Source organism: Shewanella marisflavi (assembly GCF_023283925.1).
GTDB lineage: Bacteria > Pseudomonadota > Gammaproteobacteria > Enterobacterales > Shewanellaceae > Shewanella > Shewanella marisflavi.
In genome coordinates, this window is sequence record NZ_JAKIKX010000011.1 from 1 (window position 1) to 103,272 (window position 103,272).

At 49.7% G+C, this 103,272-nt stretch carries 95 protein-coding genes and 1 pseudogene; 40 read left to right on the forward strand and 56 right to left on the reverse strand.

Going from position 1 to position 103,272, the window contains the following annotated elements; genetic code table 11:
* The first annotated feature begins 604 nt into the window (after positions 1 to 604).
* Positions 605 to 3,097, forward strand: a complete 2,493-nt coding sequence (locus tag L2712_RS16980; protein ID WP_248978475.1) for a putative bifunctional diguanylate cyclase/phosphodiesterase — start codon at positions 605 to 607, stop codon at positions 3,095 to 3,097.
* Here the strand turns inward: L2712_RS16980 and L2712_RS16985 are convergent.
* Positions 3,086 to 4,060 carry an alpha/beta fold hydrolase gene (locus tag L2712_RS16985; RefSeq protein WP_248978476.1) on the reverse strand — a complete coding sequence of 325 codons (975 nt, stop codon included), beginning with the start codon at positions 4,058 to 4,060 and terminating at the stop codon, positions 3,086 to 3,088. The genes L2712_RS16980 and L2712_RS16985 overlap by 12 nt on opposite strands.
* A 114-nt stretch (positions 4,061 to 4,174) precedes the next feature.
* Complete coding sequence (locus L2712_RS16990) at positions 4,175 to 5,905, reverse strand: DUF885 domain-containing protein (protein ID WP_428848629.1); 1,731 nt, start codon at positions 5,903 to 5,905, stop codon at positions 4,175 to 4,177.
* 290 nt (positions 5,906 to 6,195) lie between these two features.
* Here L2712_RS16990 and add point away from each other — a divergent pair, with 290 nt between their 5' ends.
* Complete coding sequence (gene add / locus L2712_RS16995; protein ID WP_033540861.1) at positions 6,196 to 7,191, forward strand: adenosine deaminase; 996 nt, start codon at positions 6,196 to 6,198, stop codon at positions 7,189 to 7,191.
* 57 nt (positions 7,192 to 7,248) lie between these two features.
* Here add and hemN read toward each other — a convergent pair whose 3' ends face one another.
* From hemN to L2712_RS17020, 5 genes are all read right to left on the reverse strand, one after another.
* The gene (gene hemN, locus L2712_RS17000) at positions 7,249 to 8,625 is read right to left on the reverse strand and encodes an oxygen-independent coproporphyrinogen III oxidase (RefSeq protein WP_081953858.1); all 1,377 of its coding nucleotides are present in this window, start codon (positions 8,623 to 8,625) and stop codon (positions 7,249 to 7,251) included.
* A gap of 180 nt (positions 8,626 to 8,805) precedes the next feature.
* On the reverse strand, positions 8,806 to 9,273 hold the full coding sequence (locus tag L2712_RS17005; protein ID WP_033540381.1) for a DUF2489 domain-containing protein: 468 nt from the start codon (positions 9,271 to 9,273) through the stop codon (positions 8,806 to 8,808).
* 81 nt (positions 9,274 to 9,354) lie between these two features.
* Positions 9,355 to 9,888 (reverse strand): Der GTPase-activating protein YihI, encoded by a 534-nt coding sequence (gene yihI / locus L2712_RS17010; protein WP_248978478.1) that lies wholly within the window; start codon positions 9,886 to 9,888, stop codon positions 9,355 to 9,357.
* A gap of 48 nt (positions 9,889 to 9,936) precedes the next feature.
* On the reverse strand, positions 9,937 to 10,605 hold the full coding sequence (locus tag L2712_RS17015) for a methyltransferase domain-containing protein (RefSeq protein ID WP_033540379.1): 669 nt from the start codon (positions 10,603 to 10,605) through the stop codon (positions 9,937 to 9,939).
* Positions 10,606 to 11,378: 773 nt separating this feature from the next.
* Positions 11,379 to 11,999, reverse strand: a complete 621-nt coding sequence (locus L2712_RS17020) for a c-type cytochrome (RefSeq protein WP_248978479.1) — start codon at positions 11,997 to 11,999, stop codon at positions 11,379 to 11,381.
* 168 nt (positions 12,000 to 12,167) lie between these two features.
* On the opposite strand from L2712_RS17020, the gene yihA reads away from it, so the two are divergent.
* On the forward strand, positions 12,168 to 12,824 hold the full coding sequence (gene yihA, locus L2712_RS17025) for a ribosome biogenesis GTP-binding protein YihA/YsxC (RefSeq protein WP_033540376.1): 657 nt from the start codon (positions 12,168 to 12,170) through the stop codon (positions 12,822 to 12,824).
* Between the two features lie 655 nt (positions 12,825 to 13,479).
* Here the strand turns inward: yihA and polA are convergent.
* A complete protein-coding gene (gene polA / locus L2712_RS17030; protein WP_248978480.1) occupies positions 13,480 to 16,230 on the reverse strand; it encodes a DNA polymerase I in 2,751 nt (916 codons plus the stop codon).
* Positions 16,231 to 16,617: 387 nt separating this feature from the next.
* Here polA and elbB point away from each other — a divergent pair, with 387 nt between their 5' ends.
* Complete coding sequence (elbB, locus tag L2712_RS17035) at positions 16,618 to 17,271, forward strand: isoprenoid biosynthesis glyoxalase ElbB (RefSeq protein ID WP_248978481.1); 654 nt, start codon at positions 16,618 to 16,620, stop codon at positions 17,269 to 17,271.
* Between the two features lie 61 nt (positions 17,272 to 17,332).
* Here elbB and glpG read toward each other — a convergent pair whose 3' ends face one another.
* The 5 genes from glpG to L2712_RS17060 all read right to left on the reverse strand — a co-directional run bounded on the left by glpG (position 17,333) and on the right by L2712_RS17060 (position 21,864).
* Entirely contained in the window at positions 17,333 to 18,169 is an 837-nt protein-coding gene (gene glpG / locus L2712_RS17040) for a rhomboid family intramembrane serine protease GlpG (RefSeq protein WP_248978482.1), read from the reverse strand.
* A gap of 17 nt (positions 18,170 to 18,186) precedes the next feature.
* Positions 18,187 to 18,492, reverse strand: coding sequence for a thiosulfate sulfurtransferase GlpE (glpE, locus tag L2712_RS17045; RefSeq protein WP_033540372.1), 306 nt, complete (start codon positions 18,490 to 18,492; stop codon positions 18,187 to 18,189).
* Positions 18,493 to 18,580: 88 nt separating this feature from the next.
* Positions 18,581 to 19,606 (reverse strand): L-threonine 3-dehydrogenase, encoded by a 1,026-nt coding sequence (gene tdh, locus L2712_RS17050; RefSeq protein ID WP_033540371.1) that lies wholly within the window; start codon positions 19,604 to 19,606, stop codon positions 18,581 to 18,583.
* A gap of 10 nt (positions 19,607 to 19,616) precedes the next feature.
* A complete protein-coding gene (locus tag L2712_RS17055; protein ID WP_088905756.1) occupies positions 19,617 to 20,810 on the reverse strand; it encodes a glycine C-acetyltransferase in 1,194 nt (397 codons plus the stop codon).
* Between the two features lie 400 nt (positions 20,811 to 21,210).
* A complete protein-coding gene (locus L2712_RS17060; protein ID WP_033540369.1) occupies positions 21,211 to 21,864 on the reverse strand; it encodes a TetR/AcrR family transcriptional regulator in 654 nt (217 codons plus the stop codon).
* A gap of 259 nt (positions 21,865 to 22,123) precedes the next feature.
* Between L2712_RS17060 and waaA the strand changes: the two genes are divergently transcribed.
* On the forward strand, positions 22,124 to 23,389 hold the full coding sequence (waaA, locus tag L2712_RS17065) for a lipid IV(A) 3-deoxy-D-manno-octulosonic acid transferase (RefSeq protein WP_248978483.1): 1,266 nt from the start codon (positions 22,124 to 22,126) through the stop codon (positions 23,387 to 23,389).
* 37 nt (positions 23,390 to 23,426) lie between these two features.
* On the opposite strand, the gene L2712_RS17070 is transcribed toward waaA, so the two are convergent.
* The 4 genes from L2712_RS17070 to rfbC all read right to left on the reverse strand — a co-directional run bounded on the left by L2712_RS17070 (position 23,427) and on the right by rfbC (position 26,717).
* Positions 23,427 to 24,149 carry a 3-deoxy-D-manno-octulosonic acid kinase gene (locus L2712_RS17070; protein ID WP_248978484.1) on the reverse strand — a complete coding sequence of 241 codons (723 nt, stop codon included), beginning with the start codon at positions 24,147 to 24,149 and terminating at the stop codon, positions 23,427 to 23,429.
* A 66-nt stretch (positions 24,150 to 24,215) separates the two neighbouring features.
* Entirely contained in the window at positions 24,216 to 25,094 is an 879-nt protein-coding gene (rfbD, locus tag L2712_RS17075) for a dTDP-4-dehydrorhamnose reductase (protein WP_248978485.1), read from the reverse strand.
* A complete protein-coding gene (gene rfbB, locus L2712_RS17080; RefSeq protein ID WP_248978486.1) occupies positions 25,091 to 26,164 on the reverse strand; it encodes a dTDP-glucose 4,6-dehydratase in 1,074 nt (357 codons plus the stop codon). The genes rfbD and rfbB overlap by 4 nt, the downstream gene beginning before the upstream one ends.
* A 4-nt stretch (positions 26,165 to 26,168) precedes the next feature.
* Positions 26,169 to 26,717 (reverse strand): dTDP-4-dehydrorhamnose 3,5-epimerase, encoded by a 549-nt coding sequence (gene rfbC, locus L2712_RS17085; protein WP_248978487.1) that lies wholly within the window; start codon positions 26,715 to 26,717, stop codon positions 26,169 to 26,171.
* Between the two features lie 124 nt (positions 26,718 to 26,841).
* Between rfbC and L2712_RS17090 the strand changes: the two genes are divergently transcribed.
* The 3 genes from L2712_RS17090 (at position 26,842) to L2712_RS19165 (ending at position 30,143) form a co-directional block, all read left to right on the forward strand.
* Complete coding sequence (locus tag L2712_RS17090) at positions 26,842 to 27,885, forward strand: glycosyltransferase family 9 protein (protein WP_248978488.1); 1,044 nt, start codon at positions 26,842 to 26,844, stop codon at positions 27,883 to 27,885.
* Between the two features lie 100 nt (positions 27,886 to 27,985).
* Positions 27,986 to 29,062 (forward strand): glycosyltransferase family 9 protein, encoded by a 1,077-nt coding sequence (locus tag L2712_RS17095; RefSeq protein ID WP_248978489.1) that lies wholly within the window; start codon positions 27,986 to 27,988, stop codon positions 29,060 to 29,062.
* Positions 29,052 to 30,143 (forward strand): glycosyltransferase, encoded by a 1,092-nt coding sequence (locus L2712_RS19165; RefSeq protein WP_033540362.1) that lies wholly within the window; start codon positions 29,052 to 29,054, stop codon positions 30,141 to 30,143. Before L2712_RS17095 ends, L2712_RS19165 begins: the two co-directional genes overlap by 11 nt.
* A gap of 14 nt (positions 30,144 to 30,157) precedes the next feature.
* Here the strand turns inward: L2712_RS19165 and L2712_RS17105 are convergent, their stop codons facing one another.
* The 3 genes from L2712_RS17105 to L2712_RS17115 all read right to left on the reverse strand — a co-directional run bounded on the left by L2712_RS17105 (position 30,158) and on the right by L2712_RS17115 (position 33,151).
* Complete coding sequence (locus L2712_RS17105; protein ID WP_248978490.1) at positions 30,158 to 30,952, reverse strand: glycosyltransferase family 2 protein; 795 nt, start codon at positions 30,950 to 30,952, stop codon at positions 30,158 to 30,160.
* Between the two features lie 206 nt (positions 30,953 to 31,158).
* Positions 31,159 to 32,007, reverse strand: coding sequence for a glycosyltransferase (locus tag L2712_RS17110; RefSeq protein ID WP_033540360.1), 849 nt, complete (start codon positions 32,005 to 32,007; stop codon positions 31,159 to 31,161).
* A 16-nt stretch (positions 32,008 to 32,023) separates the two neighbouring features.
* Positions 32,024 to 33,151 carry a glycosyltransferase family 9 protein gene (locus L2712_RS17115; protein WP_248978491.1) on the reverse strand — a complete coding sequence of 376 codons (1,128 nt, stop codon included), beginning with the start codon at positions 33,149 to 33,151 and terminating at the stop codon, positions 32,024 to 32,026.
* 308 nt (positions 33,152 to 33,459) lie between these two features.
* Here L2712_RS17115 and L2712_RS17120 point away from each other — a divergent pair, with 308 nt between their 5' ends.
* The 4 genes from L2712_RS17120 (at position 33,460) to L2712_RS17135 (ending at position 37,307) form a co-directional block, all read left to right on the forward strand.
* Positions 33,460 to 34,530 carry a CDP-glycerol glycerophosphotransferase family protein gene (locus L2712_RS17120; protein ID WP_248978492.1) on the forward strand — a complete coding sequence of 357 codons (1,071 nt, stop codon included), beginning with the start codon at positions 33,460 to 33,462 and terminating at the stop codon, positions 34,528 to 34,530.
* Positions 34,527 to 34,919: an FAD synthase family protein gene (locus L2712_RS17125; protein WP_033540359.1), complete on the forward strand. Its 393-nt coding sequence runs from the start codon at positions 34,527 to 34,529 to the stop codon at positions 34,917 to 34,919. The genes L2712_RS17120 and L2712_RS17125 overlap by 4 nt, the downstream gene beginning before the upstream one ends.
* A gap of 395 nt (positions 34,920 to 35,314) precedes the next feature.
* Positions 35,315 to 35,791, forward strand: a complete 477-nt coding sequence (coaD, locus tag L2712_RS17130; RefSeq protein ID WP_088905745.1) for a pantetheine-phosphate adenylyltransferase — start codon at positions 35,315 to 35,317, stop codon at positions 35,789 to 35,791.
* Between the two features lie 10 nt (positions 35,792 to 35,801).
* Entirely contained in the window at positions 35,802 to 37,307 is a 1,506-nt protein-coding gene (locus L2712_RS17135) for a capsule assembly Wzi family protein (protein WP_248978493.1), read from the forward strand.
* Positions 37,308 to 37,387: 80 nt separating this feature from the next.
* Here the strand turns inward: L2712_RS17135 and mutM are convergent, their stop codons facing one another.
* The 8 genes from mutM to L2712_RS17175 all read right to left on the reverse strand — a co-directional run bounded on the left by mutM (position 37,388) and on the right by L2712_RS17175 (position 44,413).
* A complete protein-coding gene (gene mutM, locus L2712_RS17140) occupies positions 37,388 to 38,203 on the reverse strand; it encodes a bifunctional DNA-formamidopyrimidine glycosylase/DNA-(apurinic or apyrimidinic site) lyase (protein WP_248978494.1) in 816 nt (271 codons plus the stop codon).
* A 23-nt stretch (positions 38,204 to 38,226) separates the two neighbouring features.
* Positions 38,227 to 38,679, reverse strand: coding sequence for a hypothetical protein (locus L2712_RS17145; RefSeq protein ID WP_248978495.1), 453 nt, complete (start codon positions 38,677 to 38,679; stop codon positions 38,227 to 38,229).
* A 63-nt stretch (positions 38,680 to 38,742) separates the two neighbouring features.
* A complete protein-coding gene (moaA, locus tag L2712_RS17150; RefSeq protein ID WP_033540354.1) occupies positions 38,743 to 39,729 on the reverse strand; it encodes a GTP 3',8-cyclase MoaA in 987 nt (328 codons plus the stop codon).
* 61 nt (positions 39,730 to 39,790) lie between these two features.
* Positions 39,791 to 41,590 (reverse strand): bifunctional molybdopterin-guanine dinucleotide biosynthesis adaptor protein MobB/molybdopterin molybdotransferase MoeA, encoded by a 1,800-nt coding sequence (locus L2712_RS17155; protein WP_248978496.1) that lies wholly within the window; start codon positions 41,588 to 41,590, stop codon positions 39,791 to 39,793.
* Positions 41,591 to 41,603: 13 nt separating this feature from the next.
* Entirely contained in the window at positions 41,604 to 42,194 is a 591-nt protein-coding gene (mobA, locus tag L2712_RS17160) for a molybdenum cofactor guanylyltransferase MobA (protein WP_248978497.1), read from the reverse strand.
* Complete coding sequence (locus L2712_RS17165; protein ID WP_235363950.1) at positions 42,178 to 42,900, reverse strand: ABC transporter ATP-binding protein; 723 nt, start codon at positions 42,898 to 42,900, stop codon at positions 42,178 to 42,180. Before L2712_RS17165 ends, mobA begins: the two co-directional genes overlap by 17 nt.
* Positions 42,897 to 43,604: an ABC transporter permease gene (locus tag L2712_RS17170; protein ID WP_088905738.1), complete on the reverse strand. Its 708-nt coding sequence runs from the start codon at positions 43,602 to 43,604 to the stop codon at positions 42,897 to 42,899. The genes L2712_RS17165 and L2712_RS17170 overlap by 4 nt, the downstream gene beginning before the upstream one ends.
* Positions 43,601 to 44,413 (reverse strand): ABC transporter substrate-binding protein, encoded by an 813-nt coding sequence (locus L2712_RS17175; RefSeq protein ID WP_248978498.1) that lies wholly within the window; start codon positions 44,411 to 44,413, stop codon positions 43,601 to 43,603. Before L2712_RS17175 ends, L2712_RS17170 begins: the two co-directional genes overlap by 4 nt.
* A 232-nt stretch (positions 44,414 to 44,645) precedes the next feature.
* Here L2712_RS17175 and L2712_RS17180 point away from each other — a divergent pair, with 232 nt between their 5' ends.
* On the forward strand, positions 44,646 to 46,076 hold the full coding sequence (locus L2712_RS17180) for a sigma-54-dependent transcriptional regulator (RefSeq protein ID WP_088905736.1): 1,431 nt from the start codon (positions 44,646 to 44,648) through the stop codon (positions 46,074 to 46,076).
* 2 nt (positions 46,077 to 46,078) lie between these two features.
* Positions 46,079 to 48,220, forward strand: coding sequence for a sensor histidine kinase (locus L2712_RS17185; RefSeq protein ID WP_248978499.1), 2,142 nt, complete (start codon positions 46,079 to 46,081; stop codon positions 48,218 to 48,220).
* Positions 48,221 to 48,417: 197 nt separating this feature from the next.
* Here the strand turns inward: L2712_RS17185 and L2712_RS17190 are convergent, their stop codons facing one another.
* Both L2712_RS17190 and L2712_RS17195 read right to left on the reverse strand, forming a co-directional pair.
* Positions 48,418 to 48,879 (reverse strand): GNAT family N-acetyltransferase, encoded by a 462-nt coding sequence (locus L2712_RS17190; RefSeq protein WP_248978500.1) that lies wholly within the window; start codon positions 48,877 to 48,879, stop codon positions 48,418 to 48,420.
* A gap of 80 nt (positions 48,880 to 48,959) precedes the next feature.
* Entirely contained in the window at positions 48,960 to 49,628 is a 669-nt protein-coding gene (locus tag L2712_RS17195; protein WP_088905733.1) for a 7-cyano-7-deazaguanine/7-aminomethyl-7-deazaguanine transporter, read from the reverse strand.
* Positions 49,629 to 49,869: 241 nt separating this feature from the next.
* Between L2712_RS17195 and L2712_RS17200 the strand changes: the two genes are divergently transcribed.
* Positions 49,870 to 50,625: a substrate-binding periplasmic protein gene (locus L2712_RS17200; protein WP_248978501.1), complete on the forward strand. Its 756-nt coding sequence runs from the start codon at positions 49,870 to 49,872 to the stop codon at positions 50,623 to 50,625.
* On the opposite strand, the gene L2712_RS17205 is transcribed toward L2712_RS17200, so the two are convergent.
* Complete coding sequence (locus tag L2712_RS17205) at positions 50,626 to 51,984, reverse strand: isochorismate synthase (RefSeq protein WP_088905731.1); 1,359 nt, start codon at positions 51,982 to 51,984, stop codon at positions 50,626 to 50,628. It abuts the gene before it with no gap.
* A gap of 386 nt (positions 51,985 to 52,370) precedes the next feature.
* Between L2712_RS17205 and L2712_RS17210 the strand changes: the two genes are divergently transcribed.
* The 8 genes from L2712_RS17210 (at position 52,371) to L2712_RS17245 (ending at position 59,861) form a co-directional block, all read left to right on the forward strand.
* Positions 52,371 to 54,458: a TonB-dependent receptor gene (locus tag L2712_RS17210; RefSeq protein ID WP_248978502.1), complete on the forward strand. Its 2,088-nt coding sequence runs from the start codon at positions 52,371 to 52,373 to the stop codon at positions 54,456 to 54,458.
* 10 nt (positions 54,459 to 54,468) lie between these two features.
* On the forward strand, positions 54,469 to 55,845 hold the full coding sequence (locus tag L2712_RS17215) for an ATP-binding cassette domain-containing protein (protein ID WP_248978503.1): 1,377 nt from the start codon (positions 54,469 to 54,471) through the stop codon (positions 55,843 to 55,845).
* Positions 55,846 to 55,927: 82 nt separating this feature from the next.
* Positions 55,928 to 56,518 (forward strand): CbiQ family ECF transporter T component, encoded by a 591-nt coding sequence (locus L2712_RS17220; RefSeq protein ID WP_248978504.1) that lies wholly within the window; start codon positions 55,928 to 55,930, stop codon positions 56,516 to 56,518.
* 8 nt (positions 56,519 to 56,526) lie between these two features.
* Positions 56,527 to 57,069: a core component of ECF transporter gene (locus L2712_RS17225; protein ID WP_428848628.1), complete on the forward strand. Its 543-nt coding sequence runs from the start codon at positions 56,527 to 56,529 to the stop codon at positions 57,067 to 57,069.
* 20 nt (positions 57,070 to 57,089) lie between these two features.
* Positions 57,090 to 57,827: a DNA-binding protein gene (locus tag L2712_RS17230; RefSeq protein WP_248978537.1), complete on the forward strand. Its 738-nt coding sequence runs from the start codon at positions 57,090 to 57,092 to the stop codon at positions 57,825 to 57,827.
* 23 nt (positions 57,828 to 57,850) lie between these two features.
* On the forward strand, positions 57,851 to 58,057 hold the full coding sequence (locus L2712_RS17235) for a hypothetical protein (RefSeq protein ID WP_081953856.1): 207 nt from the start codon (positions 57,851 to 57,853) through the stop codon (positions 58,055 to 58,057).
* Positions 58,058 to 58,299: 242 nt separating this feature from the next.
* A complete protein-coding gene (locus L2712_RS17240) occupies positions 58,300 to 59,472 on the forward strand; it encodes a cyclic di-GMP phosphodiesterase (protein WP_033540338.1) in 1,173 nt (390 codons plus the stop codon).
* A gap of 197 nt (positions 59,473 to 59,669) precedes the next feature.
* Positions 59,670 to 59,861 (forward strand): hypothetical protein, encoded by a 192-nt coding sequence (locus tag L2712_RS17245; protein ID WP_248978505.1) that lies wholly within the window; start codon positions 59,670 to 59,672, stop codon positions 59,859 to 59,861.
* Here L2712_RS17245 and L2712_RS17250 read toward each other — a convergent pair.
* The 5 genes from L2712_RS17250 to rimK all read right to left on the reverse strand — a co-directional run bounded on the left by L2712_RS17250 (position 59,802) and on the right by rimK (position 64,812).
* Positions 59,802 to 60,749: a YeiH family protein gene (locus tag L2712_RS17250; RefSeq protein WP_248978506.1), complete on the reverse strand. Its 948-nt coding sequence runs from the start codon at positions 60,747 to 60,749 to the stop codon at positions 59,802 to 59,804. The genes L2712_RS17245 and L2712_RS17250 overlap by 60 nt on opposite strands.
* A 148-nt stretch (positions 60,750 to 60,897) precedes the next feature.
* Positions 60,898 to 62,268 (reverse strand): magnesium transporter, encoded by a 1,371-nt coding sequence (locus L2712_RS17255; RefSeq protein ID WP_248978507.1) that lies wholly within the window; start codon positions 62,266 to 62,268, stop codon positions 60,898 to 60,900.
* 157 nt (positions 62,269 to 62,425) lie between these two features.
* Positions 62,426 to 62,851: an ATP-dependent zinc protease family protein gene (locus tag L2712_RS17260; protein WP_033540335.1), complete on the reverse strand. Its 426-nt coding sequence runs from the start codon at positions 62,849 to 62,851 to the stop codon at positions 62,426 to 62,428.
* 32 nt (positions 62,852 to 62,883) lie between these two features.
* Complete coding sequence (locus tag L2712_RS17265; protein WP_248978508.1) at positions 62,884 to 63,906, reverse strand: succinylglutamate desuccinylase/aspartoacylase family protein; 1,023 nt, start codon at positions 63,904 to 63,906, stop codon at positions 62,884 to 62,886.
* The gene (gene rimK, locus L2712_RS17270) at positions 63,907 to 64,812 is read right to left on the reverse strand and encodes a 30S ribosomal protein S6--L-glutamate ligase (RefSeq protein WP_033540333.1); all 906 of its coding nucleotides are present in this window, start codon (positions 64,810 to 64,812) and stop codon (positions 63,907 to 63,909) included.
* 455 nt (positions 64,813 to 65,267) lie between these two features.
* On the opposite strand from rimK, the gene L2712_RS17275 reads away from it, so the two are divergent.
* Positions 65,268 to 65,483 (forward strand): TIGR02450 family Trp-rich protein, encoded by a 216-nt coding sequence (locus L2712_RS17275; protein WP_248978509.1) that lies wholly within the window; start codon positions 65,268 to 65,270, stop codon positions 65,481 to 65,483.
* Positions 65,484 to 65,566: 83 nt separating this feature from the next.
* Here L2712_RS17275 and gorA read toward each other — a convergent pair whose 3' ends face one another.
* From gorA to L2712_RS17290, 3 genes are all read right to left on the reverse strand, one after another.
* A complete protein-coding gene (gene gorA, locus L2712_RS17280; protein ID WP_248978510.1) occupies positions 65,567 to 66,922 on the reverse strand; it encodes a glutathione-disulfide reductase in 1,356 nt (451 codons plus the stop codon).
* 189 nt (positions 66,923 to 67,111) lie between these two features.
* Positions 67,112 to 67,684 carry a hypothetical protein gene (locus L2712_RS17285; RefSeq protein ID WP_248978511.1) on the reverse strand — a complete coding sequence of 191 codons (573 nt, stop codon included), beginning with the start codon at positions 67,682 to 67,684 and terminating at the stop codon, positions 67,112 to 67,114.
* 105 nt (positions 67,685 to 67,789) lie between these two features.
* The gene (locus L2712_RS17290) at positions 67,790 to 68,566 is read right to left on the reverse strand and encodes a hypothetical protein (RefSeq protein WP_033540850.1); all 777 of its coding nucleotides are present in this window, start codon (positions 68,564 to 68,566) and stop codon (positions 67,790 to 67,792) included.
* 331 nt (positions 68,567 to 68,897) lie between these two features.
* Between L2712_RS17290 and prlC the strand changes: the two genes are divergently transcribed.
* A complete protein-coding gene (gene prlC, locus L2712_RS17295) occupies positions 68,898 to 70,937 on the forward strand; it encodes an oligopeptidase A (protein WP_248978512.1) in 2,040 nt (679 codons plus the stop codon).
* 87 nt (positions 70,938 to 71,024) lie between these two features.
* Here the strand turns inward: prlC and L2712_RS17300 are convergent, their stop codons facing one another.
* Positions 71,025 to 71,525: a lactoylglutathione lyase family protein gene (locus L2712_RS17300; RefSeq protein WP_033540314.1), complete on the reverse strand. Its 501-nt coding sequence runs from the start codon at positions 71,523 to 71,525 to the stop codon at positions 71,025 to 71,027.
* A 93-nt stretch (positions 71,526 to 71,618) separates the two neighbouring features.
* On the opposite strand from L2712_RS17300, the gene L2712_RS17305 reads away from it, so the two are divergent.
* Positions 71,619 to 72,491 (forward strand): LysR family transcriptional regulator, encoded by an 873-nt coding sequence (locus L2712_RS17305; protein ID WP_248978513.1) that lies wholly within the window; start codon positions 71,619 to 71,621, stop codon positions 72,489 to 72,491.
* Positions 72,492 to 72,526: 35 nt separating this feature from the next.
* Here the strand turns inward: L2712_RS17305 and L2712_RS17310 are convergent, their stop codons facing one another.
* Positions 72,527 to 74,140: an AbgT family transporter gene (locus L2712_RS17310; RefSeq protein ID WP_248978514.1), complete on the reverse strand. Its 1,614-nt coding sequence runs from the start codon at positions 74,138 to 74,140 to the stop codon at positions 72,527 to 72,529.
* Positions 74,141 to 74,937: 797 nt separating this feature from the next.
* Between L2712_RS17310 and L2712_RS17315 the strand changes: the two genes are divergently transcribed.
* Genes L2712_RS17315 through L2712_RS17330 form a run of 4 tightly spaced genes read left to right on the forward strand, consistent with a single transcriptional unit; the run spans position 74,938 to position 77,631 of the window.
* Complete coding sequence (locus L2712_RS17315; protein WP_248978515.1) at positions 74,938 to 75,507, forward strand: LemA family protein; 570 nt, start codon at positions 74,938 to 74,940, stop codon at positions 75,505 to 75,507.
* A gap of 17 nt (positions 75,508 to 75,524) precedes the next feature.
* Positions 75,525 to 76,535 (forward strand): DUF3137 domain-containing protein, encoded by a 1,011-nt coding sequence (locus L2712_RS17320; protein ID WP_033540310.1) that lies wholly within the window; start codon positions 75,525 to 75,527, stop codon positions 76,533 to 76,535.
* The gene (locus tag L2712_RS17325) at positions 76,535 to 77,263 is read left to right on the forward strand and encodes a lytic transglycosylase domain-containing protein (RefSeq protein ID WP_248978516.1); all 729 of its coding nucleotides are present in this window, start codon (positions 76,535 to 76,537) and stop codon (positions 77,261 to 77,263) included. The genes L2712_RS17320 and L2712_RS17325 overlap by 1 nt, the downstream gene beginning before the upstream one ends.
* Positions 77,264 to 77,268: 5 nt before the next feature.
* The gene (locus L2712_RS17330) at positions 77,269 to 77,631 is read left to right on the forward strand and encodes a nuclear transport factor 2 family protein (RefSeq protein WP_088905711.1); all 363 of its coding nucleotides are present in this window, start codon (positions 77,269 to 77,271) and stop codon (positions 77,629 to 77,631) included.
* A gap of 41 nt (positions 77,632 to 77,672) precedes the next feature.
* On the opposite strand, the gene L2712_RS17335 is transcribed toward L2712_RS17330, so the two are convergent.
* Positions 77,673 to 78,512: a 23S rRNA (adenine(2030)-N(6))-methyltransferase RlmJ gene (locus tag L2712_RS17335; RefSeq protein WP_248978517.1), complete on the reverse strand. Its 840-nt coding sequence runs from the start codon at positions 78,510 to 78,512 to the stop codon at positions 77,673 to 77,675.
* Positions 78,513 to 78,714: 202 nt separating this feature from the next.
* On the opposite strand from L2712_RS17335, the gene L2712_RS17340 reads away from it, so the two are divergent.
* The 4 genes from L2712_RS17340 to L2712_RS17355 all read left to right on the forward strand — a co-directional run bounded on the left by L2712_RS17340 (position 78,715) and on the right by L2712_RS17355 (position 80,971).
* Positions 78,715 to 79,464 (forward strand): class I SAM-dependent methyltransferase, encoded by a 750-nt coding sequence (locus tag L2712_RS17340; protein WP_033540306.1) that lies wholly within the window; start codon positions 78,715 to 78,717, stop codon positions 79,462 to 79,464.
* Positions 79,465 to 79,575: 111 nt separating this feature from the next.
* Entirely contained in the window at positions 79,576 to 79,791 is a 216-nt protein-coding gene (locus L2712_RS17345; protein ID WP_248978518.1) for a DUF7661 family protein, read from the forward strand.
* A 29-nt stretch (positions 79,792 to 79,820) separates the two neighbouring features.
* Positions 79,821 to 80,363 (forward strand): DUF2937 family protein, encoded by a 543-nt coding sequence (locus tag L2712_RS17350; protein ID WP_248978519.1) that lies wholly within the window; start codon positions 79,821 to 79,823, stop codon positions 80,361 to 80,363.
* Between the two features lie 134 nt (positions 80,364 to 80,497).
* Positions 80,498 to 80,971 carry a peroxiredoxin gene (locus L2712_RS17355; protein ID WP_033540299.1) on the forward strand — a complete coding sequence of 158 codons (474 nt, stop codon included), beginning with the start codon at positions 80,498 to 80,500 and terminating at the stop codon, positions 80,969 to 80,971.
* Positions 80,972 to 81,061: 90 nt separating this feature from the next.
* Here L2712_RS17355 and L2712_RS17360 read toward each other — a convergent pair whose 3' ends face one another.
* From L2712_RS17360 to ompR, 4 genes are all read right to left on the reverse strand, one after another.
* Positions 81,062 to 81,907 (reverse strand): hypothetical protein, encoded by an 846-nt coding sequence (locus tag L2712_RS17360; protein WP_248978520.1) that lies wholly within the window; start codon positions 81,905 to 81,907, stop codon positions 81,062 to 81,064.
* Positions 81,908 to 81,993: 86 nt separating this feature from the next.
* Positions 81,994 to 83,958 carry a methyl-accepting chemotaxis protein gene (locus L2712_RS17365; RefSeq protein ID WP_248978521.1) on the reverse strand — a complete coding sequence of 655 codons (1,965 nt, stop codon included), beginning with the start codon at positions 83,956 to 83,958 and terminating at the stop codon, positions 81,994 to 81,996.
* Between the two features lie 105 nt (positions 83,959 to 84,063).
* On the reverse strand, positions 84,064 to 85,374 hold the full coding sequence (gene envZ / locus L2712_RS17370) for a two-component system sensor histidine kinase EnvZ (RefSeq protein WP_248978522.1): 1,311 nt from the start codon (positions 85,372 to 85,374) through the stop codon (positions 84,064 to 84,066).
* A gap of 34 nt (positions 85,375 to 85,408) precedes the next feature.
* Positions 85,409 to 86,134 (reverse strand): osmolarity response regulator transcription factor OmpR, encoded by a 726-nt coding sequence (ompR, locus tag L2712_RS17375; RefSeq protein ID WP_011867431.1) that lies wholly within the window; start codon positions 86,132 to 86,134, stop codon positions 85,409 to 85,411.
* 385 nt (positions 86,135 to 86,519) lie between these two features.
* On the opposite strand from ompR, the pseudogene L2712_RS17380 reads away from it, so the two are divergent.
* Both L2712_RS17380 and L2712_RS17385 read left to right on the forward strand, forming a co-directional pair.
* Positions 86,520 to 86,663 (forward strand): annotated as a pseudogene (locus L2712_RS17380) (transcription elongation factor GreB); the annotation flags it as partial.
* A gap of 358 nt (positions 86,664 to 87,021) precedes the next feature.
* Positions 87,022 to 88,032 (forward strand): DUF4917 family protein, encoded by a 1,011-nt coding sequence (locus L2712_RS17385; protein ID WP_248978523.1) that lies wholly within the window; start codon positions 87,022 to 87,024, stop codon positions 88,030 to 88,032.
* A gap of 15 nt (positions 88,033 to 88,047) precedes the next feature.
* Here L2712_RS17385 and L2712_RS17390 read toward each other — a convergent pair whose 3' ends face one another.
* Together L2712_RS17390 and L2712_RS17395 are read right to left on the reverse strand one after the other, a co-directional pair.
* Positions 88,048 to 89,598 carry a hypothetical protein gene (locus tag L2712_RS17390; RefSeq protein WP_248978524.1) on the reverse strand — a complete coding sequence of 517 codons (1,551 nt, stop codon included), beginning with the start codon at positions 89,596 to 89,598 and terminating at the stop codon, positions 88,048 to 88,050.
* Between the two features lie 288 nt (positions 89,599 to 89,886).
* Positions 89,887 to 90,348 (reverse strand): 5' nucleotidase, NT5C type, encoded by a 462-nt coding sequence (locus tag L2712_RS17395; RefSeq protein WP_248978525.1) that lies wholly within the window; start codon positions 90,346 to 90,348, stop codon positions 89,887 to 89,889.
* A gap of 606 nt (positions 90,349 to 90,954) precedes the next feature.
* Here L2712_RS17395 and L2712_RS17400 point away from each other — a divergent pair.
* Together L2712_RS17400 and L2712_RS17405 are read left to right on the forward strand one after the other, a co-directional pair.
* A complete protein-coding gene (locus L2712_RS17400; RefSeq protein WP_248978526.1) occupies positions 90,955 to 91,755 on the forward strand; it encodes a hypothetical protein in 801 nt (266 codons plus the stop codon).
* A 541-nt stretch (positions 91,756 to 92,296) separates the two neighbouring features.
* Complete coding sequence (locus L2712_RS17405) at positions 92,297 to 92,755, forward strand: hypothetical protein (protein ID WP_248978527.1); 459 nt, start codon at positions 92,297 to 92,299, stop codon at positions 92,753 to 92,755.
* Between the two features lie 120 nt (positions 92,756 to 92,875).
* Here L2712_RS17405 and L2712_RS17410 read toward each other — a convergent pair whose 3' ends face one another.
* The 3 genes from L2712_RS17410 to L2712_RS17420 form a co-directional block, all read right to left on the reverse strand.
* Entirely contained in the window at positions 92,876 to 94,183 is a 1,308-nt protein-coding gene (locus tag L2712_RS17410) for a type II toxin-antitoxin system HipA family toxin (protein ID WP_248978528.1), read from the reverse strand.
* 102 nt (positions 94,184 to 94,285) lie between these two features.
* The gene (locus L2712_RS17415) at positions 94,286 to 95,701 is read right to left on the reverse strand and encodes a DEAD/DEAH box helicase (protein ID WP_248978529.1); all 1,416 of its coding nucleotides are present in this window, start codon (positions 95,699 to 95,701) and stop codon (positions 94,286 to 94,288) included.
* 5 nt (positions 95,702 to 95,706) lie between these two features.
* On the reverse strand, positions 95,707 to 96,246 hold the full coding sequence (locus L2712_RS17420; protein WP_248978530.1) for a response regulator: 540 nt from the start codon (positions 96,244 to 96,246) through the stop codon (positions 95,707 to 95,709).
* Between the two features lie 132 nt (positions 96,247 to 96,378).
* On the opposite strand from L2712_RS17420, the gene L2712_RS17425 reads away from it, so the two are divergent.
* Entirely contained in the window at positions 96,379 to 96,585 is a 207-nt protein-coding gene (locus L2712_RS17425; protein ID WP_033540323.1) for a helix-turn-helix domain-containing protein, read from the forward strand.
* 158 nt (positions 96,586 to 96,743) lie between these two features.
* Here the strand turns inward: L2712_RS17425 and L2712_RS17430 are convergent, their stop codons facing one another.
* Complete coding sequence (locus L2712_RS17430; RefSeq protein WP_248978538.1) at positions 96,744 to 97,223, reverse strand: hypothetical protein; 480 nt, start codon at positions 97,221 to 97,223, stop codon at positions 96,744 to 96,746.
* Positions 97,224 to 97,259: 36 nt separating this feature from the next.
* Entirely contained in the window at positions 97,260 to 97,493 is a 234-nt protein-coding gene (locus tag L2712_RS17435; RefSeq protein ID WP_248978531.1) for a carbon storage regulator, read from the reverse strand.
* Between the two features lie 106 nt (positions 97,494 to 97,599).
* On the opposite strand from L2712_RS17435, the gene L2712_RS17440 reads away from it, so the two are divergent.
* Entirely contained in the window at positions 97,600 to 98,730 is a 1,131-nt protein-coding gene (locus L2712_RS17440) for a hypothetical protein (protein ID WP_248978532.1), read from the forward strand.
* Positions 98,731 to 98,874: 144 nt separating this feature from the next.
* Here L2712_RS17440 and greB read toward each other — a convergent pair whose 3' ends face one another.
* Genes greB through gmtZ form a run of 3 tightly spaced genes read right to left on the reverse strand, consistent with a single transcriptional unit; the run spans position 98,875 to position 103,225 of the window.
* Positions 98,875 to 99,351 (reverse strand): transcription elongation factor GreB, encoded by a 477-nt coding sequence (greB, locus tag L2712_RS17445; protein WP_248978533.1) that lies wholly within the window; start codon positions 99,349 to 99,351, stop codon positions 98,875 to 98,877.
* A gap of 21 nt (positions 99,352 to 99,372) precedes the next feature.
* Entirely contained in the window at positions 99,373 to 99,996 is a 624-nt protein-coding gene (gene gmtX / locus L2712_RS17450; RefSeq protein WP_248978534.1) for a gamma-mobile-trio protein GmtX, read from the reverse strand.
* Position 99,997: 1 nt separating this feature from the next.
* A complete protein-coding gene (gmtZ, locus tag L2712_RS17455; RefSeq protein ID WP_248978535.1) occupies positions 99,998 to 103,225 on the reverse strand; it encodes a gamma-mobile-trio integrase GmtZ in 3,228 nt (1,075 codons plus the stop codon).
* Between the last annotated feature and the right edge of the window lie 47 nt (positions 103,226 to 103,272).

Below are 103,272 nucleotides of genomic sequence, written 5' to 3' on the forward strand. Positions count from 1 at the left end.
CCTGTCACGCCGGGGGTCGCGGGTTCGAGTCCCGTCCGCTCCGCCAACATTAAGACGAAAGCCTCTGCAGAAATGCAGAGGCTTTTTTCGTTGTGTGATAAAAACTATCGCATGCTAAGGCACATGTAGTTAAGTCTCGTCTTTCTTAGCTGTATTGGCTCTTTACGAGCGTAAGCACCTCGCTTCGCGATATGCGTCCGGTGATATTTAGGGCAAAGCCCTAGCTTCTTTTGCTCATAAGTCTTGCCTGGGCTCTTTGGTTTTGGGTTTTAGTCGCCCTCTCCTCACTCTGTCTTGCCAATTTAAAGTTAGCAAAGGATTTTAAATCATCTCTATTGGAGCTGAGCCGTATCTTAATCAAGTAGTTAGTCAGAAGTGACTTTTGCTTCCTTGTAGCGATTTGTACGGTGGGGACGGATGATTTACTAGCTGTCTTGTGCTGAACTCTGTCTCTGGTTCAAACTGGTACTTATATACATATATTCAAATGCAATAATGTTTAGCCACGAGCTAACTTAATTGTGGCATAATCGACGCGAGCACATGCAGTAGATCCTCTATTGATAAGATGTGTGATGTCTGATGACCGTTTCTTTTAGGTGTGGTGGCTTTGCTGAAATATTTCTCACGACCCTCGCTAATTATTTTTGCACCGTTAGTGTGTATCTTACTGTTTGCGATTTTTATCACCACAGCCTACTTCATCGAAAGGCAACAGGGGCGTGATCAGGTCTCTAACGCTCAGATAGTCGCCCTATCGCAACAGTTAATGAAATTGAATCATCTAGTGGGTGTGGCTGCCAAGAAACAGGATTTTTCTCGAGTCGAAGAAGAACTTGCGCTGATCGGCAGTGATATTTGGTTTTCTGTTTATACCCTGATCGATCGTGAGGGCAAGATTCGTTTTGCTAACCATGGTGTGTGGCGTGACAGTTTGGCGCAGTTGGTCATTGACGGTTATGCTACCCAGGTGCATGGTGAGAGTGTAGCCATTGGTCAGCCTAACCTTTTTTTTAACGATAAGCGCCAGTCGATACAAGCCTATTACCCTATTACTCCCGCTATTTCTCCAATGTCTGTTGAGCGTCCCGAGCTTATTTACCTTGAGTACGATATGGCACCTTTGCTCGCTGCGAGTGATGAGCAGGTGTTTGCAAGTCTGGCGCGGATAGGTGGGTTAGCTTTGTCTGCGACTCTAGTCTTGCTTAGCTTATTGTATTACTTCCTATTATTGCCAATTAGCCGGCTAAGCCGTGAAGCCGCGTCGCTTGGACAGCGTGAGGTAAAGCGCGATTCAGTGAACTCGCCGTTTATAGAGTTGGATGGCCTAGCGAGTAATTTGAGCCAGTTTAAGGATAGATTTCAACTGGGTGCTAAACAGCTTAAAGACAGCGAACAACGGTGGTTATTTGCGGTTGAGGTCTCTCGATATGGGATTTGGGATTGGAATCTCGAAGATGACAGTTTGTTTTTATCCGATCGTTGGCAGGATATGCTGGGTTATGGCCCAGAAGAGTTAGCGCCAGAACTCAGCAGCTGGGAGAGTCGCTTACACCCAGAAGATAAGACCTCAATTTTCGATAACTTGAATGATTATCTTAGGGGGGAGAGCGAGGAGTTTGAGAGTGTCCATCGCTTGCGCCATAAGCAGGGGCACTACATCTGGGTGTTAGATAGGGGGATGACGGTAGAGTGGGATGAGAAGGGGAAGCCCGTCCGCATGATAGGTACGCTCTCAGATGTTACTGAAGACATTCGCAATCAAAAGGCTGCCTTGCATCAGGCGAAACATGACCCCTTGACGGATTTGGCCAATCGCCGTGCATTAATGGACGCACTTTATAGCCAACAAGAAGACACTGGCGCGTGTGCAGCACTCTTTATGTTGGACCTGGATAACTTTAAGGTGGTCAATGATGCATTGGGCCATCATGGTGGCGATAGGTTATTAATCCAGATCGCTGCCAGACTTTCGAGTTATTTTGCATCGAACTCCCTGATAGCCCGTCTTGGGGCTGACGAGTTTGTGGTGTTAGTGAAGAAGCTTCCTGAAGATCTGCTTGGAGCACAGCGTCGGGCTCAAGCTCTGGCGAGCCAGATGCGCCAGTTGATCGCACGTAGTTTCCATATTAGTGGACATACCTTTAACTTGTCTGCGAGTGTCGGCATTGCGGTTATCGACCCCAGCGAAGGCATCTTGCCTGAGCAGCAGTTCAAACGAGTCAACATGGCGTTAGCCCAAGCCAAGGAAAGTGGAAGAGATGCCTGTGTCGTTTACTGCAGCGAAATGGATAAGCGAGCCGCTCAAAATTTAATGATCCGAACCGAGTTGGTGCATGCCGTGTCACGGCATCAATTGTCACTCTCTTATCAGCCCTTGATTAACGCTAAGGGAGATATTGCCTCTGTTGAAGCCTTGTTGCGCTGGAATCATCCGCAACACGGTGCTATTTCACCGGCTGACTTTATCCCTGTAGCCGAAGGCAGCTCGTTGATTATTGAGTTAGGTGAGTGGGTGTTGTTAGAGGCCTGTCGTTTTATTCGTGAATTGAAAGCACAGAATATTAATGCCCCTATGGTGTCGATTAATGTCAGCGCGCGTCAATTTCACCAAGATGAGTTCGCCCCTAATTTGCTTGCGCTGTTGACTGAGCAGGGAGTTAGCCCCCACCATATTGAGCTTGAGTTGACTGAACATGTATTGCTTACGGATCTGCAGCAGGTTAGGCAAACCATGAACTTGCTTAGAGAGGCGGGGATCAGTATTGCCGTGGATGATTTTGGTACCGGCTATAGTTCGCTGAGTTACTTACAAGAATTACCACTTAATCGACTTAAGCTAGATGCTAGTTTTATCAGGGACATGGGTAATGGCGAGGCGTCAGCCTCTATTGTGAAAGCCATGATCGATATGTCCCATAGCCTAGGACTGGCGTTTGTGGCAGAGGGGGTTGAGATACAGTCTCAATTCGATCAGCTGCAACGCTACCAGTGTGACCTATACCAGGGCTATCTTTTCCATCGTCCAATGCCAGGTGAGGAGTTGAGTAGACTGTTAGGTCGTCTGGCGGAGCAACGCGTTAAATCAAGCGTTTGAGTCGAGAAACTCCGCGAGATAACTGAGCGCCTGATTGCGGGCGGCATCGCATTCCATAAAAATTTCATGGCGGGCATTGGCGATCACCTTAAGCTGACATAGTCCGCCTACGGCAGCCTCTTGTGCCTGGTTTTCCACAATAGAATCTTCTTCGGCTTGCAAAATAAGCAAGGGTATTTGGCTATGCTTGGCCGCCACCACCGCTTGTTCACTGGCATCAAGGGATTCGGCTAACCAGCGATTGGTGGGTGAGCCGAGTTGCAGCTGTGGATAGGTTTCATACAGGCGGCGATATGCTTGATAGCGTATCGCACTGTGAGTCAAATCATTGGCTTCGAAGGGCTCTGGAGAGTAGTTCTTGCCGCTCAAGACATAGTTTGGCTGCCTAGTTGAGCCATTATCGAGTCGTTGAACGAGCCAGCGTACAAAGCGCTTCGGCATAGGTAGACAGATGCCGTACATGGGGGCGGATAATACAGCCGCGTTGAACACATGGGGGGCCTGCTGAAGATACAGGGTGGCAATGGTACCGCCCATGGAATGACCCACGAGGAACAGACTGTCATGATGATTGGCTTTGACTATGGTTTCGATAAATAGCGCAAAGTCTTGCACATAGTCAGAAAACTTTTCTACATGTCCCTGATGCGGGTTATCGGTTAGCCTGGATGAGAGACCTTGTCCTCTGTGGTCGATAGCGTAGACGCTATAGCCTAACTGGTAGAGGTCAAAGATGAGCTCTTGGTATTTAACATAGGCTTCCACCCGTCCACTACTGATCACTATTGCCCGGTTTGAATCTGGATGCAGCGCAGCGCAGTAGGCCAGCTTCAGATTATCGATTGTCGTCAACTCGCCCTGCTTTACTCCTTGCCAAAAGGTGTTTATCTGCTTGCTGTTGTCTTGTTGTTCGCTAGAGAAACTGAAGCTTGGGACGGAGACTGAATCGAGGGCTGTAGACATTGGACGCATAGATTAAGAAAAGAGAGCTAGAGTGTAGCACGATATTTTATCGGGATTAATGCTAGGTGCTCAAAGCGAGTCCTCTGACGCCTTCGCAGGCGCCAGAGGTGCACATTACAGCTTGGTTTGCGCCTTGATAAAGTCGTCTATCTGCTGCTCAAGTATTGCCATGGGGACAGAGCCATTAGCGAGTATGGCATCGTGAAAGGCACGGATGTCAAACTTGTCGCCTAACTCGGCTTCGGCCTTTGCCCGCAAGCGCTTAATGGTCAGCTCACCAATCTTGTAGGAGAGAGCTTGCCCAGGCCAAGAGATATACCTGTCAATCTCAGTAGTGACATTGTGCAGTGACAGCGCGGTATTGCTGGCCATAAAGTCGATCGCCTGTTGACGAGTCCAGCCCTTGGCATGCATGCCTGTATCGACCACCAGGCGGGCAGCGCGCCACATCTCATAGGTCAGGCGGCCAAAGTTGCTGTAAGGGTCTTGGTAGAAACCGCCTTCCAACCCCAGATACTCTGAGTAAAGTCCCCAACCTTCACCAAAGGCCGAGATATAGCTATAGCGACGAAATTCGGGCAGCGAGGTGAGTTCCTTATTGAGGGAGATCTGCAGGTGATGGCCCGGAACGGCTTCGTGTAGGGTGAGCGCCTCCATTTCATAGAGTGGTCGTTTGTCTAGGGCGTAGGTGTTGACCCAATAGTAACCGGCTTGATCATCACTGTTGGAGCCTGAATAACGTCCTGTAGTGTATTTAGGGGCGATCTCTGCAGGAACCTCTTGAATGCCGTAAGGCGTGCGCGGAAGTTTGCCGAAATACTTTGGCAGCATGGCGTCGGCCTTCTTGGCGATAAAGGCGGCTTCTTTCAGCAGCTCTTCTGGCGTGGTGGCGTAGAATTGAGGATCGGTACGTAGGAAATGCAAAAAGTCGGCAAAGTCACCCTGATAGCCGAGCTTGTCGATGATAGTCTGCATCTCGTCGCGGATGCGTTTGACCTCTTTAAGTCCAAGTTGATGAACCTCGTCGGCGGTCATCGGCAGAGTGGTGTAATAGCGCACGCGGTTTTCATAGAAGGCTTTGCCATCGGGGAGATCTGCCGCCGCAATGCTCTGCCTTGCACCAGGAATATATTCCTGGGTCATAAAATCATAGAAGGCTTGATAACTAGGTAGTACAAGCTGTTCAATTAAACGCTTGCCTTCGGCTTCCATCTTGCCGCGCTGTGCCGTGGTGAAGTGCTTCGGAAATTGAGTAAAGGGTTTGTAATAACCACTTTGCTCAACCGGCACAATAAAGGCGCTAATACTATCTTCGAAGCCGGTTAATACCACTTTGGCGGGAGTGATCCCCTCTGCTAATCCCTGTTTGAGCCAATAGGTTTGCTGGTCAAAATACTTAGGTAGTGCCTTAAGCTTGCTCAGGTAGTTCAGGTAATCTTCTTCGGTATTGAAATTGCCTTTGGCTATCGAGGCTATATAGGCGTGAAAGCCACTCTCAGCGGTAAGGGGCAAGTAATGGTCGTGAAAACGATAGAGATCGACACTGTTTTGCAGTTGATATTGCAGTATCTGGGCGTTGATACGGGCTTCTTGATCCAGTGTCGAGAGATCTAATGCTGTTAGGCGGGCCAAGAGGGCAAGATTAGCGGTATTCATTCGCGCCAGCGCTTCCGGAGAAAGATCTTCTAGTTTTCCCGCCGCAGTCTTATCTCCCCTTGCATAGGCCATTTCTGGACTAGACTCTACTCTAAGCTGCCAAGCATCCTTGATGATACTCTGTAGTGCTTGTTCGCTGCCTTGAGTTGCGACTTGAGGTGTATTGACGGCATCGTTAGAGGGAGCCATTTGGCAGGCACTGAGGCTAAGTATGAGTAGGCAGGGAGCTAAGGGTCTATACATAAGTGTTCCTGTTGTTGTGATTATTATTCGCCCAGGAGTGGGTGTCATGATTATGCAATATTCAATTTTAGGGATCACCCGTATTGCAGAGAAATTTTCTGCAAAACTTGTAACAAAGATCAATTGAAAGCTGAACATAAGTTATGCATGCCGCTAAAAAATGCGTGTTATAGTTGCAACAACTTCAGACCAAACAAAAAATAATATTGGCTGAAGGGTTCACATAGGGGTTAAATATGATTGATACATCCATTCCGTTGGTGGATCTGCATCGTCACCTTGATGGTAACGTCAGGGTGGAAACGATATGGGAACTTGGCCATCAACATAACATAGCGTTGCCTTCAGAGACTTTAGAAGGTTTAGCGCCTTTCGTTCAAATTCAGGGTAAAGAGTCGAGTCTGGTCGCTTTTTTGAAAAAGCTAGACTGGATGGTTGCCGTTCTTGCCGATCTTGATGCGGTTAAACGTGTTGCCTATGAAAACGTTGCCGATGCGGCGATATCTGGGCTCGATTATGCAGAGCTACGTTTCAGTCCTTACTATATGGCGATGAACCACAAATTACCGATTGAAGGTGTGGTTGAAGCCGTTATCGATGGGGTTAAAGCGGGTATCAAGGAGCATGATGTGAAGATCAACCTGATCGGCATCATGTCGCGTTCCTTTGGTCAGGCGGCCTGTATGCAAGAGCTTGAGGCCCTACTGGCCCATAGGCAGCACCTGGTGGCGATGGACTTGGCGGGGGATGAGCTAGGCTTCCCTGGTGCTCTGTTTAACGACCACTTTAAGAAAGTGCGTGATGCCGGCTTAGCCATTACTGCCCACGCCGGTGAGGCGGCGGGTGCAGAGAGTATGTGGCAGGCGATCACTGAGCTTGGTGCGACCCGCATCGGCCACGGCGTGAATGCTATCCATGATCCTAAGCTGATGGAGTACCTGGTGGCGAATAAGATCGGAATCGAGTCTTGCCCTACCAGTAACCTGCACACCTCAACTGTTACCAGCTACCAGGAGCATCCACTGCGGACCTTTATGGAGGCCGGTGTCTTGATTGGTCTAAATACCGATGATCCCGGTGTTAGTGCGATCGATATTAAGCATGAATATCGTACTGTGAAGCAGGAGATGGGCTTTAGCAACGCTGAACTGGCTCAATTGCAACGCAACGGTGTAGAGATGGCCTTTATCTCGGATAGTGAGCGTAAGGCACTCTATGCCGCTAAGGCGTAACCGAGGCATAAATAAAAAAGCCGATGAATAATCATCGGCTTTTTTGTCAGTCGGGTGTTAGATGACCCGAGAGAACTGCTGCTGACGTGCCTTATCGCGATAATAAACGTCGAAGCAGATACAGATATTACGGATAAGCAGGCGGCCCGTTTCACCAACGGTGATCTTTCTGTCGTTCACCTCAACCAACTTGTCGTCGATAAAGGTTTGGAGCAGCTTAAGATCTTCGGCAAAATACTCTTCAAACTTAATGCCTAATTGCTGATCTATCTTGGCCATATCCAGGTCGAAATGACAGATGAGCTGCTTGATCACCACGCGACGGATCTCGTCATCACGGTTGAGTTTGCAGCCTTTCCACAGCGCATGACCTTTCTCATCTACCGATTCATAGTAAGGACGAATGTCCTTTTGGTTTTGGGCGTAACAATCGCCAATCTGGCTGATTGATGACACCCCAAGGCCGAGCAAATCACACTCTTCTTGGGTGGTATAACCCTGGAAGTTACGGTGCAGGCGTCCTTCGTTTTGCAAGATAGAAAGTTCATCATCTGGCTTAGCGAAGTGATCCATACCGATATACTGGTAACCAGCGCCGGTCAGCGTCTCGATAGTTTGGTGCAACATTTCCAGCTTTTGCTGCGGACTAGGCAGATGCTCATCTTTAATCTTACGCTGTGCTGCGAAGCGTGCTGGCAGATGGGCGTAGTTAAAAACTGACAGTCTATCGGGAGACAGATCTAGTACTCGCTGCATGGTCTCTGCAAAGCTTTCAGGTGTCTGGTGCGGCAGACCGTAGATAAGGTCTATGTTAGTCGACACAAAGCCCATGGCTTTCGCCTTGGCGATCAGGTCGAAGATAAACTGTTCATCCTGCTCACGGTTAACAGCAATCTGAACCTCTTTGTTAAAGTCTTGCACGCCGACCGAGATGCGGTTGAAGCCCGCTTCTTTTAAGGTATCGAGCATGGATAGCTCTATTTCACGTGGGTCGACCTCAATAGAGTATTCCCCCTCGTCGGCAATATTGAAATGCTCTTTGAGTAGTGCCGACAGTCTGAGGATCTGCTCAGGGCTGAGGAAAGTCGGTGTACCGCCACCCCAGTGGATCTGGGTGACTTGATAGTGTTTGAACAGCGGAGCGCGCTTGACGATCTCTGCGGCAAGGTACTCGATATATTGATCCGCCTTATGCTGATGGCGGGTGATCACCTTATTACAGCCACAGTAGTAGCATAGCTTGGCGCAGAAAGGGATATGCAGATACAGCGACAGCTTATTGCTCTTACTGTTGGCAATAGAGGTGAGCAGATCTTCTTCGGTGAAAGAGTCGTCAAATTCTAATGCGGTCGGATAAGAGGTATAACGGGGACCGCTGTAATTGTATTTTTCGATCATTGACTGATCCCAACTAATTTGGGTGGGCTGCTTCAAGGCGTGTCCTCCGAAGGTGGTAAATTAGCAACTAGCGAAGTATGCAATGTTATTGAGTGAATAACATTGATCCAGGTTGCAAATTGGCACTGCAATTTATGTTAGCTGACGAATATCCTTGTTTTCGGCTTAAATGTCTTGGTTTAAAGCCGTTTTTGTGCGCCGACTCACGCCCTAATGTTAGTGGCTGAGATGGGCGTATGCTTTCACCAGGAGTTTGGCTTCTTCTGTGATTTCGACTTCAAGTGCGGCTTCTGATTTCATTCTTTCGAAGTCGAGCTTCATGCGCTGCTGTTTCTCTAACGCCTTGCGCTGTTCCATGATGGGATGAGTCTTGATGATATCAAAATGCTTAAAGAAAGCCGGATATTGGTGCTGTACCTGTTCACTCTGGCCTAAGATCTCAAACAACTTTCCAATACGCATCACCCCTTCGGACAATTCACAACGCTCTTCAAGCATGGCGGCAGCAATATAGTGAATATTGCCCAGCAACTCTTTCTCTCGCGCTTCACTGGCCGCTTGCTGTGCGGCTAATTGGGCAGCCTGCTGCTGCGTTTGCTTTTTCAGCTTAAGCAGCAGATGCAGGGCATAGCCGCCAAGACCTAGGATGATAAGGGCACCAATGATGAGTAACGTCGTGGTCATGTTGAGATCCAGGTTTGTGTTTATCTAGGTGGGATAGAGAAATGGCATCAATACTGATGCCATTTGTGTGCGTCTTTAGGGCTAATTTTTCTCTTGATAGTCTTTTAGCAGATCGGCGCCAGATTCGAACTTATCGAGGAGATCGTCGTCAGAGCGGGCAGCGGTTTGCATCACATGCTCTAAGTCATCTTCTTCTGAGATGCCTAAGCGTTCCATCAAGCGCTCGATTTCGGTGAGCTGTTTCTCTAGCCAGGCTTGATCGTCAGCATTGAGATCTCGGCCCTCTTCGATCATATCGAGAAGTTTGTTGAGTCTTGGATCTTCCTCTAGCTTCAACAGCTTCTGCTCATCACTCATCTTAGGCGCCTTCGGTTTTCTCTCGACCGCTATAGTCGCAGGTAGACTGAGCGCTACCGGCTTCTTACTGCCATGGCGTGGATCTTTGGCTTGCGCTGCACCCGATTGTTGCTGCTGGATCTGCTGCTCGTTATGTCGACTGCCCGCTTTATTACCCGACTTCCGCTTCTTACCTGTGACGACACGGTCTTCTTTCTTCGTTCTGGGTGGACGTTTTGGCGCATTCTCATTGATCTTGCGCGTTTTTTTACGGGACATAACGTTAATCTCAACTACAAAAAATCGTGAACTTATTTAACCTAGTGGTTAGATAAGTGAACTTGGGTCGCGTGTTATACCAGATCTTGTTGGTTTTTGCACCAAAATGAGATCCTTTGACGCGAATAATAGCCTAAACTCGGCCTGGCGTGCCAAATATTGAAAGGTGGCTTCCTGATAAAAGCTGACATGAGTCAGATTGTTCTTGTGGTGCCACTTAGGAAAGCCCTGTAACTCGGTGAGTAACTGGGTACTGATAGCCATCCATCCACCGGGTTTGAGTAGCGAGCAGAGCAACTGCCACTCTTTTCCCGGAAAGCGAAAGTGTTCAAATACCCGGTAGCAGCAGATAAAGTCGTATTTTAGTCGCAGCAGGGTGTGATCCGCAGCGAAGTTTGGATCGTACTGATTGAGTGTATGCCCTCTTGCCTCGATGGCATCCATGGCCTGCTGCTCCAGTAGACGCCCGAAGTTGAGTCCAAGCAGTGGCCCCTGAATCTGCTGCTCACATTGTGTGATCAGGCTGGATAAGAATTGCTGTAGCGGTTTGTGCTTACTATTGGCCGAGCGATAGCGCTTCAATTCGGCGCTTGGGGGAAGGTGGGAGCTGGCATCGGCAAACAGGAGCATGCAACGTTTACATCGATAGATAGATCTTTTTCTATCTTGATAGAAAGGAGAGGTATTGTCGCTAGTGCACAGGGGGCATCTTCGCATGGGTGAGGCATGACTCTATAAAAGTGATTCGACAGTCTTCGCTTAATTAATTTACTTTAGCCGAAGGCTAAACAGAAGCGTATTTTTGCTTAGATATAAAAAAAGGCGACAGTATGACTGTCGCCTTCCAAAAAGTACCAAAGGTACTCAATTCTGATTCCAAGTATCCTTACTTGCTATGCGACTTTCCCAGTCGGATTCCATCTTATTTTTTAATCTGCTTTCCATGCATAGTTATTTTAGTTTTCGGTCTTCCAGACGCTTTTTTTCTTTCCCTGTCGCCTTCCTGACCACAGCTTCCGTAGATGGTCTTCTTGACACATCACAATCCATATCGTCATCTTTGACGCCTAATAAACCATCCTTGTTAGGTTTACGTTTAAGTTCAGTAGTAAGCAGTTCCACTGTTTTCTGAACTGTAAGGAAAATGCTAATTAGCGCATTGGCCTTCCTAACCAATATCCTTACTAAATCATAATGACCTGACTTCAGATGCGAAGTACTTCTCTTATTATTTTTAGTGAGTGGTCCAAGTATTATTATTATTTTTGCTTAACTTTATTCTTATATCTTAAATGATTTTACATACCGAAATCTGTTCATTGTTATTAGATAGATTTTATACAAACAGTTGGGTTCACCTCGGTACGGGCACAATTAAAACGAAATCTGTGATCTATGTCAAGCACCAATTTTATACAGTTTACGTAAACGTAAAGTTGGAAGTGTAAAAAAGGGTGGAAACTTCCACCCTTTGACTATCTAGCAATAATTTACTTAATGCTTGATATATATTTAGATAATGCTTCGATGTCTTCGCTAGTAAGCTTCTTGGCAACATCCTGCATCATGCCGTTTAAGTCGTTGTTACGAGTTGTATCATGAAACTTATTCAGCTGGATCTTGATGTAGTTAGCGTGCTGACCTGCAATTGCTGGGAAGCCGGCAGCTTCAGAACCCTGGCCGCTTGGACCATGGCAGGCGATACATGCGGTTATACCACGTACGGCATCTCCACCTTTATATAGTTGTTCGCCAAGTGCAGGCACATCTTTTACTTCGCTAACGGTAAGCGTTTGCGAAGTATAGTAAGCCGCTAAATCTTCGATATCTTGATCAGACAATGCTGCCGCCATTGGGCTCATCATAGGATCGTTACGGCCTTCTTTACCGCCTGTGTGAGCAGCTTGACGTAATTCGGTTAGCTGCTTCTTCAGGTAGGTTTCTTGTTGACCCGCAAGCTTGGGGTACATGTCGATCATACTGTTACCATCAACACCGTGACAGGCAGAACAAATGATTGCTTTAGTTTTTCCCGCTTCAGCATCACCTGCTGCTAGAGCCGGAGTTGATAGAGTGGCTAACATTGATAGCGCAATAGCTAACTTTTTCATGGCGTTCCAACTTTTAGTTAAATTTTTTGTCCTGAGCTTACGAGAGTGACCTGCAAGCGTGATAAAATATGATTTATGTGATCGGGGTAATATTTTACACGAAATTGTGCAAATGTAAGCAAGTCTTCGATATTTAAACTGAAGAAATAACAATTTTTGGAGTGGGTAGTGACTGATTCTCGTATCGATTTTCGACAGGCCAAGTTTTTGATTAGTGCGCCGGATATTGCGCATTTAGATGAACACTTGCCCGGTGATGTAGGCGTCGAAATCGCCTTTGCTGGTCGCTCTAATGCTGGAAAGTCGAGCGCATTAAACCAATTGACTGAGCAGAAGAACCTGGCAAGAACCAGTAAGACACCTGGACGTACCCAGTTAATTAATGTGTTTGCACTCGATGAACACAGACGATTAGTGGATCTTCCAGGTTATGGATTTGCCCAGGTGCCATTGGCGATGAAGAAAAAATGGCAGCAGGCGTTAGGCCAATATTTGCAAGAGAGAGCCTGTTTAAGTGGGTTGGTGGTGCTGATGGACATACGCCATCCCCTCAAAGATCTCGACATGCAGATGATTGAGTGGGCGGTGGATTGCAATATTCCCGTACTGGCGCTGCTGACCAAGTGTGACAAGTTAGCCCAAAGCGCCAAGATGAAGACGGTTAACGAGGTACGTAAGGCTTTAGCCGACTTTGGTGATGGGGTTAAGGTTGAGCCTTTCTCCTCGCTAAAGGGAACGGGTAAACCTAAGGTGCTGAGCATACTCAATGAGTGGTGCCACCCAGATTGGTTGGTAGAGGCCTTGGCAGACGCTGAACAAGAGTAGTGATATCGATAGGCAAGTGAAGCGCCTCCTATTTTAGGAGGCGTTTTTTTATACCTAGTTTATTGAAGGCAAAAAAAATGCCGACGGTTACACCATCGGCAAAAAATACATTAGCTCTTTTGGGGAGAAGCTAAATTTCAACAAGACTCAAGTTCTATTAGTCGAAGACCAATAGCTCTCAATGACTATAGGATAGCCTGAATCGCCATCCATTTAAAGTATTTGCTCTAAAATAAATTTCAGACGAAAAAAAGCCCCAGCAAGTAACTTGCTGGGGCGCCAGAATTTGGCTTTCACTTAACGTGAAATAAAAAAAGGTCTGAAAGATAGAACATCTTAACCTCTGTACCCTACGCAGAGAATAATACTGCATTGGCCGTATTATGGGAAACTGTTTTTTGTAATAAACGACAATAATGTGAGCGATGTCTAAAAATGTGCTCAATAAAAGCACAGGTTTTTGATCTAAAAATTACCAAAATTACCCTTAAAAGAGATGTTTAGCTAAAAATCGCCCTTGGGTGAAAAAATATTACTAATTTTGGTGATTTTTCCAGCTCAGCCTTGAGATAGGGCTAGATTTTCGAGAAGACAGGCCTATATCCATCAAAAAGCCCCAGCAGGACTGAGGCTTTTGGTATTGAGATGGCAAAAATTAGTGAGCTTGTTCCCAGTTATCCCCTATGCCCGCCTCCGCCAGTAATTCGACATCGAGTGAGGCTGCCTGAGCCATAAGCTCACATACCTTGAGCTTAAGCGACTCGGCTTTGTCGGCGTCGACCTCAAACACTAATTCATCATGTACTTGCATAATCATAGTGATCTCCCCTTGGGTATCTTGGTCGATCCACTGAGCAATATTGATCATGGCTTTCTTGATGATATCGGCGGCGGTTCCCTGCATGGGGGCGTTAATTGCGGCGCGCTCAGCTGCTTGACGGCGCATGGCATTTCTATCCTTGATGGCCGGTAGATAGAGTCTGCGACCATAAAGGGTAGATACATAGCCCTGTTCGGCAGCGGCAGCACGCGTGTCCTCCATATACTTGAGCACGCCGGGATAGCGCTTAAAGTAGATGTCGATATATTGCTGGGCCTCGTGACGTGGAACATCGAGTTGGCGGGCTAAACCAAAGGCCGACATGCCATAGATGAGACCGAAGTTCACCGCCTTGGCGCGGCGACGCTGCTCGTTGGTGACTTCACTGAAATCGACATCAAACACCTCGGCGGCGGTGGCGCGATGAATATCCTTACCTTCAGCAAAGGCGGTAAGTAGCCCCTTGTCTTGCGACAGGTGCGCCATGATTCTGAGTTCAATCTGCGAATAGTCGGCGGCGAGGATTTTACGCCCCTCTGGCGCAACGAAGGCGTGGCGAATACGTCGTCCTTCTTCGGTGCGGATAGGAATATTCTGCAGGTTAGGCTCGCTGGATGAAAGGCGCCCCGTGGCGGCATTGGCCTGATGATAGCTGGTATGTACCCGGCCGGTTTTGCCATCGACCATGAGTGGCAACTTGTCGGTATAGGTGCTCTTTAGCTTAGACAGGCTTCTGTGCTCCAGGATGATCTTAGGCAGCGGATAGTCCAGTGCCAGCTCGACCAATACCTCTTCGGCGGTGGATGGCGCGCCTTTAGGTGTCTTTTTCAACACAGGGTAGCCAAGTTTATCGAAGAAGAGGGCTTGTAGCTGTTTGGTGGAACTTAAGTTAAATGGCTCGCCGGCTATCTCGTAGGCCTTCTGCTCAAGTTCATCGATCTTACGTGCCAGCTCTTCACTTTGCTGGCCTAGTACCATGCTATCGATCAATACCCCTTGGCGCTCAATTTGTGACAAGACGCTGACCAGAGGCAGTTCTATGTCGGTAAATACACTCGCAAGTTCTCCCGCCTTCTCTAATCTTGGCCAGAGGTGCTGGTGCAGTCTAAGAGTGATATCGGCATCTTCGGCGGCGTAAGGCGCGGCCGTCTCCAGTGAGATCTGGTTAAAGGTCAGCTGTTTTACCCCTTTACCTGCTATCTCCTCAAAGCTGATGTTCTTATGGCCTAAATACTTCAGTGCCAGGTCGTCCATATTGTGCTTAGACGCGACCGAATTGAACACATAGGATTCGAGCATGGTATCGAAGGCCACACCTCTAAGTGTGATGCCGACATTTGCCAGTATGCTCATGTCATACTTAAGGTTTTGGCCGACTTTAAGTATCTTGGCGTCTTCCAATATCGGCTTTAGCTTAGCGAGCACTTGCTCACTGTCGAGCTGTTCTGGCGCATCGGCATAATCGTGTGCCAGTGGCAGGTAAGCTGCTTTACCTGGCTCGATGGCAAAAGATAGCCCGACCAGTTTGGCCTCCATATAGTTGAGGCTGGTGGTCTCTGTATCCAGGGCAAACAACGGCGCTGTGGTCAGAGCCTTGAGCCACTCATCGAAAGCTTCCCAGGTAAGAATGGTGTCGTACTGAGTGTCCACGGTTTGAGGCGCCGGCGCTTCGTCGGCCTCATCTTGATTTTCTGGTGCTGATTTATTGTCTAACACCTCGGCTAGCCAGCGTTTAAATTCCATTTCGCCATAGCATTTGATCAGTTCGTCGCGATCGGCGTCTTGAATATTGAGTTGGTGCCAGTCCTGTTCCAGTTCGACATCACACTTAATGGTCGCCAGCTCATAGGAGAGTTGGAGCATGTCGCCATGTTCGGCGAGTTTGGCTGGCATGGTCTTGGCGCCTCTAAAGCCGAGTTCTGGCATTTTCTCTGGATTGGCGAGGATCTCCTTAATGCCGCCGACGCCATTAAGCATTGCCAGCGCTGTTTTCTCACCAACGCCCGGCAGGCCAGGAATGTTATCGGCCTTATCGCCTTGCAGCGCTAATAGGTCGATAATCAGTTCTGGGCCGACACCAAATTTCTCGCTGACTTCTTGAGGCCCAAGGATGGTGTTGGTCATGGTGTTGATTAGGGTGATCTGCTCATCTACCAATTGCGCCATGTCTTTATCGCCCGTGCTGATCAGTACGGCGCGGCCTTCTTGGCTCGCCTGTCTGGCGATGGTGCCTATGACATCATCGGCTTCAACGCCGGGAACACAGACCAAAGGCAGGCCCAGGGCGCGAATGATACGATGCAGCGGTTCGATTTGGCTGCGAAGATCGTCCGGCATCGGCGGTCTATGAGCCTTGTATTCGGCATACATCTCATTGCGGAAGGTTTTGCCTTTGGCATCGAAGACCACGGCCATCTGGGTCGGTTTATATTGTTTGAGCAGGCTGCGTAGCATGTTGATCACGCCATATACGGCCCCCGTGGCTTCACCCTTAGAGTTGGTCAAATGCGGCGGTGCATAGTAAGCGCGGTAAAGATAGGAAGAACCATCCACAAGGACGAGTGGGTTTTCAGCGATATTAGGCATAATGTTATCTATTTTTCGGTATGCGATGATGGCGCTAGCATGCCATATTAGGGCGATTTCGGCCACGCCAAATTACTCAGCAGCCTGTGGATAAGTCTGTGAGCTAAAAAAGTTTCAGCGAGTTGGGATCACGACGACGAACTTAAGCGAGTGATGTAACTTGTTGATTTTTGTTTGTATTATATTTTTTTGTGAACTAGGTATTACTTCCGAGTAAAATTTCCTAATTTGTGGATTTTTTATTTTGTCATCCATATTTATGCTCTGACTTGGCGAAATGGTTCGGCCTTGTTAGAGTCGATGAACTAACTTAGCATGAAAAATAATCAGATCAAGCCTTTTGTTATTTGATTGTTAAAACTATTCGGTCTATCAAAGGAGTTTTTAATGAAAAAATTTGCTGTTTTATTAAGCGGAGCGGGCGTGTTCGATGGCAGCGAACTTCATGAGGCGGTATTGACCCTGCTGTCGCTGACTCAGGCCGGAGTAAGCTATCAATGTTTTGCTCCCAATATCCAGCAGATGCATGTGGTAAATCATCTGACGGGGGAAGTGGCGGCCGATGAGCATCGTAATGTGCTGGTGGAGTCGGCGCGTATTGCCCGCGGCGATATTAAGGCGACTGATGAGTTGGATATCGAGGCTTTCGATGGACTGGTGATCCCTGGTGGTTTTGGCGCAGCGAAGAACCTGTGTAATTTTGCCGTAGTTGGCAGCGAGTGTGAGGTGGCACCTAGCGTTAAGGCATTTATTAACGAATTCGTTGAGGCCCATAAGCCTGTTGGCTTTATCTGTATTTCACCTGTGATGATCCCTAAGCTTTATGGCGAGAAAGCTAAAGGTACTATAGGGCACGACAGCGACACGGCTCACGCGTTTAACCTGATGGGCGGCGAGCATGTGGATGCTAATGTTGAGCAGATAGTCGTAGATGAGGCCCGCAAGTTGGTGAGTACACCTGCCTATATGTTGGCTGAGAATATTGCCCAGGCCCATATAGGTATTGAAAAGCTGGTGAAGAAGGTGATTGAGCTGGCGTAATTTCAGTAAATTGAAGAAGGGACCACATACTGTAGGTCCCTTTTTCGATCTTAGGCGGGTATTAGGTGCGTCGACGACTGTCGATAAAGCCCTGTGCTAGTCCAACTAACAGGCCGCCGATATGGGCCCCGTTGGCAATGGAGAGGCCGAACATGTCGGTGAAGCCGAAGACTAACCAGACCAACATAAAGCCTATGTAGGCAGGGGGCAGGCCTATTCCTTTCTCGGGACGTTTGACGCCCATGATCCAGGTGTAACCCACAACCGCATAGACCACACCCGACAGGCCGCCGAAGTTAGGCCCGCCTATAGCATATTGCAGCAGGTTGGGCAGGGTGCCTGCGATCAGCAGTAAGGTTAAAAGGGGAGTCACCCCTAGCTTGTTTTCAATCTTGCCCCCCAGATACCACCACCAGAGCAGGTTAAAGATGATATGCATGGCAGAGAAGTGCATCAGGCTCGGAGTAAATACTCGCCATACCTGACTGACATCGCTGCCCGAGACGGCGCCAAAGAAGGAGAGCGCCTCGAAGATAGGATTGGCAAAGCCGAAGATAAAGCCGAGATAGATTAAGGTGCAGCTGAGCATGACGCTGAGGGTCAAGGGGCCAGCACCCGATAAAAACTGAGTAACCAGCTGCAGTCCCGGTGCGCCATAATCTATCTTAGTGCCTGTGGTGCCGTTGTCCCAGGAGGCTTTAAGATACTTGTCTTCATAGGGGTTGCGAATAAAGTGGTCATACTCCTGCTTGGCTATGCCATAGTCTTGTTCTTTCATTACAGAGAGTATGACGCCTTGCTCAGCATGCTGTAGCTGGCAGTCTATGCCCTGTCCCTTAAGGTAATCGATCAATGCCTGTGCGGCACGTTCGTTGGGAAGATGACCAAGTTCCAGCATAGGATGACCTCTTGCAGTTAGTGGGCTTCTCGCCAGGCCTGAAAGCCACCGTCCAGGCTATAGACCTCATCAAAACCCTGCTCATGCAGATATTGCGCGGCATTTTGGCTACTGATGCCATGATAACAGACCACGACCAAGGGGCTATCCATATCGGCTTCGCCGATAAAGTGGGCCAGATTTTCGTTGTTGAGATTCGTTGAACCGGGGATCTGCCCCGCCTCAAAGCTGGCACCGTCGCGAATATCGACGACCTGCACATGGGTATTTTCGTCGAGCATCTGAATGAGTTGATTCACACTCAGGTGTTGGAAAGCAGACATAATCAACCTGTAATGAATAAAGAGGGATAAGTTAAGTGTGCAACATGGGGCTGTGAGAGTACAGCCCCGTATGGCTTAGGCTAAGGGATTAATCCCAGCTAAGGATAACCTTGCCCGATTGGCCCGAACGCATAGCGTCGAAACCTGCTTGGAAATCATCGACATTGTAGTGATGTGTGATAATAGGTGAGATATCCAGACCCGATTGGATCAGGCTGGCCATCTTGTACCAGGTCTCGAACATCTCACGGCCGTAGATCCCTTTGATGATGAGTCCTTTGAAGATCACCTTACTCCAGTCGATGGCCATGTCACCGCCGGGAATACCCAGCATAGCGATCTTGCCGCCGTGGTTCATGGTATCTAGCATGGAGTGGAAGGCGGCCGGAACACCTGACATCTCGAGGCCGACATCGAACCCTTCGGTCATGCCCAGCTCTTGCATCACATCTTCCAGTTTCTCCTTGGCCACGTTAACGGCGCGGGTTGCGCCCATCTTCTTGGCAAGTTCCAGACGATATTCGTTCACATCGGTGATCACCACATGGCGCGCGCCTACATGACGACAAACCGCGGCGGCCATGATGCCGATAGGGCCCGCGCCTGTGATCAGCACATCTTCGCCGACCAAGTCGAACGACAGTGCCGTGTGTACCGCGTTACCGAAAGGATCAAAGATAGAAGCCAGATCGTCAGAGATATCGTCAGGGATCTTAAAGGCGTTGAAGGCTGGGATCACCAGGTATTCCGCAAAGGCACCTTCGCGGTTAACACCGACACCAGAGGTGTTGCGGCATAGGTGAGTGCGGCCCGCACGACAGTTGCGGCAGTGACCACAGGTGATATGACCTTCGCCAGAGACGCGATCGCCAATCTGGAAACCACGTACTTCTTGGCCAATTTCGACCACTTCACCGACATATTCATGACCAACGACCATAGGCACAGGAATGGTGTTTTGCGACCACTCGTCCCAGTTGTAGATATGGACATCGGTGCCGCAGATGGCTGTCTTGCGGATCTTGATCAATAGATCGTTGTGGCCAACTTCAGGTTTTGGCGCATCAACCATCCAGATGCCTTCTTCAGGCTTGAGTTTGCTTAAGGCTTTCATCGATAGACTCCTAGATAATTCCCATCTCTTTGGCGATGCGGGTGAAGGCATCGATGGCGCGATCTAGCTGCTCGCGAGTGTGGGCGGCTGACATCTGAGTACGGATACGTGCCTGACCCTTAGGAACTACAGGGAAGGAGAAACCGATCACATAGATGTTCTCTTCCAGCAGACGGTTAGCAAAATCGCTCGCCAATTTGGCATCGCCAATCATCACTGGGATGATGGCATGATCCGCGCCGCCCAGGGTAAAGCCTGCCGCAGTCATTTTTTCGCGGAAGTAACGGCTGTTTTCCCATACGGCTTCGCGCAGTGCCTGGCCAGACTTTAGCATCTCCAGCACATGGATTGAGGCGGTGACGATAGAAGGTGCCAGCGAGTTTGAAAAGAGGTAAGGACGCGAGCGTTGACGTAACCAGTCGACGACCTCTTTCTTCGCCGAGGTAAATCCGCCTGACGCCCCGCCTAATGCCTTACCCAGGGTACCTGTGATGATGTCGACTCTGTCCATCACATCGCAATATTCGTGAGTACCACGACCGTTTTGACCGATAAAGCCCACAGCGTGAGAGTCATCGACCATGACCAGGGCGCCATACTTATCAGCTAGGTCGCAGACTCCTTTTAGGTTGGCAATCACGCCGTCCATAGAGAATACGCCGTCGGTGGCGATGAGGATATGACGGGCACCAGCTGCTTTGGCTGCTTGCAGTTGGGTCTCCAGATCGGCCATGTCGTTGTTGGCGTAGCGGAAACGCTTTGCCTTACACAGGCGCACGCCGTCGATAATTGATGCATGGTTCAGAGCGTCAGAGATAATGGCGTCTTCGGCGCCCAGCAGGGTTTCAAAAAGGCCTGCGTTGGCATCGAAACAAGAAGAGTAAAGTATGGTGTCTTCCATGCCGAGGAATTCACTCAGGCTTGCTTCCAGCTGTTTATGAATATCTTGAGTGCCACAGATAAAGCGCACCGACGCCATACCAAAACCATGGTCGTTCAGGCCTTGCTGTGCAGCGGCGATCAGCTCTGGGTGGTTCGCCAGGCCTAAATAGTTGTTGGCGCAGAAGTTCATCACTTCATGGCCGTTGACTTCGATTTCAGTCTTTTGAGGAGAGGCAATAACGCGCTCGCTCTTGTATAAGCCTTCCGCTTTCACTTCAGCCAGCTGCTGATTGATTTGATCGTAGAATGAGGTCGTTGCCACCTGTAGTCTCCTTCTTTTTTGTCTCATTTTAGTTTTTATGCTTTGCCCTGTGTCTTGGGGAATATCCAAAACTTGAGTAAAGGCGATAAGTTAGGAACCATCTGTTACGCATAAGTCAGGCTTGTCGTCGTCTGGCGTCACCTTGATCAATGACTGACTAAGTTTAGTTCAGTTTTAACCATCTTTTTGCGCTGGCATGCTTGCCAGCAGAGGCTCGGCCCTGGATACGAATAGCGCTAGGCTGGCCGAATTCTAACCTTAAACCCGGCCAGCGCCACATTTTTTTTTGCGCTATTAACTAAGCTAGTGCTAACGTAACTTTCGCATAACAATTAATAATGCGAAATGCTACAACCACCGCCTGTGAATATCGGCGGTGAAGAGGGCATGGTAAGCAGGATTAGTCTTCTTCCTGCTCCGCTTTGGCCAGTGCTTTATAATGCTGTTCTAGTCGAATAAAGGTAGGTTTGGCGGACTCGCTGGCGTAAGCCTTGAAGATCATTAATACCCTTAGCAGGCCTTCGTACAAGGAGGTTTTGGTGATCCTAGTGGTCTCTGAGTGGGTGAGTTCGTTGCTTATCCAGAAACAGGCTACCATGCGGATAGTGTCGGCCAGCGGGGTGATCTCTTCGTCGTCGATCACCAGAACACCATCTTGTTTTAACTGGGTCAGGATGCTGGTGGCCCGCTTAAGTACCTGTTCATGAGTAACCGTATATTCTTTGTTAAGCACCTCATCGCGGCTGAGAATGATCACCAGATTGGCGTACATGAAGCGGAATTGCCACAGGGTATAGAAGAGAGCATCGAAGTAGCCGATCAAGAGGTCAACATCCACCTTTTTGCCTTCGTAGGGTTGAAACCCAGACTCCAGGTGTTGTTCGTAGAGCTTGAAGATGGAGCGAATAATGTCTTCTTTATTGCGAAAGTGGTAGTAGAGATTGCCAGGGCTAATCCCTAGATGCGCGGCAATATGGTTAGTGGTGATACTGCGTTCGCCATGTTCGTTAAACAGGGCTAGGCTGGCGTGGACGATTTTGTCGCGGGTTTTCATCTTGATCCTAAATGAGGTCGGTTAATGGCCATGGAATAGAATTGAGTAAAGGCTCCAGTTGAAAGTTAACAGCCAGCGGGCAAATGTCAATCTATGGCTACTCAGACCAGTGACTAATAACACGCTGTTTTTCTGCCATTTTATATTTCGCGTAACAGTCGAGTCTCCTGGGTTCATTTGGCTTATCTGACGCTTACTTTCTGGCTTATGTTACTATTAACCCTAATGAATCCTTTGCCCTATTCAAGTACCGACTGATATGAATCGTCCTTTATATTCAGCATTATTGTATCTGCTGACCCCGTTACTGCTGGTATATCTGTCCATTCGAGCCCTTAAGAGCCCTGATTACCGAGGCCGTTGGTCGGAGCGCTTTGGCTTGTCATCCCTTGAGGCGACAGATTTGCTGATCCATTCTGTCTCTATGGGCGAGACTCTGGCCGCTATTCCCTTGATTAAGCAGATACGTGCCGCCTACCCCAAGTTGAACATTACCATTACCACCACCAGCCCTACCGGGTCGGCTGAGGTGATTAAAGCCTTTGGCGACAGCGTGCAGCATTGTTATCTCCCTTTCGATCTGCCCTTGTGTGTGGCGCGTTTTTTGGGGCAGCTACAGCCTAAGCAGTTGATCATCATGGAGACTGAGCTTTGGCCCAACCTTATTCACCAGGCTAAGAAGCGAGGCATTAAGCTGATGCTGGCCAATGCCAGGTTGTCGGAGAAGTCGGCCAGGCAATATCAGAGTCGCCCTAGATTGTCGCTGCCCATGTTGCGCTCACTGGATCTGATTGCTGCCCAGTCCCCCCAGGCGGGGCAGCGTTTTATCGACTTGGGTGTCGATGCCAAGCGGGTGAAAGTGACGGGAAGTCTTAAGTTCGATCTGACGATTCAGCCAGGACTGTTAGAGAAAGCTAAACAGCTAAGGAAACAGTGGCAGCGAATGGAGACACCCGTATGGGTGGCGGGCAGTGTGCATCCTGGTGAGTTTGATCTCATGTTGGAGGCCCATAAGAGCCTGTTAATACGATTTCCTCAAGCATTACTGGTATTGGTGCCAAGACATCCGGAGCAGTTTGAGGCCGCGGCCAGTCGGGTCAGAGCGGCTGGCTTTACACTAGCGCGGCGCAGTCACCAAGAGACGGTGGATGAACACACTCAGGTGGTGCTCGGCGATACTATGGGCGAATTACTCAGTTTCTATGGCGCGGCGGATCAGGCTTTTGTCGGTGGCACCCTGATTGAAAACGGTGGGCATAACCCCTTGGAGCCTGCTGCCATGGGCTTGCCTGTCTATGTCGGTCCTCACCACTGGGATTTCGCCGAAATCACCCAGTTGTTGCAAGAGGCTGGGGCATTACAGCTGGTGTCGTCAGCAGATGAGTTGGCTCAGCAGTTGGTGAGTCGCTTTGATGATAAGGCGGCCTATATTGTGGCCAGAGAGGCTGGGCTTAAGGTAGTAGATACTAACAAGGGCGCGTTGGCGGCGCAGCTAGCCCTTGCATGCGACTTGATCGATGCATAACGCGCCTGGTTTGGGCGCGCTTCTAACGACTTTCTTGTCACTTGGCGTAACCGATTAACAGTTGCTGCCAATTCTCCTCGGTAAAATGCAGCGAGGGTAACTTACCTTGCTCCTTCTTGAAGGAACGCAGCAGGCGATCAAGATTGGCCTGTTGCCATTTGCTGTCTGGACTGCGGATCTCACCACGGTCGAAATCAATCAGGGTAAAAGTGTCATCGGCCAGCAGTATGTTTTTGGCATTGAGATCGGCATGGTAAACGCCGCGGCGATGGAACTTGGCAATGCTTGTGCCAAGGGCTTGCCACTGAGCTTCAGACATGGGGGTTTTGCTCAGCACGGCGACAAGATCTTGAGCGCCGGGAATGCGTTTAATAATGATATCGCCGCGATAATGGATGCCACTGCGCTTTATCTGAGCCGCAACGGGTTCCGGCACGGCAAAACCTTCCTCGAAAAGCTGTTCTAACAGGGTAAATTCGGCAATCGCCCGGCAACGTTTCAGCCCGGTATAGAGATAGGCATCACGGCTGACTTTTTCCATCATGCCGCCGCGATAATAATGCCTGAGTACCCACTCTTCATTCTCTGTGCTCACCAAGGGGTGAGGCTTAACAAACCAAGTGGTGTAACGCCCTTTGGATGAACCTGTGACGGCGCCCAGCTCTTGCCAGTAATCGAAGGTGAACCAGTCTGGGGTGATCGCCTTGAGCGAGGGGTGACGAAAGGCGATATAGCCGGCATCGGTAGGTTTTAATTGCATAGATTCACTGGCTCAACGGGCTTGGATGTTTGCTAAGGGAAGATTGTACCCGATATTGGCGCCCTGTCAGCCCTCTTTCGACACTTGTTGTAGCACCTGATAGAGATTCTCTTGCCAGCTTTTGGCTTGCAAAATCGCCTGGGACTGGCTGCAGTCCAGCGCGCTGTATCGCGGACGAGGCGCCGCCGCACCATAGGCCGCAGTGCTGATGGGGGTGATGGTTGCCGCTTGGTTAAGTAGGCCTAAGGCGTTGGCGGTAGCTGAAATCTGTCGGGCAAACTCATACCAAGTTGTCACGCCAAGATCGCTACAGTGATAGATGGGCGACGGCGACGAAACCTTTGTGAGCTGCCAGATAAATTGGCTCAAGGCGATGGCCGAGGTGGGGGTGCCCCACTGATCGTCAATCACGCTAAGCGCTTTGCCTTGGCGCATCAGGGCCAGCATGGTCTTAACAAAGTTATGCCCGAAGGGAGAGTAGAGCCAAGCGGTCCGCACTATACAGGCATGACCTTCGTTGTACTTCAGCACCGCCTGCTCACCGCGCCATTTAGACTCGCCATAACGACTGATAGGACGGGGAATATCACTCGGACGGTAAGGTGTTGGCTGCCCATCGAATATTCCATTAAAAACATAGTCGCTTGAGAGGTGGATAAGTCCAATGGCATGTCTGGCGCAGTGCTCGGCTAAGTTCTCTACCGCTAGGTGATTGAGCTCGAAGGCCGCCTGGCTATCTGTCTCGGCGGCGTCGACTTGAGTATAGCCGCTGGCATTGATCACTATTCCATATTGCTTTTCTGTGATGCGCTGCCTGAGCTGGACATGATTGCAGATATCCAGTGCCTGACGGCCAAGATAGTCAACCGGGTAGTGCTCTGGCTGAGTTGCACGTAGGGCCTGGGCAAGCTGTCCATGTTTGCCGATCACTAAGATAGGTTTCATTGCGTCTGGTCCGTTACGGCCTGGCACCAATCCAGATGCTCGAGATACCAGCTGACCGTCTTTTCAAGCCCGCTGGCAAAGCTTTCACTCGGCTGCCAGCCCAAGGCGCGGCTGACTTTACTGGCATCGATGGCATAGCGGGTATCATGGCCCGGTCTGTCGCTCACGAAATGAATGAGCTGTTTGAAATCGCTAATAGTGTGAGGTTTTTCAGCGACTTTTTGATTTAGTAACTCACAGATTAGGCTGACAACATCGAGATTGGTCATCTCATTCATGCCACCTATATTATAGCTCTCTCCCTTTTCACCATTTGCGGCGACCAGGCACAGCGCCTTGGCGTGATCTTCGACATAGAGCCAGTCACGAACCTGTTGGCCATCACCATATACAGGGATAGGCTTGCCTTGCAGAGCGTTGAGCAGAGTAACCGGAATGAGCTTTTCCGGATATTGATAGTGCCCATAGTTATTGGAGCAATTAGACAGCACAACTGGTAAACCATAGGTACGATGCCAAGCCCTGACCAGATGATCTGCTGCGGCCTTGCTGGCCGAGTAGGGTGAACTGGGGGCGTAGGGGAACTGCTCGTCGAAGTATCTCGCTTGGCCCAATTCATCTAAGTCGCCCAAGTCGCCAAACACCTCGTCGGTGGAGACATGGTGCAGACGAAAGCGCGTCGCCATCTCTATCGGCAAGTTGCGGTAATAGTCTAGACATTGCAGCAGCAGCTCAAATGTGCCGACAATATTGGTGTCTATAAAGGCTCGCGGCCCCTCGATTGAGCGGTCCACATGGGTCTCAGCCGCCAGATGGATCACCAGATCAATCTGGTATTGTCTTAGGGCTTTGCCCAGTGTGTCGCCATCATTGATATCCGCCTGGATAAAATGGTAGTTGGGATCTTGCGCCACAGATTTGAGTGATAGCAGGTTACCAGCATAGGTGAGCTTGTCATAGTTCACCACCAGGCAATCGCCTAGGGCGATCAGATGACGGATCAAGGCAGAGCCGATAAAACCGGCGCCGCCAGTGACTAAGATACGGCGCCGAGCGAGAGGATTATGCATCTCTTTACTCATAATATGCGGCCTGACTAAACGAGCTGGCAGCCAGGTCTTTGGCTGACAGTATCGGCGATGGCTTGGCTAGCAAAGGCCAGGCTATGTTGAGGGCGTCATCGTCCCATTTGATGCTGTGCTCGTCATTGGGCGCATAGTAGTCGGTGCACTTATAGAGGCAGTGAGCCTGATTTGAGAGCACATAGAAACCATGGGCAAATCCCGGGGGCACCCAGAGTTGGCGCTTGTTGTCTGCGGAGAGGATATGCCCCGTCCACTGACCAAAACTTGGGCTGTTGCGGCGCAGATCGACGCAGACATCAAAGATCTCACCGTAAACCACACGCACAAGCTTGCCTTGGGGTCTGGTGAGTTGATAGTGCAGCCCACGCAGGGTGCCTTGCACCGAGTGGCTTTGATTTTCCTGCACAAAGTCGAGATCCGCTATCTGTTGCTTGAAATCGTCTTGGCGAAACGTTTCGAAAAAACAGCCACGCTCATCGCCGAATACCTGAGGTTCGAGCAGTTTGACATCTGGAATTGGCGTGTTGAGAATTTTCATCCTGTCACCCGGCCGCGAAACTGGTTTTTTTATGCCCATGGCGGCCTAATCATGGAACCTAGGGACATTCTACATTAAACTCGGTGCGGATCCTTACTCCCTTAAATCTCTCAATGGCCCCTATATGAGCTTGAATTTGCAGACTGCCCAATCTTTGTGTCTTCTACGTTTATCTGCCATCGGTGACGTGTGTCATGCGGTGGCCATGGTGCAGGCCATTCAGCGGCAATATCCACAGCTTAAGATCACTTGGGTGATTGGCAAGGTGGAGTATCAGTTGCTTAAGCATCTTCCGGGTATAGAATTTGTGATTTTCGATAAGTCCCAAGGCTGGCGCAGCTACTTTAACCTGCGCAGCGCCTTTAAAGGACGTCGTTTCGATCTGCTGCTGCATATGCAGGTGGCACTCAGGGCGACACTCGCCTCATTAGCCATCCCGGCTAAGATACGTGTGGGCTTCGACCGTGCTCGTGCCAAAGAGGGTCAGTGGCTGGTAACGAATCACAGAGTTGAACCCTTGGCGACTCCCCATGTGCTTGAGGGATTCATGGGGTTTGCCAAGGCCGTGGGTGTGACAGATATTCAGCCCAAGTGGGACATTCCCGTCCCCGCCGCAGATACCGAGTTTGCCAGAGGCTTGATCCCTGATGGCGACAAAACCTTAGTGATCTGCGCTGCAGCGAGTAAGGCCGAGCGTAACTGGTTACCAGAGCGTTACGCCCAGGTGGCTGACCATGCCTTGGCTCAGGGATATCGGGTCATACTATGCGGTGGCCCTGTCCCGATGGAGCGGGAGTTAGCCGAGACCATTCTCACACATGGCGATGCCCGCATAGAGAATCTGGTGGGCAAGACCTCGCTGACGCAACTGCTGGCGCTGCTCAAGCAGGCAAGCATAGTGTTGGCGCCAGACACTGGACCTGCACACATGGCGGTGACTCAGGGCACGCCGGTTATCGGTCTCTATGCACACTCTAATCCCGGGCGGACAGGGCCATATACCTGTTTAGATAGTGTGGTCAGCGTCTATGAAGAGGCGATTGCCCAGCAAAAAAGCGGTAGTGTGCCTTGGGGGACGCGCGCCAAGGGCGAGCATTTGATGGCGTTGATTCAGGTAGCGCCTGTGCTTGAGCAATTTGATCGTCTCTCGCAACAAGAGTCTCAATAATGGTAGACTTCAGGTTTAATTGGTCAGTTGGATCACAGTCCGCTAGATCATGCTGTCAAGGAGCATGGGCTTGCCCCATGCATTGTTAGGGATATCGTCGATGTCAGTGGCGCCAAAATTTTTGTTTGTACCTGTCTCCTGCGAACAAGGGATAGGTGAATATATGCGTTCCACCATAGTGGCCGATGAGATCAAGCGTCGTTGGCCTGAAGCCCAGATTGAGTTTGTGCTCAATAGCCATGCGCCCTACGCCAAAGATTGTCCCTATCCGACCCATCTGGTCAATGACACCCCCACCAAGCGAGTGAAAGAGGTCAATCAATTGGTCTCGCGTTTAAAACCGGATCTGGTGATCTTTGATGCCGCCGGACGTAAGGCGCAGCTCAAGCATGCTAATCGTAGCGGCGCCAAAGTGATTTTCGTTAGCCAGCATAGGCGTAAACGCGCCCGCGGCATGAAGTTGGAGCGAGCATTGGTGACCGACAGTCATTGGGTGGTGCAGCCTGAGTTTGTGATTGGCGATATCAGCCGCTTCGATCGTTTGAAGCTTAATTTGATCAACCGCGCTGAGCCTATCTTTACCGGTTCTATCTTTGCCCGGCCAGATGAGAGTTTGCAGCGTCAGTTACAGCAAAAATATGGCCTGCTGCCTAAAGAGTATCTTCTCTATAGCGCAGGCTCTGGCGGACACTATTTGGGATCAACCCTGGCGGCGGAGCGTTTTGCCGAGGTGGCCCAGGCCTGTTACCAACAGACGGGCATGCCCTGCGTCATGGTTTATGGCCCTAACTATCCCAAAAGCCTGCCTCAGCTTGACGGCGTGATAGCCATAGAGCAGCTCTCAAGCCTGGAATTTATCAATCTGCTCGATGGTGCCGCAGGGGCTGTGCTCAGCGGCGGCGATACCCTGTTACAGTCGATAGCGCTTAAGGTGCCCACTTTGACGGTGGCCGTCTCTAAGGATCAACCCAAGCGAATTCAGCGCTGCGTGCAGCGAGGCCTAGCTCTTAGCAGTGATATTGATGTACAGACTATGTCTGCTCAGGCTCAGCGCCTGCTGGAACCGCAGACAGTCGCGCAGCTCACTGCCAAAATGGACAGCGAGGCCGATGCCAAGGGGCTAGATATCTGTATGGCCGAGATCGCCAGATTATTAGGGCTGGCCGGTGAGCGCTAAGCGTATTGCCTTAGTCATAGATAGTCTAGCTGGTGGTGGTGCAGAAAAAATTGTGCTCACTTTAGCCGCCGAGCTTAAACGTCAGGGGCATGAGCCCCACCTCTTAGTGCTCATGCCTCAATATGACTATGGGTTGCCCGATGATATTCCCCTGCATGTCTGTTTCGAACCGCGCGAACGGCATATCATCTCCTGGTGGCGACTGGGTCGTTCTTCCGCACGGGTAAAGCAGTGGATCGATGGAATCGAGCAAACCTATGGTAGTTTCGATCTTATCTTGTCTAATCTGGATAAGAGTAACTTGTTGTTGACCCGCGCCGAGGTCTCGCCGCTCTATATCGTGGTACATAACTCTATCGAAGAGGAGTTAACGCGTGAGCGTAAACTTGGACCTCTGGCTTATCTCACTATGCTCAGGGCCAAGCGGGCACTGAACGGCCAAGCGTTGATCACTGTTTCTCGTGGGATAGAACAAGAGATAAGACAAAGTGGGCGTATCGCGCCCCGCAGCATGCGCACCATCTATAATCCATTCGATGTCGAAGCGATAAAGGTTAAGGCTGAAGAGCAGATCCCAGATATTCCCAAGGGGGATTATCTTATTCATGTCGGGCGCGTCGCACGTCAGAAACGCCACGACATACTGTTTAAGTCGCTGGCCAAGATGGACAAGCCCTTGCCACTGGTGCTGCTTTGCAATAACCCCAAGAAGGCGATGAAGCTCGCCAGAAAGCATGGCGTGGCCGATCGTATCATTTGCCCCGGATTTCAGGCTAATCCCTTTCCCTGGATCAAAGGGGCGAAACTGCTGGTGTTAAGTTCGGACTATGAAGGCTTGCCCACAGTTTTGATTGAGTCGCTGATTTGCTCAACGCCTGTGGTGAGCACTCTTTGTCCCCATGGCCCAGATGAGATAATGACCGGCGAGCTTGCACAGTATCTAGTGCCCCGACGGGATGCTGATGCCTTGAGTCGCAAGATTAATCAGGCGTTGGTCAGTTACCCGCCATTGGCCCAGAGTGATATCTTAGCTAAGGTCAATATCGACAAGATTGTCGCCGATTATCTTGCCCTCTGCTGACGATTCGAGTGCGGTTAAAGACTAGGCAGTTCGGCAATGCCTTGGGCACAGCGAATAGACTTGTTTTTCAAAGTGCTGTGAAATAATTGGCTATTGACCTCTAGCTGTTGGCGACAACTCTCCTTATGATGCAGATGAAAGGCGACGGCGTAGAATTTGACCCGCTTACGCCATTTGCCGTTATGAAACATCCGTAGGGCGAATTCCTTATCCTCTGGTCCCCACCCCTCGAACGCCTCGTTAAAGCCATTAATTGCTAACGCATCCTGACGCCAAAAACCAAGATTGCATCCATGTATTCCCTCAACCGAGTCTGGTTGACCCCATCCGCACCGCTGACTGAGCCATTGGCTTCTTAGCGCGAGCTTCCGTCCTCTGGTGATCCCGCGAGAAAGCAAACTTGGCTGACTCATTCCAGATAATACCGAGCTGCTGAGCTTGGGCCCCATCTTGATGCGTTTTCCCGTAACCAAGCAGTCTGGCTCGGCTATGGCTAGGTGATCGGCGACAAAGTGCGGGTGTAAAACCATATCGCCATCGATCATTATGATGTACTCGTGCTTGGCAAGGCGAATAGCGCGATTGCGACTGGTCGATAGCCTAAAGCCCTTATCCTCATGCCAGCTGTGAACCAGGGGCACGGGAAAGTTGGTTGCTAGGCGGGCGATAAGCTCTCTTGTCTCTGCCGTTGAACCATCATCGGCGATGATCACCTCATCGGGTAGGCAAGATTGTGTTTCCACACTGGCGAGCACGACATTCAGGGCTGCAGACCAGTTATAGGTGGTGATAATTAAGCTAGTGGACATAAACGTGAGTTAAGTAAAAACCTAAGTTCTGTATAACTCATTATCTATAACTATACGAATTTACTCGTTTTTATGTTGTTTTTGAGTTGAGAGTGTAATTTTTTTGTAGGGGGTGTTGAGCTTTTTTGTCGGGCGTGTGCATAAAATATGAGCAAAGGGTGAGCGTAGGGGCGACATTAATTGCCCCTACATTCTTGTGTTGGTCATTAGTATTTTTGAGAGGGGTGTATCAGACCAAATATCCAGCTAAGAAGAGGGATAGGCAGCTTGGTTTTTCGCTGTTGTTTCAGCATGTACCAGTGCCAAGCCTGCTGCTTGTATTCTAATATCTCTGACCTTGATAGGCGCTCTTTATACATGTCGCAGTAATCGGCAATATACTTGAGTTCTCTCATGGGAATCTTCCCGCGATAGCCTCTGCCTGCGTAATGTATGAAGCTTGCTTCCTGATAATTCTCAGCACCTAATAGCGGCATGCGATTAAAGCGTTTATCTACGCAAACACTTTTGATTTTATCTCTCCGAATCAAATAATTGATATAGGTTTGATCGTAAAACTTCACTTCGTTGCAGATTTTTTGCATCTCTTCTGCGCTAGCGTTATCGAACAGGCCAGCCTGCTTAGAAACCAAAATCATGCCTGAATTAAAATAGATCATTTTGCCATCGTCGATGGGCCACTCTACGTCGCCCAGCACTTGATTAATTTGAGCTGCCTGTTGAGACCTATCAATGTGCGCGCCCTCATTAAACATGTAGACGGTATCGAGTTCGGGACATTGTTCAAATATATTTTCCGCCCAAGGAGAAATCAGCATGTCGGCATCTAGATAGAGTACGCGATCATATTCTTTGAGGATTTCTTGCATATATAGCTTTTCAGACCAGGCGGGACTAGCATCAAATTTTTTATTATTTACATGGAGTTTGTAGTGAAGGCGATCTGAGATGATGAGATCGGCCGAGACCTTTTCCGCATATTGTTTGAAGCTCGAAATGGCAGCCCGATACATGGGGTTGTCGCCAATGGCGAGAGTGAAGATTGCTTTTTTCATAATTAGGCCTTGGCTGTTATGAGCTTAAAGGTAAACAAGATGCTTGAACTTGGGCGAGCGTTGCCATCACTTCATTGACGCTAATATCGCTAACATATCCCTTGCCCGTATTGGCATACAGGACTTTTGAGGTCGCGGTTTCCGGCGGTGCCCAGTAAGGTTTTTTCTGGCGCATCATGGCGATAAGCGGCCGCTGGCTGGCGGTGGCAAAGTGCATGATGGCGGTTTCGACCGTGATCACTCTATCGGCGGCGGCTATTAAGGCGGGAAGCTCGAAGAAATTGTTCTCGACGGTAAACACGGCGACGTGCGAGTTAGCCAGCTGTTTCTCTTGTGCAATAGCATCTTTGAGCGCCCCATAGTTTTCAGGCGTGCTGTTGACGATAAAGCGACTGTCGGGTGACTGCTCTGTGATGCGTGCGATCAATTCAAAGAGTTGTGATTGATGCCAGTCACGCTTCTTATTGGTCGATAGATGGTTGAGGAAATACACAGGGCCCTGGGCGCTAGCGTTAAACTGTTTCGTAAGCCAATCCTTAACCGTTTGCACAAATTCAGGGGCAATGGTTAAAGAGGGCATAAAGTCCTGCTTTTTCATTGTGAGTCCTGTAATGCGGTGCAGTAGCTGATAGTAGCGATCGGTAATGTGGTGTTGCTCGCCGAGGGCATCCACGTCGATCTTAAAGGTCTTGTCGCTGTGACGGAAAAACCATGCATCGAGCAGCCCGCCAAATTTAGACTTGGCCAGGCTTGTGACGATAAATCCCTTGGGACTGATGCGTCTGGCGAGTTGGGAGAACTGTTCACTCTTGCTACCAGAGTGAGTGATCACCAAATCATAATTTAGCGCCTTGGCGGTCTCGATTTGACTGTCTTGCATCGCCTTGCTGTCGCAGCAGCCATAGCTGCGACTGAAAGCGGGCTCGGCTGTTATCCATTGCAGCATGATCTTGCTGCGGGATAAGCGCCAGCTATCTTGATTATTTCGATTGTCATCGAGCCAAATATCTACCTCAAGATGCGGGTTCTGCCACTTAAGGGCCGCTAAAAAGGTTTTGAGATAGAGAAAGTCGCCCAGTGCCAGTGGTGATATAAAGAGGAGTCTTTTTGCCTGTGCTAATCGCTCAAGTGGTATAAGAGACATTGTGCCCTAGCCGATATAATGAGGTTGGCCTAAGGATACATGGCTTTGATGACACTGAAAACCTTGCCCTTGTTAATTGTTCTTGAGGATGGGCAAGCTGTGGGTGACAGATCACGATATCATGGGCTTTGTCATGGTTTCACGCGGCTGCGCGACAAATGGGCTGTAGTATTAATGGAATGTGTTACAATCTGCGCCAGTATGCCCATTGATAGACTTAGTGTCTGCTTGATAAGTGTTTGGTGGCGGGGTGCCGCTGCACAATCAAGCTAAACCTTAGGTTTCGATAACCAGCGAGAAGATTGATAGTGATCTGTTTTGATGTTCTGCATCCATACTACTTGCCGCAGTATTTGCCCGTTATGCAGGAGCTGAAGGCTCGGGGTGAAGCGGTGCGATTCGTTATTTATCGCAGCCAAGATCAGCAGGCAGCCCTCGATGCGCTGGTAGCGCAGCATGAGTTAGAAGTCGAGTGGGTTAACTCTGAGGAAGAGGCATTGGCCTACTACCTGACGGAGAAACCGAGCTGGGTGATCTTCGGCAACAGTTTTGATGCCGCCACTAAGCTAAAGGGCTGTTGCAAAACGGCGCTGATGCAACATGGTATCGGGCCTAAAGCCTGCTATTACACAGTGTCCGAATCAGATATGGATGTGCGCTTTGTCGAGGGTGAATATCGCCTCAAGCGTCTGCAGCAGCTCTATCCCCAAAAAAACTTTATCGATACAGGCTACGCTAAGTTAGATCCTATCGTGCAGGGCTGTGAGAAGGGACTAGACCTTGCGGCGCTTGGGCTCGATCCCGCCAAGCCAACCCTACTTTATGCGCCCACCTTCTACCCCAGCAGCATAGAGAAGATGACTAAGGACTGGCCCAGTGCCTTTAGCGAATACAACATATTACTTAAGCCACATTATTTTTCGTTGAGCAAGCCCAGCTATAAGAAGCAGAAACGTCTGCTGGAACACTGGGGTACCTTTGATAATGCGTATCTGGCGCCGGTGGAGCAAGCGAATTTATTGCCTTTCATGGCCAGTGCGGATCTCTTGATCAGTGATGCCTCATCGGCGCTGTTTGAGTTTGCGGCCCTGGATAAGCCTGTAGTCTGGTGCGATTTCTATCATCTGCGCTGGAGTTATCGTGGCATCTTAAGTTTTCGTTTTAAAAATCGCATGGATGAAGATCTTTATCGCTACGCTGGTGTGGCGGCACACGCGGCGTCCTACAAGGAGCTCAAGGCGGTAGTGGATCAACAGATCGCTGAGCCCGAATCATATGCGGCAAAGCGAGCTCAATATACCTTAGAGTTAGCCGGTCAGGTTGACGGCCACTGTAGCCAGCGAATCGTCGACTATCTTTTATCCGAAGAGGCTTCATGAGAATTATTACTTTCGGGACTTTCGATATGTTTCATATCGGGCATCTCAACATTATCGAGCGCGCCAGAGAGCTTGGTGATCACCTAACGGTGGGGGTTTCGTCGGACGCGCTGAACTTCTCCAAGAAGCAGCGATATCCCATCTGTAACGAACGTGACAGAATGCGCATCGTTAAGGCACTTGCCTGTGTTGATGAGGTGTTTTTGGAGGAGTCACTCGAGTTAAAGGCTGATTATATCAAGGCGCATAAGGCAGATTGCCTGGTGATGGGCGATGACTGGCAAGGGAAGTTTGATCATCTCAAATCATTGTGCCAAGTGGTCTATTTACCGCGAACCCCGGCCATTTCAACTACTCAACTGATTGAGGTAGTTAAGGAAATTAAATAATAAAAGCTTCTATTAGATTATCTGGGGCTTTTTGATCACACAGTGATACTTCCGTCTTATCTTGGCATTGGCTTATGGGCCGCCGCAAAGGTTAACCCGCTGTTTTCCAGCATACTTAGCCTAAGGTTAGAAGCCTCCCATACCGCGTTTAATCATAGGTATTTATCTTTTGGGAGGCTTAATGCTGCTGTGTATTGAATGACGGTTTATCCTGCCTGTCTTGGCATCGGTGACTGCTTACCAAACATTCCCTCGTGGCATTTGTACACCCTTGATACAGAATGTCGCCTTTCGCGATTTTTTCACCAATAAACAATTCGACGTCAGTGGTTCAATACCTGGGGGAAACTCGTTAAACTATGCGCCATTAGACCCTCAGATTAGGTTTTTGAAAGATGCACACCAAAGCGATTTATCCAGGAACATTTGACCCCGTCACTAACGGTCATACCGACCTTATCGAGCGCGCGGCAAAATTGTTTAAGCAGGTGGTGATCGGCATAGCGGCTAATCCTTCTAAACAGCCCAAATTTAGCCTGGACGAAAGGGTTAAACTGGTCAAAAGGGTGACTGAGCATCTGGACAACGTTGAGGTTGTGGGATTTAGTGGCCTGCTGGTGGATTTTGCCAAGGAGCAAAATGCCAGCGTGTTAGTGCGTGGCCTGCGTGCGGTATCTGATTTTGAATATGAGTTTCAGCTTGCCAATATGAACAGGCGCCTAAGCGCCGATCTGGAGAGCGTGTTTTTAACCCCGGCCGAAGAGAATTCGTTTATCTCTTCGACCCTGGTGAAAGAGGTGGCATTACATGGTGGTGATGTCAGTCAGTTTGTGCATGAAGAAGTAGCCAAAGCGCTGCAAAAAAAGGATTAATTTGCCCGTTATGATGGAAAAAGTTCGCGCTTATGTTGTTGGAGGTGTTGCGGCCTTAGGCCTGTTGCTCTCCTCTTTAGCCAATTCGGCCCCTTGGGTCGATGTTTCAGATATCTATCTTAGAGCCGATATTCAGGCGCTCGCCGATGCAGGGGTGATCACAGTTCCTGTTAATACCTATCCCTTGATGTGGTCGGGTATTGGTAGCGATCTGAGTAAGGTAGAGCCTTCCGTCCTCTCGCCAGGTCTTGCCACTGCTTTTGCCAGGGTCAATTTCTATTACCGCAATGCGGTCGAGAATCGTGGTAATGCCCGTATTAAGCTTGCTGGTGGCAACGATCCCGCTCGTTTTCAACACTTTGGCTCTGATTATCGAGAGAAAGCTGATCTGCAGGCCTCCTATGAATATTTAGGGGACAGGTTTGCCTTTAAGCTGGCCGCCTCGGCGCACTATGATCCTTTCGATGAGAAAGAGGTGCGTCTGGATGATTCCTATTTTGCGGTTGCCTTGGGCAACTGGATGGTAACCGCCGGTGCGATTGAGCAATGGTGGGGGCCAGGGTTTGATACCGCGCTTCATCGTTCCAATAATGCCCGCCCTTTGCCCAGTTTAATGTTTAGCCGTAATAACGCCGCGGCGTTCGAAACCCCTTGGCTCTCCTGGATTGGCCCTTGGACTCTGACGACAGGGATAAGTTATCTCGAAGAGGAGCGTGCCGTCGCCAATCCATTGCTGTGGAACTTTCGCGGCACCATCAGGCCGCTGCGCCAGTTAGAGCTGGGGCTTTCCTGGACCACTATGTTTTGCGGCGAGGGCGAGGAGTGCGGGCTATCTACTCTGTTAGATGCGATTGCCGGTAATACCACCTGTGTGAATGGCGAGCCGAGCTGTGATCCTGCACTGCAATCTAAGATAGGCAACCAGATGGCAGGCTTTGATATTCGCTATGCCGATACCTGGTTCGATGTGTCTGTGGGGATCTATTTAGAGCGCACCTGTGAAGATTCTAGCGGCCCTATGCCGTGGGATCTTGCCGATTGTGCCAAGCTGTTCGGCGCCGACACACGTTTCGAGTTTGATTCTCAGCAGTATAAGCTGTTCTTTGAGTATTCAGATACCATGGTGGCCTGTGGTGAAAATCAGAATGCCTTTAACTGTTTCTATGAGCACAGTACTTACCAGAGTGGTTCGCGCTATTATGGTCGCTCATTCGGCAGTACCTATGACAGTGATGCCAATGTTTATGTCTTAGGGCTTATCGGCCAGTTTGCCAACAGTCATGGCTTTACCTCCCTGCTGCGTTTCGCTCAGCTAAATAAAGACGGTAAGAACCGTGGTGGCGAGTGGGCACCTCAGCCGCGTAAAGAAGATCTCTTGATGCTGGAATTAAGCTATCGCTTGCCGATCTGGAAGGGGATGATGAGCCTGGGTGGAACTGTTTCTCAGTCAGAATTTGAGGCCGACGAAACTGATACTAATGCCACCCTATTCGGTAGTTATGAGTATCGTTTCTAAACCTGTTTGAGATAACAAAAAGGCTGACAGAGTGTCAGCCTTTTTTTATTGCCTGATTGACCTAGCGGGTCAAAAGAACGCTACATAGGCTGGCAGAGACCACAGAAGACGGTGGCGCGCTGGCCGAGTTTGATCTCGCTGAGCAGGTTGCCACACTGGGTGCAGGTTTCGCCGCCTCGGCCATAGACATGCAGCTTCTGGGCGAAATAACCGGGCTTACCGTCGGCGTTAGTAAAGTCTTTGAGTGTGGTGCCCCCCTGTTTAATCGCCTGGGCCAAGATCTGTTTTACCTCGGCGACCAGCACAGTGAGCCGCTCCATATCGATTCTGCCTGCCTCGGTTTGCGGGTGAATACCGGCGGCAAAAAGGGCTTCGTTGGCATAGATATTCCCAACACCCACCACGATATGATTGTCCATCAGGCAGAGTTTTATCGCCTTCTTCTTGCCGTCCAACGCCTTAGCCAGGTAGTCGACATTGAAGCCAGACTGCAGGGGCTCTGGTCCCAGTTTACCCAACAAGGGGTGAGCGGCTTCCGGTAGCTCGCACCATAGCCAGGCGCCGAAACGTCTGGGGTCGTTAAACCTGAGCACCTTACCGCTGGCAAGCTCGAGATCGATATGGTCATGCTTCTCCACCGGCGTCGACTTGGGCAATATGCGCAGGCTGCCCGACATGCCCAAATGGACTATGGTGGTGCCGGCATCGGTATCCAGCAGTAGGTATTTGGCGCGGCGGCGTATGCCTCTGATGGTCTGCCCGACTATCTGCTGGGCTATCTCTGGGACTGGCCAGCGTAAGGATGCGTTGCGCACGGTTAACCCTGTGACCTCTTGATCGAGCAGGTGGGGGGAGATCCCTTGACGGGTTACTTCGACTTCGGGGAGTTCGGGCATATTAATCTCTTCGTTTAGCTTGCTTAGGGATTATCGAGTTTGAGGATCGGCTCTAGCTGTGGGCGTAGGCTAGGTGGGATCTGATACCAGTTACCCGCCGGTGAACTGAGCTGGCCTGCCTCTGGGTAGATAAGCCAGAGTTGTGGCGTCTCTATGTCACGGATCTGGATCACCAGCTCATGGGCGGGTGTGGCTAAGTCTGCCGGTTTGGCGATAGGGGAGACTAAAATGCCACTCCAGGCCTCGGCCCACTGGCGACAGTTGATTATCTTAGGGTCGCACTGCCAGCCAAAGCCTTGCTGGGCCAGCCAGAGATCGTCATATTGCAGCTGAAACAGAGGAGCCTGTTTATCGAAGAGCGGCTGGGCATCGTCCGGTATCGTCTGGCGTTGACCATCTAAAAAGGTCAGTATGCCCACCATAGCGACGGAGGCGAAGATGATGATGTTATTCCATTTTCTTCGGGTCAGGGCCATCTCGAGTCAGAATCAATAAGTATAAGATGCTTTAGAGTCTATCATCGAAAATGGCCCAGAGCATCAGCCGCCGGTGGCATTCATGAAGCGGAGGATTTGGGTATCACCTTCAGGGCCAAAATGGTGTTCCTTAGGCTTGAGCTTTATTGCATCAAGAATCGTCTGTTTTAGACGCTCGATATCGCCGGGGTATTCTCTAACGATTGCCTTGAGATCTACCGAGTTTTCATTGCCCAGACAGAGGAGTAAACGACCCTCAACCGTGACCCGTACCCGGTTGCACTCGTGACAGAAGTTGTTGCTGTGGGGGGAAATGAAGCCTACATGTATCGAACTGCCGGGCATGGTGTAGTAGCGCGCTGGGCCGCCGGTGCGCTTATCGGACACACTCAGCGGGTAGCGCTGGCTGATGATCGCCTTGACCTCTTCGCTACTGCAGTGACGGCTCTTCTTGCGCTCGTCGATAATGCCTAAGGGCATCTCTTCGATAAAGGCGATATCCAGTTCCCGTTCACGGCAAAACTCGATCAGATCCAGTACCTCATCATCATTCTGACCACGCAGAATCACGGCGTTGATCTTGATGCGGTTAAAGCCTGCGGCCTTGGCGGCATCGATCCCCTGTATCACCCGCTCCAGGTTGCCGTTGCGGGTCAATTGGGTAAAGAGTTCAGGTTTCAGGGTATCCAAGCTGATGTTAAGTCGACTCAGCCCCGCCTCACGCATCTTGCCGGCAAATTTGCTCAGGCGTGAACCATTGGTGGTCATGGACAACTCTTTCAGGCCGGGCAGTTGTCCCAGCAGTTTCACCAGTTGATCGCAGTCGGTGCGCACTAAAGGTTCACCACCGGTGAGGCGGATCTTCTTTACACCGAGTTCGGTAAAGGCCTGGCCTATCCAGGCCAGTTCTTCCAGGCTAAGCACCTGCTCTCTGTCGAGAAAACAGGGATCTTCACTCATACAGTAGACGCAGCGAAAATCGCATCTGTCGGTTACCGAGAGGCGGAGATATTCCACCGTGCGGCCAAAGGTATCGACTATCAAACTCATACAGAATCACCTACTGCGGCGGACAAGATGGGCTCGTCCGCCTGGCTAATGCTATTGTCCACTATAAAAGATCGGCAAAGGGTTGAATGTAAACGGTATCGCCTGGGTTGAGCTGCTCATCTTTCTCGGCGATCACGATAAGGCAATTGCCTTTAACCATTGAGCTCAACATGCCCGAGCCCTGGGCGCCTGTGCTGGTGACATGCAGGCGACCGTCGCTGCCAAGGTGGTAGACGCCGCGGGTAAACTCGGTGCGGCCAGTGCGACTACGCAGCGTGCAGTCGGCCACAGCCGGCACTAATGTTGGCGCCCACTCCAGCTCACCTGCTAATTTACGCAGGGCCGGTTGAACAAACTGCATGAAGGAAACCATCACGGCAACAGGGTTACCTGGTAGGCCGAAGAAGAGGCTGTCGCCAATCTGACCGAAGGCTAATGGTCGGCCCGGACGCATGTTGATGCGCCAGAAGTTGATCTGACCTACCTGTGCCAATGCCAGCTTGATAAAGTCGGCATCACCGACAGAGACACCGCCGGAGCTTATCACTACATCGGCCTGCTGCGCCGCCCCTTGTAGCGCCGTGACCAAGGCATCTTGGTTATCTTCTATGATGCCAAGATCGATCACCTCACAACCTAGCTGTTTCACCATGGATTTGATGGTGAAGCGGTTGGAGTCGTAGATACAGTTGGGCTTCAAAGGCTCACCCGGTTGGCATACCTCGTCACCGGTCGAGAAGACCGCGACCTTAGGACGGCGATAGACGGGGAGGTGGCCAAAGCCCAAGGAGGCTAACATGCCCTGATGGGCGGCCTTGAGTCTGTGACCGGCGGCAAGGGCCGTATGGTCCTTGGCAATATCTTCACCGGCCTGGCGTACGTGTTGCCCCAGGCTGATATTGCCTTGGAAGCTCACGCTGTTGCCGCTGTCTTCGGCCATCTCTTTCATCTGCACGGTATCGGCGCCGTCAGGCATGGGGGCGCCTGTCATGATACGTACCGCTTCACCAGGCTTAAGCGTACCTTGATAGCTATGACCGGCCTTCACGTCACCCACCAGTTGGTAGCTGTCTAACATAGGCTCTGAGTAGGCAAATGCAAAACCATCCATCGCCGAATTGGTGTGTTGGGGGACATCGACAGGGGAGATGGCATCTTCTGCCAATACCCTGTCTGTGCTGTCGTCGATTGCCACCTCTTCTGTGGTCGAGACAGGTGTGACATAGGAGAGGATCTTATCTATCCCTTGTCTGACCGACAGCGTCTTGCTGGTATCCAATTCACAGCCGCATTCGGGGGCTAGGGGGAGTGTTGGCTTGCAAGGTTGCCAGTTGTTGGCATATTCGATGACGAAGTCGGCAATTTGGCCCACGTCGTTGATATCCAAGCGTCTGAGGTCTGTAGGCAGCTGGGTATCATCACAGCAGGCGATGGCCTGTATGTTGTCGTCATGGGTATGGATAAAAGGCTTGCCATGGGCGGCGCGGTGTAGCTCTATCTTGGGCAGCGCCAGTTTTTTGAAGCCCTCAACCAGAACGATATCGACCTTGTCGGCTTCAATTTGTGCCAGCAGGTGGGGTAATTTGGGAGCGTCTTCTACCAAATCTTCTGTCATTAAGGCCCAACGCACATGGGAAGCGACCAGCATCTGGCGAGCCCCCGCCTTGCGCATTTCAAAGCTGTCTTTACCCGGTATATCCACATCAAAGTTGTGATGAGCATGTTTGATAACGGCTAAACGTAGACCACGACGATTGAGCTCGGGGATCAGTTTTTTCAGTAGTGTCGTTTTGCCTGTGCCGCTGTAGGCACAAAATCCAAGGACAGGGATCGGCAGTGGATTGTTAAACGGTACGCTCATGTACACCTCTGTTTTAGTGGGCAATTGCCTCAGATAATTGTTGTTTTTGTTCTGGCGTGTTGACGTTCACGAAGGCATTAGGCTGATCGGAAAAGTCACACACAACGCAATGGTGTTTGGCATACCAGAAATCGATCTTACGCTCGCCGGCGTCTAAGAAGGCTTTCATCGACTCTCGTAGTGCAGGTTTCATCAGTAACACCACAGGTTGTTCCCGCTTACCATCGCTGGCCACGGCCATCTCGGCCCCTTCGGCCTGAATCGCACTTAGCATGCGCTGAACCAGGTCGGTCGGTAGCAAAGGACAGTCACAAGGCACTACCATCAGATAGTCGGCCTGGGTTTGTCCGAGGGCGGTGATCATGCCTGCTAATGGTCCCAGATAACCCGAGTCTTCATCGCTTAATACCGGATAGCCAAACTCAGCATAACGGCTTTGGTTGCGATTTGCGTTGATCAGGATCTGCTTAACTTGCGGTTTTATCCTGTCGATAGCATGTTGAATCATAGGCCGATCGTTTAACTCGACCAGTCCTTTATCGTTGCCGCCCATGCGTCTGGCCATTCCGCCGGCAAGGATCACGGCATCAATTTGCGGTGACATATCTCAGCTCCTGCTGTGATGGGATGATGGTAAGCTCATCGAGTGTCGAGGGGCTTACCTGAATAGATTGTGCCTGGATTTGCCAGGTTTGCTCACAAAGGCTGGTCAGAGAACAAGTTTGGTGACTGCTGATCAGCATGCCTGTGCCCTGCTGTTTCAGGTGACTAATCATGGTCAGTACCAGTTGCTGAGACAGTTTATCCATGTTGGAGGTGGGCTCATCTAACATCAGCAGTTGTGGGCGCATGATCCAGGCGCGGGCGATGGCCAAACGTTGGCGCTCACCACCCGAAAGGCTAGCGGCTCTCTGGTTGAGCAAGTCACCGAGTTGCGCCATGTCGATTGCGGTTTGGGTTCGCGAGGTGATCTCCTGCTTTGTCAGGTCGCACAGGGGCTGTACATAGTTGAGGTTGTAAGCCACAGTTCCATCAAATAGATAAGGATGCTGATGCAGGTAAACGGCTTTTCCGAGCAAAGGGTTACGGCGCCACCAAGGAGTGGGGGTAAAGCCCTCGGTGTAAATCTTTCCATGACTGGGGGCCTGCAGCCCTGCCAGCATCTTCATCAGAGTGGTCTTGCCGCTGCCGTTGTCACCCTGCAGGTGTATGGTTTGGTGCTGGGAAAGGCTGAGGCGTTCGAAGCGATACAATAAGCGGTTGCCGAAGCGCATCTCTATGTTATTAGCAATGATCTTGACCATGACTATAAGCTCCTCGGTTCGGCTCGGCCTCTGAGGGTGCCTAAGGTGAAATTGAGCACCAGTGACAGAATAAGCAGCACGAGTCCCAGGGCGATCGCTTGGGCGAAGTCGCCTTTACTGGTTTCCAGGGCGATAGCGGTAGGAATATTACGGGTCACATCGGCGATGTTTCCGCCCACCATCATAGAGCAGCCCACTTCGGTCAGAATACGGCTAAACGCAGCGACTATCGCCATCAACAGTGGCACCTTAAGTTCCCGGCAAACCAGCCAGACAGAACGTAGCCAGGAAGCGCCTAAGGTTCGAGAGGTTTCCCAGGCGCGTTTGTCGACACTGGTAAAGGCAGCCTGACTCATGGCGATTAATACGGGTGCACAGATCATCATCTGACCCAGTATCATGCCTTTCTGAGTAAATAGCCACTTTAGGTCTCCCAGCGGACCCATGCGGGTCAACATCAGATAGACCAATAGTCCGATCACTACGGTGGGGATAGATTGGATGGTCTGTATCAGGTTCGTGGCAAACCAGCGCCCTGGAAAACGCGCAAACGCCAGTACAAATCCCAGTACCAACGATGGGATTAGGGTGATTGCCAGCGCCGCAAAAGACACGGTAAAAGAGACGCTGACAATAGACCAAACATCGGGGTCTAATGAAAACAGCAGGCTCAACGCCTGCTGCAATAGGGCTAACCAGCCTTCACTCATTCGCTATATGTTGCCTTAAATAGTTGCTCACCTTGTACGGTGTAGCTGTTAATCATGCCTTGTGCTTCATTGCTAATCAGCCAGTCACTCAGGGCCTTAGCACCTTTGTGGTTAAGGTCTGGGTATTTTTCTGGGTTGATTAGCATGATTTGATAGGGGTTGGCCAATGCCTTACCGCCATCATAGTCGACCGCCAGATCCATTTTGGCTTTGTAAGCGACAAAGGTACCACGATCTGAGAGGGTATAGGCCTGCAGCTCGTTCGCCATCAGCAAGGTTTTACCCATGCCCTGGCCCACTGAACGATAGCCTTTAAAGTTAGGTTCTACCTTGGCACCTTTCCAGATGATCAACTCTTTCATATTGGTACCAGAGTTGTCACCGCGAGAGATGAAGCCTACGCCAGAATCGGCTATTTTAGCAAAGGCCTCTTCGGCTGTCTTACTGCCACGGATCTTAGCTGGGTCATTTTTCGGGCCCAAGATCACAAAATCGTTTTCCATGATGCCACGTGGCAAGATGCCATAGCCTTCGTTAACGAATTTGGCTTCTGCAGCGGGTGCGTGGGTCATAACCACGTCCACATCGCCTTGACGAGCGAGTTTGAGCGCCTTGCCGGTACCTGTGGCAATCACCTGAACCTTATAGCCTGACTCTTGTTCAAACTTAGGCAATAGGTGTTTCAGCAGCCCTGAGTTTTCAGTGCTGGTGGTCGTGGCGAGTTTAATCACCTCTTCACCATGGGCTGGGGTCAGGACTAAGGCGCTAGCGACAACCGCTAGGCTCAATATGGATTTTAGCTTTAACATTTTTACTCCTTGGCATGTGCTAGAACACGCGGCCTTGCCGAAACCACGCTCGTTATGAGTTATTCACGCCCCTCCATTCAGCAAGAAGGGTGCCAGCTTGGCACTTGGTAAAAAAAGCTCACAAGTTGCTACTAAAGTGTGAAGCAGATCGCAAGCTCAATAAATTGTCGGCAGACATTATGTCCCAGGGCGTGATTCTACTGGTTCAGGGTGACCAATTAGCCGATGTTTGATGCTAGAATCTGTTCAATGTGAGTCAAAATGTCCTAAAGAAGACAATATGAGCCAAGCTAATAAAGAGATGAAGCCCCTACCTTCCGCTGTATCTGTGCTGATCGTTGACGATGAGCCCGGCATGCGTAGTTTTCTTAAGAAGGCGCTATCGAAGAAGTTTGCCTTGGTGGAAACGGCGGGAAGTGTCGAAGATGCAGAGCAGCTCAGGAGTCGTTGTCACTTCGATCTGCTGATTGTGGATATTCGCCTGCCAGGTCGTTCGGGTATCGAATGGGATGAGGCCCTCAGCGATCAGGAACGGCGCTCTGACATCATCTTTATGACAGGCTATGCCGATATGGACGTGGCGATTAAGGCCCTGCGTGCCGGCGCTTCTGACTTTATCATGAAACCATTCCACCTTGAGCAGATGATGAAGGCGGTCGATCGCTGTATCGAACGCCGTCTGCTTAAACGTGAAAACCTGATGCTTCGCCGCGAAGTCTCCATTGGCCAGTCTTCCACCATTATTGGTAGCAGTGATGCCATGATGGAGGTCAAGCATGTGATTGAACGGGTGGCACCCACTAATGCGGTGATCCTGATTGAAGGCGAATCGGGCACCGGCAAGGAGCTGGTGGCTAGGCAGTTACACCTGTTAAGTGGTCGCCAAGGGCCTTTCGTGCCGGTTAACTGTGGTGCTATCGCCCCCGAATTGCTGGAGAGCGAACTTTTCGGCCATGCGGCGGGTTCCTTTACCGGCGCCAAGGGTAACCGGGAGGGTCTGTTTAGTTTTGCCTCTGGCGGTACCATCTTCCTCGATGAAATTGGCGAGATGCCGCTGAAGATGCAGACGGCCCTGCTCAGGGTGCTCGAACAGCGCACTATACGCCCTGTGGGCAGCGAGAAAGAGATCAATATTGATGTCCGAGTGCTGGCGGCCACCAACCGCAAGCTGGCGGACGAAGTCGAGGAGGGCAACTTCCGTCGGGATCTCTTCTATCGACTCAATGTGTTGGATATAGTGATCCCACCACTGCGTGAACGCCCCGAAGATGTGGTGGAGCTGACCCATCACTTTACCCGCCTGCTCGCTGCAGAGCTTGGCGTCAAAGAGGTAGTGTGGAGCCATGAAGATATGCTCAAGCTGCAACAGCATGAGTGGCCGGGTAATATTCGCGAACTGCGCAACATGATTGAGCGCTGTATCTTGTTGGGTAAACCCCCGGCAGAATATTGGAAACAGCAGCCCAAGGCCGAGGTGGCTGGCGAGTTGGGTTATCCCCTCGATTGGTCCCTCAAAGAGGTGGAAAAACACCATGTGACCTCAGTGGTGGATCTGCACCAAGGCAATAAGTCTGCCGCCGCGCGTGATCTGGGTGTCTCTCGCAAGACGCTAGATCGCAAATATAAAGAATGGTTTGATCTCAACCATCACGAGGAAGAATAACCGTGTCTTTTTTCTCGCGTATATTTGGTGTTAACTGGCAACAGCTGCAAGCTAAGGTGCGTTATCGTATCTTGATACTGACTCTGCTTCCTATTCTATTGACCTTGGTCAGCCTGGTATTTATTACCATCTACTGGAACATCAGCTACACAGGTAAGCAGCTGTTTATGAAGGTGAAGGCTGACCTGACTGTGGCCAGCAATACGCTTATCTCAGTGCAGGATAAGCAGGAAAATCAACTGGAACTGGTGCGGGCGTCCTGGGAGTTTCAAAACGATTTTCGCAGTATAGATACAGACAGCAAAGCGGCTAGGGCCAAACTCGCGGCGTTGCTTAAACAGAAACAGGTTGAACTGGATCTGGATTTTCTGCGTCTTATCAGTGTGTCGGAAGCGGCTCAGGACCCAGATCTCAGGGTCATGCTACCTAAACTCAAAGATAACCAGCCATACTCCGGCCTCATGGTGCTCCAGCCACAACGTCTTGCCCGATTGGCGCCAGGCTTAGATCAGGAAGCGGTGATCACCTTAGTGGATACGCCCAGATCGCAAAAGCCCAGTAAGGATGTGGAGAAACGCGGCATGTTGAGCCGTAGCCTACTGCCCATTTTCGGCGCCGACGGTAGCGTCGGTTGGTACCTAGATGGCGGGATCTTATTAAATCGCGATATTCGCATTGTCGACCATATTCGTGATCTCGTGTATGACAAGGGCACCCTGCCGGAGCGTTCCATTGGTACTGTGACCATCTTCCTCGACAATACCCGCATCAGTACCAATGTGCCGTTGAATTTCTTTCCCCAAGATAGTGAGAAACGTGGCCGCGCCTTAGGTAGTTTGGTGTCGGAGGAAGTTAGACAAAAGGTACTGGTTCAGGGGCAGCTCTGGGTCGATCGCGCCTTCGTCTATAACGACTGGTTTATTTCGGCCTATGCGCCACTTAGAGATATTCGTGGTGAACGTATTGGCATGATCTATACAGGTTTTTCTGAGTCGCCCTTTATTCACAACTATCTGCTGAACATCATAGAGCTGGGCACCATTCTTATGTTGGTGCTGTTGGTCTCTGGCTTGTTGGTCTATCGCGGCGCCTACAGCTTGCTACAACCTATTGAGCGTATTCACCATGTGGTGAAGGCGGTACAGTCGGGTCGTAACCTGCGTATCGGCTCACTGGGACTTGAGCGCGACAACGAGCTGGCCAATTTGGCCGAGCAGTTCGACCGCATGCTGGATCTCTTGCAGCGCCGTAACTCGCAGATCCAGGCAGCGGCCGAGCAGCTGGAAGTTAAGGTTGAGGAGCGTACCCGCAGCCTGCAGGAGAAAACGGAGGAGCTACAGCGCAACGTTGCCCTGCTGAACGAAACCCGGCAACAGCTGGTGACCAACGAGAAACTGACTGCACTGGGTGAGTTAACGGCGGGCATCGCCCATGAGATCAACAACCCGACAGCGGTGATCTTGGGGAACATGGAGCTGCTCAAGTTTGAGTTAGGGGATAAGGCTGAGGATGTCGAGGAAGAGATAGATATCGTTATCGAGCAGGTAGGGCGTATCAGCACCATTATCCGTAGCCTGTTGCAATACAGTCGTCCCGGCGAGTTTAATGCGCCGCTGGAGATGCATCAGCTGACACCTATTGTCGAGGAGATGGCGATTCTAGTGCGCCATTCCATCCGAAAGCAGGAGGTTGTACTGATCCAAGATCTCAATGCCAGCTATCCTATCGAGGTCAATCGGCCGCAGTTATTGCAGGTATTGATTAATCTGGTGGTCAACGCTGCCCATGCCATGGATGGGCAGGGGCGTATCTGGATCCGTACCTATGACTGGGTGCAAGGTGGTGAGCCCATTGGGGTGAAAATAGAGGTGGAAGATGAAGGTAAAGGGATCCCCGAGGAGCAGCTGGGGCGCATCTTCGATCCTTTCTATACCACACGTAAAGACGGCACGGGTTTGGGGCTGTCTTTAAGCTACGGCATTATCAAACGGATTGGTGGCACCATAGAGGTGAGTTCGACCGTGGGTAAGGGCACTCTGTTTACCATAGGCTTGCATCACAAGGCGATAGATGATCAATTTAACCCGCCCTATGAAGGCCTGCATTTCTCGAGTGGAATAGATAAGAAGGCACGCGAGGCTTAAAGGCTGGCAAAAAAAGAGCCGGAATAGTGATATTCCGGCCACAAAGAGTGTGTGAGCAATGTTGTGCTTGCGAACTCATCATAGAAAGCAGAGATGAAGTGCTTAATACAGACTGAGCTTTGGAACGCATCTAAATAGTAATAATTATCATTTAGGTTTGCAAGCTTTTCCTATGTAAAGATTGAAAACAACCTGCTCTAATTCAATAATTTGTTCAAAACCAATTTGTTATCATCGATATGCTGACTGGTATTTTCCAGGCCGGTAATTTTGTAACCTTGCTGGACCAACAGTTGTAGCATATTGGCGAAGCGGTTATAGGTCTTAACCGCCAAGGTATTGAAACCCTGCGTTTTGGCCCAACGCTCCTGATCTTTCATCAGTTCTTTGGCGAGTCCCAGCTGTCTGAACTCGGGCACAATGGCGCCTAACCAGCTATAAAACTCACCGTTGCTTTCGCCATAGCCAATCTTATATCCGGCCAACTCACCCTGAATGCTGATCAACTGAACCAAGAAAGTCTTGCCGTTGAGTCTGGCACGATATTCCTCTGCCTGATGACGTGCATCGAACTCAGGTACCTGTTGGCTAAGACCAATCACTGTGTCGATGAGCTCATCGCTCAATTGGGTATGGTGTTCGATACTTGTGGTGTACATCTAGGCTCTCCAAACTTGCTCGCTACCATCGCAGCATTGGTGAAAAATTGAGTGCCGCGATGATAGTACAAATCAACTGGTCAGGCCAGTTTGTTGTGCGATTTAAGCTGGTTTTCTCGCAAAATCCGCTCTTGTAACACCTTCAGTAGCACACCGTAGGCGGGCAGGAACAAACCCAGACTGACAATTAGCTTGAAACCATAGTCGACGCTGGCGATTTCCACCCAATGCTCGGCCATAAAGACATCGCTTGAGGCATAGAAAGCCACGCTGAAAAAGACCAGAGTATCGATGAGGTTACCCATCACGGTTGAGGCGGCAGGAGCTACCCACCAAGCCTTGGCCTGTCTGAGCCTTGCAAAAACGGTAATGTCCATTAATTGGCCCACCAGATAGGCGGCGAAACTGGCAAAAGCGATACGAAACACAAAGCTGTTGAACTGCATCAGCGATTCGCTGCCCTGAAAGCTGCCCTGATGAAAGAGCACACCGATCAGGTAGGAGATAAACAGCGCCGGTACCATAGCCCTTAAAATGATTTTTCGTGCCGCCTGCTGACCGAAGATCCTCACGGTGAGATCTGTTGCCAGATAGACGAAGGGAAAGCTAAAGGCGCCCCAGGTCGTATGGAAACCAAACAACTGAAAGGGGAGTTGAACCAGATAGTTACTCGCAGTAATGATGGCGATATGAAAGCTGACAAGCAGCAAGAGCGCACGCTGAATCTGCGCTTGGGATAACATTAACATCTTGTGGCCTTTTTAGTGAGTTAACGCGGGGTGAGGGAACCCGCTAAAGTGAATCTTATGGCATTAATGCCTTTGTTAATTGCCTGGCGCCAAATGTTCGGCTTGGAGACAGGGCGGCAAATTATAGTCATTAAGCCTGATTGAGCAAGGTTTTTGCGCCGATTTCTCTGCCTTGGTCGCTCTGGGTGAGTGTAAAGGGTCTACACTTGATTGATTATTACCATGATTTCTAGGAGTGTCCATGAGCGTGTGGCGTTTCATCTTGGCCTGTGTGTGTGCCTGTTGGCTACTGACGCCAAGTGTTCACGCCGAGCCCAGCCAGGCTGAGGTGATCAAAGTGGTTACTGGCAATTGGCCCGGTTATAGCACGCCAGATGGTGATGGGTATTATCTGGCACTGATGCGAAAGGTTTTTCCTACGCCACAATGGCAGTTGCAGGTAGATTATGTGCCATTTTCTCGGGCTATTCACATGGTGAAACAGCAACAGGTGGATGTTGGACTGGGCTTTTATATAGATGAAGTCAATCCAGAATACTACAGTGATCTGCCGGTAGAGGTGGATCAGGTTGACGCTGCCCTGACCCCGGAACTCGCCGCTATCTGGCAAGATATCAATAGTCTTAAAAGAAAGAAGGTGAAGGCGATGCTGGAGTATCGCTACGATACTTTTATCAAGGTGCCTATGTATTATGAGGAGGGCAGCGATCTCTTGCAGATGCTCAACCATGTCAATGCCGGGCAAATTGATGCCGTACTCGACTATAAGCGCTCACTGCAGGGACTTGCCAGCAAACTAAAACGGCCTCAGCAGTATGTGATCAAAGAAAACGTCCTCAACCCTGAGGTCTTTTTTGTTTTCCCTCAAACCGAGAAGGGTAAGCGGCTCAAGCGGAGTTTCAATCAGGCTATGTTACGTCTGCTCGCCAGCGGCGAGCTGGACAGGCTGTTTGAGGCCTATATTACCCACCGATCACGGGTGCCACTAACCCATTAATTAGACTTCGGTCAAAATGGATAATATGGTCTTGAGCTTGTTCTCTAGCTCATTCCACTCGGCATCGGCCTCTGAGCCCGACACTATCCCCGCTCCGGCAAACAGGTTAATGCGGCCCGGTTCAATTAAGGCGCTGCGAATAGCGACCGCAAATTCACTCTCATACTTGTTGAAATAGCCGCAGGCGCCAGCATACCAGCCACGGGTATAGCCTTCACGCTGGCGGATAAAGTTGATGGCCGAAGCCTTTGGCAGACCACCAACGGCTGGCGTCGGGTGCAGTGCTTGTAACAGCTGAAAGTCGTTCACACCAGGTTTTAGCTCGGCGCGTATCGCCCGGTGCAGATGTTGGATATGGCTTAACTTGAACACCTTGGCCAGCTCGTCGGCGCCCACATAGTTGCTTAGGGGTGTCAATGCGGCCACGATATGTTCGCGCACCAGCTGGTTTTCATGACTATTTTTACTGTCATCTAAGAGCTGCTGAGCCAGCATGGCATCCTCAGCCTCATTAAGGCCGCGTGTGGTGGTGCCTGCTAGCGCTTCGGTGAAAACCTCTCGCTGGCGGCGTCGGTAGAGCCGCTCTGGCGTGCAGGAGATAAAGGCACTATCCGGGCTAAATTGAAAACCGAACTGAAAACTGTTTTGGTTGCGGCCCTGCCAACTGGCGAGCAGCATCCATGGATCGACTCGCTCGTTAATCTCGAGCTGAGTCAGGCGAGACAAGACCACCTTGGGGGTGTCTTGAATAAACTTATCTTGGGTGACCTGATTAACCAGCTCATGCCAGCGACGCTTATTGGGTCTGTCGCTACGACTCAAGAGTTGGATTTTATTGGGTGGCGCCAGTGGGCTGGGTGGCACAAGCTGCTTTAGGGCATCTAATGCTTGGGCGCGCTCCTCTTCAATGCCACGATTTTCCACATTCAGATTCACCAACAGTTTATATTCGTCGCCGCTACGTCTGAGCTCTATTCTGGGCAGAATAAAGTGGGCGCGGCCATACTCGGGCCAACACTCGGTATGCCGATCGAAGGCTACGCCACCGTAGTAACGTATCTCTTGATTGGTCGAAAGGGCTCGTTGGTTCTGATAGGCCTGAGACAGTTGATTGTCGTCTACCGCATCTTCGAAAATAAAATCCTTACAGCAGCCCAGGGCGGCCACTTCCTCTTGAGTATCGCGGCCATGCCAGTAAATTCTAGGGTAGCAAGGTTGGCTGGCAAGCCAAGCGATCATAGGCATCACACAGGCCGTCACCGACAACTGAATAATCGGCTCACCATGCTGGTGTATGTCGAGTTTTTCGAGTTTTTGGGCTAGGGATTGTATGGCCTGTGGCAGCGAGGAAACGCTCAAAAAATACTCCAACCTTGTAAAAAGTATCCTGGTTTGAGGGCGGGTAAGGACTTCAAACTCTCTAAGTTGAGACTTATCTGAATTGGTAATAAGAATCTTTACCACAAACTAATGTGCCGACTGTAACCTGTCAAGTTACAGGCAGTTAAGCTGTGAGCTTGCCCAAGAAATGAGAGGTTAAGATATTTTGGGTAAGCGTTTCATTCCTGTGTATTTTTGTCTAACTAGTGCTTCTTTTACGACAAAATGTCCGCATCGCAATCAGATTTTTACGGAAGTTGTTCAAATTTGTCGATCTGGGTTTGTTTTTGGGTTTTGTTAGCTTGTTGCTAGGCCTGTAAGCCGGAAGAATGACGGCCATAGGGAAATCACACAGCGATAAAAGCATGAAAAACAAACAAGAAGTTCTTAAATATTCACTCATTGCGGCCGCCGTTGCGGCCAGTCCACAGGCGATGGCCGAACAGGTCAAGAATGAGTCGCTACTAGATGTTACCGAAGTCATAGTGGTTAAAGGTGAAAAACCGACCCCGTTACAGCAGACGACCAGTACCTGGAGCATCAGCGCCGAAGAGATCCAAGCATCGGGCGCCCAGAGTCTGGACCAGATATTGAAAAATGCCCCGGGTGTCTATGTGCGCACCGGTGGACAAGGCACGCCCAGGGTGGATATACGCGGCTTTAAATCCAGGCATGTTATCTACCTGATCAATGGTGTACCCGCCAACGGCGCCGAAGATGGTCAATTCGATCCTAGTGTGGTGCCTGCCAGTCAAATTGCATCAGTGGCTGTCTCTATGGGCCCTACCTCTGTGCTTTATGGTCCGGGCGGTGCGGGCGGTGTGATTAATATTCGCACTAAGCAAGGCGCCGATATCCCTGGTTTCTCTGGCCATCTCGAGGGCGGCGAAAATGATACCTTTAATGGCGACGTCACCCTTGCTGGATCTGGTGATCGCTGGCAGGGGCTGGTGTCGTTCTCCCGTCAGCAGAGCGATGGCTGGCCTGTGTCTGACGACCAGCCGGATACCGAATTGCAACAAGGGGATACACGGGTCAACAGCGACAAGACAGTGAATAACCTGTTTGCTCAGGGCAGTTATTGGCTGTCGGACAGTACTCAGCTGATGGCGAATTTGAGTCTGCGTAGCGGTGAGTGGGGCAAGCCTACCCTAGATGGCACCACAAGTCGCAAGGCGAAGTTTGAGCGCGTCGATGATTATGACGAACATACTCTGCAGCTTGGCGTGGCCCATAGTTTCAATGAACTGCTGACCTTGAGGGGTTTTGTTTATCAGAATCAGTCGGATGTGCTGGAAACACGCTATCTGGACGATAGCTTCGAGGCTTTGCAGCAGACGCTTGATGGTCGCTCTGTGGTGAGTGGTGGCAATATTCAGTTAATTGCCGATTTTGATAAGGGGCATCTGCTGACCGGCGCCGTGATCGCGGAGCACCAGAGCTGGGAGTCCAGCAGCAAACAGCTGGATGACAATAATGCTGATAGCGGTTCAGGGACCGGTTCAGGGACCGGTTCAGGCAAGGGTTCTGGCTCAGGTTCTGGCTCGGGTACTGGTAACGGTTCAGGTAGTGGCTCGGGTGCAGGTTCGGGTAATGGCTCAGGCGGCGTCGAGGCCTTCGATGATAGCTCCTGGCTATACACTCTGGCGGCTGAATATCAGTATCAACAGGCTCATTTTGGTGCCAGTCTGGGCGGCGGCCTACACGAGCAGCAGCGTGTGCGTGAGGATGAATCAGATTATTCGGCCCAGGCCTCGGCCTATTGGCAGGCTGCTGAGGCGACGCGCATCAATTTAGGTCTGGCCCGTAAGGTGCGTTTTCCCTCTATGCGTAACCTCTATTCGTTGTCATCGGGTAATCAGGATCTACAATCTGAGATCTCTAAGCATCTTGAGCTGAGCCTAGCACAGGGGTTGGGGCACCATACGGACCTTAGTCTGGCGGCTTACTACACCGACGCCGATAACTATATCGCCAAGGATGTCGATGGCATCTATCAGAACATGGGGCGTTATCAGTTCAAAGGGATCGATTTGCTGGTGCGTGATCAGAGCATCGACAACTTGTCGCTCAGCTTCGGCTATAGCTTCTTAGACAGCGAAGACAGAGATGGGGAGCCAGGGTTGGAGACCTTAGAGTACCGTCCGCGTCATCAGCTCAGGCTGCAGGCAGATTATGAGTTTAGCTTTGCGACCCGTATCCATTTCAACATCGAACATATCATGGGTCAGGTTTATCAGGCCCAAGAGAAGGTCGCCGGTAAGAAACTGCTGATGGAGAAGTCGCTGGATGACTATACCTTGGTTGATCTCAAGCTGAGTCACCCTATTGCTGAGGATGCATTATCGCTTTACCTCAGAGCCACCAACCTGCTCGATGAACGCTATTATCAGAGCGAGGGGCTGCCCCAAGCGGGTCGTCAGGTGTTCCTTGGTGTGAACTGGCAGCTGTAGGACGCCTGCTATGGCCTTGATGCAACTTAGTCAGGTTGATTTTCGTTTTCACTCAGCGGCGGCGCCGCTGTTTGAGGATCTTAATCTGATCTTGCAGCGCGGAGAGTGTCATCTTGTTCACGGCGCAACAGGGTGTGGTAAGTCAACCTTGCTGCGCTTACTGCTGGGGATCTTAGATCGCCCCTGGGAGGGAGAACGCCTTATCGGCCAAGGCGTGACCCTGGGCGTCGTGATGCAAGACCCCAACGTGCAACTGCTACGTCAGACCTTGGGCGCCGAGGTGGCCTTTGCGCTGGAAAATTTAGGCGTGGCCAGTGATGAGATGCTGTTGCAGGTACGTTCTGCCCTCAGACGCGTCGGCCTCTATATTAGCCTGAATACTCCCATCGCCAGTCTCTCACTGGGGCAAAGATACCGACTCATGATCGCGGCTCAGTTGGTGCTTAAGCCTGATATCTTGCTGCTGGATGAACCCTGGGCCCAGTTGGACGACCAAGGTGTGCGCGAATTATCACAGGTGCTGGCGCAGTTGCAGCGTGAAGGGCTGGCCCTGCTGATCGTTGAGCATAACAGAGGCGTCTTTGCCGAGTTGGTGACCCATAGGTGGCATCTGACTAAGAGGCAGCTGCAGCCGCTGGCCCTGTTGCAGCAAACGTTTCAAGGAGAGTCACTCTGTTGGCGTCAGACTACTGGGCCATTCCTCGGTGCGCCGGTTATCGACAGCCAAGGTTTTAGCTTGGCTTTTCATGGTGGTCAGCAACTGTTCAATGCAAAGGGGCTCTATTTGTTCCCCGGCGAGGTCGCAGCCCTGGTGGGCGACAATGGCTGTGGGAAGAGCACCCTGCTGAAGTGTCTGGCGGGTATTCAGGCCGATATCGCCACTATCGGGATCAAGGTATTGGGCGTGCGACCTAAGCTGGGACGCTATGGGGCTGATCTGGCCTTGCTGCATCAGCGGCCGAGTCGGCAGCTATTTGAAAACAGCGTGCTGCAAGAGATGCAGTTTAGCCTCAAGCGTTATGGCCTGCCTTTGGCGCGGGCCATCGAGATGCTTGGCCAGCTCGGGTTAACTACCTTGGCGGGTCATTCACCTCATACGCTTTCTTACGGTCAGCAGCATTTGATTGCCTTGGCCTCTCTGGCCTGCCTCAGGCCGAAACTCTTGTTGCTCGATGATCCCTTTGCAGGGTTAGATGCCTATTTTAGCGCCAAGATAGTGGACCTGATCCTCAAGCTTAGTCATGAGGGAACCGCTGTGGTGGTGGCCAGCCACAGGCCGATAGACGCCTTGCCTGTCGATCGCGTCTGGCAGGTGGCTGAAGGGCATCTGCAGAGCTTGGAAAACCGGGGCGCCGGTGCGATACCGGCCTTCTCCAGTGTGGGCTAGGCGGTCAGGGGCGGGAGCCCTCAAAAGCGCTCATGGTGCTGGTGAGCGATATTTTGTCATCAATGATGTCACTTGGTGCGCATTGGCGATCTTCTTGGTCTTGGCGCTGTCTGGTGGCGCGTTTTTAGTGCCTCAGGGGTGGCTGCTTTACCTTGGCCTTGCCAATGCGTTGCTTCTGCTGCAGGGGCGTTATTTTGGGGGACGGCTAAAGGGGCTAGCGGTGATCTTTATCAGTCAGTTAGTGATCACCAGCTTGCTCTATCTCCTGTTACACGGCGCCGCGCGTTTGCCCGAGGGGGTGATAGCGGTGACGCGGATCTTATTGGCCATGATCCCAGGCTGGTGGTTGTCCATCGTCTGCGCCCCACAGCGGATTGGCGAGGTGCTTAGCTTTTGTCTGCCAAGCAAATGGGCCTTCGTGCTGGGTGCCTGTTTTGGTCTCTTGCCTTATCTGGGACAAGAGACGCGGGAGATCTATCAGATGCAGGTCATGCGCGGCGCCAAGATTCAGCCTAAGGCATTGTGGCGCCGCCAGAATTGGCAAGAGCTGATCTATTGTGTGCTGTATCCCTTGTTGATCCAGCTATTAAAACTATCCAAGCAGATGGCTACCGCGGCCAAACTGCGCCAGTTTGGTCGTGCTCGCAAGCCGACCCATTGGCCCTATGAGTGAGATAAATCATGATGAATAACAGAGATTTTAACTTACATGACGCCTTGTTTATCGGCTTCTGTGCCACCTTGCTGGTGGCTCTGAAGGGAGTATTACGGCTAAAGCTTGGTTTGTCGGGTCACTCTATGTTTCTGATGAGTTTCTTCTATCTGATCTGTTACGGCGCCGTGGGTAAGCGCGGCGCCATCAGTGCCTGTGGTTTGCTGGCCGGGATGATGGCCATGACCCTGGGGGTGGGCAAAGGAGGCCCCTTGCTGTTAGTGAAGTTTGGTTTACCAGCTTTGGCCATGGATCTCTGTTTATTCTTGGTTCCTGCGCTGATGTCACTTAAGTGGCGCTGCATCATATTGGCGCTGGTGGCGACCCTGGCTTGGGCCAGCAAGGGGCTGATCGAAGGGGCATTGGTCGGACTGAGCGCTCAGGTGGTGGCGGTACAATTTGCCAAAAGCCTGCTGTTTGGCAGCTGTTTTGCTGTGCTGGCGGCGGTGTTAGTGCCAGGCGTGTTGGAGCGGCTTAGAAGCCATGATCTGTTAGATAGAGAGGAGTTTTAGTGATGGCAAGAGAAGTGGGTCTGAGATCTTGGTTGGTGTGTATCGACGATACCGATGATATAGGGACCAAAGGTACGGGGGAGATTGCCGAAGAGATAGCGGAGTTGTTAAACGACAATCATTTGAGTCGCTGCGCTTTTGTAACCCGGCATCAGCTCTACGTGCACCCGGATATTCCTTATACCTCACACAATAGTGCCATGTGTTTTCAGGTGCGCACCACTAAGACCCAAGATGAGATATTGACGATCGCCACAGCGCATCTGCGCAGTCAAAGCGCCGCGGCGTCCGATCCGGGCCTCGGCCTGTTAGATCTTCACCGCCCGCTGGATCGCGAGGCCTTGATTGCCTTTGGTGAGCAGGCCAAGGTAGAAGTGAAAACCAAGGCCCAGGCCTATGAGCTGGCCGATCGTCTCGGGGTACACCTGAGCGAACATGGCGGCACGGGACAAGGTGTGATTGGTGCCTTAGCGGGTTTAGGGCTGCGACTTCAGGGTAACGATGGTCGCATCAAGGGCCAGTTTTCCTTGCCAGGTCTTGAGGAGGGCGAGGTTGCTCTCTCGGTCGCAGAGGTGATCGAACAAACGGGGGTCGACAGGGTGTTGAGTGACTGTGGTGAGCAGCTTTGCTTCAAGACTACGCTGCTCCTGTCGGGCAAGGTGAAGGCTGTCTATCGCGATCATCAGGTTTCGCTCTTGGTCTATCGGGATCAGGGATGCTGGCGTAACGCGCGCAAGCAACAGCTGAAACGCTATTAAGGTACCTATTTAACGAGGGATATATGCAAAGAGTATTTGTTTTAAGCCAGGGGCGTTGGCTGCTGGCCATTGAGGGGGAGGATTATCGCCTCGCCCGGCAGCAGGCTAACCAGTGCGATGGTTTTATCGATGACGATGAAGATGAGCAGGTCGATGATATTGAACGTTCATGTGTCAATTGCGCCAGACGGCGCTGGTTGGTTGACGCAATAGAATGTACCTTTTTGTAGTGTTAATTTAGGCTTTGCTTACAGTCACATACATAATTACGGTCCCCAATGAGGGCATTTTTGGCCTCTCCTGAGTACACAGCTTTTCCTTCTACCTCTGGTTCTCTGGCGCCGCCAGGCATACTATGAGCTTCTCCTATAACAGTGTTTTTCTGGTTCGCTATCCCGAATGGCAGGGATTTAGACTAGGCTAAAAAGTGGCGACCGCGAGATGTAAGTGACATTTTGGGTGAGTGAGCTGTATGACCGAAAGCGTAAATGATAAAGCAGATGTAATGAAGGTGCCCGTGCCAAACCTGGCCCTGGGTATGTATGTTACGGCTATCGATCATCAGGGAAGAGTCAATATAACCAATCCAGGACAGATTAAGGATCGACAAGCCATAGACAAGTTGGTACGAAACGGTATCGAGTATGTGTGGGTCGATGTGGAACGCTCATCTCCTGAGTGCGGGCTCAAGCCCAAGCAGACACCGACGAAAACCAAGGTACTGAGCCGAACTCAGTCTCAGGACAAGGCCAAGCGCCTGATGAGTGAGGCAAAGGATCTGGTCAAGAAGGTGCTGTCGGAGACCTTTGAGGGTAAGGCGGTCGAAGTCGCACCGTTTGAGGCTATGGCGGACAAGATGCTCGAGTCTGTGATGCTCGATGCCGATGCCTTTATGTGTATCTCCGCCCTGCGCTCCAAAGATGCCTACCTGTTAGAGCACTCTATCAATGTCGCCTTCTTGCTTGTGACCTTCGGTCGTTACCTCAAACTTAAGCGCAGCGTACTCAAAGAGTTGGCGGTCGGCGGTATCTTGCATGATATCGGCAAGGTACGGGTCAATAACCGTATTTTGCATAAACCAGGACGTTTGACGCCGGAAGAGTTTGAGCACATGAAGTTGCACCAAGTCTACGCCCAGGAGATCTTGGCCGAAACGGCAGGCTTATCGCAGATCAGCCGTGATGTTTGTCTGATGCATCATGAAAAACTCGACGGCAAGGGTTATCCGGCAGGTCTTAAGGGGGAGGAGATCTCTCTCCATGGTCGCATGAGTTGTATCGTCGACATTTTCGATGCCTTGACGGCGACCCGCTGTTACAAGGAGGCGATGAGCCCAGCCGCGGCGTTTAAGATCTTGCTCAGCCTGACCCCCTTCCATCTGGATGAAAAGTTGGTGTATGAATTTATTCGCTGTGTTGGCGTCTACCCGGTTGGTTCCTTGGTGCAGCTCTCTGACGGACGGGTGGGGATTGTCTGGGAGGCCAAAGACAGGGACGCACTGCATCCGGTACTCAAGACCTTCTATTCGGTGAAACACAAGCGTTATACCGAGGTGGCTATGGTGGATCTGCTTAAATCGGATCTCTTTATCGAGCGTGGTATTTCGCCCAGCAGCTTGGACGTGGACCCAACCCCCTTCTATTGATGGCAGGCTGAGATCTGAAGGATTGAAGAGCTTACCAAATGTTTGGGACAGTAAGGTTTCTTATGCCGTCATAAGGTAGATAATTTGGTGCTTAGCCGATTCAGCTATTTGTTAGTAAAAACGGGTATTTGCTGAGACTCTGACGCCAATAAATAATAGCCACTCGATCACTTAGCCTAATTATTGAGGAGGCAAAGATGAAAAAGTGGCTTGTGCTGTTATGCTTCGCCTTCCTGTTGGCGTCTTGGTTTACCACTGGGCTGACTCGTGCCTTGGTGGAGCTGGCCGCCTTTATCGCTATTTTGGCTTTGGTATGGCGTACTGGTGGCTCAAACAAAGTTGATAATATAGAGCAAAGACCCAGCGCCGATAGCAAACCAGAGCAGTAATCCCAACACCATCGGCCGCATACCCGCCTGACGCATCTTACCTAGGGTGATCCCCGCGCCGATCAGAAAAAGACACAGCACTAATACCCGCTTGGATAAGGCAAATAGTCCGTCGTAGAACACTTGTCCCTGTGGCAGATAGTGCGCCAGCAATATCGCCAGACAGTAGAAGAGGATAAAGAAGGGCACGGCGATCTTACGGCGATTGCCGCCAAAGGCCATGGCACTAATCAGGGCTACCGGCACTATCCACAGCGCGCGAGCCAGCTTGAGCGTGGTGGCTGTCCGCAGAGCCTCATCACCATAGGCCGACGCCGCACCCACCACAGAGGAGGTGTCATGGATGGCGATGGCGCTCCATACCCCAAAGTGATATTGACTGAGCTGCAACAGATGGCCCAGCGCCGGAAACAGAAACAGGGCAACGGAGTTGAGCACGAACACCGTAGCCAGCGCAATGGCCGTATGTTGGCTGTCGGCCTTGATGGCTGGCGCCACCGCGGCGATGGCGCTGCCACCACAGATGGCGGTGCCTGAGGCGATCATATGACTCAACTTGGCGTCTATCTTGAGTAGCTTGCCCAGCACAGTGCCCAGCAGCAAGGTAAACAGGATTGAGCCCAGGATGAGCCCCATATTTTGGCTGCTGGCGCTAATGGCGGCATCGAGTTGAATGCCAAATCCCAGCCCTACGATAGAGTAGGCCAGTAACTTCTTGGTGAGTGCGCCGATATCCAGCTGCTGTGGGACTAAGCCCAGACTTGCCAGGGTGAAACCTATCACCAGTGCAATGGGCGAGGAGATCACCGGCGTCAGACAGAGGGCGCCGGCGAGAAAGAAGATCGCCTGGTTGGGATGGAACGGCCACTTTTCGAAGAATGCTTTCATCGGACTCATATCTTGTTTAACGAGGTGGCTAGTATAAGGCCCGTCAAGCGTTTATAAAATTCAATATGGCTTAGCTGTAGATTCAATTTTATTTAATTGCTGGGGCAGCGGAAAAAGCCGCCCCACAAAGGCATGATGGACCTCTCCCTTAGTTAAGCAGCAGTAGGCTACCTAGTCCAAGGAAGATGAAGAAGCCCACCACATCGGTCACAGTGGTCAGGATCACCGAGCCTGCCACCGCAGGATCGATACGCATCTGCTTGAGCACGAAAGGGATCACTGTGCCCGATGACGCTGCCGCCAGACTATTGAAGACGATCGCCACAAAGATGATGCCACCCAGCGCCCAGGAGCTAAACCACCAACTGACCACTAGGCCAATCAATGCGCCTAGCAGCACACCATTGAAGGCGGCAATCTTGAGTTCTTTGTCCAGTAGCAGAGTCAAGTTGCTGCGTTTCAAGTGGTTGAGCGCAATACCTCTAAGCGCTACCGCTAAGGTCTGACTGCCGGCGATACCGCCCATACTGGCGACGACAGGCATTAAAATGGCCAGTGCCACCACCTGTTGCAAGGCATCGCCAAACAGGCCGATCACCCAGGAGGCGAGAAAGGCCGTCAGCAAGTTGGTCGTCAGCCAGATGGCTCGCATACGCGCCGCAACCCCTACAGGGGTAAAGAGGTCTTCCTCATCCTGGGGGGTCTCAGACACCAACACCTCCAGGCTTCGTTCCTTGAGGCGGTGCATCAGGGTGGAGAGCGCGATAGCACCGATGATCTTGCCGCCTTTTTCAACCGGTACCCAGGCAAAGCCTGCCACCGGATTAAACTGCTGCGCCGCCTGAGTGATATCCAGCTCATCGCCGATGGCTTCTAGTTCGGTAATGCATTCGGCCAGCGGAGTGGCGGGATCCTCGCGATAGAGCTGCTCCAGGGTGCAGCCACCATGAAACTGTCCCTCGGCATCCACGGCGTAAACCGCTACGTATTCGCGCTGCTTCTGTCGGTTGAGACGGTCTAACACCCGGCCAACGGTTGCCGTAGGGCGTGAGCGTAAGATGTTGTTGTTAAGGTAACGACCAACCGCCTCATCCTGATAGCTCAGTGCCTGCTGCATCTGCTCTGTGGTGAGGGCTTCTTGCTGATCCAGATAATCTTCGACTATGTCGCTAGGTAGGATCTCGGCGAAGGTGAGGATATCTATCTCAGAGATACGTCTCGCCAATCCTTGGAGCTGCTCTGGGCTGAGTAGATCGAGTACGTGGCGTGCGGTTTCATAGTGCAGCAGGTGCAGTATGGGCCAGCCTCTCTCTACCGGGATCTTACGGCAGATGGGCGAACGATATTGATCGCTGACCGACTCCAGCAGGTCGGCCAGATCGGCATCGGAATAGTCGCTGATAAAGCCAAGTGAGGGCAGTTCCTCGGCCTCGGGATGACTGACAATGTCGATGACGCGGGCGAGAAGATCGTCTCTGGCCGCTTGATCTGCTTGTGGTGAGGTGTCTGGCATTGTCATAGTTGATGTCCTTGGGTGAACTTGAGGGACAGTTTAAGGCAAAGACCTTAACTAAACCATTGAAAAACTGGGTTAATCAAAGTCTGGCTGTTGCACATCGGCGTCATTGAAAGCTTACGGCAGTAAAAGTGCTTGCCTAAGGCAAGCACTTAGATGGCTAGACGTTGATCAGAAAACTCTCCGACGGGTCTACCAGAACGCGATCGCCCATCGCCTCTCTGCCCAGTAGCATCAGATAGGTCATGTCCTGACGATTACTCAGAGTTAGCTCTATGGGCCACTCATGCTCTCCCAGCTTGAGGGTGGTTTCGATCACGCAGCGCTGCTCCACTTCGCCATTGGAGGACTTGATGCGGCGTGAGTCATGTACCGGAGCCTTACAATGGACTATCTGCTCGAGATCATAAACATCCGGGTGCAGGTCGAAGGCGACATAGGGGCGACCACCTACTTTGATCCGCTTGAGATTGTCCACATGCAGGGCGGAGGTCTTGGCGCCGGTGTCGATGCGCACATGCAGATCCTTGATGCCGAGATCCGGCAGATCGCATGCCTCTAAGTTGCCTATGATGATCTTGTTCATCCGTTATTCTTCCTTTAGCGTCAGGCCGCGACCTAGATGGTCTGGGTGGTCAGCGGCATTATCTGATCGTTCATTATCTCAATATGTTCGGCCACCTCATCGGCGGCGCTGCCAAAATAGGCCACATGGAACATGGCGTCTCCCTCCAGCACTAGGGGGATGTTCTGTTTGCCGATGACAATTCCCGCCCGGTTGGATACCACGCTCTGGATCAGTTCGCCCAAGGGGCTGTTGATCTCCGCCAGTACCTCACCTTTTTCGACATGGGCCCCTAGCTTGGCAAACTCACAAACAAAGCCGCTGGCCGAGGCGCGGGTCCAGTCGCTGCGGTTGGCGATAAAGGGCTCTATCTTCTTGCGCAGGCGGCGCTTACGTACCAGCCCAAGTGATGACAGTACATTGAGAATACCGCGCTCACCCGTCTGGATCGACAGCTCGTCGAATCTGAGCGCCTGGCCCGCTTCATACAGTAGTACTCGTGTGCCCTTGTTGACGGCGGATTCCCGCAGTGAGCCGTCGCGCACATTGGCGTTGAGCAGCACTGGCACGCCGAAGGCCTGGGCCAGTGCCAGTGTCTGTTCGTCATCCAGGTTAGCGCGGATCTGCGGCAGGTTAGATCTGTGGATCGCCCCGGTATGTAGGTCGATGCCGTAGTCGCAGTGCTGCACTATGCTGTTTAAGAAGGTATGCGCCACCCTGCCAGCCAGTGAGCCCTTGGGGGAGCCCGGAAAACAGCGGTTAAGGTCGCGTCTGTCTGGCATATAACGGCTCTGGTTCAGCACCCCATAAACATTGACCATGGGGACTAAGATCAATGTTCCCTTTAGCAACTTGAGCTTGCTCTGGATCAGGCGGCGGATGATCTCAATACCATTGAGTTCATCGCCATGTACCGCGGCGCTGACAAACACCTTAGGGCCATCCTTCTTAGCCCGGATCACATGGACCGGAATCGAGACCTGAGTGTCAGTATAAAGACTGGCCACAGGTAGTTCGAGCTGCTGCTGGGTGCCGGGGAGAATGTCGACCCCGGCTATGGTTAGCGCTGAATTCATTTAGCCTTTTCCGCGAGTTCTATTGGCGTTGGGTTTCGCCTTTTTCTCAATAAATTCATAGATCAGTCCGGCCACATCTTTACTGGTCGCCTGTTCTATCCCTTCCAGACCGGGTGAAGAGTTCACTTCCATCACCACAGGACCGTTGTTAGACTGCAAAATGTCCACACCACACAGGTTGAGGCCCATCGCCTTGGCGGCGTTGAGGGCGGTTGCCCGCTCATCTTTCGACAGACGCACCAACTGGGCTATCCCTCCGCGGTGCAGGTTAGAGCGAAATTCACCTTCGGCCGCCTGACGCTTCATGGCCGCTACAACTTTATCGCCTACGACGAAGCAGCGGATATCGGCGCCGCCGGCTTCTTTGATGAACTCCTGTACCAGAATGTTGGCTTTAAGCCCCATGAAGGCTTCGATCACGCTCTCGGCCGCCTTATTGGTTTCGGCAAGCACCACGCCGATCCCCTGAGTGCCTTCTAGCAGCTTAATCACCAGCGGTGCACCGCCCACATTCTTGATCAAATCTTGGATCTTATCCGGCTTGCTGGCAAATCCGGTACGCGGCAGGCCTATGCCCTTGCGCGATAGCAACTGCAGGGATCTCAGCTTATCGCGTGAACGGCTGATGGCTACAGATTCGTTGACACAGAAGGTGCCCATCATTTCGAACTGACGCACCACGGCCGTGCCGTAGAAGGTGATTGATGAGCCGATACGAGGGATCACCGCATCATACTTAGGCAATACCTTACCCATGTAGCGCACAGTTGGGTTGCTGCTGGTGATATCCATGTAGCAGTGAAGAGTGTCTATGATGTCTACTTCATGGCCGCGCGCTTCCCCGGCCTCTTTCAGGCGCTTGGTAGAGTATAAATTTTCGTTGCGAGACAAGATTGCAATACGCATGTCTACATTCCTTAGTGGTAAAACTTTAATAATAAAAAAGTAATGCTTTCAAATTTAAGTGATTGTTGGCCTCAGGGCGAACAATCGATATCGACGGCTAAAGACGCTGCGTCAGGAGCAATTCACCCGATCGCAAAGCGGTGCCTGCGGAATAACTCAGTGGCTTAACTATAGCCATAATTAGCCGCCAGCGTGATGCGTTTGCTCGTTTTTCCTTGGTAATCATTCGATTGTCTGAGGTTTTCCATCGCCTGTTTAGGGCGCGACCTTATTGATAAACCCTACGGGAGAAAAGCTAATTTTTTTTGTCGTGACCACAAGGGATTTTATTGCAAAGGCCAAGGCGTGGTGGGAGTGTTATCTCCGCTAACGTTAAGCGTTAATGAACTTGAGTCTTGCTCTGTGCGTAACACTGAGTAGTTTTCCAAACATAGTCAGTGCGCTGCGGAGTCGAGATGAACCGAATTAACCCTGCTAAGTTACCTAATAGTAAATGGACGGCGGTAAAGCCGATGAATCGAGAAAAGCATTTCTTAGTATCAGAAATGGAGTTTGATGAAGAGGGGGCTGTTATTTTGTGCAAGTTGGAAGCCGTACTTTCAAAGAATGAGTATTTAATCGATTGGACAGAATTGAAAAGTCGAGATAAGTGGCTTCAGGGGTGGAAGTAGTTAGGCCTTTGGAAACATGAGTCACAAAAAGGCCAGACAGTTGTCTGGCCTCTAGCCGCTTTGTCAATCAAGCAACAAGCGGATTAACGCATGGTGACGAACTCTTCGGCGCCTGTGGGGTGAATGGCAACGACGGCATCGAAGTCGGCCTTGGTGGCGCCCATCTTGATGGCGACGCCGAAGCCTTGCAGTATCTCATCCATGCCGTAGCCGATGCCGTGAATGCCCACGACCTTCTCCTCTTTACCGGCGCAGACCAGCTTCATCTTACAGGCCTGGCGGTGTGCGGTAACCGCTGTGTACATAGAGGTGAAGCCTGAGGTGTAGACCTTGACGTTCTCCTCACCATATTGGGCGATCGCCTCGGGTTCGGTCAGACCCATGGTGCCTATGGCCGGGTGGCTGAATACCACGGTGGGCACCAGGCTGTAATCCATCTTGGCATCTGTCATGCCGTTAAACAGGCGTTCCGACAACAGGCGACCTGCTTTTACGGCAACCGGAGTCAGCTCTATGCCCCCTTCGATGATATCACCGACACAGTAGATGCCTGGGGCTGTGGTGTTTTGTTGGGCATCGACCACCACATACCCCTTGTCGTTAACCTTAACGTCAGTGTTTTCCAGGCCGATCTTGTCGGTGGATGGACGACGGCCGATGGCCCATATCAGGGTATCGATCTCATAGCTTTCACCATTTTCCAGCTTAAGGGTCAGCGAGCCGTCGGCGTTTTTGGTGACAGATTCTGGAATGCTGTGGGTGTGCAGACTAGGGCCGTCTGTGGCCATAGACTCCATCAGGGCTTCGCTCAGCATAGGGTCGAAGCTGCGCAGCGGTGCATGCTTACGCACAAACAGGTGAGTCTCGCTGCCTAGGGCATGAAGCACGCCTGCCAGCTCGACGGCGATATAGCCTGCGCCAACTACGGCAACGCGTTTAGGCTGCTCGTTAAGAGCGAAGAAACCGTCAGAGTCGATACCATATTCGGCGCCCGGAATGTTGGGAATGGTTGGGGTGCCGCCGGTGGCGATCAGGATATGGTCGGCGCTGTAGTGTTCGCCATTGACCTCAATGGTGTTGTTGTTGACGAATTGACCGTAGCCACGCACCAGAGTGACGCCATTGCTGTCCAGGCCTCTGTCGTAGGCGCCGTGGATGCGCTCGATGTAGGCTTCGCGACTCTCGACCAGCTTGCTCCAATCGAATTTATTCACCGATACGTCGAAACCATAGTCTTTGGCGTACAGGTGCATGGCTTCGGCGACTTGGGCGCCATACCACATGACTTTCTTCGGAACGCAGCCGACGTTAACGCAGGTGCCGCCTAGTGCCTTGGCTTCGATCAGCAGTACCTTGGCACCGCGCATGGCCGCACGGTTGGCCGAGGCGATCCCGCCGCTGCCAGCGCCTAAACAGATATAGTCAAAATGTTGAGCCATCTTTTTCTCCAAATTCGAAGGATTGCATATGGGGGTCATTGTAGGGGTAAAGCGGCAAGCAAACCAGTGGTGTGTTGCGCCCTTTAGCCGCAGACCCGACAGTAGAGCCTAGATTAGACCTGAGTGAGACAAGATGGCTTTCACTGATATCTTTACTCGGCTTCCCTCGGATTTTTACTGCGAGCAAGGTTAGCGCCGATATTGGCACTTATGGTGATCGCTTTGGTTAGGCCCCTCGGCGCCACACTTCATGCAGATCCATTCGCTTTGACGGGCGCTAAGCTCTTTATCTTGATAGCCATATTGGCGTTTCTTTTGCCGCTTGAGGCCCTTCTCCAGATGAGACATACGCTTATCGAGCCAGCGGCAGCTGGGGTTGTCGGCCACATGCTGGCGACTGGCAAGCTGCTGTTTGCGGCTTAGCTGTTTTTGACTTAGTTTCTTAGTGCGTTTCTGCTTGGGCTTTTTAGTCGATTTCTTATCGCGGCCAGGCTTGGTCTGAACCGGGCTGGGGCGATAGTTAAGGGCGCTGGTGGGCTTGTCTGGGATAGCGATAGGATTGCCGTGACTGTCCAGCGCACCGTCGACGGGTAAGGTGATCACCTCAGGTTTGACTGGTGTGTCTTTAGCTAGACTGTTGTCTTGGCTTTGGCTTTTGTCCTGGGCTTGTGCAGCGCCTGTTAGCCAAAGTGAGAGGGCTATAAAGTTAACAGCGAATAGGTGTCGGGCGATAAAGCCTAGTGAGTGGCTGCGGGCAGACATTCCGTGTCCTCCAAGTCAGGGCAGGCACTCCTTGCCTGCTGTTAATAAAGCTAGCTCATGGTGAGCCAGCTTTCAATGACCGGATTCTGTCGGGGAACCTATTACTTAGAAGCTAAAGGTGAGGTGCAGGCCCGCATAGGTGTTGTTAAGGCTAGCCGTGGCATCTGGGTTTTCCTGTTTGATATCTTCCTGAGCCAGGGTGCGGCTTAGATGGCCAGAAAGCACCAAGCGGTTGGCCAGCTGATATTGGGCCTCTAAACCAAACTGAAAATGGTTGGGGCCGTTGTGCTCTTCGGTCACATATTGGAAGTCGAATGCCTGGGTGACATAAGGGGTCAGCGTCAGCTTTTCAGAGATGGGCCATTCGCTGTGCAGGCTGACCTCGACAAAGTAACCCGCGGCCTCTGTGGAGTAGGTGTAGCTGACCGATGGGGTTAACCACTCCAGCGCCGTGTATTCAATAGTCGCGAAAAATTCGTTGTCGCCACTGCGCTCATCGCTGTAGGTCTCGATGCGTTGATAACCAATAGCGGCGCTCAGGTTATCCCTAAGTTCGAAACCATACTCTAGCCCCATGTTCCACTCGATATAATATTGGCTATCGCCACGACCGACTGTGGTAAATAGGGTGAGATCATCCAGCTGGACGGCGGCGGTTGCCCAGTAGATGCCGCCCTTATCTAAGTTGTTGCGTCCCTCTGAGATATATTTCGAGTCCCAGCCTAAATCGAGAATCACCGAGGTCTCAGGGCCTTCGCCATGGCTGATGATGTTATTGATGTGCGAGTCATCGATTGTACCTGTATTAGCCTCTTCGGCGGCGTTGACTGTGCCTGCCAGCATGAGACTGAGAATACAGGTGTGAGTGAGCAATTTGTTCATGGGTGTAACACTGAATGTTATTGGGATCGAAATGGATGATAATCGGCTAATTATTAAACATAAATGATAATTGCTCGCATTTGCGATCGGCTTGGCAATATCTGTGATGTAAGTGACAAGTATATATCGTCTTGCTCTAGATCAAGGTTTTTCCTCTAGCTCGCTGCTAGGTGTTCACTGCTAGGTTTAACTCATAACTGTCAGGCGCTGTTGCTAATTGTCACTTTGGGCGCTCATGCCCAGGAGTCTATCTAGTTTACCCAAGATGCTTGAATAGTCGCCCAGTCGCCCATATGTAACCTCAATACCCTAAGATTGACGAGGACACCAGATGAGTAACCCTTTGCTAAGCGGCAGTGAATTACCGCTATTTTCGCAAATTAAACCCGAGCATATTCAGCCAGCCGTCGAGCAGGGGATTGCCAATTGTCGCCAGAAGATCGATGAGGTGCTTGCCAGCGGCGGCCCCTACACCTGGGACAATCTGATCGCCCCGCTAGAGCAGGTAGATGACGAACTAAGCCAAATTTGGTCACCCGTATCACACATGAACTCAGTGCTTAGCACAGAGGAGTGGCGCGCCGCTCACGATGCCTGCCTGCCACTCTTGTCTGAATATGGTACCTATGTGGGGCAGCATCAGGGCCTATATCAAGCTTATAAGGCGCTCAAGGAGTCCGATGAATTTGCCAAGCTGAGCCAGGCGCAGCAAACCAGCATCACTCACAGCCTGCGTGATTTCGAGCTGTCAGGCATCGGATTGAACGATGAGGATAAACAAACTTATGGAAAATTGGTTAAACGTTTATCTGAGCTAACCAGTAGCTTCTCTAATCAGCTGTTAGATGCCACACAGGCCTGGACTAAGTTAGTAACCGATGAGCAGGAGCTGGCCGGTTTACCCGAGTCTGCTATTGCCGCAGCCAAGGCGATGGCCGAGGCTAAAGAGCAGCAAGGCTGGTTATTTACTCTGGACTTCCCCTCTTACCTACCCGTGATGACCTATAGCGATAATCGTCAGCTAAGGGAAGAATGCTACCGCGCCTTCGTGACCCGCGCATCTGATCAGGGGCCTAATGCCGGTGAGTTCGACAATGGTCCGTTGATGGATGAGATCTTAGATCTGCGTCATCAGCTCGCCAAATTGCTGGGATTCGACAGCTTTGCCCACAAGTCACTGGCGACCAAGATGGCTGAGTCGCCCAAGCAGGTGCTGGATTTCCTTAACGAATTAGCAGCCCGCTCTAAGCAGCAGGGCCAAAATGAGTTGGCTGAGCTGACCGCCTTTGCCGAGAAAGAGTTTGGCGTGAGCGAGTTGGCTCCGTGGGATCTCAGCTACTACGCCGAGAAACTTAAGCATCACAGATATGAGATCTCTCAGGAGCTGTTACGTCCATACTTCCCGGAAGATCGTGTCTTGTCTGGTCTTTTCTATACAGTGTCGCGTCTGTTTGGTCTGACGATCGAAGAGCAGGAACACTTCGACAGCTGGCACAAAGATGTACGCTTCTTCCATATTAAAGACGCAAAGGGCGAGCATAGAGGCAGCTTCTACCTGGATCTCTATGCCCGCGAAGGCAAACGCGGTGGTGCCTGGATGGACGATTGCCGCGTGCGTCGTCAAACCGCTCACGATTTGCAGAAGCCGGTGGCTTATCTCACCTGTAACTTTAACGCGCCGGTCAATGGCAAACCTGCGCTGTTCACCCACGATGAGGTAACAACCCTGTTCCACGAGTTTGGTCACGGCATTCACCATATGCTGACCAAGATAGATGTGGCGGGCGTATCTGGCATCAATGGTGTGCCTTGGGATGCCGTGGAATTACCGAGCCAATTTATGGAGAACTGGTGTTTCGAGGAGGAGGCATTAGCCGAGATCTCTGGACACTTCGAGACCCATGAGCCATTGCCTAAGGCGATGCTGGACAAGATGCTGGCGGCGAAGAATTTCCAGTCAGGCATGATGATGCTGCGTCAGCTGGAGTTTTCACTGTTCGATTTCCGTTTGCATCTGGAATATGACCCGGCAGAGGGTGCCAATATTCAGGCCAAGCTAGATGAGGTGAGAGATCAGGTTGCCGTGGTGAAAGCGGCTGACTTTAATCGCTTCCAACACAGCTTCGCGCATATCTTTGCTGGTGGTTACGCCGCAGGTTACTACAGCTACAAGTGGGCCGAGGTGTTGTCGGCCGATGCCTTCTCACGTTTTGAAGAAGAAGGGATCTTTAACGCCGATACCGGCCGCAGTTTCCTGGAAAATATCCTCGAGATGGGCGGCTGCCTGGAGCCGATGGAGCTGTTTAAGCGCTTTAGAGGTCGCGAGCCGCAGATTGATGCCCTGCTGAGACACTCAGGCATTCAAGGCTAATGCTTTGATCTGATAAGTCTATCTAGATGCGAAAAGGCCAACCCTATGATAAAGGTTGGCCTTTTTTATGAGCTGATGAATTAGCGATTAGTAAGCGCCTTCGCTATAGGTCAGTTCATAGCTATGGCTGTAAATCTCTAAGATATTGCCAAAAGGATCTTCCATATAGATCATGCGATAAGGCTTCTCGCCTGGGTAATAGTAGCGAGGCGCCTTCATGCGCTTCTTACCACCGGCGGCCACAATCTTCTCCACTAGGCCTTCTAGATCTGGATCTTGTACGCTGAAGTGGAACACCCCAGTTTTCCAATACTCAAAGTTATCCTCAGGGTTTTGCTGATTCGCAAACTGGAATAGCTCGACGCCTATCTTGTCGCCGGTTGCCAGGTGCGCGATACGAAACGAGCCCCAACCCTCACCAAAGACGTCGTTACACATCTCGCCAATTGGACTGTCGTCTTCAACAATCTCAGTGGGTTCCATTATGAGGTACCAGCCTAATACCTGAGTGTAAAACTCAACGGCAGCCTCGAGATCCGGCACCGAAATACCTATGTGAGAAAAAGTTCTTGGGTAAGCCTTGTTCATGTTGTGCTCCTGTCAATTGAATTGGGTATAGCTTACAAATTGAACTAAATTATGTAAAATTATCAAAATTTATAATTTTAAGTACAAAACGTAATGATAAATCCTGTTTGGCTACGAAGTTTCTGTACGCTGGTGGAGTTGGGGCACTTTACGCGCACCGCCGAGCGACTCTATATGACGCAATCTGGTGTGAGTCAGCATGTGCGTAAGTTAGAGGAACAGCTGGATGCCCAATTGCTGCTGCGTGAAGGTAAGCAGTTTTCCTTAACACATGCCGGTCGCCAGTTGTATCAAGAGGGACAAGAGATACTCCTGTCGCTGGCCAAGTTAGAGCAGGGGATCAAGCAAGATCCGCCCTTTGCCGGTTTGGTGCGCTTAATGTCGCCCGGTAGCGTCGGCCTTAAGCTCTATGGCGAGTTGCTGGATCTCCAATCAGCCCATCCGCAGTTGTCACTGGATTATCGCTTCGCCTCCAATGCCGGTGTAGAAACCGCAATAGCCGCCTTAGAGACGGATATAGGTTTAATGACCCGTCAGCCTAATCTTGAGGAGGTAGAGGCACAGCTGATTGCTAAGGAGCCGCTGCTCTTAGTCACTCCGGCGAGTAAGATGTCACTCACCTGGACGGCGTTGCAGGCGCTGGGATTTATCAACCATCCTGATGGTGCTCACCATGCCAAGTTACTGCTGGGGGCCAACTATCCTGAGTTTGAGCAGGGCGAGCAGTTACCAAGCAAAGGTTTTTCTAATCAGATAGGGTTGATTTTGGAGCCGGTAAGTCGCGGCTTAGGTTTCACAGTCTTGCCTGCCTATGCGGTGGAGGCCTTTGCCCATCAAGGCTTGATCTCGGCTCATGCTTTGGCGGTGGAGGTGAGTGAGCCCATCTATCTTTGCCGTCGTCGACAGTCGGTACAACCCAAGCGGGTCGACTCTGTGGTCGGGGCGATTAAAGAGCTATTAAATTAGCGAGGCCAGTGATTTCTCTGGCCCCGCATCGGGTTTTAAGGAGTGTAGTAAGTGGCGGCACCCGGGCCGACTGGCAATCCGAGGGCGAATACCCAGATAAAGAAGAAGCAGGTCCACCCGATAAAGAAGACGATGGAGTAAGGCAGCATGGTGGCAACCAGTGTGCCTATGCCGAGATTCTTCTTATATTGGGAGGCTACGGCCAGGATCAGGCCAAAATAACTCATCATAGGGGTGATCAAGTTAGTGACAGAGTCACCAATACGATAGGCGGCCTGAATGGTCTCGGGGGCATAACCCACCAACATCAACATGGGTACAAAAATCGGTGCCGTTACTGCCCACTGCGCCGAGGCGCTGCCCAGCATCAGATTGATAAAGCCACACATCATGATAAACAGCAGGAACACCAGCGGACCTGTGAGGCCGATGGCGTTGAGGGCATCTGCGCCAGTAACCGCCAGTACGGCACCCAGGTTTGTCCATTTAAAGAAAGCGACAAACTGCGAGGCGAAGAACACCAGTACGATATACATGCCCATGGTGCTCATGCTGTGGGACATGGCGTCGATGACGTCTTTATCTCGCTTCATGGTACCCACTACCTTGCCGTACACCAGGCCAGGAATGGCGAAACAGATAAAGATGAAGGCCACTATACCCTTGAGGAAGGGAGAACCGGCAACCAGCCCTGTTTCAGGATGACGCAGCGGCGCGTTTTCCGGCACCACGGAGAGCGCCAGAATACCACCAAGCACTAAGATGGAGAGCCCGGCCATCTTGAGACCCTTGACTTCGAGCGGCGTGACGTTGTCCATTTTCTGACTTTGGAGATCTATGCTGGCCTCACTGGCGTCATATTTACCCAGCTTAGGCTCGACAATCTTCTCTGTGACCAAGGCGCCGAGGAGGGTGATGACGAAGGTTGAGACAAACATAAAGTACCAGTTGACCTCAGGGCCTACCAGATACTCGGGATCGATCATCTGCGCCGCTGCTTCTGTGATGCCCGACAGCAGAGGATCTACCGTACCCAGAAGCAAGTTGGCGCTATAGCCGCCGGAGACACCGGCAAAGGCCGCGGCCAGACCCGCGAGAGGATGACGCCCGAGGGAGTGGAAGATCAGCGCGGCCATGGGAATCAGCACTACATAACCTAGCTCGGCGGCGGTATTAGAGACGATACCAGCAAAGACGATGGTCAGGGTGACCAGACGCTTTGAGGCGCCCATAACCAAGGTGCGCATAGCGGCCGATAGCAGGCCAGAACGGTCGGCAATGCCCACGCCCAGCAGTGCCACCAATACAGTGCCTAAAGGCGTAAAGCCGGTAAAGTTAGTCACTAGGTTGGAGACTATCATCCTAAGGCCTTCGGCATTCATCAGGCTGACCACATGGATCAGACCATCTTCGCCCCGTCCTGGTGCACCCACTGGGCGGGGGTCATTGACTGTCAGCTCGAAATAGCCGGCAATACCGCTGATCACTATGACGGCGGCGCAAAATAGGGCGAAGAGAGTGATGGGGTGAGGTAAAAGATTTCCTAGGCGTTCGACCACGTTGAGAAAGCGGACAAACAGGCCGTTTTTGCTTGTTGAGGGAGTCGGTGGGTGACTAGCCGCCAGACTCTCTTCTTGATTGGAGCTCATGGTTCTTCCTTCATCTTGGGCATCTTGGTACCCATTTATTTATGACCGCCACGGGGCGGTAAGATAACCGTTTATGATGAAGGCATTGCTTTAACTGAAGCTTAATTTGGCGCCAATACTCAATCTTAGTTGCGTATAGGGGTGGCTTGCAGGCAAAAAAAAAGCCCAACTTAAAGTTAAGTGGGCCAATAAAAGGATGATGATTGAAACCAAAACCCAGCTTGGGAAGATAGGGTTGCCTCTTGGTTGATTGAAATATTAGCCCAACTTGGCTGTATGAAGACTGAACAGCAGAGCAGTCTGCTTTAGGTCAGGTTTAAGGCTGATTTGAATACCCAGCTGCCTGTTGTTTAATCTCTGTGCAAGTAAATGGTAAAGACTCGTCCGGTTGAGCCAGTTGGCTCATAAATCGCCTAGCTCTGGCCTATTTTTATTCGAATACCTGTCAATGTGTTATCTATCTTAGTGTTATTCCCTTGTATTACTGGGCTTTTCATTATCCTGTAACTTTTTTCGTTATTTTATCTGTCTGTTTGATATAGATAATTAGTTTTGATGTGACACTTATTGTGACTTTTGCTCTGTATGATTGAAAAAGATACTCATTAGGCCGAAAAGCAGGCTTTTGCGGCGGATAAAGTTGCAGATTCCCCAATTTAGCTGAAAAAAGATGAATATAGCAGCAGCGAAATGGCGAAGGGAGAGCCGATAAATTGCTGGAAATTATCGCGAAAATCGGTGAAGCTGGTGCGTTAATCAAAGACAGATAACAATAACTAAAGGGAAGGAACTCAAAGATGGAAGGTTTGCTGTTAGGCCTTGGCCTAGTCGTTATCATCACCTACCTCTGGTATGTCAGCCTGATCAAGAAGCGTAACGCGGTGCGTGAAGCCTTGTCGGGTATCGATGTGCAGTTGAAGAAGCGCGCTAATTTGGTGCCCAACATTCTTAAGATCGCACAGAAATTTATGGATCATGAAAAGTCGCTGCTGACGGAGATCACCGCGCTACGTACGCAGGTCACCGCGGGTTATGATCTTAATGACGCGTCGGCGATTAAAGAGCACTTGGGATTGGCCGAGCAGCTCAATAGCAAGATGGGCCAGTTGATGGTCAGCGTCGAGAATTATCCCGAGCTTAAGTCTGATCAAACTATGGTGCAGGCGATGCGCACCTATAGCGAGGTGGAAGAGCACATCTCGGCGGCGAGACGTTTCTATAATGCTGCGGTATCAGAACTGAATACGGCGGTGGAGATCTTCCCTGGATCGATTATCGCCTCTATGGCCAAGGTCAAGGCGATGCCTTTCTATGAGGCCGAAGAGGCCGCAAGAGCCCCCGTGGACGCTGCCGATTACCTAAAATAAATCCCAGTCTTGAATAGATGAATATATTGAGTTTTATCCTCGGTGAGCCGATCAAGGCCGAGCGTCAGCCACAACGTTTGGTGGCCGACCCCGAGGAGCAGGAGCGGTTTAAGGCCTATTACGACGAGCATATTGAGCCGCTCACCCGTAAATTTGAAAATCATAGAGTTGCTAGCCTTAAGGCGCTGCGCGGTCGTCTCTATACCAGTCTGGGTATTCTCCTGGCCGTGGCAGCCTTGATTTTTATCTTTAGTGTGTCTGGTTACCTGGATATACCTTGGGTCTTCTACATTGTTTTATTTCTGCCCTTCGCCTGGTGGTGCTATCGGCCGGTGAAGCATTATAAATCCGATGTGAAGCGAGAGGTGTTTCCTAAGATCTTTCGTTATTTCGGCCATGACTTTATTTTCAGCACCAGCCATAGCATGAGCCTAACTCAGCTTAAGCGTTCCAAGTTACTGCCTGGCTATGATAATGCTAAGTTCGATGATTATGTGCAGGGCACCTACAAGGGCGTGGAGATCGCCATCAATGAGCTGTGGCTCACCAAACAGGTTAAACGCGAGAAGAGTACCGAAACAGAAACTGTTTTTCGTGGTGTTATGGTGCAACTCAGCAGCCATAAGGCGTTTAAGGGTCATACTGTGGTAGTGAAAAATCGCGGCGGCCTAGTGAACTTTCTCTCCAGCAGCTTTAAGAGCCTGAGCCGGGTTAAGCTCGAAGATCCCAGGTTTGAAGAGCGGTTTGATGTATTTTCAAACGATCAAATTGAGGCGCGCTACCTGCTTACTCTCGGCTTTATGGAGCGTCTGCAGTCTCTGGCCAACCTGTTTGCGAAAAAGATCCAGTGTGCTTTCTACGAAGACAAGTTATTGATCATGTTGCAGAGTGGCGATAATCGCTTCGAGTTAGGCTCTATCTTCGACGGCGCCACCTTCGAGTACGAGTTCAGCCAAATAAACCGAGAGATGAAGCAGCTGTTTGCTATCATTGAAGTACTCAAACTCGATCAAGACATTGGATTTTAATGCCCGTTGCAGTGCGTCATGCCTATTTTGCCCTACAGCTGCTGTGCCTCTGGCTCGGCCTGGCGCTGTGCTGGCCGCAGGACGCGGCGGCGCAATCGGAAAAGCCGCGCTACAAGGCGAGCTACTCTAAACATGGCATCTTAAGTAACAGCGACGCGCCGCGCCTAGATGACATCGACGATAGCAAGATCAAAGTCTATCAATATACCCAGGCCAACGGCGTAGTGGCCTTTGCCGATCATGCACCGGGCCATAGTGAGTTCAGGGTGCTCTTGTATGAATGCTTCGCCTGCAAACCTGACTCAGATCTCGACTGGCAGAAGATACCGCTGTTCAGCGCCGAATATGATGAGTTGATCTCTCGTGCCGCCAAGACCCACGGTTTGGATCCTGCGTTGATCCGCGCCGTGATCCACGCCGAGTCTGCCTTTAATGTATTTGCTCTGTCGCGCAGCGGCGCCATGGGCTTGATGCAGCTGATGCCAGGCACAGCCGAGGAGATGGGCGTTAAGAATCCCTACCGACCCGAGCAGAATATCGATGGCGGCGCCCGTTATCTGGCTAAGATGCTGGCTAGATTTGATGGTGACATCGATCTGGCCTGCGCCGCCTACAATGCCGGTCCCACCACTGTGAGCCAGTACAAGGGCATTCCGCCCTATCCAGAGACCCAGGCCTATGTGAAACGGGTCAAGATACTGTTGAAACGCTATCAGAAATTGGGGTAGTCAAGATGCAGCAGATCGTTATCGAACAGGAAATTGCGCTGCTTAGCCCAGAGGTGCGTACCGATCCTAAGGCGCTCGACCAGCTTATTCATGTCGATTTTCTTGAGGTGGGGGCGACGGGCGTGAGTTTTGGTAAGCCAGAGGTGTTGGCGCGCCTGCCCAAAGAGAAGCCGCCGGTATTTAAGGTGACAGATATTCAGTATCGGTTATTGAGTGCGGATCTGGCTCAGCTTAACTATCGCGCCTGTTTTAAGCCGGTGAACGAGGTGAATAAGCGTTATTCGCTGCGTACCTCGTTGTGGAAGTGCGAGGCCGGATGCTGGCAGATCATCTATCATCAGGGCACGCCCTGCGCGCCCTTCTTCTAACTACTATTGCTAACTATTAGGTCTCGGTACTATTTAGGGCGCTATTCGCCCACTTCCCAGGTGACTTGAACATGGCCGCCACCCTGATTAAGCAGCGGGTGCAGGTAATCCAGGGTCGATTGCGCGATCTCATCGAGTTGCCAGGGTGGGTTGATCACCCAAAGGCCTGCGGCCGTCATGCCAAACTCTTCGCTGTCGGGTTTGATGGCTTGTTCTATCCGCAGCTGCTTCTTAATGCCGCTCTGTTTCAGCATGTCAAACATGGCTTCGGTTTGTTCACGCTTCACCACCGGATACCAAATCATATAGACCCCGGTAGCAAATTTCTTATGCGCCTTAATAACGGCTTTGGCGACTTCCTGGTAATCGCTTTTAATCTCGTAGCTAGGGTCGATAAGAATGACCCCGCGGCGCTCCAGCGGCGGCACAGCGGCCAATAGCCCCTTAAGACCATCGCCCTTGAACACCTTGATCTGCTTGTCACCGCCCAGTTGCTCATCTAGCAGCTGATGATCGGCGCCGTGCAGTTCGTGCAATACCATGCGGTCTGCGTCGCGCAGATTCATGTCAACAAATGCAGGTGAGCCTGGGTAAAGTTCGAGTTCGTCACCGCTGTTGAAGTGTTTGATATCGCCTATGTATTGGCCAAGCGCCTCGGGCAAGTCCTGCTTATCCCACAGCTTGGCGACCCCCTCTAAATACTCGCCCGTCTTCTGTGCAAACTCGTCTGACAGTGCATAGCCACCGGCGCCGGCATGGGTGTCGATATACACCAAGGGCTTGTTCTTCTTATGCATCAATTTCAAGGTTTGCAACAAGAGGGTGTGCTTAAGCACATCGGCATAGTTTCCGGCGTGGTAGCCGTGGCGGTAACTTAACATGAAGATTCCAGGTGGTGAGGGCGCTAGCCTGATAGAGCGATTATAGGGGGGATGCCCGCCTAGGTACAGAGAGTTGGTGAGCGCGTAACAGCGTGCCACGCATAAAGAGCGTATTCAGCGTGGTGCACTTTTGGCATAATGTCGGCGTGATTTCTTAATTTACCGAGCCAAAGTGACTGCATCATCAACAAATGTTCTGCCCATGGGGATCTTTTTTAATCGCCAATACCCGACTCTGGAAGCCGTGTGTGACCGTTGGGGCTTAGTGTTCGACAAGGACGCCCTGTTTGAGTTGGTGTTTGAAGATGACTGCCTCATCTTGAACAAGCGCGACGAGCCCAAACTTAAGGGAATATTTGTCGATTTTGTCTCTGGCGCCGTGGCTCACAGACGTAAGTTTGGTGGCGGTCGAGGCCAGGCTATTGCTAAGGCCGTTGGCCTTAAACAAGGCGTGACCCCTAGTGTGGTTGATGGCACCGCAGGTTTGGGGCGAGATGCCTTCGTGCTAGCCAGCCTAGGTTGTACTGTGACCATGGTGGAGCGTAACCCTGTGGTCGCCGCCCTGTTGGAAGATGGTCTGCGCCGCGCTTATGAAGATGCCGATATCGGCTCCTGGATGCAGGAACGCATGCGTCTGGTCCATGGCTCTAGCCTGACGGCGCTGGCAGCCTTGGGCGAGCAGGTGGATGTGGTCTATCTGGATCCTATGTATCCTCACAGGGAAAAGTCTGCCTTGGTGAAGAAAGAGATGCGGGTATTCCAATCGCTAGTGGGCGCCGATCTCGATGCCGACGGCCTGCTGGCCCCTGCCATGGCCCTCGCCAGCAAGCGCGTAGTGGTCAAACGCCCCGACTACGCCGATGATCTCGACGGTGTTAAACCCAGCACCCGCATCGAAACCAAGAAGAACCGCTTCGATGTCTACGTTAAGGCCGCGATGAAGAGCGAGTAGTGCTCACCCTGTTGTTAGCCTGCTTATCTTGTGATGTGATAGGGCTGTCAACGCTCGTTGCAGATGAGGGTTGTCGATGTGATTACCAGCAAGAGTGCAAAGGAGCGTGAAATGATCAGGGTGAATGTGTTCGGCAGGTCCATGTCGGTGAGGCGCGTTGGCGAGGAGTGGCAGCTGTTTAGTGAGTCGCAAACCGGGATGCGCAGCCGTGTCTATGATGTGGTGATTCCGCCCGAGCTGACGGAAGATCAGCTGCTAGGTTATCAGGATGATATCTATCACGAACAGGCCAGTGCCCAGCACCCAAAGGTTAGCTTAGAGAGCTAGTGATCCGTTAAGACAAGGGGAGGGAAGTGATGATAAGACGCTTGATGGATTACCTGAGATTATTGCTCTTTGTCTGTGGCGTTCTGCTCGGGGTGCAGGTTCCCGCTTTTGTCGATCAGTATGGCAAGGCGCTTGCTGCTCATACCCAGGAGGCTAAACAGAATTTGGCAGAATTTCAGCGCGATGCGGACCGTTTCTTTGGCGGCGATCTCGATAAGCTGATTACCCACTATAAGCAGAATCCCGATGCCGTGTTTAATGCCGGCGGCGAGAGCATAGAGGCGATTTATCAAAGGTATCAGTTGCTGTCAGAGGCACTGACTGAGTTTAATCAATCAACCTACGGCGGTTTCGACAGGCTTGTGCTGGCGCCGTTGCCTGAGATCCGTGATCAGGTATGGCAGAATTTCAGCCATAGCATCTTGCTAGATGGCCGCGCTATCGGCTTTGGCTTGGTGTTTGGTCTGCTGTTTGCCATGCTGTGTGAACTGACCCTGCACGGCTGTGGCCGCTGCGCTCGCGGCGCCTATCGCCACCTGCGCCCAAAAACCAAGGCGCATTCAGGGGCGTGATATATAGAAACCCTAAGGTTAGTCTGTGTTTGTCTTGATGAATAACGGCTATGCTTCAGGTATCTGCTTAGGTGAGTGACATGACAAGGCCAATTTGGCTGCCTAAGTTTACTGTTAACCATAAGGATTTTTCCATGATAGCCCAAGGACAAGCATTACCCGCCGCCACGCTAGGCGAGCTGACCGAAAACGGCATGGTCAACCATGATGTAAAAGAGCTGTTTGCTAACAAGAAGGTGGTACTGTTTGCCGTTCCCGGCGCCTTTACCCCAACCTGCTCTGAGGCGCATCTGCCCGGTTATGTGGTGCTGGCGGATCAGTTTAAGGCCAAAGGGGTCGATATCATCGCCTGTGTATCGGTTAACGATGCCTTTGTGATGAAGGCCTGGGGCGAGGCGCAAAATGCCAGTGAATTGATGATGTTGGCCGATGGCGACGCCAGCTTTACCAAGGCCTTGGGCCTAGAGATGGACACCGCTGGTTTTGGCGGCATTCGCTCTCAACGTTATGCCATGGTGATAGACAATGGCGTGGTGACTTTGCTGAATGTCGAGGCGCCAAAGAGCTTTGAGGTCAGCAAGGCCGAGGTGGTCTTGGCCGCGCTGTAATCCGGTGGATTTGAAAAGGGAGCCTAAGGCTCCCTTTTTTGTGGCTTGTGCTGCTATGGCGTTAGCCGCCATGCACTTAGCTGCAATGCCTTAGAAGTAATGCACATATTCTACGGCAACACGATATAGGGTGTCGTCGAAGCCCAAGAGGTCTACCTCATAATCACGACTGATATATTGGGTCATGAAGTGCAGTAGATTGTTTTGGTTCGCCAGTGGTGTGACGACCTCGAGAGTGAGTCTGTCCATGGTGTAGAACTTGTCAGCATCGTAGCCCCACTGACCATCGAAGCGTGCCCATTTAGCGGCAAGCTGCACACCTGAGTGGGCGAAGGTGTACTTATTGCTCCACTCGAAGAAGTAACCCAAACCGGCACGGTTGAGCTCATCTTCGGTGCGGCCCATCTCTTCTCGCGGCCAGTCGTCATCTTTTTCTTCTTCGCTATAACCCAGCCCCAGTGTCAGGCCGAGATCATAGTGATTGATATCGCTAAATCGACGGTTGAGTGACACACCGGCCACCGCTAGCTGTTCAAACTCTTCCAGCTGTTGGCTGTTGTAATGCCCCTCATAACGGCCGTGGAAACTCAATAGATAGTCTTGCTGCTTGCCGAAGCTGGCAAACGGGCGCTGATAGTTAAAGCGCAGATCCATGGAGTCGCGGTATCTATCTTCGTCATATTTTTCAGAGTCGCGCTCATAGTAGTAGGTAGCGCGCACGCGGAAGTAGTTGTTGTCTAGCTGGTAAAGATTGTCGTAGCGCAAGTCATCCCAGATAAACGACAGACCGCCGCCGCGAGACATAGAGCTGAACTCTGAGTCCGGGTAAGACTCAAGACCAGCAATGAGCGACATGGCGAAAGGAGAGTTGTCGGAATCTGCAAGTGCAGAAAAGCTAAGTAGACCGACTAAGCCCAGTGCTAGTGGAGTTTTCATGAGGCGCCTCTGTGAATTCATCATCCGTTATGATGCACGCACATTAGCATAAAAGGCGATATTTTTCAGTAGACTAAACTGAATATTTAGGCCGCGCTTTGCAGTGGAGACTGCTGTTCGCTGATGCCGAGACTGGCTTCAATGTCGGCCACGCCTTGCGCCACTTCATCGGCAATCACCTCACTCTGGCTGGCGGAGGCCATGGCGTGTTGTTTGAGTGATTCCATCGCCTGAGACAGGCTGTCCAAATGGTTGGCCTGATCGCCGCTGAAACGAGCACCCTGCTGGGCAGTCTCTGTCATCTCCTGGGATTGCTGCTGTACCGTCTGGGTGACTTGCCATAGCTTCTGAGCGCCTTGGGCCTGTTTTTGGCTGGTGCTTGCTATCCCCTCGACGCTAAGGGTGAGCTGTTGGTTGGCGTCGGTGAGCTGACTCAGGATGGTCACGACCTGCTGTAGTGATTCTTGAGTACGCTGTGACAGGCTACGCACCTCGTCGGCCACCACAGCAAAGCCGCGTCCCTGTTCGCCGGCGCGGGCGGCCTCGATGGCGGCGTTTAAGGCCAGCAGGTTGGTCTGTTCGGCGATATTGCCGATCACATCGAGAATAGTGGAGACATCGTTGACCGAGGTGGTCAAGCTGTCCAGCGAACGATGGCAATGGCTCACCGCCTGCTGAGTCTCATCGGCGGCGCTCATGAAGGCCTGAACCTCCTGCTGGCTGGCAAGCATCTGGCTATGGGTTTGCTGGGCATGTTGCTCGACCTGGCTGGAGAGCTCGCTCACCTCACGGGCGATGGCTCGCACCTGCTCGGTCTGGTTCTGCGCCGTATCGACTATGCCCAGGGTGGTTTCCGTGCCTTGGGTCAGCTCGGTAATGCGGTGTACTAACTGCGACAAGGAGGTGGAGATCTGGCCTATCTTAACTCTTTGTGCGACATCTTCGGCCTCGAATCTGTCCAGCAACTGGTTGAAGTGACCGGCTATCTGACCCGTCTCACAGCGACGCGCTATGGTCAGGCGTTCACGGCTGTTGGACTCGCTCAGGCGCATGAAGGCCTGATTCAGGTGCTTAAGCGGTTTAACCACTCGACGTTGCTGCAATAACAGATAGATGAGGGCAAACAGCGCCAGCACAGATACCACGCCATAGAGCAAGGTTTGTAGTTGTTGTTTGAGATGCAGGTTTTGCGCTTGCTGGGCCTGACCTAATTTGAGCAGTTCATCTTCGATGCGCACGATAGCGGCCATCATCGCCTCTTGAGCCTCCTGATTGGCGGTCAGTAGCTGGTGGGTATTGCTCACCTCTTTGCCATAGCGCTGACTGAGGGAGAGGAGTTCACTGTAGTCGCTTTCACCTATCTCTATCTGCTCGGCTTCATCGTCGCCCAGGGCAAACTCGTCGGCCTCCACAGTCTCATACAAGCCTATTAGTGGCAGCTTAGCCAATTGATCATGCCACTCGGTCAGCGCCTGTATCTGTGTGGCCAGCAAAGGTTTTAGTCGTTGATCTTTGCCTATCAGGTAATCCTGGGTCAGTTGTGACAGCTGATAGACCAGGGGCGGCAGGCTCTGGGTCAGTTGCAGGTATTGCTTGGCGAGCTTGGGGTGTTCTATTAGTCCCTTGTCGGCATATTCGGCCAGGTGTTGATTGTAGGAGAGCATCTCGCTCTCGGCATGGGCCAGCAGCTGACGTGGATTACCGGCCAGCTTGCCTGCGGCGCGGTATTGACTGTCCAGGTCGTTAATAAATTTGGTGATCGACTGCTGCAGTCGGCTGGCCTCTTCATGGGAGAGCTGGTTAAGACCGGCGGCGATAGTCTGCAGTTGTTGTCTTGCGTTGTTGAGTTGCTGGCTGTTGCCTGTGCTCAGATAGTTTTCCAGTTGACGGCGCACCTCCAGCAGAAATTGCTGCTGCAGCTCGGCGAGCATCTGATTTTTCTGCTCTATCTGCGCGCGCTCCTGATTGCTCCAAACGACAACACCAGCCAGCAGTGCGGCCAGCAATAACAGAGTGGCAGAAGCCCAGAGAGAGAGGGTGGAAATTTTCATGATCAAGCGCCAATGACAGTTTGCGCCAGAATATGACGTAAAGATTGCAAATTGATGACATTGGTGACTAGGTCTGAAAAGTCAGACAAGCGAGTGGTGTCAGTACTACTCCAGCGGTAACCATACCTGGGCGTGCAGGCCGCCTTCGGGTCGATTGGTGAGGACAACCTTGCCCTGATGGCGATCGACGATACGTTTGATGATCGCTAGCCCCAGCCCAGAGCCGACACTGCCTCGGGCGATATCTCCCTGAGTAAACGGCTGAAATAGCTTGGGGATCTGCTCGCTGGGAATACCGGGGCCATTGTCTTCAACACTGAAGCCGACCCTGTGCCCGTCGAAGGTGGAGCTTAATTTTACCCAGCCGTTGCCATAGCGAAAGGCGTTTTCCACCAAGTTGCTGATGATGCGTTTGATTGCCACCGCTTGCATGGGGATTTCGGGGCAGTCACTGAGTGCCAGCACGATTTCAGCATCACGATTGGCCTCGGCTTGAGCAATATCTTGCAGCAGATCATTGAGTTGTACCTGTTCACGATTGGCTTCCTGATCTTGACGAATATAGGCGATAAACTGATTGATGATGGCATCCATATCTTCGATATCGTGCACTATCCCCTCTTTAAGGTATTCATCCTCTTCCACCATCATCTCAGAGGCGAGACGAATGCGGGTCAGTGGCGTGCGCAGGTCGTGGGAGATCCCCGCCATCAGTAAGGCTCTGTCCTGCTCCAGTTGCTGCATACTGCGTGACATCCGGTTGAAGGCGTTGGTTACCTCGATGATCTCGGTAGAACCGGTGAGTGGCAGGGGCGCGGGATAGTCTCCACGGGAAACTGAGATAGCTGCTTTCTGCAAGCGTTTCAGCGGCTTGTTTTGTTTTCGGGCAAACCACCAACCGCCGGCGACACTCAGGGCGCCGATCACCATCAGATAGAGGGTCAGTGGCGATAGGCCAAACTCGTTAAAGCCAGTTAAGGGGACCTTGATCCAGACACTGGGCGCCTGAGGCGGCCGGATCCAGATCTCAAACTCCTTGCCCTGGGCGATGCGCACTTCGGCCTTGCCGCCCAGATGCTCAGACATCTGCGCCGATAACAGGCTGTAGTATGCGGCGCGTTCTACCCCGGCCTCGCGAGCCTGTTTGAGGTTGTAGATCTCCATGCTATCGTCGCGCACCTTGGCATTGAGGGCGTCGACCATAGAGAGGTGTTCGCGGCCGACATCTATGCCGTCAACAAACAGCAGGTTGACCTGGCGGGCGATTAGCTGATTGATCTGTTGGTAGGTGGGCTGAATAAAATAGACAGCCACCGAGAGGTAGGAAACCAGCTGGTTAACCAGCAACAGGGAACCGATCAGCAGCACCGTTTGACTAAAGGCGCTGCGGGGCAGAAAACGTTTAAACCATTTCATTGCGAGGGACGATGGGCGGCAGGGTTAGCCAAGGCTAACGCCGCGCAGCACCGTCGGGCACAAATACATAACCCAGGCCCCAGACTGTCTGGATATACCTTGGGTTGGCGGCATCTTTTTCGATCAGTCGGCGAAGACGTGATACCTGTACGTCGATAGAGCGTTCCAATGCCGAATAGTCGCGGCCGCGGGCCAGATTCATCAGCTTATCCCGCGACAGTGGCTCTCTGGGGTGACTCACTAAGACCTTAAGTACCGCAAATTCGCCGCTGGTGAGTGAAATAGCCTCTTCACCGTGGTACATCTCGCGGGTCGCCAGGTTAAGGGTAAACTCACCGAAGGTGATCTCCTCTTCCTGCTGTGTCGGCGCGCCTGGTACTTCGGGCGCCTGACGGCGCATGACCGCCTTGATGCGAGCTAGGAGTTCTCTGGGGTTAAAGGGTTTGGGCAGGTAATCGTCGGCGCCCAGTTCCAGCCCTATGATGCGATCTACCTCATCGCCTTTGGCGGTGAGCATCACGATTGGAATCGTGTTGCCGTTCTGGCGCAGGCGACGGCAGATAGAGAGGCCATCTTCGCCTGGTAACATAAGATCCAGCACCAATAGGTGGAAGTTTTCCCGCTCCAGCAGCCTGTCCATCTGCTCGGCATTGGCGGCACTTCTGACCTGATAACCCTGTTCCATCAGGTAACGCTCTAGTAGGGCTCTAAGCCGCATATCATCATCGACGACGAGAATTTTAGAGGTTTCTTGTCCCATGCTCTCTATCCCTTATTTCAGTGCGATCGGCTCGAGGTTTACCGCTCAACTGGCTGATATTCAATATTAATCTTATGTGCCTGCTTAATATAGCCGCTTTGCTATTTAAAAGCCTAGCGGGATTTGATCTTTGGCCTTTGGATAAAATCGCTTTGCTAGACTAATTTTAGCTGTAATTGGCTGATATTAAATGTGAATATTTCATTCTTATAGCTGTTTCGGGAAATTGTAACCAAATTGAAACCCTGTTCTTTGGCTCACATAAGGCCTGCTTGCGAGCTTGGCTATTGTTTTTCTGTCGGCCCCATGGGTATTATCAGCCGAAAAGAGGCCGATGCCTTAGGCAGACTGCCGGGTATCCTTATTGAGTTGCATTGAGAGAAAGATGAAAGCCATGTTGATCACCCGTGAAGGGTGGCAAGCGCTCGATAGAGAGCTTAAGTATTTGTGGAAAGAGTATCGCCCCGAGATCACCAAGAAGGTGCAGGAGGCGGCGGCCCAAGGCGACCGCAGTGAGAACGCTGATTTCGACTTAGTTCTGCCTTAGGCGTACTAATCAACCTAGATAATTGAAATAATAAGGTTTAACTATAGTACTATACTTTTTTAGATGTACTATTTTAGGTTTTAGCACTAAAAACGTTTTTTGCAGCAAAACCATTTAGATTAAATACTCTTCAAGATAAGTTTGAAGTACATTTTCCCCAACTTAAAGTTATCCAAATTTTTGAACCTAGGTTACGAGCATTTGGGAGGTTGTTGACGGGCGCGATATGTATGAGCGTTGTGGCTTGTTTAATCATTAAAGCTCTCAGAGAGCATCACAGATCGTTTTTGTCTTTTGTGTGATTGAGTTGTGTAGACCTGATTGTAGGAAAAGAATAAAGTTGCATAACAATACACACAAAAAGAACAAGGCTATGCCACTAAAGTCTTTTCAAGAAAGGTTGGATTCGCTAGATGAAGGACAAGAACCGTCCATCCTACTAGCAAATGGCTTTTCACAAGCTTGGGATAGAGACATATTCAACTATCAAAACCTATTCACCGAAGCACAGTTCGGTGCTCGAGATGCGCAGCTAAGAGATATCTTTAATCGTTTTGAAACCTATGACTTTGAGCAAGTAATGCGAAGTCTCGAAGCGGCTGAGATTGTAGGTGATGCTTACGGTGTTGATAGAGCAACGTTAGATGAAATAAGAGCTGACCAAGAACAATTAAAAGATGCACTAATTGACGTTATCTCTAGAACTCACCCAGCACGTTCTAGCCGAGTAACCACTGCACAATTTGAGTCAGCAAAGAGCTTTATCAACCAGTTTAACAACATTTTTACATTGAACTACGACCTCTTACTCTATTGGATTGTTAACAAGAACGATATCGAACCTTTCGGGTACATTACCGACGATGGTTTCCGTGGTCCCGAATGGGAAAACACCGATGAGCAAGATGTTTACTTCCTGCATGGTGGACTACACCTCTACGATTCAGGTTCTGCTATTAAGAAACATACGTTCAGAGCTGCCACTGACACTAGTATCGTCGACCAAGTTAGAAACAACCTAGATAACGGCAAGTTCCCCTTGTTCGTTTCTGAACCTAGTCACGAGAAAAAACGTCATAAAATCGAGCACAACCCATATTTGAATGCAGGCTATAAAGCTCTAAAGCAGCTTGATGGTGTGCTATTTATCCACGGTCATTCAATGGATGAAAACGATAAGCATATTTTCGATCAAGTCAAAACAAGCAATGTGTCGAAAGTTTTCGTAAGTATCTTTGGTGATAAGGACTCTCCTGCCAATACTCGTACAAGAGCTAATGCCAAAGCATTCATAGAGCGACCGGGATTAGAAGTTAAGTTCTACGATGCAGCAACAGCACCTATTTGGTAATGCAGATATCTGTACTCAAACGCCCTCGCTATCGAGGGCGTTTGACCAATCTTTCTCTAGCTTCTTCAGCGGATAATCAAGGAAGCACTTAAAGTAAGTCTTGAGCATCTCTTTGTCATTACAGCTATGGACGATTTTGAGAACATCTTCTGCATCAAAGTAATCTAACGTGTACTTACTGGTACTCTCTTTTGCCCGAGACAAAAGTTCTAACGATTCTTCGGAAAATCCTCCGGACGTCCACAGTGCAAAATATAAGTTTTTTCTTTTCCAGTCTGGGTGCTCCAGTGCGCATTTTCTGAGAGTTGGCACCCGAACCTGAAGCCACTTTTTGATCTCATCAAATGACACTGCGCCATTGGGTTGATGACCTTTACACTCAACAAACAGAATCTCCCCTGAGTGCAGTTCAGCAATGATATCTGACTCTGCTCGGCTACCATCCTGTGTTTTGCAAACCTCATTTAACCGGACATAGTTGGTTCGATAAGCCTTCTGAACAACGCTTGCAGAGAAATACTCAAACAATACGCCTCTGAGATTTCCAACAGCACCTTCTATTTTGCCCAACTGATCGAACAGTTGGTTGAATCTCTCTGGCTCTATAGTGACAGCTTGAGCAGCACTCTCTAGGGTTCGCAGTAAGTTGACCAATCCCTTAGCAACATCACGACCAAAAAGACTTTCCACTGTCGCAGGTAAAACTCCGGCTTCTTTCGCTAGCTTGAAAGCATCAGATTTGTACTCGTTGGCAACAAACATCTGCATACAACGACCAACATTTGGCAGCCCCCTTAACGTTTTACACTTCCTCAAAAACGGCTGAATACCATCATCGCTGACTATCTTGTTCAATAGGATGTCGCAAGCGAAAAAGCCAGGCTTTATCTTGTCGTTCTGCCCGATATCAACCAAGGGTGATATATAAGATGGTCCAGCCATATCCCAAACTGTTGTGCTTACGGTAGGTAACTGTTCCTCATTACGATCTTTGAAAAGGTTATAACTGACTAAACCTAGATTCTTTGCCCATTGAGATACTGCACTTATGAGGAGCTTTTCAGCTATCAATCTTGCTCTTATGTCAGGAAGAATGAAATCCAAGTCTTGCTCATATTGATTAAGAACAACACATCGCCCAAAGCCATCTAAATCATGAACCGATAGAATTTCGTGCATCTCAAGACGTTCGATGATTTTTTCAGGTGGTATATGCTTTTGCTGTCGTACGGGCGCACCGCATGAAATCAAAAAGTGCTCGTAAGGCATCACTCCATCACGCTCTTTAAGTGCTGCAATTGCATACCAATAAGCAGAGTTTGTATCTTTAAATGCGGAATACAATGCTCCCCAGAAGTAAGGAGAACGATAGTCCTTTTTTAAATACACAAATTTCACATTGCGAGGGAAAGGTAACCCTTCTAGACGATATATATCTTTACCTGCTCTCGAAACCCGCTTGCGAGCTGCATCATGAGATAGATGGTGTCTATCAACCAGTTCTTGTACCAAGTCCGTACTTAGACAGGGACCTATTTCATTCAAGATATCTTCTAATAAACTCATGATGTCACACTGCGCTATATATATTTCCATTTTATGGAGTAAGGGTTTTTCAAGACTCTTAGTTAACAATACCTTATAGATAGGGAGCTAGCGAGGCATGGAATCAGACAAATTGGTGGGATATGTCACAGTCACTATAAAATCCCTATTTCACACCCCTCTAAAAAAGCTCACAGAGATCGCTACAGAATGGAATGGTCCGTATTTCATTGGCCCCCTAATACCTCAAATGAGGTTGTTCAAATTGCTCTGGGGGCTTACTATGTCTAACGTCTTGAGACAAGATAACTACTTTGGCTCAATACCAAAGAGACATTTGTCTACAGACTTCCAATCAGGAAATTTCGTTGATCCAAATTGCCATATTTCACCTTTGAAAAATTCTTGTCCTCTTCCTTCGACATAATCATCAATGAGCAAGTCTCCTTCTAACAAACCTTTGTTGGAGATAATAATTAAGCGATCTACGTAGTTCATACCTAAATGACGTTCAATCCATATTCTTTTTTCCATATAACAAAGAGGGTTGTATATGCTTGGAGCTGTGGCGATATATGGTTCAAAACCTGGGTGAGATAACATTCGATTCATTACACAAATGGCCCCAGCTTTAGGTAAAAGTTCACTAAAGAAACCCCATTCGGCTTGAGGATAGGCCTGCTCAGGACGTTGTTGCCTCTTAAGTTCCCAAGATTGGGTGTACTCTGCTAATACGTCATCCATATCTACGTAAACGACTTTAGGCTTCATTGAGTCAATTCCTTCGCTAAGTGTTTGGTTTGAAAAATGAGGATTAATAATCTTACGAAAACTATTTGCTCAGTACTCAGGCTATCCATGTTGATCTAACTGTCAAGCTCATGTAAGCGGAGAAGAGCCAATAAAGTGCTAGTTTAGCAGCGATTGATAACAAGGTTTTGCCCCAAAATGAGTTATCAAGTTGTCGGAGGGTCAGTAACGAGCAGACTTTCTGGCCTAGAAATTTTTATCGCTACACCCGCGTGATGCAATTCACTACTCCCCAACCAAAAAACTGGATAACTATACAGTCATATTCAAATCACAAGGGTTTGAATGATTTTTATCCTGTATTTGTGCGCGTTTTCTCATTTCGGTATAAATAAATGGATTTAAAATTAGATGCTTACAATATTCGTTAAGTAGATAATAGGTTTGGAAAACGCGCATGCGCGTTTTTCCAGATGGTATATTTGGCAAAATGCTGATAACTTCATTACATACAGATAGTTAGCGGTGCGTGTTTTCACTGGTCCAACGAGGTAAACGCGCATGCGCACTAATAAAATGTTATGTACTAAACTTACTACTTACTAAAAATTTGTGGGGAAACATATTATGAATCGTATAAATTTAGTCATACTCCTTCTACTTGCAGCAATGTTGCAAGGCTGCCCATTGGAAGGAGATGATGGAAATGCCGGCTCCGCGGGTTCAGATGGTGTTGATGGTGTTGATGGTGTTGATGGTGTTGATGGTGTTGATGGTGTTGATGGTGTTGATGGTGTTGATGGTATCAATTGCTGGGATCTTAATCAGAACTCAATAAATGATATTAACGAAGATATAAATCTAGATGGTCAATATTCAGTAGATGACTGTAGACCAGCAGCAGAAGTTAGTCAGTCGCAAGGAGTGGAGCTCAACCACCAACATATTTGTGAAGCATTAGCTAATCTTGGTCAACATCCAGAAGGTTGCCCTTCTGATGTACATAGCACACCAACTGGTACGCTGACACAAATGAGGGCTACCACCTTTTTTGATGATGGTTCTGGCGGGAAGTCATCGTGCAACAATGCTCCTAATAATGGTTTACTCAGCATCAAAACTCGAGATGATAAAGCTTATTGGGTATTGTCAGGTGGATTTGTTGCGGATAGCGAGATTTTTTCTATTACCGATGTAAATAACGGCTCTTGTGTGACTCTTTGTCAGAATGACACGAAGTGCATTGCAAGCTTTGCAATTTCGCAAAGTCGTAATGCATACGCATGTAATATTTTTTACCATTCAGACACAAGTGGTGACTGGGAGAGGATATGCGCTGTAGATATACCCGGCGTCTTCAGCGCAGCAGATGCTTGCGTTGAGGGTAGTGCTGGAAGTGATCAGCTTTGGCATTCACTTTGCCCATAATTGAGCATTCTCTGCCAATTCTGCTTGTTGCACTCAAGTCATTGGTACAAAAGTGCCTTCTTAATTGCATAGAAAAAGTGCTGCACTCAGTTTATGAATTCGGGTTTCATAACAAAGCCATCAACAGGACGTCCACTGCGTCGCTTAATTTGTGCTTAAATAGCACAAATCAAACAACTCCGTTCCCGCGCTGTTATGGCGGCGTTATATTTCTTAAGAGATGACTGAGCTAATAGAGATACACGGAGAGCAATGGAAGGTTGCCGACATTCAAGACAATGTTGAGTGGGCTAGGCAGCAAGAGTGGCTCTTCAAAAAATATGACAACCCAGACGATCATGAGCATTGTTTTATTTGCTACTGGACTATCTTCGCCTCCGATAATGAGGAGGAGTCAACGGGGTATTTTTATGGGGGTAGTACTTGGCTGTGTAACGAGTGCTATACAAAGTTTGTGCAAAAAATATAACAAGCAAAGGCAGCATCGCCCTTCGGGCTGAACGCGCTAACGCGCGCCGCTGCTTTGGGCGTTAGAGAGCAAATGAAGATTTACGTTACTATTTTAATTATGATTTTTTCGTCAGAGGCTTCTGCTTGTAGACCAGCTAGTCATTGGCTTAAAGAAATGAGTACTAATTCTGACAATGCGTATGAGGGTGTAGTTACTGGATTAATTAATGATACTCTAGAAAAGATAAGTCTAGATGCTCCTAAAGAAGACGTAGAAGAACGTATAGTTTTTCCATACAGTTACACTCTTAGGGTTGCTCTAACTCATAGGGTTCGCGGTAAAATTGATGCCGACATCAAGTTATCTAATACTTTTTGTGGCAATGCTTTAGATATAGGAACAAAGGTCTTTTATTTCTCGAATGAAGACGACTCAGACTCAATTGTACTGTCTCAAGAGTTCGTGTCCGATAACTATCCAGAAGCCTACCGAAAACTCTCTAACAAGGCGCTGAAAAAAGACGCCAAAAACAATAGCGGCGCTTCTTAGCGAAGCGTTACTGATCAAATACTCTAACGCGTTTCTGTCCATGAATGTGTTACAGAGTTTTGTTTACTAAAGTTCCGTGTAGGCGTTTGGTAATTTAGTGGTAAGGCCTGAGAATGGAACTCAATGCATACTCTGTAATTTGTTTGAAATGTAGTTGAGACCTATTGATGGATAGTTGATTATTGACTTTGGAACTCCCCGTTTTTCAAGTCTGCCTTTCAGTGACAACAAGGAATCTACTAAGGTTGCTACCTCTTCCAATAGTCTGTCAGATTCAACTAAATCACTTAATGTTTGAGATATTTGGTGGAAGTTAAGTTTGCCACCATGCTCTATATTTGGAGCCCAAGTTGTTGTTCTAACAACACCTTGAGGGTCAGCCTTCATTGGAGCAAAGTCGTAGATTGGTGCGAGACCAATTTTCTCTTGATCTCTAACTATTGCGATGTTGCGCCCATGGTTATCTGAGTTTCCAAAGACAAAGTTAAGCAAGTCTCTTTTAACCCATTCAATTACAAGGCTTTCGGCGTCAAATTGGTAGCCCTGCTCTTTGACTAGGTAACTGTTTTGAATAATATTGATAAGCTCTCTTAGTGTATCTTCATGATCTAGGAATTCACCTGGTGGCTTTTGAAGAACAGAATATATAGACTCGATCGCACAATGAGTTACATTGCCATCTCTAGTCGTTTCAACGTCAAATCGGGGTAGCCAAAGAGACGGGTAGACCGGCCCTTCCAGTAACATCATCCCCTTCGTGGCAATAGTGTCGAATCCAAGGTGTTCGAGTTCATGATAGTAATGGTATTCAGCTCTGAGAATATCCGAGTCTATAACTGATTGTTTTCCTCTTGGGAACTTTACTAGGTAGTGTTCATTGCTAGGATATATAACCTTGCTTGGGGAGTTTAGCCAAACATGTTGGTCGTGCTTGCTAAGGAGAAATTTAGGAGCCTCACCGCCGGCTCCTGTTGCGCTTCTTACGTCTGCACCCTGTTCTTCAGCATAATCGAGGAAATTCCACCCTTTGTTTATTACATCGTCAATGGTGAATGAGGGATTGTGTGGCTGGTGTTCCGCATTTAATGCTTCTTTAATCCTTATATTCCCTATTGGTCCACATGCATATTGGCCAAGGAGATTGTATATAGACTCCTCTATTGGTAACCCTTTTCCAGTCCAGAAACGTTTACCCGCTCCACTGAGAATGATGTCATCTATGAACCTGAATGGTTGTTTTTTTGTAGTGTGATAAGGGAAAACTGTTACAGGCAGGTTTATTGATATGGCGCGATTGTCATCGCAACCAAAATGCTCAATGGCATACGAATCAAAATATCTAAGTGACATTGCATTTTCCTCAAATTTTAAGGCTGCAGCATCATGCCAAGTATCGCCAAGCTTAATTTGAATAGTTAATTCCGCCAAAACCTTTACCTTGTGAAGTTAGCTATATAGCTAATATTGGTGTGAATTTAATAAAAGTTAGCCATATAGCTAACACGTTATCAGTAAAAGATAAGTATCACTTTAAAAAGGAGAGCTAAAGGTTGAAACTACCTTCTCTCTGAAACCTCCGAGTAGCTCAAATGACAATGATGCTGGAAGGATTGGTTGTTCTAGGGGGTCCAACTCTGCCAAATGCGATGGTGTATGTTCATCAAGGCAGGCTCGTCCAAATTTAAGCTCGCTAATGGACGTTGGGGGAATATTTTTGGATAACAAGGGGAGAGTATTGCCTCGGCCCTGTGAGACTTCTGATTCCAGCGCTTCCCGGAATACCACTGGAATGTCAGGTATCTCTTCAGCTATGCGGTTTGCGAATTCAACAAGTTTTGGTGCAGCGAAGGTGTATAGCCAGGCTTCTTGGTTTTTGCTTTTATTCTTACGTAATACTCTACCTAGAACTTGCCTAAAATAGAGCTCAGTTTTGACTCTGCTTAGGTGACAACACACCTGGAGACGTGGGATGTCAGTCCCCTCACTAATCATACCAACACTAACAATCCAGTTTGTTGTGCCGCTCCTGAATTCATCGATTTTTAATGACGGTTGTTGTTCTTTGTAAGTAACGATTTCTGCGGTTTGTGCAAACTCTTTTCTGAGAATATTCAGAATATGAGTGGCATGTTCTACTGATGAGGCAACGACTAGTCCTGCTGCATTTGGATTGTGTAACCTAATGCTATTGAGCTTGTTTGTCGCCAGCTTTAACACATGTCGTACTGCCAAATCATTTTTGATGACCGATTGATAAGAAACCGAAGAACCTTTGAATAAATCATCTAGGCAATTAAACGTCTTAGTTTCATTATCTTCATCAGTAACCGAGATTTTTTCATTATCAATTAAGACGATCTTGGGATTTCTGCATACTCCGTCAGCTACAGCTTCCCTTAAACCGTATATGTAATCGCATTGAATTTGGTTGTTCGGATCTGTATAACGAGATAGAGCTATAGGTGCCTGATCTGAGCGCCATGGAGTGCCAGTTAATGCTAGGGTGTATTCTGCTTGGTTTTGAATATTCAGTAAGATCTCTTCTCCCCATGCATTCGCATTTTCTAGAGAACTGCCTGAGCAATGGTGGATCTCGTCAAAAACGACGAGTACGCGATTTCGCTTTAGCAGCTGCCAAAAATCTTCGTTGAATGACAGCATACTTTGATAAGTGTAAGAGCAACCAATAGCACCGATCACGCCATTGAAACGGCAGTCCAATCGTTTTGAAAATGCAGACTTGATCCCCTGAGATATATTGATGGAAGGTGAAAAGCAAAGCACAAAGTCGATTAGGCCTTCTTTAAGTAGTTGAGCTGCCACCTCGGCCGCCATAATCGTCTTACCGGCTCCAGGCGTCGCTAAACAAAGAAAGTGTCTGTGTTGGGTATTAAAGTGCTTTAGAGTGCGATTGACGCACTCTGATTGCCATTTTCTTAGTTGCATGTAGATTATTTACGCTGGTGAAAGAGGACAGATTTAATTGCTTTGATTTGCCCAAGTAGTTTTGAGCTTTTTTCTCGGGCTTGTAAGTACTGGGATTCGAGGTGCGCCTTCATTTCGGGGAAGGATTGATACAACCGCATATACTCTTCTGACTCACCAATGCTAGCGAGTAGATCCACTTCAGATTCTTTCAAACGCTCTTCAAGTTGCTTAATAGCATCATTAGAGGTCGAGTGGGGTGATGTGATCTGGTTTGCCGTGGCTGCTGATGTATTTTGCTCGATGAATTTGGTCTCAAAAAACAGCTCAGACTTCTGGTACGCAATTCTTTTAGAGTGTTTGGTTCCCTTTTTCAGCAGTAAGCCTTTCTTAACCAGTCTATGGATTTGTCGGTAAACATATTTGCGAGCTTCAATCGGCTCTTCAGTCGTTGAAGGCATTGCCAAGTATGCGTCACGTAACCGTGCCACACTGAAGTTGTCAAAGTTCTCATCCTGGAGAATTGAATTTAGTTGAGCGTTAATCTTGATGGATGGTTTTGACATTACTTTCTCGCAAAGCGGCTCTTTATCTCTAACTCTCCGGGATAGGAGAGCTTTGCATTATGAATGCGGATTATAATCCGTGGCTTTGTAAGCCGCAACTTCGGATAGTCTTTCTCTTTAACGAGATGAAAAATGAAAGACTTAGCTATCCAGTTTGGTGCGAAATTACGAGATAAGCGCAAGGCTCTCGGGATTTCGCAAGATAAAATGGCGTTATTAGCAGAGATAGATCGTAGCTATGCAGGACGAATTGAACGTGGAGAAGTCAACATCACGCTCGAAAAGGCCTATCAACTCGCTGAGGTTTTGGGGTGTGACGTAAGAGAGTTATTGCCCTAAAGTAAAAGCGGCTGGCATTGCGCCAAATGTTTGCTTTTCCTACATGAGTGAGAAAATATAATTAAACATCTATGGTAATGCGAATTATTTTTACGGGCAATAGCGAGCTAAATTCACGTTCATGTTCTAGATAGAATACGTTTTCATAGTGGATTTACCTATCTCATTTCAGTTTTAAGCTGGGCGATTTGGCGATCAATGCTCGATACTTCGGTATCGGCCTGTTGGGTGATAGCGCTCATTTCTTGAGCTAGGCTTTGCTGCCAGGTGGCCCCGGCTAAGTTGTTGTTTGCCCAGCGTCCGCGATTCCTTAGATTAGCCATTCGACGATCTCGGTTAGCGATAACCCTTTCGCGGCGGTTCTCAAGCTTATTGATTTCACGCTCAATTTGCTGATTACGAACATAGGTACTGATTTGCGCTTTCTTATCGCTGCCGTTTCCAAGGTTGCTTTGAAGATGACTATAAGCAGGAGCAGCATCATTACTGACAACACTGCCAACCCCACTGAGATCAACAGGCTTGCTATCTTCATCACATGGATCGGCTTGATACACGCCATCTGTGCAGCGGTATACTTCGCTCTGGGCGGAGAAGGCGAGTAAAAGAGAGAGCGTGAATAGCGTGAATTTGTTTATGTGCTTCATACAATCCTCCATGATTATATTGCCAGTTTACTCCTCTTTTTCAGTCAAATAAATATTGCTTCGGTACCGGTCATTTAGCTTCTTAATCTTAACTCTGTCGAGGATTTCCGAACGCAAGATAGTTATCGATTTGTCTGCATGTACGCCAATGCTATTTTTCCCCATATTGATTACTTCAATGGGGGGCAATTGATTGCCGTTAGCGTCATAGATGTTATCTAGGTAGAGAGATTCGCCTTCCACGCGGGTAAGTATCAGCATTATACTTCCTTGTTTAATGTGTGGAGTATTTAGTGTAGATCACAAGCAAAATTAAGCATAATATGACGGCAAAATCGTGTAACTTATTGTTGGATAGGGATGTTTGATGAGTGAACAAGTGAAAGGTCAAAACATAGACAGTTTTGATAACTGGCTAATTTGGTTAAAACGAGCGGCCTATCTTGGCATCATCGTTTTTCTATCTGTTCTCATCAGCTATTTTGCAAATTTTGCGCAGTGGCCATGGCGACTTTCCCCATTACCCGAAGATTGGTCCTCATTCGGTTCAGTGCTTGCTGGGGCCTCAGCCTTTTTAGCTGCGATAGGTACGGTAGGGGTACTGCTTATCAGCATTAAGCAGTTCAAGCTTCAGCAGAAACAGATTGAAGAACAAGCTAAACGACAGGATGAGTTTGAGGAGCTTCAGAAAGACAAGTGGGATAAAGAAAATGAGATGCTCAATTTCCAGAAGTATCAAATGCACTACTCATCATTTGAAGAGCTACTTGATAATTATTGCAATGATAATAAAGTTGAAATAACTTCACGTAATAAGCTTTATAAAAAATTATTTCCAAATAACACCTTTGAAAACACATGCCTATCAAATGATGAGGCTGACATATTCGAAGGTGAGATAAATCATCTGATAAATTTTTACCTGAGATGCTTAAAGGAGCTTAAGGCATTTAATACAGATAAAGATATTGCTGTTTTGAACGCCTCCAACTTAATCACCACCTTGTTACACATTAATCCACAGCAAACATTAAAAAATGGTGATATTGAAATCAAAAGAAATGATGATTTTATATTTTCAGGACTAAATTTGCACAATGCAGACAGCACGATGCGCAACATTGGTGATTTAATTAGAAACTTACAACGTTTTTCAGGGCACACAAGGGAATGGGGTGAGGATGACAGTTTAAAATATCATAAAATCAACTTGGCACAATTCAAAGATGATATTTCTAGTCACTCCGCCCGTGTTTATAGCAACAACAAGTTTTACTCTGATATATTAGATTTACAGTTTGTTATCTATAAGGTTTTTGGTAATGAAATTGAAAATACACTGCGTATAATTGAAAGCGATGAAAGTTTCGCCAATTATTACGAATCAATTAAAGTCCTAATAAGTAACAATGCAAAAAATATGGATCAAGAAAAGCTAGAACAGTTAAATACTGCACTCGGAAAACTCGCTCCAGCTTATTACGCTATTTGCTCATGACTAATTACCTCTAAACCTCTATCTGGGTATGAGGCAAATCAGGGGCGGCACCTAAGACTCGCCTCTCTAGCACATACACCTTTGTACCTGAGGGCGCACTACCAATGACGCGTATTGTATGTCCATTCCAGTATAGTAATCTGTTTACGGTGCCTTATAAGTGATTTTATTCACATACCAAATCTGCTCACCTGTTGGTGTCTTAACAACTGCTTCATCATCCACTTCTTTTTTCAGTAATGCCCGCGCCATAGGTGCATCAATAGAGATGTAATCATTGCGACCATAGATTTCATCAGGGCCAACTATGCGGAAGCTTTTTGTATCGCCGTTTTCATTTTCAATTTCAACCCAAGCCCCGAAGAAGACCTTACCATCTTGCTCTGGAGAGTACTCAATGACTTTGATAGCTTCAATGCGCTTTCGAAGGAAGCGTACTCGAGAGTCAATTTGCCTAAGAAGACGTTTGTTCTCTTTGTAGTCAGCGTTTTCTGAGCGGTCTCCAAGGCTAGCTGCCCAGGTCACTTTTTTGGTGATTTCAGGCCTGTACTCGCGCCAGAGGTAATTAAGCTCTTTATTGAGTTTCTCAAACCCTTCTCGGGTAATTAGGTTGGTTCTCAACTGTGTATTCCTAGTCCTTGCTTACAAATACTGCAATGCTTTTTTAATCGCATCTAAGGTTGCAACAGGGAAAAATGTTTCTTGTTCATCGACCGTCAATATACTTCCATTTGGGCCTATCTCCAATCGTTGTCGGCGCAAAAACTCCGATGAGATTAGGTGCTCTAAAGCATCTCGCTCCAAGTTGGTGAGTTTAGCGGTAGTTGATGCTGATGAATCGCCGTCAAATATCTCAATAACTTGATCAATTGGTACGATTTCTTTTACTAACTTTTCTGCTGCAATTTTCTGAGAATAGAGGATGTTAGCTTGAAGTTTTACAACAGGATCTTTTAATTCATCAATCCATGCGTAGCGTTTACTTTTGCTGGTTGTTGCTTTCGGTTTTTCACATTTTCCTGAGGTGTTTACGAAGCTAGCAATAAGTGTTCTATATGGTTCACCTGTTTTATTGCGAATGCTCTGAGCTGCTGGGACTCCACGGCCCTTTCCAAGCCGTGCAATAGTGGAATAGCTAAATTCGCTTAGCCCTCTTTCTTGCTGTTCAATGCAAATTTGATAAATAGCATCTAGTGAACTCTGAATGCGTGAAGAGACCGTTTTCTTTAGTTGTTCAAGTACTATTTGAGGGGAGATTTCTGACATATTAATTTACCAACTTTAGAGGGGTAGATTTTGCGAATAACTCTTTGATATCACGAGTGGATAACCCATCGGCCTCAGTGAAGTCGTTTAACCCTAAACTGCCATTTATAAGCTTATCAATCTTTTCCCAGCTTTGTAGTCTGGTGAGCATAAGTTGAGTCATTTGATTGCCAACAGCCAGTTGCTGCTCTTCACTAAGAAACACAAACTGTGGGTTCAACCCATTTTGAATCAATACTTTATCGAGAGCCTGACTGCGTCTGGTTACGGCTAGCTCGTCGCTACAGCTATGATAGAGTTCGGCATTTTCACATACTTCAGATAGCTGTTGGAAACCACTGACATCATCCAGCTCAATATTTACTTCAAACTCATGAGGTACGATCAAGTGTAGCTTTGAGTTGTTGATGGTTTCTTCTTGGTTGATGAGTTTTTTGCAGCTAATCAAGTGTTTATGGATGGCGTTCATGTCAGACATGTATAAGTCCATTTTCTTCGCTCTAGTTTCTATCTCGGAGTTTAGTTTCCGTCTTTCAGCTTGGAGTTGTCCTTTCTCCTTTTCGAGTTTATCCAATTGCTCATTTTGGGCTTTTTGTTGATAGATTTCATGTGAGATCACATCGATTTGGGCGATCGTTTGACTTAGCTCACCTTCTAATTTTGCGTAGCGATGTGATTGAGTATGAACGGCTAAGCTTATTTCATTAAACAGTGCCGCTAGCCCCATCATAAAGGCTGGTCCAGTAACAAAGAATCGGCATTGAATGCAATTTTGCTCCCCTAAGTATCCCGCATTGACTGGGTGGTAGATATTCGCTTTCATTGCCACAGGAGAACCGCCTTCGCTACAAAAGGCGCCACCAACAGGGCACATGCCAAAATCTTTAAACAGATAGCTTGAAGCTGGCCGAACATTATCTATGGTCTGTAGAAATTCTGGGCTATTTGCTACCAACTGGCTTTTACACTGCTCAACTCGTTGAGCCTCTATGAAACTTCTTAATGTATCTGTGCTTTTGCTAAGAGCCTGCTTTTCTCCGACCTCTAGTCGTTCTCTAATATTTGCGCCTGTTTTGCCACTTTTTATGTAGTAAATTGACATGATTATCGATGAATGTCCGACTAGCTTCATAATCACTTCGAGTGGCATGCCAAATTCGTAAGCATAAGCATTGATCAGGCTTACTCGCATGGAATGAGGCGTATATTGCGACTTAAAGCGCGAAATAGGGATACTCTGTAATTGTTGTAGTTGTTTGTAGCACTCTCTATGGCTTTGTCCGTTATAGGTCGCAGAATTCAACTGTTCTCCTGATGAGACAAACAGTGCTGCGGCCAACCTTGTTGCTAAGCGTCCACCAAATGTACCTGGTTCGTTTTCTTGAAAGTCTCGAAAAAGAAAACAGTTTATACCTTTTTGTTTTCTTTGAATCTCATTTAAGTTAGTTCGGGTGCAATCAAGCCATTTTGTCGGTGCTATGATCGGGTTGTATTTTTCTTGCCATTTTCTTAATTTTATCAGCCAGTAAGCCAAATCCAATGGCATGAATGGGATGGCATAACCTTCACCGTTGAAGTTGGTCTTATTTGAAGTGTAGTAAACACCAAAGTCATCATCTTTTGTTTTGCTGACCATGCTTTGGCGTGTCGTGAGGCCCGCTAATTGGCTTAGGTTCTCTTCCCATACGACTTTACCGTTTTGAATGTCTGGCACTTCTGTATCGGCTTCACCGGAATCGCAATATACTATTTGCCTTCCTCTAGCCGGCAACTGCATTAATGCATAGGTATAGGTCCAATAGATAGGCAGCCATAGGAACGTTTTACCACCTTCAACTTTGGTTACACAGTCAGGATCTGAGGGGTCAATGGGGAATGAATCATCAATAGGAATCCAGTCTGCAGAGAACTTATGAAGATGATGCAGTTCTGAGTAACTAGTCTGGTTGAGTATTGAGTTTGGAGGTAGGATCCATTCTCTGGCGTCTTTTACGAATTGATAGGGTAAGGCTAGTTTATTCGTCTCATTGATTGATACTGGTATTTGCTCACCATCGAAATTGACATGTGAAAAAGGGTTTTTGGCTCCTTTTATGCGAGATATCTCTCCCGTATCCTCATCTTCAATTGTTAGAAAATTAACAACTATCCAGTTTAAATATTCATTGATTGAAAAAAGCCACTTTTTCTTACGTGTAATAGGAACTTTTTCAAACAACTCGAGCATTGGTTGAATGTTGGTTTTTCCTCTGATTAAGTATTCCACTGGTGAAGTTTCAAAGTTATTAGGCTCAATATATTCTCGAACAAACTCACAAAGATCTTTTGCTTTGGTATCACCGCCCTTTGCAGACTTTAAAAATTCGGTTATCGAGTTGGCCCATCCTTTCCACTTTGGTTCAAAATACTTGATTTGATATGGTCTTGTTGTGCCAAAGAAGTCAAATGTATTTGTCCACCCTTTTCCTCTGTAAAACTCAATCGGGGATGCAGGGATATGGGGATCATTTAGCTTTGCGCGCATTTTTTTATAGTCTGCCAGAGTACTACATTTTTGTTCTAGAACTATCGAGCGCAGTTTTTCATATGGGTATGGACGAGGGATATCTAATAGATCGAACCAATCTACCCATTCTTTGAATTTTTTGTCAGGTTTAGAGGGTAGCTGAGGATAGATTTTTCGACATTGGCGATACTGCCTCGAGTCTTTTATCGCAAGTACTTTGCACGCTCTCTTTAATTCTGAGAGAGTGTTTATCTGAATTGGCATCAAAAATTTAGTGTATGACTGCCAGTCGGCTGCATAGGTTAGGCTTGGGCGACTGGGTAAGCGAAGGTCCTGACGGTGGCGCTTTTGATATTCGGGCTGAGTGGCGATGGCCAAGGCTTGCGCCGCCTGTTGGGCTTCGACGAGAGTGGGGTAATATTTGTCTTTAGTGCCTAAAAATGAAGGCCAGCTTTGCCAGTCGGCTGCATAGGTTCGGTTTGGGCTGCTGGGTAAGCGAGGGTCCTGACGGTAGCGCTTATGGTATTCGGACTGAGTAGCGATGGCCAAGGTTTGCGCCGCCTGTTGGGCTTCGACGAGAGTGGCATAGAATTGTTTGAGTTCGTTGCCCAAAAATGAATACCAGCTTTGCCAGTCGGCTGCATAGGTTCGGTTTGGGGTGCTGGGTAAGCGAGGGTCCTGACGGTAGCGCTTTTGGTATTCGGACGGAGTAGCGATGGCCAAGGTTTGCACCGCCTGTTGGGCTTCGGCGAGAGTGGGGTAATATTTGT

Excerpts from the sequence above, each read along its gene's own strand:
- L2712_RS17425 (WP_033540323.1), top strand. The coding sequence starts at position 96,379 with ATGAAAGACTTAGCTATCCAGTTTGGTGCGAAATTACGAGATAAGCGC.
- L2712_RS17345 (WP_248978518.1), top strand. The coding sequence starts at position 79,576 with ATGATCAGGGTGAATGTGTTCGGCAGGTCCATGTCGGTGAGGCGCGTT.
- L2712_RS17435 (WP_248978531.1), bottom strand. The coding sequence starts at position 97,493 with ATGCTGATACTTACCCGCGTGGAAGGCGAATCTCTCTACCTAGATAAC.
- L2712_RS17365 (WP_248978521.1), bottom strand. The coding sequence starts at position 83,958 with ATGAAAATTTCCACCCTCTCTCTCTGGGCTTCTGCCACTCTGTTATTG.
- L2712_RS17440 (WP_248978532.1), top strand. The coding sequence starts at position 97,600 with ATGAGTGAACAAGTGAAAGGTCAAAACATAGACAGTTTTGATAACTGG.
- L2712_RS17105 (WP_248978490.1), bottom strand. The coding sequence starts at position 30,952 with ATGTCCACTAGCTTAATTATCACCACCTATAACTGGTCTGCAGCCCTG.
- L2712_RS17300 (WP_033540314.1), bottom strand. The coding sequence starts at position 71,525 with ATGAACAAGGCTTACCCAAGAACTTTTTCTCACATAGGTATTTCGGTG.
- L2712_RS17095 (WP_248978489.1), top strand. The coding sequence starts at position 27,986 with ATGTCAGTGGCGCCAAAATTTTTGTTTGTACCTGTCTCCTGCGAACAA.
- L2712_RS17170 (WP_088905738.1), bottom strand. The coding sequence starts at position 43,604 with ATGAGTGAAGGCTGGTTAGCCCTATTGCAGCAGGCGTTGAGCCTGCTG.
- L2712_RS17175 (WP_248978498.1), bottom strand. The coding sequence starts at position 44,413 with ATGTTAAAGCTAAAATCCATATTGAGCCTAGCGGTTGTCGCTAGCGCC.
- L2712_RS17110 (WP_033540360.1), bottom strand. The coding sequence starts at position 32,007 with ATGAAAAAAGCAATCTTCACTCTCGCCATTGGCGACAACCCCATGTAT.
- L2712_RS17145 (WP_248978495.1), bottom strand. The coding sequence starts at position 38,679 with ATGGCCCTGACCCGAAGAAAATGGAATAACATCATCATCTTCGCCTCC.
- L2712_RS17195 (WP_088905733.1), bottom strand. The coding sequence starts at position 49,628 with ATGTTAATGTTATCCCAAGCGCAGATTCAGCGTGCGCTCTTGCTGCTT.
- rfbC (WP_248978487.1), bottom strand. The coding sequence starts at position 26,717 with ATGAAAATTCTCAACACGCCAATTCCAGATGTCAAACTGCTCGAACCT.
- L2712_RS17125 (WP_033540359.1), top strand. The coding sequence starts at position 34,527 with ATGAGAATTATTACTTTCGGGACTTTCGATATGTTTCATATCGGGCAT.
- L2712_RS17200 (WP_248978501.1), top strand. The coding sequence starts at position 49,870 with ATGAGCGTGTGGCGTTTCATCTTGGCCTGTGTGTGTGCCTGTTGGCTA.
- tdh (WP_033540371.1), bottom strand. The coding sequence starts at position 19,606 with ATGAAAGCCTTAAGCAAACTCAAGCCTGAAGAAGGCATCTGGATGGTT.
- L2712_RS17335 (WP_248978517.1), bottom strand. The coding sequence starts at position 78,512 with ATGTTAAGTTACCGCCACGGCTACCACGCCGGAAACTATGCCGATGTG.
- moaA (WP_033540354.1), bottom strand. The coding sequence starts at position 39,729 with ATGAGTTTGATAGTCGATACCTTTGGCCGCACGGTGGAATATCTCCGC.
- L2712_RS17315 (WP_248978515.1), top strand. The coding sequence starts at position 74,938 with ATGGAAGGTTTGCTGTTAGGCCTTGGCCTAGTCGTTATCATCACCTAC.
- envZ (WP_248978522.1), bottom strand. The coding sequence starts at position 85,374 with ATGAAATGGTTTAAACGTTTTCTGCCCCGCAGCGCCTTTAGTCAAACG.
- waaA (WP_248978483.1), top strand. The coding sequence starts at position 22,124 with ATGAATCGTCCTTTATATTCAGCATTATTGTATCTGCTGACCCCGTTA.
- rfbB (WP_248978486.1), bottom strand. The coding sequence starts at position 26,164 with ATGCATAATCCTCTCGCTCGGCGCCGTATCTTAGTCACTGGCGGCGCC.
- glpG (WP_248978482.1), bottom strand. The coding sequence starts at position 18,169 with ATGCTGGAACTTGGTCATCTTCCCAACGAACGTGCCGCACAGGCATTG.
- L2712_RS17360 (WP_248978520.1), bottom strand. The coding sequence starts at position 81,907 with ATGAAAACTCCACTAGCACTGGGCTTAGTCGGTCTACTTAGCTTTTCT.
- yihI (WP_248978478.1), bottom strand. The coding sequence starts at position 9,888 with ATGTCCCGTAAAAAAACGCGCAAGATCAATGAGAATGCGCCAAAACGT.
- mutM (WP_248978494.1), bottom strand. The coding sequence starts at position 38,203 with ATGCCCGAACTCCCCGAAGTCGAAGTAACCCGTCAAGGGATCTCCCCC.
- L2712_RS17240 (WP_033540338.1), top strand. The coding sequence starts at position 58,300 with ATGACCGAAAGCGTAAATGATAAAGCAGATGTAATGAAGGTGCCCGTG.
- L2712_RS17190 (WP_248978500.1), bottom strand. The coding sequence starts at position 48,879 with ATGTACACCACAAGTATCGAACACCATACCCAATTGAGCGATGAGCTC.
- L2712_RS17225 (WP_428848628.1), top strand. The coding sequence starts at position 56,527 with ATGATGAATAACAGAGATTTTAACTTACATGACGCCTTGTTTATCGGC.
- L2712_RS17415 (WP_248978529.1), bottom strand. The coding sequence starts at position 95,701 with ATGCAACTAAGAAAATGGCAATCAGAGTGCGTCAATCGCACTCTAAAG.
- L2712_RS17090 (WP_248978488.1), top strand. The coding sequence starts at position 26,842 with ATGAGCTTGAATTTGCAGACTGCCCAATCTTTGTGTCTTCTACGTTTA.
- L2712_RS17215 (WP_248978503.1), top strand. The coding sequence starts at position 54,469 with ATGGCCTTGATGCAACTTAGTCAGGTTGATTTTCGTTTTCACTCAGCG.
- polA (WP_248978480.1), bottom strand. The coding sequence starts at position 16,230 with ATGCCTAATATCGCTGAAAACCCACTCGTCCTTGTGGATGGTTCTTCC.
- L2712_RS17265 (WP_248978508.1), bottom strand. The coding sequence starts at position 63,906 with ATGAATTCAGCGCTAACCATAGCCGGGGTCGACATTCTCCCCGGCACC.
- L2712_RS17310 (WP_248978514.1), bottom strand. The coding sequence starts at position 74,140 with ATGAGCTCCAATCAAGAAGAGAGTCTGGCGGCTAGTCACCCACCGACT.
- L2712_RS17330 (WP_088905711.1), top strand. The coding sequence starts at position 77,269 with ATGCAGCAGATCGTTATCGAACAGGAAATTGCGCTGCTTAGCCCAGAG.
- L2712_RS17340 (WP_033540306.1), top strand. The coding sequence starts at position 78,715 with ATGGGGATCTTTTTTAATCGCCAATACCCGACTCTGGAAGCCGTGTGT.
- L2712_RS17115 (WP_248978491.1), bottom strand. The coding sequence starts at position 33,151 with ATGTCTCTTATACCACTTGAGCGATTAGCACAGGCAAAAAGACTCCTC.
- L2712_RS17325 (WP_248978516.1), top strand. The coding sequence starts at position 76,535 with ATGCCCGTTGCAGTGCGTCATGCCTATTTTGCCCTACAGCTGCTGTGC.
- L2712_RS17420 (WP_248978530.1), bottom strand. The coding sequence starts at position 96,246 with ATGTCAAAACCATCCATCAAGATTAACGCTCAACTAAATTCAATTCTC.
- L2712_RS16985 (WP_248978476.1), bottom strand. The coding sequence starts at position 4,060 with ATGTCTACAGCCCTCGATTCAGTCTCCGTCCCAAGCTTCAGTTTCTCT.
- mobA (WP_248978497.1), bottom strand. The coding sequence starts at position 42,194 with ATGTCACCGCAAATTGATGCCGTGATCCTTGCCGGCGGAATGGCCAGA.
- gmtX (WP_248978534.1), bottom strand. The coding sequence starts at position 99,996 with ATGTCAGAAATCTCCCCTCAAATAGTACTTGAACAACTAAAGAAAACG.
- L2712_RS17180 (WP_088905736.1), top strand. The coding sequence starts at position 44,646 with ATGCTAGAATCTGTTCAATGTGAGTCAAAATGTCCTAAAGAAGACAAT.
- L2712_RS17260 (WP_033540335.1), bottom strand. The coding sequence starts at position 62,851 with ATGAACAAGATCATCATAGGCAACTTAGAGGCATGCGATCTGCCGGAT.
- rimK (WP_033540333.1), bottom strand. The coding sequence starts at position 64,812 with ATGCGTATTGCAATCTTGTCTCGCAACGAAAATTTATACTCTACCAAG.
- L2712_RS17355 (WP_033540299.1), top strand. The coding sequence starts at position 80,498 with ATGATAGCCCAAGGACAAGCATTACCCGCCGCCACGCTAGGCGAGCTG.
- L2712_RS17285 (WP_248978511.1), bottom strand. The coding sequence starts at position 67,684 with ATGTCTGCCCGCAGCCACTCACTAGGCTTTATCGCCCGACACCTATTC.
- L2712_RS17250 (WP_248978506.1), bottom strand. The coding sequence starts at position 60,749 with ATGAAAGCATTCTTCGAAAAGTGGCCGTTCCATCCCAACCAGGCGATC.
- L2712_RS17275 (WP_248978509.1), top strand. The coding sequence starts at position 65,268 with ATGAACCGAATTAACCCTGCTAAGTTACCTAATAGTAAATGGACGGCG.
- gorA (WP_248978510.1), bottom strand. The coding sequence starts at position 66,922 with ATGGCTCAACATTTTGACTATATCTGTTTAGGCGCTGGCAGCGGCGGG.
- L2712_RS16990 (WP_428848629.1), bottom strand. The coding sequence starts at position 5,905 with ATGGCTCCCTCTAACGATGCCGTCAATACACCTCAAGTCGCAACTCAA.
- L2712_RS17390 (WP_248978524.1), bottom strand. The coding sequence starts at position 89,598 with ATGAGTTTATTAGAAGATATCTTGAATGAAATAGGTCCCTGTCTAAGT.
- L2712_RS17070 (WP_248978484.1), bottom strand. The coding sequence starts at position 24,149 with ATGCAATTAAAACCTACCGATGCCGGCTATATCGCCTTTCGTCACCCC.
- coaD (WP_088905745.1), top strand. The coding sequence starts at position 35,315 with ATGCACACCAAAGCGATTTATCCAGGAACATTTGACCCCGTCACTAAC.
- glpE (WP_033540372.1), bottom strand. The coding sequence starts at position 18,492 with ATGTCTGCTTTCCAACACCTGAGTGTGAATCAACTCATTCAGATGCTC.
- L2712_RS17015 (WP_033540379.1), bottom strand. The coding sequence starts at position 10,605 with ATGCGAAGATGCCCCCTGTGCACTAGCGACAATACCTCTCCTTTCTAT.
- L2712_RS17405 (WP_248978527.1), top strand. The coding sequence starts at position 92,297 with ATGAAGATTTACGTTACTATTTTAATTATGATTTTTTCGTCAGAGGCT.
- L2712_RS17290 (WP_033540850.1), bottom strand. The coding sequence starts at position 68,566 with ATGAACAAATTGCTCACTCACACCTGTATTCTCAGTCTCATGCTGGCA.
- L2712_RS17305 (WP_248978513.1), top strand. The coding sequence starts at position 71,619 with ATGATAAATCCTGTTTGGCTACGAAGTTTCTGTACGCTGGTGGAGTTG.
- L2712_RS17245 (WP_248978505.1), top strand. The coding sequence starts at position 59,670 with ATGAAAAAGTGGCTTGTGCTGTTATGCTTCGCCTTCCTGTTGGCGTCT.
- add (WP_033540861.1), top strand. The coding sequence starts at position 6,196 with ATGATTGATACATCCATTCCGTTGGTGGATCTGCATCGTCACCTTGAT.
- L2712_RS17210 (WP_248978502.1), top strand. The coding sequence starts at position 52,371 with ATGAAAAACAAACAAGAAGTTCTTAAATATTCACTCATTGCGGCCGCC.
- L2712_RS17320 (WP_033540310.1), top strand. The coding sequence starts at position 75,525 with ATGAATATATTGAGTTTTATCCTCGGTGAGCCGATCAAGGCCGAGCGT.
- L2712_RS17135 (WP_248978493.1), top strand. The coding sequence starts at position 35,802 with ATGATGGAAAAAGTTCGCGCTTATGTTGTTGGAGGTGTTGCGGCCTTA.
- ompR (WP_011867431.1), bottom strand. The coding sequence starts at position 86,134 with ATGGGACAAGAAACCTCTAAAATTCTCGTCGTCGATGATGATATGCGG.
- rfbD (WP_248978485.1), bottom strand. The coding sequence starts at position 25,094 with ATGAAACCTATCTTAGTGATCGGCAAACATGGACAGCTTGCCCAGGCC.
- L2712_RS17400 (WP_248978526.1), top strand. The coding sequence starts at position 90,955 with ATGAATCGTATAAATTTAGTCATACTCCTTCTACTTGCAGCAATGTTG.
- L2712_RS17235 (WP_081953856.1), top strand. The coding sequence starts at position 57,851 with ATGCAAAGAGTATTTGTTTTAAGCCAGGGGCGTTGGCTGCTGGCCATT.
- L2712_RS17020 (WP_248978479.1), bottom strand. The coding sequence starts at position 11,999 with ATGAAAAAGTTAGCTATTGCGCTATCAATGTTAGCCACTCTATCAACT.
- prlC (WP_248978512.1), top strand. The coding sequence starts at position 68,898 with ATGAGTAACCCTTTGCTAAGCGGCAGTGAATTACCGCTATTTTCGCAA.
- L2712_RS17005 (WP_033540381.1), bottom strand. The coding sequence starts at position 9,273 with ATGACCACGACGTTACTCATCATTGGTGCCCTTATCATCCTAGGTCTT.
- L2712_RS17395 (WP_248978525.1), bottom strand. The coding sequence starts at position 90,348 with ATGAAGCCTAAAGTCGTTTACGTAGATATGGATGACGTATTAGCAGAG.
- elbB (WP_248978481.1), top strand. The coding sequence starts at position 16,618 with ATGAAAAAATTTGCTGTTTTATTAAGCGGAGCGGGCGTGTTCGATGGC.
- L2712_RS17155 (WP_248978496.1), bottom strand. The coding sequence starts at position 41,590 with ATGAGCGTACCGTTTAACAATCCACTGCCGATCCCTGTCCTTGGATTT.
- L2712_RS17255 (WP_248978507.1), bottom strand. The coding sequence starts at position 62,268 with ATGACAATGCCAGACACCTCACCACAAGCAGATCAAGCGGCCAGAGAC.
- L2712_RS17060 (WP_033540369.1), bottom strand. The coding sequence starts at position 21,864 with ATGAAAACCCGCGACAAAATCGTCCACGCCAGCCTAGCCCTGTTTAAC.
- L2712_RS17350 (WP_248978519.1), top strand. The coding sequence starts at position 79,821 with ATGATAAGACGCTTGATGGATTACCTGAGATTATTGCTCTTTGTCTGT.